Here is a 115,343-nt window from a genome sequence, read left to right on the forward strand (position 1 = left end):
TATCCGTCGTCAACCCAAAGTATCTAACCCTGGTGAATCTGTTTATTTAGGACGCAGTTTAGACAGTCTCCTTGACAGAAGTGAACAGTTTCGTAAAGAATTTGAAGATGACTATATTTCCATTGAACATCTTTTATTAGCCTATGGAAAAGATGAGCGTTTTGGTAAGAATTTCTTCAAGGAATTTGGTCTAACAGAAGCTAACTTAAAAGAGATCATTAAAGAAGTACGAGGCCATCAAAAAGTGACCGATCAAAACCCCGAAGGAAAATATGAATCCTTAGAAAAATATGGACGAGATTTGACCCAATTAGCCAGAGAAGGTAAACTAGATCCGGTCATTGGTAGGGATGATGAAATTCGTCGCACCATTCAAATTTTATCCCGTAGAACCAAGAATAATCCTGTTTTAATTGGGGAACCAGGAGTCGGTAAAACTGCCATTGTTGAAGGGTTAGCACAGCGAATTATTAACAGAGATGTCCCCGAATCTTTACGCGATCGCAAGTTAATTGCATTGGATATGGGTGCTTTAATTGCCGGGGCCAAATATCGTGGTGAATTTGAAGAAAGATTGAAAGCAGTTCTCAAAGAAGTCACCGATTCCCAAGGTAATATTATCATGTTTATTGATGAAATTCATACCGTTGTGGGGGCCGGTGCAACTCAAGGGGCCATGGATGCAGGGAACCTCTTAAAACCCATGTTAGCACGGGGAGAATTGCGCTGTATTGGGGCAACAACTCTCGATGAATATCGCAAGTATATTGAGAAAGATGCAGCCTTAGAACGGCGTTTTCAATCAGTATTAGTCGATGAACCTAATGTGGTTGATACAATTTCGATTTTACGGGGACTAAAAGAACGTTATGAAGTCCATCATGGGGTCAAAATTGCCGATACAGCAGTAGTCGCTGCGGCCATGTTATCTAACCGTTATATTAGTGATCGTTTCTTACCAGATAAAGCCATTGATTTAGTGGATGAAGCTGCTGCTAAATTGAAAATGGAAATCACCTCTAAACCAGAAGAATTAGACGAAGTTGATCGCAAGGTTCTTCAGTTAGAAATGGAACGACTTTCTTTACAAAAAGAAGAAGATAGGGCTTCCCGTGAAAGGTTAGAAAAGTTAGAGAAAGAACTCGCTGATCTCAAAGAAGAACAATCTCAACTAAATGCCCAATGGCAATCGGAAAAAGAAGTCATTGATCAGATTCGCAAAGTAAAGGAAACCATTGACCAAATTAACTTAGAAATTCAACAAGCTGAACGAGACTATGATCTTAATAAAGCGGCTGAATTACGCTATGGTAAACTAACAGATTTACAGCGACAAGTTAAAGAGCTAGAAAGCAAAATTGCCGAACGACAAACCACAGGTAAAACTCTATTACGAGAGGAAGTATTAGAGTCAGATATTGCTGAAATTATTTCTAAATGGACAGGAATTCCCCTCAGTAAACTCATCGAATCTGAGAAGGAAAAACTCTTAAATTTAGAGGAAGAACTTCATGAGCGAGTTGTTGGTCAAGAAGAAGCAGTAACGGCTGTATCAGAAGCAATTCAGCGTTCTCGTGCGGGACTTTCTGATCCCAATCGTCCCACAGCAAGCTTTATTTTTTTAGGGCCAACAGGGGTTGGTAAAACAGAATTAGCCAAGGCATTAGCACAAAATCTTTTTGATACAGAAGAAGCCTTAGTTCGTATTGATATGTCCGAGTATATGGAGAAGCATAGCGTATCTCGTTTGATGGGTGCGCCTCCCGGATATGTCGGTTATGATGAAGGGGGACAATTAACAGAAGCAATTCGTCGTCGTCCCTACTCCGTTATCCTCTTTGATGAGATAGAAAAAGCCCATGCTGATGTCTTCAATGTGATGTTACAAATTCTTGATGATGGACGTTTAACAGATTCTCAAGGTCGCACCGTAGACTTTAAAAATACTATCATTATCATGACCAGTAATATCGGTTCTCAATACATTTTAGATATCGCAGGAGACGATTCTCGTTATGATGAAATGCGTTCCCGTGTCATGGACGCAATGCGTAATAATTTCCGTCCAGAATTTCTCAACCGTATTGATGAAATGATCATCTTCCATGGGTTGCAAAAGTCTCAATTACGGGAAATTGTCAAACTACAAGTTCAACTGCTGAGAAGTCGTTTAGAAGATCAAAAAATGTCTCTTAAATTAGCAGAAGCTGCTTTAGATTTTGTGGCAGATATCGGTTATGATCCGGTTTATGGTGCCAGACCCTTAAAACGGGCAGTTCAAAGGTACTTAGAAACCTCCATTGCTAAGTCAATTCTTAAGGGAGAATTTAAAGCAGGAGACACGATATTTGTGGATATCGAAGATGAAAGATTGACCTTTAAACGTTTACCCTCTGAGATGTTAACCGTTTAATTAGTAGTATTACAAATGGTATCTCACGGGTTAATTGCTGCGGCCTTATTCTTCCTTTGTGGCAGCACTTATGCGGTATTTATTGCCCCTGAAATTGATTAATCAATTATCAACAGATCAAAATTTGAGACTACACAAATCAAGGCTGCTAAGGCAGCCTTTTTTGTATTAATTGAGACTTGGAACTGTCAATTTTTGAGTCTGAAAAATGCTAAGATGAAATTAATCGCCAATGAAGAAGTCTTAATCTGCTAGATATGGGTAATTGGTTTTGTTTAGGTACTTGGTAGGATTCAATTCTCGCACAAAATAGCTTATGGTTGACCCAATTATTACCCCTACTGTCATCACGGTTATCACTCACATCGTTACCAGTGAACCGTTTAAAGAATTTGGTCTAGCCTTTATTAAAGGTATTGGCAGAAAATCGGGTGAAAGTGCTTACAAATTGGGGTCTTCTTTAATAGGAGTGCCGGATGCTTCTAAGATCAATAAATCAAGCCAAAATTCTCCTTATCAATCTGCTGTTAAAAAGTATCTTGAAGCCAAACAGGAATATTTAGACAAGGATATTAACCTTCGGGAAAGAGAATTAGCAGCAAAACGAGAATTTAGTCAAAATCTGTTGCAATTATTAGGAGAATCGCAAAAACAGAATAATGAAACCAAACTCAGAGAAATTCAGAATAACTGGGACAAAGATAACTGGTTTTCTAAGTTAGATCGTCATGAAACGGAGCAAATTCTTAGACAGGCAGAACATCGTTTATTGATTTTAGCATCGCCTCCAGATATTAGCTCAGATTGTCCAGAAACCTTTGAAAATAACCTTAATAAAGAAATTAAAAACCGTTTGGGGCTATTTATCGGTCAATATTACTCTGTCAATTCCCCGATTCATCCCGTACAGTTTTATGGGGATTATTTCAAGGAACCCATTTCCTCTATTGATGTTAAACGGTTACAGTTCTTGCTAGAAGGGTTATCAACCATTATTTTATATAGCGACATCACTGACTATGAGGTGCATTTTCATCTCGACTGTTTGGGAGGAGGAAAAACTCATCAATATCCTTTACCTGCGTGGAATTGGGAAGAAAGCTATAAAGCATTAAAACAAGAAGGGAAAACAGAGAAAGAAGCCTTAAGAGAAATTCGTAAGATGATTGTGGATGTTTATTTGTTGTTATCTGCGTTTATCAGTGATTGGTACTATTTACAGATTAATTTGCTTTATGAACCTCAATTAACTAAAGCATCGGTTAAGTTACCGGATGAGTGGGTAACGCCTTGTCAAGAACAGTTAGACCATCTTTATCGTTTAAATCAAGCAGAATTGAGTTATCAAGAGGGATTATGGTTATTAGAGAAAAAAGAGTATGAGAAATCTTTCCAGTGTTTTCAAGCTACCTTAGCAGTAAAACCAGACAATCAAGTAGCGATGTTTTATGCTGAATATGCTAAAGGTTTCTATCTGTTAGAAATTGGCGAATATACAGAAGTATTACCGTGTTTTGATGCCGTATTGCAGCAACAACCAGAGTTAGCAGAGGTTTGGTTTAATAAAGGGGTTGCGTTAGAGCAATTAAACCAGATAGAGAAAGCAAAAAACGCTCTTAACCAAGCTTTGACGCTACAGCCCAATTTATTTGAAAGGTTAACGCCAGAATTCGCATATTTATGTAACTTTACCGAAACTTTGCCTAATGGTATCAAACTAGAGATGATTGCCATACCTGCGGGAGAATTTATGATGGGTCCACCTGGTGGAGAAGGAGATAGCGATGAACATCCTCAGCATAAGGTAAGGCTAAAAGGCTTCTATTTGGGGAAATATCCCATTACTCAAGCGCAATATCAAGCGGTGATGGGAAATAACCCCTCTATGATTGAAGGGGAAAATAACCCAGTAGAACGGGTTAATTGGTATGATGCACAAGCATTCTGTCGAAAATTATCGCAAATAACCGGAAACCCCTATCAACTCCCTAGCGAAGCACAGTGGGAATATGCCTGTCGTGCAGGAAATAGCGGTAAATGGTGTTTTGGCGATAACGAGAATTTAATAAAAGAATACGCTTGGTATCGTGAAAATCCTGGCAGTATCTGGGATTATGATCCTAACGAAGAAACCCATCCTGTTGGAGAAAAGAAACCGAATCAATGGGGACTTTACGATATGCACGGAAACGTCTGGGAATGGTGTGAAGATAATTATGAGGAAAATAATTATCAAAATACCTCTACAGATGGCAGTCCTTGTCAGAATCCGAACATGAAGTTTGGTGTATCCCGCGGCGGTTCTTGGGTATACGATTTGGACTGGTGCAGCTCTTTCTCCCGCAGCTTATGTAACCCGCGCGACGGCGCCATCGATACTGGGTTTCGTGTAGTGCGTTCATCCCCCAGGACTTTTTAGCCCTTTGCACTGGTTGGTGCATACATTGCATTGAAAGTTATTATCGGAAATTTTGGGTTTAAAACCCCGTCGTTAACTTAGCTTATTTATTATTACTTTTATTATGACAAATTCTCTCTATATTAGCACCATTGAACCCAGAAGCGGAAAATCTCTAATCGCTTTGGGAATTATGGAACTTATCCTCAGAAAAACGACTAAAGTTGGATTTTTTCGCCCCATTATTCAAGATCCTATTGATGATCAACCAGATAAACATATTGATTTAATTCTCTCTCATTTTAAATTACCCCAAACATACCAAGATTCCTTTGGGTTATTGTATTCAGAAGTTAATAATTTGATGGGACAAGAAAAACTAGATGAGATTTTAGATAAAATTATCACTAAATATAAGAAATTAGAGAAAACTTGTGATTTTATTGTTTGTGAAAACTCTGATTATGTAGCAGAAAATGCAGCTTTTGCATTTGATCTTAATGTTGCTATTGCTAAAAACTTAGGATGCTCTTTTTTGATCTTAGGTAATGGTCATCAAAAATCCATTGAAGATATTAGTATTTCTCTCAAAATTGTAGCTGATGCTTACCGGGAAAAACACTGCAAAATTTTAGGAATTATTGTTAACAAAGTAGCTCTAAATGATGTCAAAATCTTAGAAGATAGCCTTCAAACAATTTACACTGATAATCATTATTTATTCTCAGTCATTCCCTATGATAAAAAATTAGATAGTCCCAGAGTCAGAGAAATTGCAGAACAACTAAAAGCCCAAGTTTTATATGGACATAATCGTTTAGATAATTTAGTTTTTAATTATCTCGTTGCTGCGATGCAAATGCAACACGCAATCACTCACTTAGATGACAATTATTTAGTTGTAACACCATCAGATAGAGGTGATGTTATCATTGGAACATTACAAGCTCATCAGTCTACAAATTACCCCAATTTAGCAGGTATCCTCCTAACCACTGAATGTCAATTAGAAAGTTCAATTGACCGATTAATTGGGGGACTTGCTGATCCGTTACCTATTTTGTGGGTGGATACTTACACCTATCCGACTGCTTCTCGTTTGCAAACTGTTTATAGTTCTTTAAAAGCAGGAGATATAGAAAAGATTAATTGGAGTATTGAAATTTTTGATGAATCTGTTAATTTACCAAAATTAGAACAACTGATTAACGAGATTGAAGTTGATGGAATTACCCCGAAATTATTTACCTATAACCTAATTCAACAGGCCAAATCTAAAAAACGTCATCTTGTTTTACCCGAAGGAAAAGATCCCCGTATTTTGCAAGCGGTTGCTATTTTAACATCACGGGATATTGTAGAGATTACCTTATTAGGAGAAAAAGCAAGAATTGAACAAACGATTCAAAATAATGGGATTCAATTAGATCTTAATAACTTAAATATTATTAATCCGCTAGAAAGTCCCCATTTAGAAGATTATACTCAGACATTATATGACCTCAGAAAACACAAAGGACTAACCTTAGAAAGTGCCAAAGATATTATGATAGATGTCTCATATTTTGGGACAATGATGGTTTATAAAGGAGATGCAGATGGCATGGTTTCAGGAGCAATTCATACCACAGGACAAACCATTCGTCCGGCCCTACAAATTATTAAAACAAAACCAGATTACAAACTCGTTTCTTCAGTCTTTTTTATGTGTTTACCCGACAAAATTTTAGTCTATGGAGACTGTGCAATTAATCCTAATCCTACCGCCGAACAATTAGCAGAAATTGCCATTGTTTCCGCAGAAACAGCCGAAACCTTTGGGATAATTCCCAAAATTGCCTTACTTTCTTATTCATCAGGAGAGTCAGGAAAAGGGGAAGATGTAGAAAAAGTTAAACAAGCAACCATCATCGCTAAAAAACGCCGTCCTGACTTATTATTTGAAGGGCCAATACAATATGATGCTGCGGTAGATATGACTGTTGCAGCGCAAAAAATGCCCGATTCAAAAGTAGCAGGACAAGCAACTGTTTTCATTTTTCCTGACTTAAATACGGGAAATAATACCTATAAAGCCGTCCAAAGAGAAACGGGAGCCATTGCCATCGGCCCTATTTTACAAGGGTTAAAAAAACCCGTCAACGATCTCAGTCGAGGTTGTACCGTTGAAGATATTATTAATACGGTTGCGATCACAGCGATTCAATCAAACTGATTACATTTAAAAGTATTTTAGCTTAATTTGCTATGATTGATTTAACAATTTTAGGCGGTAGTAACTGATAACTGATAACTGGTAACTGAAACGACAACCCTAGACCAGATTTCTGAAATTACTTGTCCTCCCACCGATTTATGGAGTGAGGAACCTCCCTTGGAAAGTGACTTACATTTACAACAAATTATCTTATTATTAGCTTGTTTAGACTGGTTATGGCAAGAAAGAACGGATTACTATGCTTCCGGTAATCTGACTATATACTACAACGAAGAACAACTGAAAAAGCGAGATTTCTGTGGCCCTGATTTTTTTGTCGTTTTAGATACTCAAAAACGTCCCCGTGAGAGTTTGGGGAGAAGGGGGTAAATATCCCAATTTAATTATCGAAATACTCTCAGATTTTACGGCAAATGTGGATAGAACCCGTAAAAAAGACCTTTATCAAAATATTTTCCGTACCCCCGATTATTTCTGGTTTGACCCGAATACCTTAGAATTTGAAGGGTTTAGTTTGACCCATGGACAATATGAAGCGATCGCACCCAATGAGCAAGGCTATCTATGGAGTAAGGAATTAGGATTATATTTAGGGGTATTAGACGGTAAATTACGCTATTTTACCAATGAAGGCCAATTAGTCCCTACCCCTCAAGAATCCGCCTTGCAGGAACGATTAGCTAAGGAACAGGAAAAATTAGCCAAAGAGGAGGAAAGACGAGCCAAAGAGCAAGAAAGACGAGCTAAAGAAGAATCACAACGACGTGAAGCTATCTTAGCTCAAAAATTGCGAGAACTGGGCATTAATCCTGATGAAATTGTCTAGAATTGGGTTAATTACCTATTTTATCTTTTTGTTCGCTGGTTTCTCCTTGTGTTTGAACTGGATCTAGGGTAATTTTAGGGATAGGTTGTTTCAGGGGTGAAATTCGTTTAGGTAATGCAGTCGGGTAATTTTGAGGGGTTTGAGTTGTACCTAACCCTTGTTGAGTTACTAATTGATATTCCACCTGATCGCTAACGACTTCAAGAACTTGGGCCGTGTAAACTTGTTGTTCCAATTGTTCCGTATAAGAGACTAAATTACTCAGTCCATTAATCAATTTACGAACATTATCACGGAAGGAAGGATCACCTGTTAATTCTTCCACATCAGAGGTGATTTTTTGAGCATTTTCAAAAGTTGAGCGAGCCGAATCTAAGGTTTTTTGAATGCCTAAAATAACTTGTGGATCATTAATCGCTTGGGAAAAATTCTGTAAATTTTTAGAAGTTTCGGCAGCATTAGCCATCAATACTTCTAAATCCCTAGCAATTTGTTTAATATTAACTTCATCAAGACCCGCATTAACCCGATTAACCGTTGTGCCTAAATTAATCGCTAACTTTCGCGCCTCATCACTGGTACGCTCAAGACTATTCAAAGTATTAACAACATTACCTCTATTTTCCGCCACCAACCCATCAAGATTACTAATTAAATTAGCAGCACCGCTAATAGTGCGATTGAGATCAGTGCGATTTTCAGTGACGACTGTATTAACATTTCGCATCAATTGAGAAGCATCTTGAGCCGCTTGATCCGCACGACGAATGGCACCCGATACCCCACCAATTTGCCCGCGAGCCGCTTTGGAAAACCGGGTTACTTCTTCGCTGAGTGTAGCAATTTTATCCCCTGCTTTTGAGACATTTTTCGCGGCTGAGCTTAAATTGCCCACAAATTCAGGGTCACTGTAGGCATTACTTAAACGGGTCAAAGCTTCAACCAATTGGGAACCTGTCTGCCCTTCAATTTGATCATTATTGCAGAGAATTTTTTGAGCCGCAGCACAATCTTTGCTGGTAGGATCAATGGCTAAGGCCTCCTTTGACAAACTACGGGAGGGGGTAATGTCCACTGAGGCCTCGCCAATAAGTCCAACACGGTTAATTTGAATCTTTGAACCACTGGGAATGCGTAACTCGGTCGAAGATATTTCTACCGCTACCTTGACTCCGTTACTACTCGGTTGGAGTCCAAGAATTTTCCCCACGGCCACCCCGCGATAACGAACAGGGGCCCCAATTTGTAAGCCGCTTACATCCTGAAAATCAGCGATAATTTGATAGGTTTGTTGGCCTAAGACACCCCCTCGAAGCCATATTACCAATCCCCCAAATATAATTAGTCCTAAAAGAGCAAATAGCCCGACTGAGCCTTCCTGAAGGGTTCGCATTCGTAGCATGGTTGTTCCTCACACTGTCTCACAAAATGATCAAGGAATAGGTAAGATTGTTCATCTTTCATCCCCTCATACCATAGCTTAATCGATTACTCGAATTGGGCCTTTGACACTGGCACTAAAGAACTGTCGCACAATAGGGTTAGGGGTAGAGTCAATCTCATGGACTGTCCCCTCCCATTGAATTTTGCCCCCGTAGAGAAAGATTACCCGATCTGCCGTGCGGCGAATGGTACTATCTTGGTGGGAAACCATCACATAGGTGTCACATCCCCCAGAGGCGTTTTGCAGACGACGCACTAAATCTTCAATCACGGTGGACGAAATGGGGTCTAAACCCGCCGTTGGTTCGTCATAGAGGACAATTTCGGGGTTGTCTAGGGGATCTTCGGGGTTGGCAATTAAAGCGCGGGCAAAACTGACCCGTTTTCGCATCCCCCCGGACAGTTGGGAAGGATAGCGATCGCCCATTCCCTGTAATCCCACCATAGCGAGTTTAGCATCGACTAATTCCCGAACTTTGAGACGGGGTAATTTAGAATGTTCGTAGAGAAAAAAGCCCACATTTTCATCCACCGTTAAGGAGTCAAATAGGGCAGCTTGTTGGAAAACTAAGGCAATTCGCATCGGTTGATGGCCGTCTTCAATAATGCCTTTGCGTCGTTTCCCTTTCAGGTAAATTTCGCCGCGATCTAGGGGTAATAATCCGGCAATGAGCCTTAAAATCGTTGATTTTCCCGTACCAGATGGGCCAATAACGACCAAGGCCTCTCCACGATAAATCGTCAAATCAATTTCATCAAGAATGACATTACCACCAAAGGACTTAGAAACGCCTCTGAGTTCAATTAAGGGTTCTTTGACCATCTTTGCTCCAAAGGTTGCTTTTTGCTGCTCTCAGACAATATAGCAAAGGCAGATAAGCAGTTTTGTTCAAAACTTAGAGACTGAGATCCCAAGGAGTGCCTTCTAAACAAGCTCCGTCTAAGGAGGCTCCTTCTAAAATAACTCGTTCAACTTGAGAGCAGAATAAATTGGCCTCACTGAAATTAGTCCCTCTGAGGATGGCACCATTGAGAATGGCTTCTTCTAAATCTGCTTGAGATAAATCAGCCCCCGATAAATTCGTATTGCTTAAATCAGCTTGTTGTAAAATCGTTCCGACTAAGGTTGCGCCCCGTAAATCGCACCCCCTTAAATCAACCCTTGTTAAGTCTAAATGGCTTAAGACTGCCCCCGCGAGAAACGCTCCCGCTAAACTGATATTGTTGCCCGCTATATCTAATAAAATCGCTCCCCGTAAATCGGCATTACGACAGTCAGCCTCTCTTAAATCAGCCCCCGTCAGATCCGCTCCCCGTAAGTTGGCCCGTAAATTAGCACCCCGTAAATTGGCTCCGCTTAAATCAGCACCCGATAAGTTAGCCCCAGATAAATCTATTCCCGCTAATTCTTTGATTTTGCCCTGACAAATATCCGCTAAATTGATGGTTTGATTCATTTTTTTTGCCTCCATGTTGATTAAACTTCTGACTTCAAACTTCAAACTTCTGACTTCATTTTGTCGCTTCTTCTAACCAGATAGCTGGCAGTTGACTAGGCCTATCTGGTAAGGCCATTAACCCCATTTCTGTGAGACGAATAATCGTCGTTAGGGAGTCGAGTAAAGTAGGATCAAACCAACTGTCTCGATAGTCAAGGCATTTTTCTAAGGCTTCCCCTAAACTAAGGGCCTGGCGATCGCCTCTGGGTTGGGTTAATTCTTGGAAGTGGGCAACTAACCCTAAAATTCGGGCCTCTATCATGATTTCTTCCCCTTTTAACCCATTGGGTTTGCCGCTACCATCCCAATGCTCTAATTGCTCTTTCACAATCTCTTTGATGGCATGAAGTTCGGACATGGTAGATAATAATTGGGCCCCTAAAACTGAGCGATCGCGCCAAAAAGCATAACTCGCATCGTTTAATTGCTCTGGGGTTTGTTTAAAGACTTCTGACGGGGCTTCTGCTAATCCGATACGATAGAGTAATCCGGCCAAACGCAGTCGTCTCAGTTTTAAGGTGGGTAAGTCGATTAATTGTCCTAGGGTTTCTGCTAAGGCAGATACTTGTAAGGAGGCAATGGGATTATCTCGATCGCGCTCATCAACCCGTTGGGCCATTCTTAAAAAGGCCTGTAACTTACTCGCGGCTAAATTGCGGTTTAATCTGAGGGCCTGACCTTCTAAGTCTACCAGTTCTCTGGTTTGACGGTTAATGGTGACTAATTGTTGTTGACTGGTTTGTAAATAGGTGACAATGCGGGAGACAACCCCACTGAGATCGGTTTTTTCCTCACTAGGGGTTGTGGTAATTTGGGTTTGAATATCGGTTAATTTATCGGCTAATTCTGGGTTATAGGGACGCATTTCCTCGATTAAGATCTTGGCTGCTTTTTCCACCGGTGTGCGATCAAATGTCCAAAATCCGTAGAATTTTCGCTCTGTATCAACTTGGGGTTGGGTATCTGCGCGATATTCTTCGGGGGAAAGTTCATGACATAGGAGCATCGCCGCATAATCTGGGGCTAAAATGATGAGATTCCATTCATGGACGAGGGGATCATCTTCCTTGAGATGAACTAAGGAAACCTGGTCTAATTTCCCTGTTTTATGACTCTCAAATCCACTATCGGCCATGGCCGCGATCGCAATATGACGGGAACATTGGGCAATCTCATGATAGCGATCGGCTTCTTGTAAGTACCATTTTCCTCGTTGGAAGGTGACAAGCACTAAGGGATATTGTTCGGGATTTTCTGGGGTACTCTGTAAAATATGGTCTTCTAAGGCGTGACAAAGGGCAACTAGGGTGTTTTTGAAGTAAACACCGTAACTTGAGGGTAGTTGACCATCGGGAAGGGCGGTTTTGAGTTGGTTTAGGATAGACTCAGGTAACATTAGGGATTGACTAAATGGCTCTTGATAGTGGGGTTATTTTAAACTAAGCATAACTATAGCTTATCTGATTAATCAATCAAATTGTGAATCCCGAAAATTGCTATTCTTGAGGCAGAAACTTCAAACCGTGAAACAATTTAACTGGAATGAGGATAAAAACAGGCAACTTCAGCAAGAACGAGGAATTACGTTTGATGATATTATAAAATCAATGCAACAAGGCAAACTACTAGATATTATTCAACATTACAATGCTGATAAATACCCTAATCAAAAAATCTTTATTGTTCAACTAGATAGTTATGTTTATGTTGTTCCTTTTGTAGAGACTGACTTAGAAATTTTTCTTAAAACAATTATTCCTAGTCGTAAAATGACCAAAAAATATTTAGGAGATAATTAGACAATGAACTCCCTAACCCCAGAAGAAAAAAATATATTAGATAGTGTTGAACAAGGTAAATGGCAAAGCGTCGATCATCTTTCTGAAGAAATTAATCGTTATCAGGATTATGCAAATCATCATATAAATCGGCAAACAATAGAAGTTACGTTATCAGTAGAAGATGCTCAAAAAATTCAAGGGTTAGCCAATCAACTAGGTACATCTATTGTTGATTTAAGTCAAGAAATCTTGCATAGATATTTACAAGGAGAATTTCAATAAATAGATTCACTAATGAATAATTAATAATTATTTATTGATAATTTTTGTTGTTTTGTAAAACCCTTGCTTAAAAAGTATACTTTAATATAATTTATTCTCACAACAAATGTTTGATAATTTAGGTGATCGCTATTGGCTAAAAAATGCCCATGTTCCTCTCTGTCTTTTGGAAAATATAACTGATTTACCTCAAACCAGAGAAGGATTATGTAATCTTGATCTAGAAATTTATCACGGTAAAATTAGACAAATTATTCAGAGTAATTCTAATTTACCAGATCGTCCTGGGGTTGATCTGAAAAAAGGGATTATTTTTCCTGGATTTATTGATCTGCATACCCATTTAGATAAGGGACATATTTGGGAGCGATCACCCAATGTATTAGGGACTTTTGACCAAGCATTAATTACTGCTAAAAAAGATGCTCAAACCTATTGGAAATCAGAAGACATTTATCAACGGATGGAATTTGGATTGAAATGTAGTTATGCTCAGGGAACTGTTGCTATTAGAACCCATTTAGATTCTTTTGGTGAACAGGCAAAAATTAGCTTTGATGTGTTTAATTCTTTACGGGAAAGATGGCAAAACAAAATTATCCTTCAAGGGGTTTGTTTAGTCGGATTAAATTATTTTTTAACAGATGAAGGCGAAGAATTAGCAAATTTTGTTGCTAATAATCAATCAATTTTAGGGGGCGTTGCTTATATGAATCCCCAGTTAGATGAACAATTAGATCGTTTTTTTTCTTTGGCAAAAGAACGAAATTTAGAGCTAGATTTCCATGCCGATGAGACAGGAGATCCTAATTCAATTTGTTTACAAAAAATTGCTCAAGCAGCTATCAAAAATAAATTTACAGGTAAAATTTTATGTGGTCACTGTTGTAGTTTAGCGGTTCAATCACCTGATGTTGTTGACAAAACAATTAAGTTAGTAAAAGAAGCCAATATTAATATTGTTAGCTTACCGATGTGTAATTTATATTTACAGGATAGAAAGCCAAATCATACCCCAAGATGGCGTGGTATAACTGATGTCCATGGCTTTAAAAAACAAGGAATTTCCGTTGCTTTTGCCAGTGATAATTGCCGAGATCCTTTTTATGGATTTGGAGATCATGATGGTTTAGAAGTGTTAAAAGAAGCGGTAAGAATTGCTCATTTAGATACTGCTTATGATGACTGGGTTTGTAGTGTAAATAAAACCCCTGCTGAGATCATGGGATTAGACAATTTAGGAAGAATAGGTCTGGGTTTAACTGCCGATTTAGTAATTTTTAAAGCCCGTTACTTTAGTGAATTATTTTCCCGTCATCAAAGCGATCGCCTCGTTTTACGTCAAGGAAAATCCATTGATACAAACTTACCTGACTATGCTGAATTAGATCAATTAACTATAATAAAAATTTGGGACACCGTAAGTCAAAGCGAAAGGATTAATTAACCGTGACTGACACCAATTTAGATTTTTTAGCTCAAAGCGATCCAACCCTTGCCAGTATGATTCAAGGAGAACTGCAGCGTCAACGGGAGCATCTAGAATTAATCGCTAGTGAAAATTTTACCTCTCCAGCCGTCTTAGCAGCCCAAGGCTCGGTGTTAACCAACAAATATGCGGAAGGATTGCCCAAAAAACGCTATTATGGCGGTTGTGAATGGGTAGATCGGGCGGAACAATTAGCCATCGATCGCGTTAAAGAACTATTTGGGGCTGCCCATGCCAATGTACAACCCCATTCAGGGGCCCAAGCCAATTTTGCCGTATTCTTAGCTCTGCTGAACCCTGGGGATACCATCATGGGAATGGACTTATCCCATGGGGGACATTTAACCCATGGCTCCCCTGTTAACGTTTCAGGAAAATGGTTTAAGGTTTCTCATTATGGGGTTAGTCCTGAGACGGAACGGCTTGATTATGACAAAATTTTAGAATTAGCCCGCAAAGAAAAGCCTAAAATGCTGATTTGTGGTTATTCTGCCTATTCTAGAATCATTGACTTTGAGAAATTCCGAGCCATCGCTGATGAAGTGGGAGCCTATTTAATGGCGGATATTGCCCATATTGCCGGATTAGTCGCCACTGGTCATCATCCTAGCCCTATGTCCTATTGTGATGTAGTTACAACCACCACCCATAAAACCTTACGGGGTCCAAGGGGAGGTTTAATTATGACCAATAACCCCGAATTAGGCAAACAGTTCGATAAGGCCGTATTTCCAGGAACCCAAGGAGGCCCCTTAGAACACGTTATCGCCGCCAAAGCAGCCGCCTTTGGAGAAGCCCTTAAGCCAGACTTTAAGGTCTATTCTGGGCAAGTGATTGCCAATGCCCAGGCCTTAGCTAATCAATTGATGGTACGGGGCTTTAAACTCGTTTCTGGTGGCACGGATAACCATTTAATGTTAGTGGATCTTCGTTCCATTGGTATGACAGGGAAAGAAGCGAATAACCTAGTCAGTGGCATTAATATCACGGCGAACAAAAATACCGTTCCCTTTGATCCCCAATCTCCCTTTGTGACCAGTGGTTTGCGTCTGGGTTCCCCCGCTATGACCACCAGAGGGCTAGGAACCGAAGAATTTGTCGAAATTGGCAACATCATCGCTGATTGTCTCTTAAATCCCCAGGATGAAGCGGTTAAACAAGACTGTTTGAGTCGGGTTAAGACTTTATGCGATCGCTTTCCTTTGTATCCCCATCTCAATATTCCTCTTCCTGTGCTTGCCTAATCATTAATGATTCGGGTGATGGGGTGATGGGGTGATGAGAAACTTTTCTTCTTACTTCCTCACTCCTTCTAGAAGACTGAAACCTACATAAAAATTGACATTTTTTGACATTATGTCTAGGAATTATGGCGGCTCTTGGTCAATCAATTATTTATTGACGAACCTTGGAATTAAATGTTAGAATGAGGAGAATTGTGACGGAAAACTTAGTTAATTCACTTTCTCTTAAATAAGGGAAAACCAAGCCAGAAAAACTATCATGAATAAACTGTCAAAAAGTTCTGGACAACCGTTACGATTAAATTAAAAAACAACGAAAGTTAGTTATAAAATGCCGATGGCTTATCGGTTTAATCCTGTGGACTAGAAGAGACAGATCTCCTAGGTTGAAGCAGGAATTGTACGCTAATATTGTCTAGTATTGCTTAAGTTTCATGAAGCAGTAACGTAGGTGGTAAATCTTGTTACACTCGACCCAAGGGAACAGATCAGGCCCATGTCAATGCCAGGAGAACTATACCATCTCGCCGCCTTTTTAATCGCCCTTACTGTAGTTTGGTGGAGTACCCCCATCATCAATCGGTTTGGACGACAAAGGGGACTTGTCGATAATCCTAAAAACGACGAAAATAACCGAAAAATGCACCGACGCCCCATGGTTCGGTTAGGGGGAGTTTCCATCTTTGCCGGAACTATCACTGCTCTGTTATTGGTGTGGGTTTTTGGTGGGTTTGGCTGGCTTCCCCCCAATAAAGAATGGGAAATTTGGGGCGTAACCTTAGGGGGTGTGGCCTTCTTTCTCATTGGGTTAGCAGATGACCTTTATAATTTAAGCCCCATGCGTCGCCTCATTTTACAAACCGTTGTGGCCAGTTGTGCTTGGGGGGTGGGGGTTCGGATTGACTTCCTTTCCGTTCCTTTTGCTGATTTGGTGCAATTGGGCTGGTTTAGTCTGCCGATAACGGTTATTTGGCTGGTGGGCATGGCCAATGCCGTTAATTGGATTGATGGGTTGGATGGCTTGGCCGCAGGGGGTTGCGGTATTTCTGCGGTGGTGATGATGGTTTTAACCCTATTTATGGAACAACCGGCCGCTGCCTTAATTGCCGCAGCATTAGCAGGGGCCGCTTTGGGCTTTCTTCGTTACAATTTTAATCCCGCTCAGATTTTTATGGGAGATGGGGGAGCCTATTTTATGGGGTTTACCCTGGCAGGTGTTGGGGCCGTTGGTTTAGTTAAGGTTGCGGCCGTGGCTACTGTTGCGGTAACGGCTGTGTTATTACCCTTTGTGGTGTTGGCCGTTCCTATTGTGGATATGTCAGCGGTGATTATTTCCCGTATTAGTCAAGGAAAATCCCCTTTTAGTGCGGATAAACGCCATTTACATCATCGTCTCATTCAAGCGGGTATTTCCCATCGTCTGACGGTATTATTTATCTATGCCTTGACTTTATGGGTGGGTAGTATCGCCCTTGGTTTATCTAATATTCCTAGCGGTTGGGGATTTGCGATCGGTGCAACGGTATTATTAGGGTCTGTCGGTTGGCAAGCTTGGCGCAAAAGTCGTAAGCTTCGCAGTTAATATCATCAGCAAGAAGTAATCCAAAAAATTGTTTTTAGAAAAGCTTTAAACCTTGACCTTCTAAATACATTTCCTGCCAAGAAGGTTGACGATAATCACTATTTTCTGCTTGATCAACGAAACCAACCACATTTGGTAATTCTCTCATGTTAATTTCTTGGTTGACAAATTGCAGCAATTTTTGTTGAAGATCTCCAGGATAATCTCGAATAATGGGATGTTGCACCACTAAGGAATGATATTTGCCTTCTTCGGGATCTGTCACCACATCCAGACTAAACAAAGCTAAGGGACGGACAAAAATTCCCGTGGCTGCAATTCTAAAACTATCATCAACTTTATGTTGTTTCAGAATTACCACAAAATGTCCACCCTCTGGAATATCATAGGGGACTTCATTGCGATCAAGGACGGGTTCAACTTCAAGATTATAACCCAAGGTTAACCCTTCTTCTAGGGTCATATTTTCGTATTTTTGATCAGGATGGGGAACATAAATTGTAAACTGATGTAAGTCTAACCAAGGATTATTGATCGCCTCATCGGTTTCCGATTTCCAAGCATTATAACGTTGCTTCATACCTTGACCAATGTAACTTTCTTGGTTACAAATATTGATTAACGCTAGATTGAGAACACATTGATCGAATTTGTTGGTAGCGAGAATTTCTGAGGGGAGAAGTTCCATGAAAGTTTACCCTGATGTTTGCAGTGGGGTCGAATAGCTTTATGCTGGCACTGTTAGGATCATTCTATCATCCGTCGTCAGTTTCTATCTGTTTCCTGTGAACAATATGGAACTATAATAGAGAAGTTTTATTCTTAATAATTATGCTATATCTTGACTCTGCTATTCTCACAGAAGCGCAAATTGCTGTTCAATTGGGATGGGTAAAAGGAATTACCACCAATCCTACCCTACTCGGAAAAAGTGACTTATCCCCAGAGGATACCTTAAAACAATTAGGGGCGATTAGTCCCGGAGAACTCTATTATCAATTAACCGCAACAGATTATGACTCAATGATTACTGAGGGACGGAAAGCTTATCAAATTATTGGTGAAAAAACTGTCTTAAAAATTCCTGCTACAGCCGTTGGTTTTCAAGTTACGGCCACTCTTTCATCAGAAATCACTTGTGCTGTGACGGCAATTTATAGCGGCGCACAAGCGGTAATTGCGAAGGAAGCGGGAGCCAAATATGCTATTGCTTATGTTAACCGAGCAACCCGCTTATTAGGGGATGGGTTAGCTTTAGTTAAAGAGATGGCCCAATTACTTAAAAATAGTAACACTGAAATTTTAGCAGCAAGTTTAAAATCCCCCAGAGAAGCGGCAGATGCTTTACAAGCAGGGGCGGCTCATTTAACTTTACCCTTAGCTATTTTACAAGGGATGACTACTCATGAATTATCAGAACAAACGGTGACAGAATTTAATGAAATAGGAAAAGGTATTAGTTTCAACTAATGGATCATGATTGATTTCTTCTTGTTAAAATGCAAAGTGAAAAACTGATTATTCTCCTAATTATTACCCTGTTTACGACAGTTTTCTTTAGTTCTCTTTTACTGTTAATGGCAGGAACAAAAGCAGCCATTATGGGAGGTTTACTTATTCCTGCTTTAGTCTTTTCTTATTGTTTTCCTCGTTGGAGTATTTTAGTTTTTTTAATTTATTTACCCTTGGGAGGAACTATTACTTATGCGATCGCAGGGGTTTTTAAACCTATTGGCGGCGAAGTCACTTATACCCGTTCCTATCCTTTATTTCATTTAGCTAAGGATGCTTTCTATTTTCCTGCTTTTTTTGCCCTAGTTATTGGTCATCAAGTTTGGCCAAAGCTTCGACCTAAAATTAAACCTTTATTGATAGTATTAGGGATTTTTGTCTTACTTTGTTTATTAACTTTTTTCTTGGTTAATTTACCGCAACAATTAGCAGGAAGTGATGATAAAGTATTATTAATGGGCATCATTGGGCTAAAAATTTGGTTAGGATATATTCCCTTAATTCTCTGCGGTTATTATTGGATTAATAGTCAGAAAAATTTAATTTTATTAAATCGAATTTTCGTGATTCTGATTTTGATTTCTAGTATTTTCTGTCTCATTCAATATTTACTATTAATCAATGGAATTTGTGCAGGAAATATCGATTTACCTGAGCCAGCGAATACAAAAGCAACTCTCCAAGCTCAATGTTTTGTGGGTGGCTCTTTATTATATAATCCCCCTCAAGATTTAATTCGACTGCCAGGAACTTTTGTGTCCCCTTGGCAATGGTCTTGGTTTCTCGTTTCCAGTAGTTTTATAACCTATGGAGCAATGCTTAGTGAGCCTTCTCGTGTCTGGCAAGGAATAAGTTTTAGCTCAATAATTACCGTTTTAATTGCTGCTCTGATTTCGGGACAAAGAACGGCTTTATTATTGGTTCCGTTGATTTATGTAATCTTACTTTTGATCACAGAAAACCGTAAAAAAATATTACTTCTCAAGTTAGGACTCATCTTTGGTTTAACTATAATAATTACGTTTCAACTGTTGTCTTTTGGGGAAATAATCGGAGATTTTATTGATCGCTGGAAATATTCTCCCCCTCAAGAATTTATGGTTAATCAATTTCAATGGTTAGCCAGCGATCGCCTAAAATGGTTAGGCCATGGATTAGGGACAACAGCTAGTGCAGCCCGTAGTTTAGGTACTATTCAACTAATTGAAGTTTTTCCTGTCAAAGTCATTTATGAAATCGGTATCTTAGGATTTTTAGGATTTTTGGCCGTCGTGACGACTTTAACCATTCTTACCTTTAAAGCTTATCGTTCTCTCAAAACTCCGGCTTTAAGCCGTCTTGGACTGTGTTTATGGCTGTTTATTCTCTTTATCAGTTATAATCCCCATTATTACCCCCTAGCCGTCGATCCAGTCGCTGTTTACTATTGGTTTGTGGCAGGGATGTTATTGAAATTACCAGAGTTGGAAGAGGAAAATTTGATATAAAAAGACTGGGTAAGCTTATCGGGCCTCCCAGTGCTGTCACGGAATTCAGTTCACCTCTTACTATAACAGGGACTTTTTAGGGGTTTGTGGGAGTCAGATTTCAGGGATAATTTTTGAGGGTTAAAAATGTCTGTAACCCAGATCGCGGTTGAAGTGTAATGTAGTCTATCATACAATTTATCTGAGTTGTCATTTTTCCTGAATTTTAGCCGGCCAGAGAGGGTTAAAAGTCTGATGATGACTACAATTCAGCCTGAGTACCCTAAGGGGGATCTTCTGAACCCTAAATACCTTCACCATAGATGAGAAATATCAGTCCCTAACCCTAAAACTCTTGAATATTTAGCTGTAAACTATTATTGATCAATCTTGAGGGATTGAGTACAATTCTAAATCAATTTAATTAACGACAGGAATCCTTAGGCGTTAGGGGTTAGAAGGAATATGAATCACGCCAAGCCTATTAAACGCACCTAACATAATTTCAATGGCCAAGGCAGCTTGCATAATGGCAAAAACCCAACCCACCAACAATAAAACAGGAATGCCAATGACTTTCATGATTTTGTCAGCAAAGACTATTCCCAAATAATTTAACCCCATCATTAAGACAATGAAGGCCAAAATTTTCCATTCTAAAGCAGGATTTCCTTGAGCAACCACCATATAAAATAAAATCGCCACTACCCCATAGGGCGTAATAATCACAGGGGTGGTTAAGGGAGACAACGCTAAGGCAAAGGTTTTGGATAAAGGGGTGTCTGCTGTGACTTTTTGTCCTCCCATGGGTTGGGGTTGCATGGTGATTACCTTGAGAGCAAAGAGCAACAAAATTAAGCCACCGGACAATTGTAAAGCTTCTAAGGAGATTTGCCATTTAGCTAAGGTATTACGTCCCACAAAGGCAATAAAAATACAAACGGCAGTGGAAATAATCCCTGATTGTAAGGCAACTTGATTACGAAATTTCGGGGTTGCTGCTTGGGTTAAGCGATAAAAGGTGGGAATTGTCTTAATCGGGCCCAGGGTTAGGAAAAAAATGGTAAATACATAGGATAAGCGAGGCATAATTTTTGAGTATCTTAACTCTAAAATTTAACTGCCCTAAGTTTACTGATAAAAATACCTTCCCACAATCAGGAAGGTATCCATAAGGGACAATGAGTTTAACTGTAAACCCTTATCCTTAGAGATCGCCACCCCGAAACGCCAGCAAAAAGATGACGATGGGGCCAGCAATGACAATCAAAGCAACAAAGGTTAATTGAAAAATAGGCTCTAGATTTAGGGCGGCTAATAATTCCATATGTTCTCCTGAATTTACCCAATGAATGATATTTAGAGGCAGCAATGCTAAAAAAACCATAGTCTATAATACCTGGGAAGGCTTCTTTGTTTTTCAGTAACGACACAAAAATATATAAAGTTTTGTTACAAAATGGAAATTAACAGAATGATTGTACGAGAAGAATGGCGATGTGTAGAGGGTTGTGGAGCTTGCTGTCACCTTGATCCTAGCGATCGCCCTGATTTAGAGGATTATCTCAGTCCCGAAGAATTACAGCATTATTTAAGTTTAGTCGGGGAAGACGGTTGGTGTATCAATTTTGAGCATCAGACCCGAAAATGTCGTATTTACGAACAACGGCCCCGTTTTTGTCGGGTACAACCCGAAAATTTTCATGAGATGTATGATATTGACGTGGCAGAATTTAACGAGTTTGCCATTGACTGTTGTCGTCAACAAATTGAAGGGGTTTATGGGGAAGAAAGCGAGGAAATGCAGCAGTATAATCAAGCAATTCGCCCATAACCTTAAAATGAGAGGAGTCCCTCAAAATTTGCCAATATGACTACAATTAAACCCGTCGAAACCGAAAATCAACCTTCTTCAGCATCCTCAGCAGAAGAATCATCTGTTAAGGTAAAATCATGGAGTTTTTGGACAGTTTTTAGCTCCACTTTTCTGACGATCTTTTTGGCGGAAATGGGGGACAAAACCCAATTAGCTACCTTATTAATCAGTGCTGAATCCCAGTCTCCTTGGGTTGTTTTTCTGGGGGCAGCAATGGCGTTAATTGCTACCAGTTTATTAGGGGTATTAATTGGCTATTGGATCGCTCGTCGTTTATCACCAAAAACCCTAGATTTAGCGGTAGCTTTATTATTGCTGTTGATTACTGGATTATTGATGGGTGATGTCATTAGTTAACCAAAATTTATTAATTATGAGGCGGTTAAAAAATGGATTGGCAACTATTTGGATTGAGTTTTATTACTGTATTTTTAGCAGAGATTGGCGATAAGAGTCAGTTAGCAGCGATTGCTTTAGGGGGAAGTTCTCAGTCTCCCCGTGCTGTTTTTTTAGGTTCAATTACTGCTTTGATTTTAGCCAGTTTTTTAGGGGTAATTGCTGGAGGAACTGTCGCTCATTTTTTACCGACAAAAGTTTTAAAAGCAATAGCTGCCATTGGCTTTGCGGTGATGGCCTTACGACTTTTATGGCCAGACTTAGGAGAAGATTAAAGTTGTTCAATTATTTCCGATTTGCTGAGTAGTTTGGCCTCTAAATTCTCTTGAGGATTAGGGCGTAAAGATTGATAAACTAAGGCACCTCCGAATCCAATCATCAGCCCTCCCAAAACAATTGAAAAGTAACCGGATATGACTAAAATAGAAATACTACAAGAGGGAATAAGTTGAGTAATACTTTTGGTAAAAAGAGCAGAAATAAGAGGATTAGATATATTCTTCATAGGTGAATAAGGAATAGGGGAGACTATTAATAATAGAAACTACATCAGATATTATCTAGAATAAATTAGGATTCATCTAATTGGGTGTAAGGGAAATCACAAGATAACAGCGATCATCGACAGACTTCAGAGATGGGGAATTTTTTAGGTAATTGCTTGGATAATCAATTCTCTGGTTTGATGAATTTGGCCTTTGGGTTGTGTCCAAACAATCATCCAGCGATCGCCAGATCCGAGCATTTCGAGATCATTATCGATTCCAGGTTTACCAAGGACTTTAATTATTAGCCTGGCCAGGATACATTGACTAGAGACTTCATCAATAACAACAGTGGTGATCACCCTATCAGTATCATTGATCGCTTCATGGACAATAGATTCAATTTTCATAATTTGCCAATTTAGGATAATTTGTTCAAGAGTTGGTCAAGGAATCCCTCTAAAGTTGCGATCGCAAGGTAAATTCATAATCTCCCCCAGGTTCCAATTGATAGTCAGAGAGTTCTAAAAATCGTCCTAAAGGTTCATAAATTAACGCTCGGCCCAAGGAAGGTTGTACCAATAACCGTCCGTGGCGAAAATGCCACTGAAACCGCCATTGATAGTTAGCGGCCGTCACTTCTCCTTCAATTTGGCCCCGTTGCCAAGACTGTTGGATAATGCGGACATAAGCGGTGGTTTCTGGTCGATGCTGAGAACTCACAATGGCTTTAATCCTTGATACCTTCAAGCTTTTAACATAGCAAATCCCTTTTATTTTGTCAGTTGATTAATAATAGAATCATAAACTTGTCAAAATCACGTTGAGAATGTCTGAGCCAATTTTTGATGATCAAGGTAATTTTCAAGACTTGGATGAAACCCTTCTAAGCTTTGAAGCTATTCAGGAAGAATTAAACTATAAACAAGCACAAGATACCCTGAGAAACTTGGTTAACCATCTAGATTTAACCGCTCAAGAACAGGTAGGACTAGAAAAACAATTAAATCGCCTGACAGAAATGTTAGGAAAATTAGAGCAGTCAGTGGTACAAATTGCCGCTTTTGGCATGGTAGGAAGGGGAAAATCTTCGGTTTTAAATGCCTTATTAGGCCAAACTATTTTTGAAACTGGACCCCTTCATGGGGTGACTCAAACCATTGATACTGCTCACTGGAAATTACAACCGGATCATAGTATAAAAGGAGTGCAAAGCTTAGCATTATCAGGATGGGGAAATTCTCAAATTCAGTTAATTGATACCCCTGGCATTGATGAAGTGGATGGAGAAACAAGGGAAATTTTAGCCCGTCAAATGGCCAAACAAGTGGATTTAATTCTGTTTATTATTGCCGGGGATATGACTAAGGTAGAATTTGAGGCCTTATCTCAATTAAGAGAGGCAGGAAAACCCATTATTCTAGCTTTTAATAAAATCGATCAATATCCAGAAGCTGATCGCTTAGCGATTTATCAGAAAATTCGAGATGATCGCCTCAAAGAATTACTTTCCCCTGAAGAAATTGTTATGGTTGCAGCCTCCCCATTGGTGACAGAAATTACTCAGGATAAATCAGGTAAATTGCAATCAAAACGTCGTAGAGGAACCCCAGATATTGAGCCGTTAAAACTTAAAATTCTCGAAATTTTACAGCGAGAAGGTAAATCTTTGGTCGCCTTAAATACGATGTTATATGCGGATGATGTGAATGAACAAATTGTGGCGCGAAAGTTAGAAATTCGGGAGGAAGCAGCTAATCAATTGATTCAAAAAGCAGTGATGACAAAAGCGATGGTGATCGCTCTTAATCCTGTGACGGTGATGGATTTATTAACGGGAGCGATCATAGATGTGGCCATGATTTTAGCCTTATCCCGTCTTTATGGAATTGCCATGACGCAACAAGGTGCGATCGCTCTTTTACAAAAAATTGGAGTGAGTATGGGAGGCATTAGTGCCAGTGAATTTCTCACCTCTTTGGGCTTAAGTTCCCTCAAAGGAATGTTAGGGTTAGCTGCACCAGTTACGGGGGGATTTAGCCTGTTTCCTTATATGTCTGTTGCTATTACTCAAGGGGGTGTGGCCGGTGTGTCTTGTTATGCCATGGGACAGGTGACAAAACGTTATTTAGCGAATGGGGCTGCTTGGGGGCCAGATGGGCCGAAAGCGGCGGTTAAAAGCATTTTATTATCCTTAGATGAAACATCAATTTTAAACCGTATTAAATGGGAATTGGGAGCAAAATTAAGACGGGATAAATTGTTTCTTTGAAGTAAACTAAAAATGATTATCAACGCAATGGCCACCAAGGGACTTTATCTCTTGTGGCACTATAAACTTCTTTAAGTCCTTCAGGGTCAATTACCCAGACAAAATCCGCTGATATTTCTGTATTTTTAGCAGGGGCAAGTAATCCCGCTTTTTGCATTCCTTTTAAGACTTGTTCAACGGTTCTTTGATTGAGTTGACAAGCACGGGCAATAATATCAATGGGCAAATCAAATTGATAGATTCCCTTCCCATTGGGTTGGTTTCCTAATTCCCTTTCTTGATAGATTAAGGCTCTTAATAAAGATGCAACGGCTTGGGGGGGATAGGTACTACAATTAAGCAAATGATATTGAAATTTTTGTCTTAATTCAAATAGTAAATGATACCGTTGGCGAAATTCCTCACTCTCTTGATAAAGGGTTTGAAGCGTCTCTAGGGGAATTTTCACGATATGGGTTGTTTTGTAGGCTTCGACCAAACTGGGAAACCCCTGTGCTGCTAAACCAAAGCTGAAAGGAAGACTGCGGATGCCAAAACAACTCCCAGGATAGGTAATGGAAATAATGCGGTCTAGGGGCGCACTTCGGGCAATGACTAATCCCTCTCCTAAGATGACATATAGCCCATCGATATATTGATTAGGACGAAAGGCGGTATAGATAGGCCGATTAGAAAAGAGCTTTTCTTCCTTAATCAGACTGGGAGACAGATATTGCCCTAGCCATGATTCTTCCATCCCCCTAAATAGAAAATTTTGCTCAATTAAGCACTTTAAGAGATTTAAGTCAGGCTTTGGGGTGGATTTTGCCATGATTACTTGCGATCGCTTATTATTTCACTTCTATCATGCCACAGTTTACTTTAAACTCAGCTTGAGCTTAAAATGCATTTGAAATGTATTGAAATTTTTTCTGATTTCGTGTAATATCTTTTTAAGGAACAAGTGAAACACATCTACAACCAAAATAGGAGTTGTAAGCAATGATAAGACCTTCGCACTGTATCGGTTTTATGGGATTGGGAATCATAGTTAGTGGTGCGATCGCTGGTTGTTCAGTCCCTAGTCCAACAACTCAGGGAGATCAACCCATTAAAATCACCCTTGTTTCTTATGCCGTTACCCAGAGTGCCTATGAACAGATAATTCCCAAATTTACGGAGAAATGGCAGCAAAAAACGGGTAAAACCGTCATATTTGAGCAAAGTTATGGGGGGTCAGGTTCTCAGACTCGCGCCGTGATTGATGGCTTAGAAGCGGACGTTGTTGCCTTGGCCTTAGCCTTAGATACGAAAAAAATTGAAAAAGCAGGGTTAATCGATCCAGGATGGGAAACCGAACTTCCTAATGATGCAATTGTTCATAAATCTGTGGTTGCCCTTGTGCCTCGTAATGATCAGATTAAAATTAGCGGTTGGTCTGATTTAGCTAAAGATAAGATTCAGGTAATAACAGCCAATCCCAAAACATCTGGGGGTGCGAGATGGAATTTCTTAGCATTATGGGGATCGGTGACACAAGGGGGTGGAAACCAGGAAAAAGCTCAGAAATTTGTGGAAAACGTCTTTAAAAATGTTCCGGTACTGCCGAAAGATGCTCGTGAGGCCAGCGATGTTTTTTATAAACAAGGTCAGGGAAATGTGCTGATAAATTATGAGAATGAGGTGATTTTAGCTAAACAAAAAGGTAACAACAGCAAATTTATTGTGCCAACAGACTACAACATTTCTATTGATAATCCTGTAGCTGTGGTAGATAAAAATGTTGACAAACATGGTAATCGAGAAGTGGCTGAAGCATTTGTACAATTTCTCTTTACTCCTGAAGCTCAAAGGGAATTTGCAAAAGTGGGGTTTCGTCCTATCGATCCAACCGTTACCAAAGAATTTTCCCAACAATATCCGGCTATTAAAAATCTTTTTACTGTTAAAGATTTAGGAGGATGGACGAAACTTCAATATGAATTTTTTGAAGATGGGGCAGTCTTTGACAAAATGTTGTCAAAAATCAATAAAAAGTAAGATGTTCCTGTCTTACAATCTCATTGTTTAGACTCTTTAATTGTGGAGAAATGAAATTATGTCTTCTGAAATTGTGGAACAAAAAAGACAAATTGAACGGCGCATCAAGATTCAAATACCTCCAGAATATCACCAAGACCCAATTATCTCTCAGTTAGCCACATTTTATCATCTCAAAATTAGTATTGTGGGAGCAATGTTAGGTCAAGATAGCAACGGAAGTGGCTGGTTTGATCTGGAACTTCAAGGGGAATATCAACAAATCGAAAATGCCCTACTTTCTCTTAGAGAAAACAACATCATCATCTGGGATGATTCTAACGAAGAATATGATGGCTGGTAATTTTTTATGATTTATCATCAGCAATCAAAAATGACAATTCAACCTGAAACAGTTCCTTTGAAACGAAGATTATCTTTTCCCTCTAAAATTTCCCTGCCTTGGATTGTTACCCTTAGCTATCTGTTGATTCTCCTGGTAATTCCTACCATTGCTCTGATTAGTAAATCCTTAACCTTAGGACTTTCAGAATTTTGGAGAATTGCCACCGATCCTGTTGCTTTATCTGCCTATAATGTAACTTTTTTGACTGCTTTATTCGCTGGTTTAATTAATGGAGTGATGGGAACTTTAGTGGCTTGGGTATTAGTTCGCTATCAATTTACTGGCAAAAAATTGATTGATGCTTGTATTGATTTACCCTTCGCTTTACCCACTTCTGTCGCAGGTTTAGTGTTAGCAACAGTGTATAGTCAGGAGGGATGGATTGGTCAATTTTTTGCCCCATTTGGTATTAAAATTGCTTTTACTAGGTTAGGGGTTTTTGTTGCCATGTTGTTTATTTCTTTACCCTTTATCGTAAGAACTTTACAGCCTGTTTTACAAGAAATAGAACCAGAATTAGAAGAAGCAGCTTGGAGTTTAGGGGCTAATCCCTGGCAGACTTTTTGGCGAGTTCTTTTGCCCCCTTTAATTCCCCCGATTTTAACAGGTGTTTCCCTAGGATTTGCCCGCGCTATTGGAGAATATGGCTCGGTGGTAATTGTTGCTTCTAATATTCCTTTTAATGATTTAATTGCCCCTGTTTTAATCTTTCAACGATTGGAACAATATGACTATGAAGGAGCAACGGTTATCGGCACAGTTCTGATGTTAGTTTCTTTGTTAATGTTGTTGGTCATTAATTGGCTGCAACAGTGGGGACAACGTTATCAAGTAAGATGAGGCTTAAAGATCATGGAAGAAACTAAAACATCAGTGAGTAAATATGTTCCTTTTGTCTTGATTTTTGTGGCAATTACTTATCTTTTATTAGTCTTATTTATTCCGGCACTAGCTGTTTTTTATGAAGCATTACATAAAGGATTGGTCCCTTTTTTGGGGGCAATTCAAAAGACAGATTTTCTAGCATCAGTGCAATTAACTGTCATTATCGCCCTGATTGTCGTTCCCCTGAATACTGTTTTTGGACTCTGTGCGGCTTGGGTGTTGGCCCGTAAACGTTTTCCAGGACGTACCTTTTTAATTAGTATTATTGACCTACCTTTCTCCATTTCTCCTGTGGTTGCGGGTTTAATGTTGGTGTTAGTCTATGGTCGTAATGGTTGGTTTGGCCCATTTTTAGAGCAAATAGGGGCAAGAGTTATTTTTGCTTTACCTGGTATGGTTTTAGCTACTATTTTTGTCACCTTACCCTTTGTCGCTCGTGAAGTCATTCCCGTTTTAGAAGAAATGGGATCTGATCAAGAAGAAGCTGCCAGAACCCTTGGGGCTACAGATTGGCAAATTTTCTGGCGTGTCACTCTCCCTAGTATTCGTTGGGGTTTACTCTATGGGGTATTACTGACCAATGGACGAGCAATGGGGGAATTTGGGGCGGTTGCAGTGGTATCAGGGAGTATTTTAGGAAAAACAGCTACATTGCCTATTTTTGTGGAATTGGCTTACAAAAATTATCAAACAGAAGCTGCCTTTGGTGCGGCGGTGATTCTTGCCCTTCTCGCCCTTGTCACCCTCATTTTCAAAGAAATTCTCTCACATCGCACAGGGGTGAGGGAGTGAGGAAAAAATTTGTTGATCACCCCATTACTAACACGAAGACATTTATCAATCTTAGTTCAAGGAATTAAATCATGAGTATTATTGTTAGTCAAGTCTCCAAAAAATTCGGTCAATTTCAAGCCCTGGATAACATTAATTTGGAGATTAAACCAGGTAAATTAGTGGCTTTATTAGGCCCTTCCGGTTCAGGCAAATCTACCCTTTTAAGAGCGATTGCCGGACTGGAACCCCCAGATACAGGATCAATTATTATTAATGGGAAAAATACCACTCATTTAGATATTCGTAAGCGCAATATTGGCTTTGTTTTTCAACATTATGCTCTGTTTAAACATTTAACAGTGCGTCAAAATATTTCCTTTGGTTTAGAATTACGAGGTCGTGTTAAAAAAGGGATTAAAGCTAAGGTCAATGAACTGTTAGAATTAATTCAATTAGAGGGACTCGGTGATCGCTATCCTGCCCAATTATCAGGGGGACAAAGACAAAGGGTAGCCTTAGCCAGAGCATTAGCTGTAGAACCCGAAGTTTTGTTATTAGATGAACCTTTCGGGGCATTAGATACTAAAGTCAGAAAAGAATTGCGGGCCTGGTTGCGCCGTCTTCATGATAATGTTCATGTTACCAGTGTTTTCGTCACCCATGACCAAGAAGAAGCCATGGCAGTTGCTGATGAAATTGTCGTCATGAACCAAGGACGTATTGAACAGGTGGCAACTCCTGAAGAACTTTATGAACATCCTGCGACCCCATTTGTGATCAACTTTATTGGGGATGTTAATGTGTTACCCGCAACCAGCAATTTACTCACAAATCCCGTTCCCCGTAACAATATTTCCGAGATATTTGTACGTCCCCATGAACTTAGTATTTCCCATCAAGAAAACGGTGAGGGAAGTTGGGGAATTGTTAAAAGAATTATTCATTTAGGATGGGAAATTCAAGCAGAAATTACCCTAGAAGATGGTCATGAAATTGTGGCCCATCTTAGTCGAGAAAAATTTGATCAGTTGAATCTTAAAACCCAGGAAAAAGTTTTCGTTAAGCCTAGTAAAATGCGTTTTTTTCAGATGCACTAATGTTATAGTAAATCCGGTTATTAAAGTAGAGACGTTGCCTGCAACGTCTCTACGGAGTTTTGTCGGTTTTAATAACTCTACTTTTTAAGGCAGATTTGGTATTAGGGAATGGGAAAAGAAAAATGTCCTAACTTTACAGCAGTGGGGGCAATTCATGAATTGCCCCTACATAAATTAATTGGTATACTATTCCCCAATGGTATGAATTTTCAAAAAGTTGGTTCCTTTGGCTTTTTTAGTAGGAATACCGGCCATGATTAAAATTTTATCCCCTGGTAAAACTAAATCTTTCTGAATTAAACAATTTTCTGCTTGGTTAACTAATTCTTCAAAGGAATCAACTTGATCATTAATTAGCATCGGAATTACGCCCCAAATTAAATTTAAACGATGATAAACTTTTACATGAGGAGTAATAGCAATAACGGGAACGGATGGCCTTTCTTTTGAGGCAATTAATGCCGTATATCCTGATGTGGTAAAGGTGACTATATAGCGTAAATCTAAGGTTTTGTCAATAACATTTAAGGCTTCACTTAAAGCGCGAGTTTCATCTTTATCCGATGGGGGAAGATTGGGAAAATGTAGATCTTTTTCCACTTCTTTGGCAATTTTTGCTAACATTTCTACGGCTTTAATTGGATAATCTCCTACCGCAGATTCACCTGATAACATGACAGCATCTGTCCCATCAATAATCGCATTTGCAACATCACTTGCTTCTGCACGAGTCGGACGAGGATTATTAATCATACTATCAAGCATTTGTGTCGCAGTAATCACAGGTTTACCCCGAAAATTACACAATTTAATCATTCTTTTTTGCAAAATAGGCACTTTTTCGGGACTCATTTCTACACCTAAATCCCCTCGTGCTACCATTAATCCATCACATTCCTCGACAATTTCTGCTAGGTTTTCAATGGCTTGAGGTTTTTCAATTTTAGCAATTACAGGCACATCAGAATGACCTTTTTCTAACAATAAATTTTTGAGGGTGCGAATGTCTTCAGCTTTACGAACAAAACTCAAAGATACCCAATCAATACCTTGAGATAAGCCAAAGTCTAAATCTTTTTTATCCTTTTCTGTCATGGAAGGAAGATGCAAATCTAAACTAGGAAGATTGACACCTTTGCGACTTTTTAAGATACCTCCCTCAACAATTTTACAGATAACAGAATATCCTTTAATTTCTTCGATTGTTAACTCTAATAAGCCATCATCTAAGAGAATTTGCGCCCCTAATTGTGCTTCTTCTGCTAAATAAGGATAATCAAGGGAAGCTGTGTTAAGTTGGTCATGATATTCGGCAATGGGAACTAAAGTTAAAGAGTCTCCGTCTTTAAGAAATATTTGACCATCGGGTAACTGCCCAATGCGAATTTTCGGCCCTTGTAAATCTTGTAATAATGTAATAGGAGTTTCTAATTCTTGGGAAACAGACCGAATTAACTTGATGATGCGTTCATGATCATCATAACTGCCATGGGAAAAGTTTAAACGGGCCACATTCATACCTGCGTTTACCATTTTCTTGAGAATTTCGGGGGAACTACTTGCAGGGCCAATGGTTGCAACAATTTTGGTACGGTGCATTAAGTGTTTCATTAATTTATCTTATGAGAATTATGTAATTAGTCTATGTTTCAGAGGTTTATCTTAGTTTTCTTGCAGTATAGTCAGTTCAGGTTAAATTAAGATAAAGCTGTTTTTAAAGTCCAGTGCTATTATATTATGATACCTAATTATTTGTTAATCTCCTAAAAGTATGAAGCTGAAACTGAAACAATATCCCTTAGATAGAATCAATAAAAATTTATTCCTTTTTATTGCAGTTTTACTATTGTTTATTTGGCTTGCAGCAGAAGTTGTTTCAGGAAATTTAGATGGTTGGGATAGAAATTTTTTAGATTGGGTTCGTCACTTTCATCATCCTAGTTTAATGATACTTGCCAGGGTATCTTATTTTCTGGGAGAAGCGGAAGTCGTCGTCTTTATTGTAATTGGTATTTTAGCTTTTTTATGCTGGAAACGCTATTGGAAAGAAGCCCAAGTTTTGGCAATATCAGCCCTAGGGGTGTTATTATTAATTGACAAGATTTTAAAGCCTTGGTTTGGGCGGATTCGTCCCGCTCCAGGGGTGATTGATGTTCATGGAAAAAGCTTTCCCAGTGGTCATCTTTCTGGGAATTTTATGCTTTATTTGTATCTTTCCTATTTAGTTTCTTTTTATTTTCCCAAGTGGGGAATTTATTTCTATATTGCTTCGACAATTTTAGTTTCCATGATGGGTTGGGCCAGTATTTACTTAAATATTCATTGGTTTACAGATTTAATTGGAGGGTTATGTATCGGATATCTAGGATTCATCTTTTGCGTAACTTTGTTAAAACTTATTAGTAAAAAATATCGTGACTCTTAAAAATTACTTTTGATTATGATGAATAAAGCAACTGTAGAAAAAGATAAAAATATGGGTCTTAATTTCTGGGAAAAAAATCTCAAAACCCTCTGGATTTTTTCGGTTTTATGGCTATTGTTAATTAGTTTTGTGGCTTTTCTTGTCAACTTAGGCAGCATTGGCTTAATGGATAAAACCGAACCCATGTTTGTCGAAGCGGCCCGTCAAATGGTAATTACAGGAGACTGGGTAACACCCTATTGGAATGGGGAAACACGGTTTGATAAACCCCCATTAACTTATTGGTTAGTAGGGCTATCTTTTAAGGTATTTGGTATTAATGAATGGGGGGCAAGAATTCCCTCAGCTTTAGCAGCGATCGCCGTGGTAATTTTGGGTTTTTATACCTTAAGATATTTTGGGTTTTCCCGTGCCAATGAAACTCAGAATTCTGATAAAAAGTTGTGGTTTTCTGCATTTATTGGAGCCGCAATTATCGCCTTAAATCCTTTTTGGATTGCCTGGGGAAGAACTGGGGTTTCTGATATGTTTTTATCCAGTGGGATAGCACTGGCTTTGTTATCTTTTTTCCTGGGGTACGGCTATTCAGGAACCAGTTCTAAGCAGTATTTAGGACTATCAATTGGGAGATTGTGGTATATAGGATTTTGGGTATTTATGGCTTTAGGCGTATTAGCTAAAGGCCCTGTTGCTCTGGTTTTGCCTGGTGTTACTGTTATTATTTTTCTTCTTTATGTCGGGCGGTTTATTGAAGTTGTAAAAGAAACACCTTGGCTATTAGGAATTAGCAGTTTTTTATTAATATCAGTTCCTTGGTTTATTTTAGTTACATTAGCCCATGGACAAGAGTATATTAACACCTTTTTTGGGTTACATAATGTACAACGATTTACCAGTGTTGTCAGTCGCCATCCTGGGGCTTGGTATTATTATCTTCCTGTGATATTAGTGGGATTAGTACCTTGGTCAATTTATTTACCTTTAGCAATTGCTAATTTAAGGGTTTGGCAGCGACAGAAATGGGTTAATTCTCCCCGTTCAACCCATTTAGGAATCTTTTGTTTATGTTGGTTTTTAGTAATTCTTATATTCTTCTCTAGTTCTGTTACCAAATTAGCCGGTTATGTGCTTCCTTTAATTCCCGCAGGAGCAATTATTATCACTTTATTTTGGAGCGAAAAAGTCGAGAATAAGCAAGAAGAGTCAGGTATTTGGCCCTTATTATTCTGGTTAAGTGGACTTGCTAATATTGGGATTTTAATGGGACTTGGTGCTGCTAGTTTTATGAGTTCTCAACTCATTGGGGAAGATATAATGATGCCCCAATTTAAGGAGTTATTGCAAGCTTCAAACCTAGCAATGAAAGGGGGAATTATTTGGTCATTTGCTGGATTTAGTGCCTTATTTTTACTCTTTTTCCGTAACTACCGCCGTTGGTTATGGGTAGCGAATTTAGTTGGGTTTATGGCATTTTTTACTTGGGTTGGTTTACCTGTTGCCAAAATTATTGATAATCAAAGACAACTCCCTTTAAGAGAACTTTCAGAGATGGTAAAAGTAGAAAGACAACCAGGGGAAAAACTTGTATTTTTAGGTTTTATGCGTCCTACTTTAGTATTTTATACCCAAGAAGTTGTAGATTCAGTTACAGAGGCAGACATTGATAACGGGCCAGCTTTTGAGTATTTTAAAAAGACAGATGGCCCTGCTACGGTGTTGATTATTAGTGAAGACAAATATCTCAATAAATTACGTTTAACCAATTCTGATTATGAGGTTATTCGTCAAGAAGGGGCTTTTAAATTAATTCGGATTAATAAGCAAACAATTATCAATAAGAATTGATAGTAAACATCAACAAAACCCTGTAGGGGCAATTCATGAATTGTCTCTACTAAATTTATTGATTGTTTATCCCAACCATTGCCCAATTAACCCGACTGCTCCTCCACCTAAAATAAGCAACACAGAATTAACCCGAAAACGGAATAAAGCCACAGCACTTAATAGGGCCAAAAGAGTGGTTAAATTGTCAATAATAGCTGCATTGGCTAATGTGTAAGTAACCACTGCCATTAACCCCAAAGAAGCAGCATTAACCCCATCTAAAAAACCACTTGTCCAAGCAGACTGACGCAATTTATCGACCCAAGGATTAATGATTGCTACGAAAATAAAAGAAGGAATAAAAATGCCAATTGTTGCTGCGATCGCCCCGGCATTTCCTGCTAATATATAACCAACAAAAGTGGCTGTGGTAAATACGGGGCCAGGGGTTATTTGACCAATGGCCACAGCATCAAGCAACTGTTGTTCTTGTAACCATCCTGTTCTTTCTACTAAGTCCTTTTGTAAAAAAGCTAATAAAACATAACCACTCCCATACAAAACTGACCCAATTTTTAGAAAAAATAGAAAAATTCGCCACCAATTTGCTGAGTATTCTGGGGTAGAATTAACTTGTGCTATCAGCGAAGAAAATGGCAATAAAAAGAAGCCTATCGTTTGATTTTTTAGCCAATTTTTTACCATCATTACCCATAAACCAGATAATAATAATAATAATAATTCGTTGATTCCTAGGAAAAATGCAGAGATTACAAACATTCCTGCGATCGCAGTAGGAATATTTTTAATTGCTTTACGTCCTAGTTTCCATAAGGCTTGTAGGATGATGATAATAATAACAGGTTTAATGCCATATAGTAACCATTCTACCTGGGGAATACTTTGATAACGAACATAGATAATTGCCAGGAACCAAACTAAAAAAAATGCAGGTAAAATAAAGCATAATCCTGCAATTATTAAACCCCATAAACCGCCCCACTCATAACCAATATGAATGGCTAATTCTGTGGAATTAGGCCCAGGAATTAGGTTAGTAATTCCTAATAAGTCTAACATTTTTTCACGAGTTAGCCACTGACGACGTTTAACGATTTCGTCTTCCATCATTGCAATATGAGCGACTGGCCCTCCAAAAGCAATTAATCCTAGTTGAAGAAACACAACAGCTAGTTCTTTTAATCGTTGTTGTTTCTGTTGAAAATTTAACTGATTATAGGGAGTAGTTTGAGAAGTTAATGAATTGGGTTCTATTTCCTGTGACATAATATTAAATTCCTGTTACTAAAACTTTTTTTTGTTTAAATGAAAAGAAGATAGATAAGAAAGTTTGATTTTTTCTCCGCAAGTTTTTTCAAGTATTTTTTTCAAGTCTAAAAATAAATCATTCTTCAGTTGTTTTTCTAATTGTAAATAGGGAGAATAAGTGTTTAAGAGCAGCAAATAATCATCAATACTATAGTTGACTTTGGTGTTAAATATTTTTGTGATTACGGTTTCAAATTTTCCTGAGTCAATACTCATTTCTCCTAACTGTTTTAAAATGTTTTCTTGGGTTTCTCTATCTTCATAACGCTTTAAAGAAGAATCATATTTTTGATAAATATTAGCTAAGTTTTGGTAAACTTCATAATCAGGTTGCAGTTCTTTATTCCATAGTAAAAGTAAGTAACCATCGTCTTTTAAACTTGCAAAAGCTTTTGTATATACTATCTCTGGTGGTATCCAATGAAAAGAACTTGCACCTAAGACAATATCAAATGTTTTCGGTTCTAATTTCCATTTTTCAAATGATGTATTGTTAATGATTACATTAGGATAAGATTGACAGTTTTCTTTCGCTAATTTACAAAAATCTGGATTAGGTTCAAGACATAAAATTGAACAACCTAATTTCGCAAAGGGGACGGTTGCAATTCCTGGGCCGCAACCAATTTCAAGTATTCTAGTATTAGGATTAACCTGAGTTAATTCAACAACTCTATCAATTAATTTTTGAGGATAACGGGGCCTCACTTTATTATAAGCTTCTGCTGCGGGAGAATACCAGGTGCTTCGTTCCCCTAAGTCTTTACTATACCAGTCTTTTAATTGTTCTTTTAAGTCTTTCATCAGAGTCAATTTTTTGCTTTTCATTAAGTGATCGGACATAATTAAACAAATACAACTTGTAGGGTGGGCAATGCCCACCTACGCTTATTTATGTCCGACCATTTATAAATTATAATAAACTCTATTGAAGTACGGGTCAACGGCCGTTCAACCCTACAATAAATAATGATTGTTCATGATGATGATGATTTAATTACTTATATAGTCAATGTCAGAAAATAACCCGAACCCTCAACCTACACAACCTTCTTCACGACAAGAAGCTAGAAAAAAAAGAGTTCAAGAGGTGTTAAAATTCTTGAAAATATTAGGTTTTCCTGTTTCTGGTGGTGGAGTAGCAGGAACAATTATTTTACTCAAAAATGGTCAATATGAATTAGCAGCTATTACTATTTTTGTGAGCATTTTAGCTTTGGTTATCGCTATAGGTGGTAAGTTTATTTCACGGGTAATAAATCGCATTTTAGACTCAATTGAAACAGAATTAGAGAACTTAGAAGAACCTCTAGCTAACTGGATAGTTAAGCTATTAAAAACCTTTTCTATCAAACTATGGTGGCAGTTAAACCCCAGTTTTCAACGTAAATATTATGATAGTTTAATTGATAGCTTTCGGGAATTAAAAATAGAAGGTTTTCGTATTGGTTTACCCGCACTTGATTTAGAAAATGTTTTTGTTTCTTTGCGAGTTAAAACCGGAACCCCTGATAACATTCATGGGGTAATTATTCCCTCTCAAATAGATGAAGGTGATCGCCAAATTTGGGACTTTTTAAGCAATATTAAGCAATTTCTAGCCTATCGTCGTCTTGCTGTAATTGCGGTCTCTGGTTCGGGAAAAACTACTTTATTAAAGCATTTAACCCTAACTTATGCTAAAGAAAAACATCAAGAATACCAGGCACCAAAATTTATCCCCATTCTCTTATATTTGCGGAATATTCGTCATCAAATCGCCACAGAAAACCCTCCCAAATTGCCCCAATTGATTCGAGAACATATCCAAAACTTGCCGGCCGATCCTCCCCTCATTTTGCCCCCAAACTGGCTGGAAGACCAGTTAAAATTGGGTAAATGTTTGGTGATGTTGGACGGACTTGATGAGGTTGCTGATAGCATTGAACGGGAAAAAGTCAGTCAATGGGTTAATCAGCAAATGACTGTTTATCGGACAACTGTTTTTATCCTCACTTCCCGACCTCATGGTTATTTGAGTAACCCTGTGGAACGAGTGGGAACGGTGTTAGAAGTGCTTCCTTTTAACTCTCAACAGGTTAGGGACTTTATCATCAGTTTGTATCGGCAAAATGAGATTATGAGGACGGGAAGAAAGTCACCGGCCGTACTTTCTGATGCTGAAAAATTAGCTAATGATTTAATCACACGCATTGAGGATAATCCGGCGATCGCAGCTATGGCCAAGAATCCTTTATTACTAACTATGATAGCAAATGCAAAATAAAACCCGTGAATTTACTCCCATTCAAGGACAAGAAATAATTCAAACGGAACTGGGACTATTTGAATTTGCTCACTTGAGTTTTCAGGAATATTTAGCCGCAGCCCAAATTAAGGAATTACAACAAGAAAATATTCTCTTTGAGAATTTTCAAGATCCTTGGTGGGCTGAAACTATTCGTCTTTATATTGCCCAAAGTGATGCTACTCATCTGATTCAAAAAGCGATAGAAAATCCCACAATTTATACTTTAAGTCTGGCCTTAGATTGTGAGGAACAAAGTTTAAAGGTTGACCTCGCAACCAGACAACAACTAGACACAATGTTAGAACAGGGTTTAGAATCTCCTGACCCAAAAATCGCCACCTTAGCAGCAGAAGTTAAGTTATGGCGGCGCATCAATAATTTATTAGCAATAGACGAAGACCTAGAAATTGATACTATCTATATTACCCGTGCCGAATATCAACTATTTGTAGACCAATGGTTAAATTCTGAGGAACATTTTCCGTCGGGAACGGCTAAACAACCAATTACACAAGTTAGTTGGTACAATGCGATGCGTTTTTGTGCTTGGTTGAGTGCCAAAGCGTTATCCCTGACTCAAGCTCATTCTACAGACACTACTGTATTTTATTACCGATTGCCGACCCTGACAGAAACCGAAAACTATTGCGCTAGAGAAGATGCAAACTTAGGTTGTTGGACATTGAGAGATAGTGATAGTCAAGACAAGGGTATTCGGGTGGTAAAAACCAAAATACCGCCTTCTGTGTTTGAATTTGATGTCATCACGGTTAACAGTCAAGGGCAGGAAATTAAACGGCAACGCAGCGCGGCTCCCTATGAAACTGAAAATTTGGGCAACAATATCGCCTTAGCTATGGTTTATATTCCTGGGGGGACATTTATGATGGGTTCTCCTAAAAATGAGCAAGATTCGAGCAATTCTGAGCGTCCTCAACATCAAGTCACTGTCCCGCCTTTCTTCATGGGTAAATATCCTGTAACTCAAGGGCAATGGAAAGCGATCGCTTCCAGAACGGATTTGAAAGTCAAGATTGACCTGGAACCCAACCCCTCACGCTTTAAAAGGGATGATAGACCCGTAGAACGAGTTAATTGGGATGAAGCCGTAGAATTTTGTCAGCGACTCACTAAGCTAACGGAAAAGAATTATCAACTCGCTTCTGAAGCGCAATGGGAATACGCTTGTCGTGGGGGGACAAACACCCCCTTCCATTTTGGGGCAACCATTACAAAAGCATTAGCAAATTACAATGCTCAACAAACTACCTCTGTTGGTCAATTTCCTCCTAATACTTTCGGTTTATACGATATACACGGTAATGTCTGGGAATGGTGCGCTGATGACTGGCATAAAGATTATCAGGGTGCGCCCACTGATGGAAGTGCTTGGATTGATAAAAAAAAGCAAAAAGGTTCAGATTCCGTAGTGCGGGGCGGTTCCTGGCTCGACTATCCGAATTACTGCCGTTCCGCGATTCGCAACTACTACAGCCGCCGCGACTACCGCGACTACGCTCTCGGTTTTCGGGTAGTATGCGTATTCGAGAGATCGAATTTTTTGGGTTAATTTTTGAATTAATTAAGGGTGGGCTTAAAGATTAAATTTTTCTTGAAGGCGTTGAGTAATTAATTCAATTTGTTGTTCAGGGGTTAAGGTATCTAATTCATTGACACCGATGATCACTTGTTTAGGGTGTTGCTGTTTACGATCTAAATAGGCATAAAAAGCTTCTTTATTGTCTTTATGTTCAAGAAAATATTGTTTGAGTTCTTGATCATTCATGTTAGTGTAATTAACTTGTTTCATTAGAAGATTTCTCCCTTAGGGGTAATAACAATTTCAATGTTTTCTTGATGTCCTGCTAAAATAAACAAGTTCTGGTTTCGTTCGTCTAGACGAATAATGTGAATCGGTTGGAACATCACATTAGTTAATGTATAACTTAGCAGGTATAAGCGTTTAAGTTGTGGTAAGGTGGGTTCATTCATTATATTATTATATATAGATTTATGCGATCGCTTGAACAAATTACCCAAGAAGCTTTATCTTTACCGGATGATCAAAGACTTCTACTGCTAGAAAAAATTAGAGAAAGTTTAGGGTTAGAAGTTGATGAAATAAACCAAAATCTTTGGAGAATAGAAGCACAAAGGCGACAGGATGAAATTAATAATGGAACATTCAATAAGCCCTAACCCTAAAGGGTTGGGCTATAGGAACAAAGCCCGCCTGCGCGGGCTATCCGACGAATTATTAATATTTGAGCCTGCGTAGGCAGGCTTCGTTCCTGTAGCTCCAGGCTTCAGCCTGCGAGCATTTCAAAAGAATGAAATTCCCTTAAATTTATCAGAGTAAACTTTTCGCTTTTAACTGTAAATAACGATTAACTAATTGTTCACTAATTTGATTTGCAGGAGCATCTAAAACTAACACACCTCGTTGTTTTAATTTGGCAAAAGCAACCTGACGCTGTGATAATAAATCTAAAGCAACTGCACGTTGATAAGCTTCATCAACTTTTAGGGTAGAAGTATGAGCAATAGTATCAACTTGGGGATCTCTTAATGCAATACAAAAAGGCAAATAACGGGGCGTTAATTTTGTCATTGCGGATAATAATTCTGCTGAGGCAGTTATATCAATAATATCCGTAATTAATACTACCAAAGCGCGGCGTGTTTGTTGTTGAACTAATTGGGAAACTGCCCCTACATAATCAGGTTCTAATAATACAGGTTGAATGGGGGTTAAACGGTCTAAAAAAACAGATAATTGATGTTGTCCCCGTTGCGGTGGTATCCACGTCATAACTTGTTTATCAAATACCCCAATTCCTACTTTATCCCCTCGATGTAAACCCGCTAAAGCTAAGGATAAAGTCGCATTTAAACCCCAATCAAATCGTTTTAAACCTTGCACTTGAGAAGTCATTAAACGACCTCTATCTAGTAAGATAATTAAAGTTTGTTCTTTATCGGGTTCTAATATTCTAATAAAAGGACGATTTCGCCTCGCGGTTGCTTTCCAATCAATTAACCGCATATCATCACCTTTATTGTATTCTTGTAACTCAGAAAATTCAGTTCCTATGCCAAATCTTCGCGCTTGACGCATACTTCCTGTCGCTTCTAAGGTAAGACGAATAGACAGCGATCGCAACCCAATTAAATCAGGATAAATTGCCACAGTTTCTTGAGCAGGAATTTTCCAATCATACCAGGCCAATTTCCATTTTCCCAACTGTCTAACTTGAATATTTCCCCAGTTATATTCCCCCCGATGATTAGGATAAATCGTATAACTTAGGGTTTGATTACTGTTGGGTGATAAAATACTTTTCAAGGTATTAGTAGAAACCAAAAAATATAAAGGATAGCTATCTTTAATGATAATTTGTGCATTTCTATCCTGATTTTGCACAAACAATTCAACTAAATTATCCCTACCAATAGAGAGACGATATAAGGGGTTACGGGTAATTTGTACCTGATACTTTTTAACCTGTTGACTATCCCAAATCCCTAAACCTAGAATAATACTGTCAAAAATTAAGATAAATACAACACTACTTTGAGCATTAAAAATCATGGCAGATAAACCACCAATAATCAAGCCAAATAGTAACAATAAATACAGTCTAATAGCAGGAATCATGGCAGTTTTAATGGTTATCTGGGGACAGGAACTTGATTGAGTAAAGAAGCAATTACCGCATCAATTTTTATGCCATCTAATTGTGATTCTGGTTTCAAAATTAAACGGTGACGTAAGAGAGGAGAAGCAATGTTTTTGATATCATCAGGGGTTACATAATCTCGTTGAGAAAACCAAGCTTGTGCTTTACTTGTTTGTAACCAAGCAACTGCTGCTCTCGGAGATGCACCTAATTCTAAATCAGGATGTTGACGGGTTTTATCAATTAAATTGAGCAAATAATCAATTATTTTATCATCAACTTTGATATTTTGAATTTGTTGACGAGCTTGCAAAATTTCTTCTACAGTAGCGATGGGTTGCAGTTGATCTAAATCTATTTTTTTACCCTTAAATCCTTGTTGAAAATTGAGTAACATTTGTTTAGCTGCTTCTGGGGGGGGATAATCAATAATTAGCTTAAATAAAAAGCGATCTAATTGTGCTTCTGGTAGGGGATAAGTTCCTTCAAATTCTAGGGGGTTTTGGGTAGCAGCAACCCAAAATAAGGGAGATAAAACTAAGGTTTCGCCATCTAAAGTGACTTGTTGTTCTTCCATTGCTTCTAACAGTGCAGATTGAGTTTTAGGGGGAGTCCGGTTAATTTCATCTGCGAGAAGAATTTCCGTAAAAATGGGCCCTTTTTGCAGGGTAAAACTACGACTATTGAAATCAAAAATATTGGTTCCTAAGATATCTGAAGGAAGAATATCAGGAGTTAGTTGAACCCGTCTAAAATCTGCTTGAATTAATTTAGATAGAACTTTGACTAAAAGGGTTTTTCCCGTTCCTGGGACACCTTCAAGAATAACATGGCCCCCACTGAGAAGTGCGACTAATAATTGTTTGATGACAAGGGGTTGACCAACAATAATTTTGTTAAGATTTTGACTAAGATTGATTAAGATTTCTGGTGTAAGGTTCATAAGGTTATGATAGGTTCATAATCATTGTAATTTTATCGCAATTTTAGTCATTTTGATGGTTTAACATCCTGATTCGATTTTAATTGACGAAGATTAAATAATAAACTCATTCCTATTGTCCAAGGAATAGCAAGTATCCATCCTCCTAAAATATCACTAGGAAAATGAACTCCTAAATATAAACGAGTCCAAGCAATCAGTAACACAAATAAACTCCCAAATATAGCAACTAAAAAACGCCACTGAGTTCCCCATGTTAACATTAGTAAAGCAATTACCAATGTCATACTTCCCATTGCATGACCACTGGGAAAAGAAAAATCTTGAGGTCTATAATACAATGATTCCCAAAGATAAGGACGCACTCGATGAAACAACATTTTAGTCATTATATTTAGGATAGTATTACCTAAAATAGTTATAATTAAATAAGCTAGATATCTCCTTCTTTTTTGATAAATAAGTAATAAAATGATTGGCATTAATAATCCCATAATACCCTCAAAATTACCAAGCTTTGTGATGTTTTTAGCTGTTTTGTCTAAAAAAGGCTGAGCAGTATCATGAATCTTTAATAAGATGAAAATATCCCAAGAAAATCCCTTGTCAGCTTGACAAACTTGCCAAGCAAGAATACTAAAGATTAGTAAAGGACAAATAATGCCAAATGTCAATATTTTCCAATTAATAACTATCTCATGGTAAGCTTTTTTTTGCAGTTGACTTAGATTGAATTTAAGCATAAAAAAACATAAATCTCTAACTAATTTTTAATTATCCTTCTAATTTCTTGCCACTTTTCTAACCACTTTCTTAGACTAACCTCATTCATCTTGCTTTTGTTATTTGTAAGATTTAAAATTCCTCTTAATCCTTGAACTGATTGTCCGGTTTGTTGTTCCCACGCTTTAATTAATCTATCAGAATTAAGACTTGTATCATTTAATCCTAATGCTTTTTGTAACTGTTTTTGTTCTTCTTGATTAATGGTTGATACAACAAAATCACTACTTTCTGCTTTGTGTAAAACACCGGACAAAGCTTTAACATAAGCTAAACTATTATTAAGATTAGGTTTATCTAAGGTAACAGCTTTACCCAAACGGTGATTATTAGACCAAATTAATACTAAAATAATCACTAAACCTTGTACAAAAATCGGCAGTAATGGCGTATTACTTAAATAACTAAATATATTTCCTCCGACTTCTTCTTTGATTTCTTCTTTATCTTTGTATCCATGTAAGTATTCATCAACATAAATAGGATAACCTGATTGAGTGACTAATTGGGCTAAAAATTCATAATTTCCTGGACTATTTTGATAAGCATTGATCGCTAAATTAGGGGTAACGACGGCAATAAGTTTTCCCTTTCCAATATTTTCCTGCCAAATAATTGCCCCAAATTCATCCCCTAATATTCTATTAACATCTTCTTCATTTCTTTTTCTTGTCTCAATTTTAATTTGACCAAACTGACTATCATGTACTGTAGTAAATTGAGCATTTGTAACATTTTCTTTAACCCCTAAGATAATTAAGTTATTTCCTTTTTTAATCCATTCTTCTATAAAGTATAAAGATTTTATGGATTTATTATTAGGGTAAATTTGTAATAGGGTAACAGACTTGTTATCTGGTAAATATTTAAAGGATTTTTGCCATCTTTCTAGAGGTGTTCCCCGTTCTTTCATATAAGCATACCAAGCACCGTAACCATCAGGAGAACGACTATAAGTTGACCCACTGTTAAGTTTATTACTGCTAGGAGCAACGACAATGGTAATTATTATAATTGCTACAATTAGGATAGTAATAAATAGACCAAATTTGCGGTTTGAAATATCTTTCATGACTCAATGTTTTGATAAGCTTGTTGACATCTTTCAAATAAAGAACGGGACGCAGTTTTATCTCGAAAACACAGTTGTTGATGAATTAATAATAAGGTTTCATAGGGATCAGGATAGGGTAATTGTAGGATAAGTAATCGATATTCTTCATCAGTACGACTTTCCTGATGAGGTGCGATCTTGTTTTCATCTAATCCTTGTAACATCGCTAAATAGAGATAAAGACATCCTTGATAATAGTCCCCTTGTTGTTGATATTGTTGTGCTTTTTGCCATAATTTTTTTGAAGATGATTTCTTGTTTTCTTGCTGTTGTGCCTGGTTCCAAGAATTATTATAATTACTCAAAAAGCTTTGAATAAAAGGAATTAGTCTCTGAATATTTTTCCAGACTAACCAACCTAAAGTCAATAATAAAAAGACAATAGAAATATTTTTAATTAATTCTTCCCAAAAACTTAAAGCATCTAAGTCAGGTGAGGGAGTATCAGGAAATTTAAAATTGAAGTTTTTAAGTTGGAGTTCAAACCATTCCCCTATTTGTTGTTGTCGCTGTTGCATTTGCCACCCGATACTATCTTTTTCAAAACCTTGGGGAGTATCGGCTAAAATCAAAGAATTAAGAGTAATCATAGCTTTAATAAATATCATTAGGAACTTGATGTAAAAGATGCTTATTCACAGAAGTTACTAAGATTTTGTCCACTCGATTACCATCCATATCCATGACCTCAAATTTTAAATTTTTCCACTCAAAACCATCAGCAGCTTTAGGAATTCTCCCGTAATGAGTAATAATAAATCCTCCTAATGTATGAAAATTACCTTGAGTTTCTCCAGGGATAATGTTTAAACCAAAAACTTTCTTAAAGTCCTCTATTGAAACAATACCATCCATTAACCAAGAGCCATCATCCCGACGAATAATTGAAGGAATATCTGTCTTGTCAATGCGGGGAATATCTCCCACAATTGCCTCTAATATATCATTAATGGTGACTAACCCTTGAATCACTCCATATTCATCCACAACCAAAGCAATATGATTCCCAGTTTGTTGAAATAATTCTAAAACTTTTAGACCCAAGGTACTATCAGGAACTAATAAAGGTTGTCGTAAAGAAGCGGTTAAATCAAATTGTTTACAAGACAAACAATCAGATAATAAATTCGTCACTTGAACCACTCCTAACAACTCATCTAAACCCCCTTGACAAACTGGAAAACGGGTATGGGTACTATTAATAATTTTATGACGATTAATGTCTGCTGAATCTTCTAAATTTAGCCAAATAATTTCAGGACGGGTTGTCATTAAAGTGCTGACTTTGCGATCGCCGAGTTGTAAAACCCGTTCCACCATATCATGTTCCGCTTTTTCAAACATTCCGGCCTCTCTCCCCTGTTTGAGAAGAACCTTAATTTCTTCTTGAGTCACGGGGGGTTCTGTGATCGTGGTCGCAATGCCCAAAAAGGATAAAATTAGATTGGTGGAAGCTCCCAATAGGTTGACCACAGGAGACAATAAACGGGAGACATAGAGCAAGGGAATGGCCATTAAACTCGCAATTCTTTCAGGATTGCTTAATGCGAGTCTTTTGGGAACTAATTCTCCAATGACTAGAGATAGATAAGTAAGACTCAGAACAACAATTGTAAAAGCGATCGCCTCACTATGGACAGTTAACCCTGGAATGCGCTCTAAAATGACCGTCAGACGAGCAGATAAATTAGCCCCTCCATAAACCCCTGCTAGGATACCAATCAGGGTAATGCCAATTTGAACCGTTGACAGCACTTGATTAGGATCATTGGCTAATTCTAGGGCAACCTTAGCTCGTTTGTCTCCTTTGAGACTCAGTTGTTCCAACCGAATTTTACGGGACGATAACAATGCTATCTCTGATAGAGCAAAAATAGCATTGATCAGAATTAACAAGAAGATGACGAGAAGTTCGCTTACAACCGAAACCATAGATACTATTGATATCAGAGGTTGTTTAAAGGTGCTGATATCTTCTAGTATCGTGTATTCAATGGGTTTTCGTCATTCATGAACCCAAAAAAAAACACTTTTCAGGATAAATAGCATAAATTAAGCATTAATTTGAGAAAAACATGAAATAGCAGGGAATTATTAGGGATTTCTTTATTTATTATAATTTATGATAATTGATCAGAGGGAATGATGAGCATTATTATTTTTGGTAGTATTAATATGGATCTGGTGGTTCAAACCCATCGTTTACCCCAACCAGGAGAAACCGTAACAGGGGATCATTTTCTGACCCTAGGGGGTGGAAAAGGAGCTAATCAGGCAGTTGCAACCGCGCGACTGGGTGCATCAACCTATTTGGTGGGACGGGTTGGCGGTGATAGTTTTGGACAGGAATTATTAGCTAGTTTAAATAATTTTGGAGTCAATACTCAAGGGGTTTTTATTGATAAAAATAGCTCGTCAGGGGTGGCAATGATTAATGTGGAAACAGGGGGAGAAAATACGATAATTGTTGTTCCTGGGGCTAATGGTAAGGTCGAGCAATCTGATGTGCATCGTCTTAATAATATTTTACCTAAAACCAGTCTTTTATTGTTACAGTTAGAAGTTCCTTTAGAAGCCGTACAATCTGCGGCGATCGCGGCTAAAAAGTTCGGGGTAACAGTGATGCTTGATCCGGCCCCTGTTCCTGATAACTTTCCTGATCGTTTTTATCCATTAATTGATATTATTACACCCAATCAAACAGAAGCTGCTCGATTAGTAGGTTTTGAAATAACTGATCAAGAAAAGCTGAATCAAGCTGTTAATATTTTTCTCGAAAAAGGGGTAAAAATTGTCATTATTAAACTAGGGGAAAAAGGAGCATTTTATGGGACAGAAAAAGAACGAGATTTTGTTAAACCTTTTGCTGTTAAATCCGTTGATACTGTTGGGGCAGGAGATGGCTTTAATGGAGGAATAGCAGCCGCTTTAGATCGAGGTTTACCCCTCAAAGAAGCCTTGAAATGGGGGGCAATTGTGGGAGCATTAACCACCACAAAAGAAGGCGCACAAACTGCATTACCAGACTTCAAAATGCTGGAAAATTGTTTAAATGAGTGAGAAAATTAATCTAAATTAAAACCAAAGTAATATAATAAAAAATCGTTGACAAATTAGCTTTTAATAAAATCGACCTTTGCCCATTCCGCAATAATTTGTCCAAGCCAATGGCTTTTTTCATAAGGCTGTCTATAGATTACACTTACTTGTTTATTGGCTTCAACGTTTAACCCCCAACTTGGAAAACTGTCTTCATCTTCTCCTCCATCTTGAATTTGAATGACGCTTTTTATAAAGTTTTTTTGAACTTTTTGTTCCCATCTTAATACTAATATTTTTGTTTCTATAGTAAGATTATTGTCATCAAAATAAAATGTTTTCTGACAAAAAAGTGAGTAAATAATTAAATAAATAAATCCAATAGCAAAGCCCCACATAAACAATGGAATTACTATAAATAACCAGGCTCTTAAATTTAATAAAAAAGGTAAAATTAACAAACAAAAAGGAAGCCATAAAACTAAGCACACAATAAGAAAAGCATTCATACACCCCATTCCCGTTCGCTTGTATTTAATTACAAACTCATAATATCCCGAAGCAATCAGAGTAAATCCGTTTGGGATTGGCTGATTAAACTGATATCTAAATTGATTCATAATAAAATTGAGTTACGCTTCAAATTGTAACGCTTTCCCCCTAACTTCTGTATTTAATTTACCCTGTTCATAAACTACATTGCCCCCCACAATAGTAATCACTGGCCATCCCGTTAAATTCCACCCCTCAAAGGGACTCCAACCGCATTTAGTTTGTAATTCTTCCCGTAAAACCGGATGATAATTATCCAGATCAACTAAGATCAAATCTGCATCATAACCAGATTTAATTAAGCCTTTGTTGGGAATTTTATACGCCTTTGCTGGTGCAGTAGACATCCAATGAGATACTTGAGCAACCGTACATTTTCCTGTCATTGCTTGAGTTAACATTAACGGCAAAGAAGTCTCTACTCCAGGCATTCCCGAAGGCGTATTAGGATAACCTTTCCCCTTTTCTTCTAAGGTATGAGGTGCATGATCTGTGGCAATAAAATCAATCACCCCATCTAATAAAGCTTGCCACAAAATCTGATTGTTTTCAGGAGATCTTAAAGGTGGGTTCATCTGGGCCAAAGTGCCAATTTTTTCATAAGCATCTGTATTTAATAGCAAATGTTGGGGGGTAACTTCTGCTGTCACCCAACTGGGTTTATCTTGCCGCAAAAATTCCGCTTCTATCCCTGTGGAAAGGTGTAAAATATGTAAGCGTCGTTGATACTTTTTCGACAATTTTAAAGCTAATTTTGTCGCATTTAGGGCCGCTGTTTCATCCTGAATTTGCGAATGGATAGCAGGATCAGTAATACCCGCAAATTCCTGACGACGTTGTATAATTCTGGCTTGATCTTCCGCATGAACCGCAATTAAACGGCTTCCTTGGGCAAAAATTGGCTCTAATTCCTGTTCTCGACTCACTAATAAGGCCCCATGAGCAGACCCCATAAAAATTTTAATACCACAGGTCGGATTAGCGGTTAATAAGTCAGGGAAATTATCAGGGGTTGCACCGATAAAAAAACCATAATTGACCAGACATTTTTGTGCCGCTAGATCTAACTTATCATCTAATATGGCTTGAGTGGTGGTTAAAGGCAGCGTATTCGGCATTTCCAGGAAAGAAGTTACTCCTCCCCTAGCACAAGCACAACTCGCCGTAAACAGGTCTTCTTTGTGTTCTAATCCAGGTTCCCGAAAATGTACTTGTGGATCAATAACTCCCGGTAACAAAGTCAGTCCTCTAGCGTCTATGATGGTATTAAGGTTTGTTTCGGAAATCTCTGAGGCAACCTCGATGATCTTACCCTGTCTCACGAGAACATCTCCGAGGAAAAATTCACCATCTGGTAAGAGAATACGAGCGTGACGAATAAGAAGTTGTGTCATTTGAGGATGAGTCCCCCTAAAATAAATTCAAGAATACTTTAATCTTCCCATTGACCAGGGTTTCGTTAAACTAATAATCAAACATTCGTTACCTTAACTTTTCGATTTATTGATTCCCTTACCTCCCACTCTATCCAAATACTATGACTCGAAGCTTGAAACAAGATAAAAATAAAAACTCCAATTCTCCCCCAGAAAATCCCTGGGTTGAACTGACTAAAACCGTTGTTACGGCGGTAATTCTTGCCTTGGGAATTCGGACTTTTGTCGCGGAAGCACGTTACATTCCTTCATCTTCCATGGAACCGACTTTAGAAATTAATGATCGCTTAATTATTGAAAAATTGAGCTACCATTTTAAAGAACCCGTGCGGGGAGATGTGGTGGTTTTTAACCCAACAAAAACCTTAGAAGCCCAGGATTTTCATGATGCGTTTATTAAACGGATTATTGGGTTGCCAGGGGAAAGCATTGAAGTAAAAAGTGCTCATGTTTATGTCAATGGCCAAAGAATATCAGAAAAATACATTTCTGAAGATCCTGAGTATAATTATGGGCCAGTTACGGTTCCCCCTGGACAATATTTAGTCTTGGGAGACAATCGGAATAATAGTTACGATTCTCACTATTGGGGTTTTGTTCCTAAAGATAAAATTATCGGTAAAGCCTTTGTTCGGTTTTGGCCATTTAACCGTTTAGGTTCCCTGGATCAACAACCTTTATATCCTAATAATCCTAAGTAAAATAAACAACTATATACATACAGGCTAAAGCCTGATGCTATTAGGAGCAAAGCCTGGATCGCCGGGCTTTGTTTGTTTAGTTATTTGATGAGATCTCAAGAATGGCTTGTGCCGTTAATTCTGGTTTTTCTAAATGGGGAACATGACCACATTTCGGTATCCAAGTTAATCGACTATTGGGAATTAATTGTTTAAACTGCTCAGCATCTTTTCCCCCTAAAATTTTATCATTTTCTCCCCATAAAATCAAGGTAGATTGTTCTATTTTTCCTAGCTCATCCTTAAAGGAGCCATAACCACCACTTTTTGTAAAGGTAATTAATCCTTGACTCCATCTCTCACAATTAAGATGTAAAGACGCACAAAGTTGAGCATCTTGACTAGCAAAACTTTTATCATAATAAGCGGTTTGACTTATCTTTTGTCTTACCCTAGAATTTTTTAAAAAAGCAGTGGATAAATAATCTAACGGGGGAAACATAAATTTACCAATTTTAGGAGGAGAAGCTAACCCCGCACTATCAATTAAGACTAATTTTTTCACAATATCGGGATAGGTTAAGGTAAAATCAATGGCGGTAGCACCTCCCATAGAAGCACCCACTAAAATCATGGGTTGTTTAATTAAAGTTTTCCAGGTATGGTAAATGTGGGTTTTTATTTCTTGGGGACTCAATGATAAATCAGGCATTCTTTGGGTAAAACCAAATCCTAATAAGTCAATGGCCCAAGTTTCATGATGTTGGGATAATAAAGGAAAAAGACGACGAAATTCTAATAAAGAACTGTCGAAACCATGTAATAGTAAAAGGGGCGGATTTCCCATTCCCTGACAGACGTAGGTGGTGGGAATGGGTTGCGCTAATAAAGGCGTTGAAATGGGTTCAACCTTAATCTGATTAACTAAATCAAGGGAAGTTTTTTCTGTTAAGTTTTGAGCAGCGAGAGGAACCCAAATCATAAAGGATTTTTAGGAACAAGTAGAATGATTAAATCATATCATACTTGCTCATTTTAGCCAAATTATTCTTCAGCAACTTACTTGTTTAGATTTATAATCTTATCCAAGAATATTGCCTAATATGGCATTTTTTTGTCGGAGAATTCTGATGGCACGACTGTATATTTGACGGGCCCTTTCATGACTAATTCCGCATTGTTTTCCAATCGCTTTATAACTGAGGGGCTTACCATCACATAACCCAAAACGTAAGGTGATCACTTCCCTTTGTTTGGGGGAAAGCATTTCTAATAATTTCTCGATTTGAGATGTTTTTTCTTGTTCTTTGACAAACTCACTGGGGGATAAAGATTCTTCATCAGAGAGTAATTGTTCTAATTCTGTTTGATTTTCATCAATTATTAAATTTAAGCTACGGGTGTTTGTTCTAAAGGCAGATTGTTGAATAAACTGAAGTTTTTCTACGGAAATATCCATGATGCCAGCAATTTCTGCTTGAGTGGGTTTTCTGCCTAATTTTAGGCTCAATTCTCGGAGAGATTTTTTATATTTATTGAGGCTTTCGTTGATATGAATAGGCAAGCGAATGGTACGACTTTGTTCGGCGATCGCCCTAGTCATTCCTTGTCGTATCCACCAATAAGCATAGGTCGAAAATTTGTAGCCACGACTGGGATCAAATCTTTCTACCCCCCTAATTAATCCTAAACTTCCTTCTTGGATTAAATCTAATAAAGATAAACCTCTGTGCAGATATTTTTTGGCAATCGATACCACTAAACGAAGGTTAGCTTCAATCATTTTCGCCCTGGCATTTTGTCCTTTTTCAATTATCTTTTCTTCAGTTGCAGTCAATATCTCTTTTTCCAATAAAGGCAACATCGCTTGAATTTGTTCAGCCAGTTTGATTTCTTCTTCAGCACTGAGTAAAGGAGTTTTTCCGATTGCTTGAAGGTAATGGCGAACCGTATCAACTTTCTGGGAAGTAATCATATTTAATTGCTATTTGTCTTGTTTATTTTGTGCCTTGGGTCAAGTTCTCACCCTTGGCTCAAACTTCACTTGCTTTAATAGTGAGTTGATTGAAAACATCTTTTTCCTTAACAAAAAATCAAAACCCTGTCAGTTTATTCATGTTAAAATTATAACCTAAAATTAAGTTGGTTGCAATTTTTTTATGAGAAATTTTAGGGAGATTATGGGATAGTTTAGGAGAATTGGTAAGGAATTGGGCGTAATCATTAACGATTCACCATCTAAATCCTGGGTAAAATTTATTTTTGCCATAGGCCATAGCCCTATGGCCTTTTACTGGGATATTTGTCTTACAACTAAAATAAGACGGCTAGATCTTCTCTGAAAACTTCAAGAATCGAATACAATAGAAATAGGGTTTTAACCTTATAGTAGACAATATTGTGATTTTGAGTGAATCAACCATTAACATCGCCGCAACTAAATATTAAAGACCTCTTTCCCTTTGACCTCGATAAATTTCAAGAACAGGCGATCGCCGCTTTGGCCAAGGGAAAATCTGTCGTGGTTTGCGCCCCCACGGGATCGGGAAAAACAGTCCTTGGGGAATATGCCATCTATCGCGCCTTAAATTTAGGAAAGCGGGTTTTTTACACCACACCCCTCAAAGCCCTCTCTAATCAGAAATTTAGGGACTTTCAAGAACAATTTGCCACCACAGAAAACGGCATCGATAATGAGATTGTGGGCTTAATTACCGGAGATATGGTCATCAATGCCAATGCCTCCATCGTGATCATGACCACAGAAATTTTCCGTAATATGCTCTATGAAACCCCCATTGGTCAAGTGGGAACCTCCTTAGAAAACGTGGCCACGGTAATTTTAGATGAATGTCATTACATTAGCGATCGCGGACGGGGTACAGTTTGGGAAGAATCGATCATTTATTGTCCCCCCACCATCCAATTAGTGGCCCTTTCGGCCACCATTGGCAACCCCGAAGAATTGACTGACTGGATCAACCAAGTGCGAAAAACCGCCCCAAACATTGATCCTGCCACCACATCCGTCAGTTTATGTGAACTAATTAACTCAGATTTTCGGCCCGTTCCCCTGCGCTTCTATTTTAGTAATAAAACCGGACTCCATCCCTTACTCAATGGGCAACAAACCGCCCTCAACCCCCGCCTCAAACCCAAAGGGCCTCGCAATAAACGCAACCGAGTTAAACGAGAAGACTGCCCCAATACCTTCAAAGTAGTTCAACAATTATATGAACGGGACATCTTACCCGCCATTTATGTCATTTTCAGTCGTCGGGGTTGTGATACGGCTGTCGAAAAACTGAGTGGCATTGTTTTAGTTTCCCCAGAAGAAGCCCATGCCATTCAATACAACCTGTTAACTTTCTTCTTAGGCAACAATACAGAATTACAAGAAATTCTGTTGAAAGCCGTTAAAACTGAAAATCCTCCCTTATATCAACCCCTTTTGGATTTTTTTACTAACCCTGCCCCTGATGCTGGCATTTTCCCCTATTTAGCCGCAGATGAAGAGAGTAAAACCCATTTATTCCATCTTTTGGCCAGTAGTTGTAAGTTAGTGAGAGGGGAACAACTCGAACCCTTAACCAGAGGCATTGCCGCCCACCATGCGGGCATTTTACCCGTGTGGAAAGAATTAGTGGAACAATTATTTGAAGCAGGGTTAGTCAAGGTCGTTTTTGCCACCGCCACCCTTTCCGCCGGAATTAATATGCCCGCGAGAACTACCGTGATCTCTGCCCTGTCTAAACGGACAGACAAGGGCCACAGTATGTTAACTCCGTCAGAATTCTTACAAATTGCGGGACGGGCCGGACGACGAGGCATGGATGAGGTGGGCTATGTCGTCACTATCCAAACCCCCTTTGAAGGGGCGACAGAAGCCGCTTATTTGGCCACGGCCCAGTCAGAACCCCTGAAAAGCTGTTTTACTCCTTCCTATGGCATGGTCTTAAACCTCCTGCAAAAACATACCCTAACGGAAGCTAAAGACCTCTTAGAAAAGAGTTTTGCCGAATATTTAGCCCAACTAAAACTCGAACCCGAACAACAGGCGATCGCCTATTTAACCCAAGAATTAGCCAAACTTGACATTGAATTAGGGGGAATCACCGAAAGCGAACTGTTAGGGTATGAAAAGTTAAAAGGCCGTTTGAGAGAAGCGGAAAGACTGTTAACAACCTTGGCAGAACAAGCTGAGGAACGACGTAAACAAGAAATTTTTGGGCAATTACCTCAATTAAACCTCGGAGATTTAGTTTATTTAAAAGGTAAACGCTTAAAAATTGCTAACCCCCAATTAGCTGCCGTTGTGGCATTGGTGTCTGGTTCGGGCCAAATTCATGATTTACTCTGTTTAGGTGGGGATAATTATTGGTATTTGGTAAAACGGGGAGACATTGTCGATGTCAATGGGGACTCTTTACCCCTCTCTTGTCTGAATAATTTAACCCTGCCGAATGTTAAAAATTTGTCCTTGGGGAAAGGGCCCAAAGGAGACAAAGGTTGTGAAGAAATTTGTCAGCAGATGAGAGATCGCGCCTTTGAGAGAATGACACCCTCAGAAGTGATCGATCAACAAAACCGTTTAGATCAGGCACAACAATTATTAGATCAACATCCCCTGGGACAACAAAAAAATGCCACCCGTTTATTAAAATTACATCACCAACGGTTGAGTTTACGGGAACAACTTCATCTGAGTCAAATTAAGTTTCAAAAATTACAATCTCATCAATCTTATTATTGGGAAGAATTTCTGAATCTAATTGAAATCTTACGGGAGTTTGGGGCTTTAGATGGTTATACTCCCACTCCCTTAGGAGAAGCGGCCGCTACCATGCGAGGGGAAAATGAATTATGGTTAGGATTGGTGTTTATGTCAGGTATTTTAAATCACCTGGAACCCCACCAATTAGCGGCTGCTGTCAGTGCCATTATTACGGAAACTTTGCGCCCTGATACCTGGACAAATTATTTACCTTCTCCAGAGGTTTTAAGCTTGTTTCGGGAGTCCCCTGAGCATGGGATTAGTATTGGAGAAATGCGTCGTTTATTGAATCAAACTCAGCGACGTTATCATATTACTATTCCTGTGTGGTTAGAGTTAGAATTAATGGGGTTAATAGAACAGTGGGCTTTAGGCACTGACTGGCAAGTCTTATGTGAAAATACCAGTTTAGATGAAGGGGACTTAGTGCGTTTATTACGACGAACTATTGATTTATTATGGCAAATTCCCCAAATGCCAGGGGTTGCTGGAAGTTTAAGAACAACGGCAAAAGAAGCGATTATGCAGTTAAAACGCTTTCCCATTTAATTGTTAGTCAGTGATTATTATTACTAAATATTAGGCTAATTTTGGGGTAGATTGTTCCCCAAAAAATCAACCGTGATCGCAACTGCTATTTTGACCCCCAAATTAAAACAAATGAACTAACAAATAATTTTTGGTTAAAACAAGCCTGGGACTTTGCATTATAATGATATCATAAGTACCTCAAAAGGCGCAAACTCGTAGACTGATTTTCGACCAATTTGCCTCTGGGAAGCTAAATTGAGCATTTTAGAGAAGCATTAGAAATTAAAAAGATATTTGTCGATTTCATTAATAAAAATTATGTTTTATTGCAATCAAAACCAAAAAGCTTGTTGTCGGGGTTAACGGCCATTGACCCCTACTTTGGCCTGACTGTTCAGTAACTACGTCTTTCGTTACCATAGGTGAAGGATAAGCACTGAGTTAGGATAAAAATTCGATGAGCGATCGCAACACCCCCAACTGGGAACAAAGACTCAAAGACCTGGAAGCAGAAATCAACGGAGAAACTACCCCTGTCCGTCCCTTCAACCCCAACGAAGACACAGAGGGTATATTTACCCGTGTCGCTACTTGGTATCAAGGATTAGCAACTCCTACCAAAGTTGGCATTACCATTGTCGGGGTAATTGTGGGGTTATCTGTCCTCAATAGTATTTTAAAATTAGTGACTTCTGTGATTATTCTGGGAATTTTAGGGATTATTCTTTATGGATTATATCGAGCATTAATTAAAGATAAATCTTCTTCTTGAATTTAGGGATTTAGCCATTCAGGGATTAACTTTTCTGCTCATATTCTCCTCACATATTGACCCCCTCACCTCCTCACCTAAACTTAATTATGAGTTTTGATATTATTATTATTGGTAGTGGCATTGGTGGATTAACTGCCGGAGCTTTATTAGCCAGATATGGTCAAAAAGTCGCTATTTTTGAGAGTCATTCCATAGCGGGTGGTGCTGCTCATAGCTTTGTGCGTCAAGGGTTTAAGTTTGATTCTGGCCCTTCTTTTTATTGTGGGTTAGGGAAAGAGCGTCCTAGTCTTAATCCCCTTAAACAAGTCTTAGATATAATAGGGGAATCTTTAGAAGTTATTCCCTATGATCCCTTGGGACACTATCATTTTCCAGAGGGAAAATTTCCGGTTTTTAGTGATTTAGATAAATATCGTCAAGCTGTTGCTAAAATTACGCCACAAGGAGCCAAAGAATTAGAACAATTTGAGTCGATAATGTTAGGACTATATGACTGTTTAAAAGATATTCCTACTATCACATTACGAGCAGATTGGCAATTAATTCCTGTTTTGATTTCTCGCTATTTTCCTGCTTTATTAAAAACCTTATTTCAAGTAGGAATTATTCAAGGTTCCGTTGGCGATGTGATGAATAAGACAGTTAAAGATCCTTGGGTGCGTCGCTTAATTGATCTCGAATGTTTTTTGTTATCAGGGTTAAAAGCAGAGGGAACAGTTGCTCCTGAAGTTGCGTTTATGTTAGGAGAAAGAACTCGCGCAGGGGTAGAATATCCTCTGGGGGGAAGCGAAGCTATTATTAATGCTTTGATCAAGGGATTTAAACAATGGGGAGGCGAATTATATTTAAGTCATCATGTAGAAAAAATAATCGTTAAATCAGGTAAAGTAACAGGTATAAAATTACGAAAAGGTGATATAATAAAAGCCCCAATTGTAATTTCTAATGCCACAGTTTGGGATACTTATGGTCATCTTTTAGCCCCAGAAGATTTACCTAAAAATTATAAAGAAAAAGAATTAAAAACTCCTTCTGTAGAAAGTTTCATGCACCTTCATCTAGGAATAAAAGCATCTGAGTTAGAAAATTTAACAGGACATCATGTAGTAGTTCATGATAGTAACCAAGATATTACGGTTCCTGGTAATACCTGTATGATTTCTATTCCTTCCGTTTGGGATAAAAATTTAGCCCCTGATGGTCATTATGTCATTCATGCTTATACCTTAGAACCCTATCAGGGATGGAAAAAAAATGATGATTATGAAAATAAGAAAAAACAGCGATCGCAATCACTTTATAAAGCCATTGAAAAAGTCATTCCCGATATTCGTCAGCGAGTAGTTTTAGAATTAATTGGAACCCCCTTAACCCATGCTCGTTTTTTACGTCGTCATCAGGGAAGCTATGGTCCAGCGATCGCCGCAGGAAAGGGAATGTTTCCCAGTTGTCATACCCCCATTGAAGGATTGTATCGGGTAGGAGATAGCACCTTACCTGGGATTGGCGTTCCCGCAGTGGCAGCGTCAGGAATTTTATGTGCCAATACCTTAGTCTCTCCAACAACTGTGGAAAAATTGGTCAATGAAACTATCAAGAAACCCCCAATAATGTGAAACAATGATAAAAGATAATTGTTATTGATGACTTACTAATCACCATGTCTAGTGTTACTGATAGAGATATTGTTAATGATGCCGAAAACACCACAGAAAGCCCTAAAATCCAAACAACCTTTACCGTTCGAGAAATTCAAGAATTATTACCCCATCGTTACCCCTTTGCCTTAGTTGATCGTATTATTGATTATGAACCTGGTAAAAAAGCCGTAGGTATCAAAAATGTGACTATTAATGAGCCTTTTTTTCCTGGCCATATCCCTAGTCTTCCAATTATGCCAGGGGTGTTAATTGTAGAATCTATGGCTCAAGTAGGGGGGGTTATATTAACATTATTACCAGGTATGAAAGGGGTATTTTTTGCCTTTGCTGGTATTGATAAAGTCAGGTTTCGTCGTCCCGTTGTCCCTGGAGATCAATTGATTATGACGGTGGAATTATTAGCCCTCAAAAGGAATAGAATTGCTAAAATGCAAGGAGAAGGTAAAGTCGATGGAGAATTAGCAGTACAAGGAGAAATGCTCTTTTCTCGAATTGATTAATCAGTCATATTGGCAACAATAACTTGGCCGTATTTAAGTAAATTAAAATTCCCACAATATCAACAATTGTGGTGATAAAAGGGCCAGATATTAATGCTGGATCAAATCCTAAAGCCTTAAATACAAATGGTAAAGCGGCACCTGTTGCCGCTGCCATTATACTAATGACCAATAAACTAATACCGACTGTTATGCCAATTTCAGCCGTTCCTAAGAGAATAAAAACTAAAACAATGGCTAAAATACCAAGGACAATTCCTAGCATTCCTCCTGTCATTAATTCTCGCCAAACTACGAGGGGAGGTTTCTTATTTTTTAACTCATGGGTACTGAATCCTCGAATAACAACCGTTGAAGATTGGGCCCCAATATTTCCCCCAGTATCAATGAGTAATGGGGTAAAAAAGGCTAAGGCGACAACCGCATCTAAAACTGCTTCGTAACGACTCATAATCAAGACGGTAACTGAATTAGTTACTAATAAAATTAAAAGCCAAGGAATTCGTTTTTTAATAACATTTAATAGGGAAATTTCAAAATAATCATTTCCTTCAGATTCTACGGCTGCCATTTTATAGACATCTTCCGTTGTTTCAGTTTCTATAATATCAATAATATCATCGATAGTAACAACGCCTAATAAGGTTTCTCCCCGATCTAAAATAGGCAAAGCTAATAAATTATAGCGTTGCATTAAATTAGCAGCTTCTTCTTGATCCGTATCTGTGTAAGCATAAATAATATCTTGTTTCATAATCTCATTGAGAGGTTGCTCAGGGGTAGCTAGAATTAAATCTTTTAAAGAAACAATTCCCAATAAGCGACCAAATTGATCCGTAATATAGCCATAGTAAAATACTTCAGAATCTTGAGCTAATTCACGAATTTTAGCCTGTGCTTCTTCAACCGTTAAATTTTCTGATAACTCCATATATTCTGGAGTCATGATACGTCCCGCTGTCTCAGGGGAATATCCTAATAAAAGAGAGGTGACTTTTCTTTCTTTTGGGGATAATTTTTTGATTAATTGTTTGACAATAATTGGAGGTAATTCATCAAACAGTTTAACCCGCTCATCAGGAGCAATATTATTGATAATTTCTCCCGCTTCTTCCTCTTGAAATTCGGTTAAAAGCAATTGTTGAAGGGGAGAATTAAAATATTCATAAACTTCGATAGCAACAGGTTTATTAAGAAGACGAAAAGCAAGCAGTTGTAAAGATTTTGGTAACTGAGTGATCGCCTCAGCAATATCCACAGGAGCAACAGGTAATAATAAGGTTTTTGCTGCCTCATAATTTTTCTGCTCAAGAAATAATTGTAACTGTTGACTAATAACATCACCAAGATTACGAGGGCCAATTTTCAGATTGCTAGTTGCTGTATTCATGGTAAATCCATATCCTTAATAGATAATATAACGGTTTAAATTCCCAAAATTAATCTGGCCATATTCAGATAAATTAAAATCCCTAAAATGTCAACCACGGTTGTAATTAGAGGGGCAGACATAAAAGCTGGATCAAACCCTAATTTACTAAATAAATAGGGTAAAGCAGCACCAGTTGTTGCTGCAATTATCGTGATACAAAGCAAACTAATCCCCACAATCAAACTAACTTCTTGATGTCCCAAAAAAAGAAAAATTCCGATAATAACTAATATACCTAAAATCAGTCCGAGTAATCCGCCACTAACTAATTCACGGAGAACAATTTCTAGGGGTTTCTTATCTTTTAACGCTTCGGTACTCAATCCTCGAATAACAACCGTTGAAGATTGGGCCCCAACATTACCTCCTGCACCAATTAATAAAGGTGTAAAAAATGCTAAAGCAACTACTTCATCTAATATAGCTTCATAGTTACTCAAAATCATTACCGTTGCTGAATTGGTAAATAATAATAACAATAACCAAGGCATTCTTTGTTTGAAAACATGAAATAAACTGGCTTCAAAATAATTATACCCCGTAGATTCTAAGCCACCCATTTTATAAATATCTTCCGTTGCTTCCTCTTCAATTACATCAATTACGTCATCAATAGTCACAACCCCTAATAAATTTTTATCCTTATCAATAATGGGTAATGCTAATAAATCATAACGTTGAATCAACTTAGCAACTTCTTCTTGATCTGTATCTGTATCAGCACAAATTACCTCCCGCTTCATGATTTCTTCTAAGGGCTTTTCAGGGTCAGAAATAATCAAATCTTTTAGAGAAATCAGGCCCATTAAATGTTTATTTTGATCAGTGATATAAAGATAATAATTAACCTCTGATTTCTGTGCTAAACTTCTGATTTTTTCCTGCGCTTGTCTAGCTGTTAAGTGTTCCTTTAGGGCAATATATTCAGGAGTCATGATACGCCCTGCGCTATCCCCTCGGTATCCTAACAGTAGGGCTGTTGCTTCCCGTTCCTCTGGGGTTAAATGATTAATTAACTTTCGTACTAATTGGGGCGGTAATTCATCAAATAATTTGACTCGTTCATCGGGAGACATTTGATTGACAAGATCAATCGCCTCTTGCGCTTGAAATTCTTGAATTAATGACTGTTGTATGTTACAATCAAAGTATTCATAAACTTCAACAGCTATCTGTTTTTGAAGAAGGCGAAAAGCAATTACCTGTAAAGTACCTGGTAATCCTTCAATCGCCTCAGCAATATCAACTGCCTGAACCGGAATTAAAAGGTTTTTAACTCCTTCATAATTTTTTTGTTCTAGAAATAGCTGAAGTTGAAAACAGACCAAATCTCTGAGTTCGCTACGGGATTCTAAGGGAATCCGAGGAGCAATATTTGTCACTCCAAATACTCCTTTTTGAAAGAAAATATAGTTTGATTGTAGAGATAACAATCAGGTTATCCATAAAATTTTTAACATATCCTGTTTAACAACTGTTTAAGAATAAAACACTATCTTCACTCAAACGTCTTAAAATAGTTAGAGAGCGGAATAGAAAAACTATAAACTATTCCACTCCTAAAGATTAAATGTCAATTAATTATTCACTAAACTTTTAGATAAAGGACGAACATTGGGAACAGAAAACTTGGGACTTTCTTCGAGTAAATAATTTAAGAAAGCTTTAGTAATTACCGATAGTTGTTTTCCCCCTAAATAGGCCACATACCAACGACGTTTAATGGGGAAATGTTCTATATCTAACACCGTTAATTCACTATCTATCCCCTCAGAAATTAGGGTATGTTGGGAGAGAACAGAAATTCCTAGCCCTCCAGCGATCGCCTGTTTAATCGCTTCATTACTGCCTAATTCAAGTCTGACATGAACCGATACCCGATGCTTAGCCAAAAGGTTTTGTACAGCTTGTCTGGTTCCCGATCCCTGTTCCCGCATGATAAAGGGTTCTCCCTCTAAACTGCTAATAGGAATATTGCTCTGGCCGGCCAGGGAATGACTTTTAAGGGCAATCACCACTAAAGGATTATCTAAAAAGGGTTGAGTACATAAATCTAGTCCTTCCGGGGGATTACTGACAATATAAAGATCATCCTCATTTTCTAACATTCGTCGCTGAATTTGTTGATGATTAGTGACTTTTAAGGATACTTCAATGCCCGGATATTGTTGACAAAAAGAACCTAAAATTCTGGGAATAAAATATTTAGCCGTGGTAATCACCCCTAAACGCAGTTGTCCTTGTTTAGTTCCCTTTAAATCAGCCACTTTCATCTCGAAATTGTCTAACTTTTCAAAAATTCCCTGACAAGTTCGCAATAATTCCTGACCCGCTTCCGTCAGATAGAGACGTTTACCAATTTGCTCAAATAACGGTAAACCAATGGCTTTGGTTAGTTGTTTAATTTGACTGGACACCGTCGGTTGAGTAATAAATAACTCTTCCGCAGCACGGGTAAAACTGCCATGACGCGCTGTCGCCTCAAAAACTTTTAATTGATGTAGAGTTGCTTGTATCAATGGTGATGCCCTCTGCTGTATTCTAGGCTAATCCCTAAACTGTCTTCTGTTAATCCCTAGATTGGGTTTAATTTAGGTTATTTTTATTATCATAGACTAAACACCATGATTACACAACTTTAAGTTGAAAAAAGTCTATTGAAATAGCCTAACTATCTTGTAACAAAAACGACTGTTTCCTTTACCTGATAGCTGTATCCTGTGTCAAGCTCTCAACAACAATTAGTAATAATTACTTATGGTTAACCCTAATGTACAAACTTGTCCAGTGTGTGGTGTCAAAATTGAGGAGGGAGATAAAGTCATCTTTTCTGCTGGCCCCCCAGGGACTCGCGCCCGTTTATGGGCGAGGGTCTGTAATTATGCACAAAAACCTGATTGTATCAACCAGGATCACACTGCGATTGGTTCGGTGCATGAAAATGATTATTATAAACCCTTGCCCTAGTTGACAAATATAGACAAGGCTACTATTGGTAGCCTTTCATGCCCGCTCATTGTTATAAAAATCTAGGTAAAACTAAGCCTAATGCCAATAAGATACCACTCAAAAAATGAAGATTAACTGCAATAAACTTACAATTACTAACCTTTTCAGGTTGAGCGTGATATTGTCGAACATGATTAACCAATTGATAGGCCGTAGGAAAACTGAGAAAAATTAGCAAAGTCCAGGAAGAAATGATCCCTAATAAAGAAAAAATCAGGGTTAAGACAAAGATTGAAATGGTTATCCCTGTTAAAATTTGAGAACCTAACTTTGTACCTAAACGAACGATAGGGGATTTTTTTCCGGCAGCTAAATCATCTTCCACTTGATGAAAATGGGAACAAAATAAAATGATTGAGGTACTCAAACCAATAATTGTTCCAGGGATTAAACTCGATAAAGAAAACTGTTGAGTTTGGGAATAATAAGCGGCCGCAATTGCCATAGGGCCAAAAGTAAAAAAGCAAATAATTTCTCCCAATCCCTGATATCCTAGACGAAAGGGAGGCCCTTGATAACTATAACCAAAGGCGCAACAGAGTAGAATAATCCCTAATACCGTTGCATCTTGTTGCCACCAAGTAATTAATAGAATTCCGAACATTCCCAAAGCTAAAAAGAAATTAGCCAACCAAAACATTAAGGATTTATTGCCCGTTAAATTAACAATAGAATGAGCTTTATTTTTATCAATTCCGGTTTCCGCGTCAAAAACATCATTGCTAATATTGAGCCAAGCAATAATTAAAATAGCTGACAGTAAAAAGGTTCCAAAGATTGGAAAATTAAAGTGCTGAGTCTGCCAAAAGGCGGCCGCTGTCCCCACAGTAATCGGTATAATAGCGACACTGTACATAGGAGGTTTGATGGCAGCAAGCCATAATTTCCCTTTTGAGGGGGGGTTGAGGGGGGTGGTTGTGGTCATAAAATGCGACTTCGATAAATTGTATATAAGTTCTCTTGTCCCTATGATATGATGCTCAAAAGGCGAGAACCTGACTTGAATACCTTTCTTCGATACTATCGTTAAACAAGACCTTTTTAACGGTTGACAGGGTTGAGGAGGTATGCTGAACAATTAGGATAACAGCGTCATCAAGAAAAAAGGTATGGATGATATTCAAGACATACCATCAATATCAGGCTAAGGTGGAACAAATTATAAATAACTTTACGATGTCTGTTACCGCACCAGTCATTCCTAATCGTGCTAATGTCGGGTACGATGAACATAAGCTTGATCAATTACTCTTAGCTTGTCAAGCATCTTTAGACGGAACAAATAAATCAGTAATTATCAGTTTTTCTCAAATCATTGAGTCTATTGATCCCTTGTTGGTTTTGTCTTTTTTGACAGAAAAACAACAATCAATGACTTTTACTAAACCTAATGAGCTTTCTTTTTATTGGGAAAATCGAGGTAAAAAAGAGTCTATTCTCGGTTATGGAAAGACTCAATCTTTATGTTTAAATACCCCTGATAGATTTACTCAATCTCAAACATTTATTAAAGATTGTTTGCAAAAAATTATTAGACTTGGTGAACAAAATTTAGCAGAATCATCGCCTCACTTTTTTTGTGGTTTTACTTTTTTTGTTAAAAATCATAACTCAAGTTTTCCTTTCCCGTCTGCTTCATTATTTTTACCCAAAATACAACTAATTAAGCGAAATAATCGTTGTGTTTTAACTTTCAATATTTTGATAGACAAACAAACAAATATTAAGGAAATAATTCAAAAAATCAATAACCAAACTAAAAGTATTGATCAAGTTAATAGTTCGAGTCAATATTTGTTTAATTTAACCCCTTCAATTCATCCCCAAACTAAGTATCAAATGTCCCATGATTTTCAAGCTTCTGTGACCTCAGCTTTAAACTCAATTAAAGCTAATCATTTTCATAAATTAGTGCTTGCTCATGCTTTAGATTTAAAATCTCCGACGGATTTTTCTTTAATTAATTGCTTAAATAATTTACGGATTTCTTATCCTGATTGTTATGTTTTTGCGCTTAATAATGGTCAAGGAAATTGCTTTATTGGGGCGAGTCCTGAACGGTTAATTAGTATTCAAAATCAACAATTAGTGACTGATGCTTTAGCGGGTTCTGCCCCTAGAGGTAAAACGAAAAAACTTGATGATGATTTAGGACAAAACTTGCTCAAAAGTGACAAAGAAAGACGAGAACATCAAGTTGTTATTGATTGTATTACTAACCGTTTACTAGGTTTAGGATTAACACCACAAATCTCTCCTTTAAAATTACTAAAATTGTCCAATATTCAACATCTTTGGACACCCATTTATACTCAATTATCTCCCGAAATTCATCCCCTAGAAATCGTTGCTAAACTTCATCCTACTCCTGCTGTTTCAGGATTTCCTACTGAGATAACTTGTGAAGAAATTCGGCGATATGAAACATTTGAAAGGGGGCTTTATGCTGCACCTTTAGGATGGATAGATTATCAAGGAAATAGTGAATTTGTCGTAGGAATTCGTTCCGCTTTAATCTCAGGTAATCATGCTAGATTATATGCAGGGGCTGGTATTGTAGAAGGATCGGAACCTCACAAAGAATTAGCGGAAATTCAACTAAAATTTCAAGCCCTACTTAAAGCTTTGTCTTAATATGGCCTTTCTATTTCAAGACAACGGAGAACGGAGAACCGAAAGTTCTCATCAATCATTCTAGGATTGCTAGAGTTTACAAAACGATACAAAATATTAATAATTCAGGATTATCCCTAAAGGAATCTGTATTAATTAGGATAAATCTGTATGTTGATTCTCTTGAGGAACCAAGATTATGAAGATTAAAAGAACAAAAAGCTTGGTTTTATACGGTTTACTAGCTATTTCCCTCTGTCTTTGCCCAAATTTCCTAATGGCAACAACAGTTAAGGGGTTTAACTTAAACCAACCCGATCACCCGGTTCCCCTGATTGACAATTTAGGGGATTATCACCATAAGATTACCACCCAATCCCCTCAAGCCCAACAATATTTTGATCAAGGCTTAATCTACGTTTTTGGGTTTAATCATGGCGAAGCCTTACGTTCATTTCAACAAGCGGCTAAATTTGACCCCAACTGTGCTATGTGTTATTGGGGTGTTGCCTTATCCCTAGGGCCTCATGTTAATGCCCCTATGGGTAAAGATTCCATGCCCCTGGCTTATCAAGCAATTCACAAGGCAAGTCAACTCAGTAATCAAGTCACTCCCCCCGAACAAGCTTATATTAAGGCATTGGCTTACCGTTATTCTGCCCAACCCGTGGATGATCGCAAAGCCTTCGATCAGGCCTATGCCCAAGGAATGGAACAATTGTCCTCTCAATATCCAGAGGATCTAGATGCTGCCACTTTGTACGCTGAGGCCTTAATGGATCTCATGCCTTGGGACTATTGGACAGAAGGAGGAGAACCGAAACCAGAAACCCAAAAAGTTTTGAAGGCCCTCGAATTTGTCTTAAGCAAAAACCCCAAACATCCAGGGGCAACCCATTACTACATCCATGCAGTGGAAGCCTCCCATCATCCTGAAAAGGCAGAAATGGCTGCGGATAACCTCCGAAACTTGATTCCGGCCTCTGGCCATTTAGTCCATATGCCTTCCCATATTTATCTACGGGTGGGGCGTTATCATGAGGCGGCCGAGGTTAACCAAAACGCGATCGTCACGGATGAAACCTATTTGGCTAGTTCTCAAGAAAAAGGCTTATATTCCCTGCTTTATTATCCCCATAATATTCACTTTTTCTGGTTCGCCGCTAGTATGGAGGGCCGGAGTCAAGAGGCGATCGCCGCAGCAAGAAAGTTAGTTTCTAAGGTCCCGCTCTCCTTAGCAGAACAGTTTCCCATGACAGAAGGTTTCTTGCCTACTCCCTATTTCGCCTTGGTACAGTTTCAGCAATGGGATGAGGTGTTAACAGAACCCAAACCGTCAGCTAAGTTACTTTATACCCTCGCTATGTGGCATTATGCAAGGGGAATGGCTTGGGCAGCTAAGGGAGATTTGACCCAAGCAATGGCAGAAAAACAACTATTGGAACAATTATTGTTACAAAATAATCTTCCTACCTTAGAAACGGCAGGACTTCCCGCTAAATCTTTGATGCAAATTTCTGATGAATTATTGGCCGCCCAAATAGCTAGTTTACGTCAGAAAAAATCACAGGCGATCGCCCATTATCAAACGGCAATTAACTATCAGGATAAGTTACCCTATATGGAACCTCCCTATTGGTATTATCCCATCCGTCAATCCCTTGGGGCAGAACTGCTTAAACAAGGCACGGCAAGGGAAGCAGAGGCAGTCTATCGAGAAGATTTACAAGAACATCCTCATAATGGTTGGTCATTATTTGGCTTAACACAGAGTCTAAAAGCCCAAGGAAAATTAGAAGCAGCGACTCAAATACAGGCTGACTTTCACAAGGCCTGGTCAAAAGCAGATATATCTTTAGGGGAAAGGTGAGGGAGTGAGGGGGTGAGGGAGTGAAGGGGTGATGAGGTGATGAGTTATTATTTTTAATCATCAAATAACTCAATTTGTTTTAAATTTCTAATGTCTCTCAAAATGGCTCAATATTTCCCATTATGAGACAGTATATCATAAAACTTTTCCTTTTGGATCATTAAAGTTGAAATTTCGGGAATTTTTAAGGTTCAGATATTTGATTAAAACAACTGGATAATTTTTCTTGTTCTTGGGGACGGGTGACTAAATAATCATGTAACCAATGACATCCTTGGTCTAAAAGTGAGTTTAAGCGGGCAAATTCTTCTTCTACTGGCCACACTTTTACCATGCCATCTCTAGCGATAGTAAGTATTTGTTGATTATCAGGACTAAATTGTAAACTTTCCACAGATTCTTGATGGCCTTTCATCTTAGTATGAAGATTTCCTTGTTTATCCCACAATCTTACTGTACCATCCCGTGAAGCCGTAATTATATAGTCACCACTGGGACTAAATGCGACACGGGAGATAGGAAATAAATCACTTTTCAGGGTGTTTAATAGTTCCCCTTTTAAGTTCCATAATTTAGCGGTACTATCCTTAGATGCTGTTAAGAAATACTGGCCATCAGGACTAAAGCTTAAGGAATTGATCCGATCTTGATGTCCTGTAAAAGTTTGTAAAAGCTGGCCTTGTAAATCCCATAATTTAGCAGTACCATCGGCTGATCCTGTAGCTATATTTTGACCATCAGGACTAAATATTATCTGATAAATGCTATCATCATGAGCCGTAAAATGCTTAATTAATTGATAGGGTTTTTTCTGAATATTCCATAACCAAACTCCTCCTGAGCGATTAGCGATCGCTAATTTTTGACCATCAGGACTAAAACTAATACTATAAACCCTAACTGTATTGTCATTTAATTCCCCTAATAATTTACCTTGTAAATCCCATAATCTAACGCTTCCATTACTAGCAGAAGTAGCAATTGTTTGACCATCAGGACTAATACTAATCGTATTAACTCCACTACCATGAGCTTCAAATTGTTGTATTTTTTTCCCCTGTAAATTCCAGAGATAAACCATACCACTTTCATCAGCGATCGCTAATAATTTACCATCCTGAGAAAAATCCGCACTGGTAAGATAATTATTGAGGGTATCAAAGCCTTGCTCATTTGCCTTATTGAGTTCCCATAATTTAACCGTTCCATCACTCGAAGCGGTGGCCAAACGGCTTGCCGTCGCATTAATAGCCACATCATAGACAGGATCTTGATGTCCCCTTAATATGGCCACCTCTTGCCCTTGAGTATTCCAGAGTCTAGCGGTACCATCACTTGATCCACTGACTATCCACTGACCATCTCGACTAAAAACCACACTATTGACTAATTCTTGATGACCTTCCAATGTTAAGCGCAAATTTCCCTGTTTATCCCAAATTCTGATCTTACCATCCTTCGCCCCTGTAGCAATAAGTTGACCATCAGGACTAAAACTGATGCTATAGAAAGGAATTGCGTCGTATTGTAAGCTTTTAAGCAATTTTCCTTGGCTATCCCATAATTTTGCTGTACCATCCCGTGAAGCAGTAGCCACAAATTGACCATCAGGACTAAAAGCCACATCATCCACGGATTTTTTATGACCTTTTAAGATAGCCAGTTGTCGTCCTTGTAAGTCCCAAATTCTCGCGGTTTCATCCCGTGAGGTGGTGGCAATACGTTGACCATCTCGACTAAAGGTAACACTATAAACCGAGGCTGTATGGCCTTTGAGGATAGCCAATTGTTTGCCGTTCAAGTCCCACACCCTAGCTGTATCATCTTGAGCCGCGGTGGCAATATGTTGACTATCAGGACTAAAGACAACCCCATAAATATTGCCTTCATGACCCGTTAATAGGGCTTTTTGCCGTCCTTGACTGTCCCAAAGACGTACAGTACCGTCACTGGAAGCAGTGGCTATCCAGCGACCATCTGGGCTAAAATTGACGCTATTTACCGCATCTTGATGGCCCGTGAGTTTATTTTTTTCTTGAATGCGATCAAGAATTTGCTCTAGGGCTAAAATGGGGCTAGTAGCGGGATAATCTGCTAAAAGTCGCCGATCTTCCACTAAGGTTTTCAATTTTTGACCTGCTTCCATGGCAGAGACTAACCCTTCCAGTTGTTCAAATTCAAATTGTCGCCAAGCACTATCCCCAGTCTGTTCTAATTGTGTCCCCATTTGCGCTTCTTTTTGCTTCTGAAAGGCTGATTTTGCTTGGGTAAAGGCAATGGTCGCACCCAGCAAAGAAACGGCTAATATGCCGATTCCTAAGCGGATCATGCGTTGGGCTTTTTGATTGGCTTGGGTTAAGATTTCATTGGCTTGTTGTTGGGCGGCGAGATTGAATTCGGCTTCTCGTTTATCTAAGTTTTGGCTTTCAGTTAAGTATTTATAATCTAAGTTACTTAAACTTTTATCCATGGCCCAACCGAGAGCATCTTTAAGAGCTTGTCCCCGCAATAAACGGGAATCATCTTCATAATTGGAATTGAGCCAAGCGGTAAACATTTCTGAATAGGGACGAATTTTTTCTAGTTCTTTACTGACCCATTTTTGATTAAAAACGTTTTTATAAATAGGATTATAAACCACTAAATGACCATTGCGTTTGACTACTAATCCTGATAATCTTAATTCTGTTTGTTCTGGACTTTCATCGGTTTCCAAGAATTCTTGTTGTAAAATTTGTTGATACATTCCCAGGAGTCTTCCGGCCCGTTTTTCATTCCTAAAAAGTCGATCTCGAATGGTTTTGAGGTGAACGGGTTCATCTTGAGATTCCCAATTTTCAATAATAGATAATTTGACAAAATTTTCGACCCATTTGTCTTCTTGTCCTGGGGGAATAATGGCAGAATTAATTAACAATAAATTACATAATTTTTGAGTTAAGAATGGCTGTCCTCCTGTCCAATTTACAACGGCTTTTAATACTGCCAGAGGATGGGGACTAATGGGGCTTAAACCTGGGGCAAGGGGTTCAATTTCTTCTGGGGTAAATCCTGTTAATTCTATGGGTTGTCCGATATTAAAAGGGGTTTGAGTTTTGTCTTGAATTAAGTCTGAAGGAGTCGCTACACCAAATAAAGAAAAGACTAATCTTTCAAATTTGGGATTTTCTGCTCTTTGATTATAAAAAAAACGAATTAAGGTAAAAAAGTCATCTAAAGAAAATTTTAAACTGAGAACCTTATCAATTTCATCAATAAAAATATAAACCTTTTCTCCCGGACAATGAACTAATAAAACTTCTTCCAAAAACTGACTGAATTTTTGAACTCCTGATAACTCCTCCCGTTCCCGCAACCAGACTTTTAAGTTAACTTTCCCAACTAAATTAAAACCTAAAAATAATTGAGTAATAATGCCACTGTACCATTGTTTTTGGCTTAAATCGCTGCCTAAACTGGTAATATCAACTGAGGCACAACTCATTCCTAGGTCTTGTAATTGGTGCATTGCTCGCACCCTCAAGCTCGATTTTCCCATCTGACGACAATTAAAAACATAGCAAAACTTACCCAAGTTTAAGGCAGTCAATAGGTCTTTATCTGCTTGACGTTCGACATAAGTTGGATGATCAAAAGCGAGACTTCCACCGACTTTATAATTATAAGATTCTTGGGTTGTTAAATTCATCACAAACTGTTAGGTTATTTATTAAGGGAATATCTTAAATTAATTTATTTCTCTTATTCTACCATCTCTCATCTTATCATCTTATCATTTCTCCTCTCACCAACCACCCAATCCTGTTAATCTTATCATCCCAAAAATCCTGATCCATGACCCTAACTAAAATTTCCTCCCGTTCTCAAAAAAAGTTTTTCCGTCCCCGTCTCTGGTTTGAAAAAATCATGGCGTTAATTGTCCTCGCTAATTATAGTATCGTTATTTTTAATTTAACTTATATTCCTCTCCGAGATTTTTGGTTACAGGGGAGGGTACAAATATTTATAAAATTAGGGAGATTTGAGCGAAATATTCCCCCAAAACCCTTAAGAATTTTACCGCCTATTTTTTCAGAAATTATCACCAAATATGATGTAATTAAAGGAATTGAACCTCATCGAGATACGGCTCGATATTTACAAAGAATCGACAATCTTAATGAAGCAGTTAATCAGCAAGTTTTTTCTAATAAAACACCAGATGAAAGACAAAAGGTAACAGAAGAAATTGAGAAAATATTAGCTGATTTGCGACTGAGAAGTCGAGACATGATTAACCAAAATCCTTTTCAGATAGCCAATAAGACGGGAACTTTAGAACGGATAAAAAATAAAATGCGTCAACACATTTTTGAGACAGAAGATAGTTCAGCAACAGAAGCTTTTGAGCAGTTTTGGAGTGCTGAAAACTTCCGTAAAAATGGTTGGCGAGAAGAATTGAACTTTTTTGATGAAAGAATTCGTCCTTTAATCGAGACAAATTATTTTCGTCCTGTGGGAGAAAATGGGCAACCAATTGATAATTTTGGCTTAATAGATTTTCCTTTCTTTTTAATATTTTTAACAGAATTTTTAGCCCGTACTTGGTATATTAGTCGCCGTCATACTGGTGTTAGTTGGTTTGATGCGATGTTATGGCGTTGGTATGATATTTTTCTTTTAATTCCCTTGTTCCGTATCTTAAGAATTATTCCCTTAACTATTCGTTTAAATCAAGCAAAATTAATTGATCTCAAAGCAATTCAAAAACAAGCAAGTCAGGGTTTTGTTGCTAGTATTGCCCAAGACATTACGGAAGTCGTTATTCTTCAAGTCATTAATCAAGTTCAATCTTCTATTGAAGAAGGCATTGTCAGGGATTTACTGATGCAGCAAAATACTCATCAATATATTGATCTTAATGATATTAATGAAACCTCTGAATTAGTGAAATTAATGTCTCATGTCGTGATTGAAAAAGTGTTACCAGAAATTCGCCCTGAAGCAGAAGCGTTTTTACAGTATAATGTCGAAAAAGCCCTAAGCCAAACTCCAAATTATCAAGGCTTAGCCAATATTCCTGGACTCAAAACCATACAAAATCAGCTAACAGAAAGATTAGTCTCTCAACTTTATTATGGTTTATCTGTAGGACTTCAAGGACTCTTAGTCGAAGATACTGAATTTGATCAACTGCTGGAAAAATTGATTGAAAAATTCAGTAAATCTATGGGAAATGAACTCCAAGAAAAGCACAGTATTGAACAAATTGAATCCCTCTTAAATGACTTATTAGAAGAGATTAAAGTTAATTATGTTGAAAGTTTATCCCAAGAAAATGTTGAAGATATATTAGAACAAACCCGCGCCCTTCGCCAAGCCGCAAACATCGCCAATAAAACTTAAAATAATCTACCCTGTAAGCTATAATAACTGAATAAACCCAAACCAAATCCTCCTAAACAAATAACTCCTAATAATGACAAAACTTGCCATTCTGGATAATTTTGTTTTTCTAATTCTAATTTACCTAAAATAGCAGCACATAACAAGATCAAAAATCTCATAAAATCTCCGAGCCATCGTAGCATAAAGACAACAGCAAATGACCAAAACAAAACCGCAAAGATTGCTCGATTATCAGATTTAAACCCACTGCCGAATAAAATTGTTACCAAAGCAACCGGGGCCACTAAACTCGATGTAATTAACAACACGACACAACCTGCTACTATGTGAAGTACGAGAAAAACCGTCTGATCTTCAAAAAACCATCCCCAGGTTTTTCCCCGTTCAACTAACCAATGAGTCCAGGTTGTTACAGAAGCACCAACATACCAGCCAAAGGTACTATAAGTCAGTAGAACAACCCCAAGAGAAAGGAAAGGAAACTTAATTGACTTGATCATTTTAACTATCATGAAATGGAATTAAATAACTCGTTCATTTCCCCCATCTAAAGGAATTTGGGCCGCGGTTATCTTACTAAATAACCCATCACACATTGAGGCAGCTAATTCCGCCACATCTTGACTTGTAACTTCTTCTTTTAACACATTATTGGTTTTATATTCTTGCACTGTCAAACCATAATGTTTGGCCCGCGCCTCTAATACTTCTTCTGTCCAAATACCCGTATCAAAGACCCCGTTAGGATGAATAGAATTGAGGCGAATCTTATCCTTACCCCATTCTAAAGCAGCCACACGGGTTAACTGATTTAACGCCGCTTTTGAGGCAGAATAGGCTGCAACTCCTGGGCCGGGGGCCGGCACGTTTTTCGAGCCAATCACCACGATTCTACCGCCTTTGGGAGCTAATTTTAGGAAGGGGTGTACCTCCCGCATTAAAACTAAATTAGCATCAAGATTAATATTCATAATGCGTCGCCATTGTTCCGTTGAAAGGTTTTCTATTCGACAGGCCGGGGGGAAAATGCCCGCATTGAGGATCATCATATCAATACCCCCAAACTGTCTAATTCCCTGCTCTAAGGCTTGTTTAATGGCGGTTTCATCGGTAAGATCGCAAGGGATACCACAAAAATCAGGGCGTTTATGTAACTGGGTAATTTCCCCGTTAATATCTAGTGCTATCACTGCGGCCCCTCGTTTTAATAGGGACTCTACACAAGCTTTGCCAATACCCGAAGCGGCCCCCGTAACTAGGGCTACTTCCCCTGCAAAAACGGGAGGTTTTCCCCCTTTGGCTAATTTTGCTTGTTCGAGTTCCCAATATTCCACATCAAAGATATCCTGGGAGGGTAAGGCTTCATATCCTTCTAATTCGGTGGCTCGTTGGATAATATCAATGGTATGGTCATAAATATCAGCAACAATGGCCGCTGCTTTGGCATTTTGTCCGATCGCACCTAATCCTAATTCTGGGTCTAAAATTACCCTAGGGGCAGCATCAAGCATCGTTTTCGTCTCTTTAGCTTGGGCCAGATGAGTCTTAAAGTAGTCTTGATAAGCGGTTACATATCCCTGTACATCCCGTCCCAATAGGGGTAAGCGTTTGGTGCGAATAACGTGATCGGGAGTGGCGGGGCCTTGTTGGGAAATGGTCTGAATATCGTCTCTTTGGGCAAATCTTAGGGTTTTTGGGCTTTGATGTAGGGCCAATATGAGGGGAAACCCTGCAGCTTTTGAGACTTGATAACGCAACTCCGCTAAAGTGTGACTTAGGGGGGTTTGGGGGACAGTTACGGGAGTTTGAGGAATATTCCAAGCATCATGTTTTTTTAGATAGTCTTCTGCTTGAGAGACTAACTCAATCATCCCTTGGTAGGATTCTTGGGCGGTTTCTCCAAAGGAAAAGATACCATGATTCATTAATACCATGCCAATCGTATTATCTCCCCTTTGGGCAGCAAATTCTTGGGCGCAGAGACGAGCAAGGTCAAAGCCTGGCATAATGTAGGGGATAATGACGACGCGATCGCCGTAAATGTCCTGTATTCTCTGTCTTCCTTCTGCTGTATTGGTGATGGTAACAACCGCATCCGCGTGGGTATGATCTACATATTTGTAGGGTAAGATGGCATGGAGAATGGTTTCAACGGAGGGAGATGGGCCATTAGGCTGGATCATCTGTGTTTTTAGTTCATTGACCATCTGGGAGTCTGATAATGCCGTAAGTTTGGCTAATTTCAGCAAATGGGGCATTTTTACCCCAGAAAATCCCCCTTCTTCGATGGTAGCTAAATCCCAACCACTGCCTTTAACATAGAGAATTTCTGCCGTTTCCCCAACTAAGTTAGTTTGACGAATTTTAACCGAAGTATTGCCCCCACCATGTAAGACTAATGAGGGATCTTGTCCTAATAATCGGGAAGTATATACTCTTAAGGCTAACTCTGTGGGATATTTAGCCGCATCTTGCTCATTCCACAAACTTTTCATTATCTAGGCGATCGCTTTGAGACTACAACAGCTATTTTTTGCTTCTCAACTGTATAACAATTTGACCCAAGGCCGCCAAAAATACCCAGGATAGTTAAGATTTTAGTCTATCCTGAGTTAGTTGCCAGTCTGAACATTGCCAATTTTGTCAAGTTCTGGTGATTGAATTAGTTTTCAACTGATTTTAAGAGGAAATTATGGCTACGAATGGCATCTTCCCAGTCTAGCAAAGGATCGACGGTTAGACTGGTTTCTTTTTCCAGTAATTCATTGACAAAATTTTCGTATCCTTCTAAAGTATCAAACATTGATGGTGATTGGTTTGTATACATAATTAACCTCTTTATTTTTGGTCGTTACTATTTTTATAAATTTTCAGAGTAGGTTACTCTCGATCATAAAATTTAATCCCCTCAAAGTAAACTCGAAAACCTACGGATTTTAATGATTACCAGTCTTTCCGAAAGAATACTTATCTCCCTTGAAAATAAGAACAATTTTACGGTAGACTTTATCTAAAATTAAGGGTAACTTTTGCCGATTAAAAAAGATGATTCGACTCGACAACCTTGGGGTAACATATCAAGATGGAACCGTAGCACTCCAAAACATTTCCCTTGAATTTACGGAGGGAGAATTTACGGTGATTTTAGGATCTTCTGGTGCGGGAAAATCTACTTTATTACGCTGTATAAACTTTCTGACTTATCCCACCAGTGGTCAAGTGATTTCTCAAACTTTAGGGGTTTTAAATCACCCTAAAATTTTACGGAAACACCGTCAAAGGACAGGGATGATTTTTCAACAGCATCAATTAATTCCCCGACAAACTGCCCTCAAAAATGTGTTAATTGGTCGCTTAGCTTATCATTCTACCCTGAGAAGCTTCTTTCCCTTGCCCAAAAAAGATCAATATATTGCCTTAAATTGTTTAGCAAGAGTTGGGTTATTAGAAAAAGCCTTAACCCCTGTCAATTCTCTAAGTGGAGGACAACAACAACGGGTAGGAATTGCCCGCGCTTTAGCCCAACAACCACGCTTTTTATTGGCAGATGAACCCGTTGCTAGTTTAGATCCTAATACTGCCCATCAAGTATTATCAAATTTACGGCAAATTTGTCAAGAAGATGGCATCGGGACATTAGTTAGTTTACACCAAATTGACCTCGCCTTAGACTATGCCGATCGCATTATTGGGTTAGCTAATGGTACTATTGTCTTTGATGGTAGTTCTTCAGACATCAGACCTGAACAACTGGCAAAAATTTATCAGGTTTCATCCCCTTAAATGTTAACTAGAATACATTGTTAAATAAATAAAAATTATATTAATTTTTGCTGTAGAATGCCTATAATTGATGTTTGAAGTCTTTTAAGAGAGTATGATGTTAAGTCCAAAGCTGAATAAACAATTGACCAGTGTTATTTTATTGGGATTACTAACTTTAGTAGGTTGTAGTGGTTCTAAGGAACAAGTTTCTAATGTTGATAGTGAATCTACAAAAGCTGAGACTAAAGCAAATCCTCAGAAATTAATTATTGCTTTATTACCTGATGAAGCAGCAGCAACCGTAATTCAAAATAATAAAGGACTAGAAACTTATTTAGAAAATAAACTCAATAAAGACGTTGAATTATTTGTCAGTACGGATTATTCCTCAATGATTGAAGCAGCTAGTAAAGGGCGATTAGATTTAGCTTATTTTGGGCCTTTATCCTATGTTTTAGCGAAAACAAAGAGTAATATGGAAGCCTTTGCTGCCTTATCAAAAGATGGAAAAACAACCTATAAAGCGGTAGTTATTGGTAATGCTGAACAAGGAATTGATTCCTATGAAAAAATCAAAGGAAAAACCATGGCCTATGGGGATCAAGCTTCTACTTCTAGTCATTTAATCCCCAAGTCAATGTTAACGGAAAAAGGACTAAAACCAGGGGAAAATTATGAAGAGGTATTTGTGGGGGCCCATGATGCTGTCGCAGTTGCTGTACAGAATGGAAAAGCCCAAGCTGGAGGATTAAGTGAACCCATTTTTACCACATTAATTGAACAGGGAACCATTGATAAAAACAAGGTAATTGTGATTGGTGAATCTCAACCTTATTCCCAATATCCTTGGACAATGCGAGCCGATTTAGACCCTGAATTAAAAACAAAAATTAAGCAAGCATTTCTAGAATTAAATGATGAAAATGTCCTTAAACCATTTAAAGCGGAGGGATTTAAGTCAGTTGAAGATAAAGATTATGATGGGATTAGAAAGTTAGGAAAAGTGCTTGATCTTGATTTTGAAAAGCTCAGTAAATAGCCTTGGAGTTCCTGATTGAATAATACCGAACAATAATGATAAGCAATACAGATAAATTTGAAAGTTTACTCAGGCAACAACAAAGAATCTGGTACAATTCCCTAAGCAAAATTTTGATAATCATAGGAATTATTTTGATTAGTTTTGGGGTCGTTGGTTTATTCGATGGACAACGATTATCGGAGGGAATTCCTGATTTAATTGACATGATTAGAGAAATGTTACCCCCAGATTTTAGTCGTGCTTTAAACTGGATTAAACCTTTAATTGATACCATGGCCATGAGTATTGCAGGTACAGGGATAGCCATTGTTATGTCCTTGTTTATAGCCTTGGGTGCGGCTCATAATACAACCCCCCATTTTTCCATTTATTGGCTATCAAGAATGATTCTAAATATAGCGCGAGCAATTCCTGAATTGATCCTAGGAATTTTATTTGTCGCTGCAGTTGGGTTTGGCACACTTCCTGGGGTATTAGCATTAGGATTTCATTCGGTAGGTATGGTGGGAAAATTTTTTGCAGAATCCATAGAACATACAGATAAAGAACCTATTGAAGCAGCAAGAGCCGCCGGAGCTAATCAATTACAAATCATTTTTCATAGCATTATTCCCCAAGTTTTACCCCAGATTCTTGATGTTACTTGTTATCGATGGGAGTATAATTTTCGAGCATCAATGGTATTAGGAGCAGTAGGAGCAGGTGGCATCGGATTTGAGATAATTGGGGCATTACGTTTATTAAAGTACCAAGAAGTTTCTGCCCTGTTATTGGTAGTCTTAATGATGGTTACTTTAGTCGATAGTTTCAGTAACTATTTACGTCAACAATTAAGTGAATAGATAATATCCTAATAAAATGATACCCAAAGCAAAAGTTGTTATTACCCATTGGATTCATGATGAAGTAATTGACTATTTAAGTCAAACTTGTGAAGTCATTACCAATCAAACGCAGGACACTTTACCCCGTGAAGAAATTATCAAAAGAACAAAAGATGCTGAGGCATTAATGGTATTTATGCCTGATTGTATTGACTCAGAATTTTTAGAGGCTTGTCCCCAATTAAAAGTAATTGCAGGAGCCTTAAGAGGTTATGATAATTTTGATGTAGAAGCTTGTACAAAACGAAGAATTTGGTTTACTATTGTTCCTGATTTATTGGCAGCACCGACAGCAGAATTAACCATTGGATTATTGATTGGCTTAGGGCGAAGAATGTTAGAAGGCGATCACTTAATTCGTAGTGGTCAATTTCAGGGATGGAAACCTCAATTATACAGTACCGGATTGTTACATAAAACCCTCGGTATTGTCGGCATGGGAAAATTAGGAAAAGCCTTAGCCAAACGCTTAGTAGGCTTTGAGATGAACTTAGTTTATACTGACCCCATACCTTTATCTGTCTATCAAGAAACTGCCTGGAAAATTTCGAGAGTATCCTTTGAAGAACTCTTAAATTATAGTGATTATATGGTGTTAGCTGTGCCATTAATTCCTAATACTTATCATCTGATTAATCAAGATAGTTTAGCCCACATGAAACCCCAAAGTTTTATTATTAATCCTTGTCGGGGTTCCGTCGTTGATGAAAAAGCGATTGCTGCTGCCATTGAATCGGGACAATTAGGGGGATATGCTGCTGATGTATTTGAGATGGAAGATTGGGCAATTGCTGAGCGTCCCCAAGAAATTTGTGAAACTTTAAGAACTGATAACCGTCATACATTTTTTACCCCCCATCTTGGCTCAGCCGTTGAGGAAATACGCCGGGATATTGCCTGGGAAGCGGCCACAAATATCCTGCAAGTTTTATCAGGGAAAATGCCTCAAGGGGGGATTAACTTAACCTCGGAAACGAGTTAATGTTTAAGGCACGATCAATTATGATCAAACATGATAAAATCACAAAATCATAGTATCCAAACTTAGTAAAACTATGTCAAGACAAGGAAAAAAACGATTCACAATTGCCACAATTATTGTGGCTAATTTTCTGTTGTTTTCTCCTCATATTACCCTTGCTCAATGGTCATCTCGTTCTCAGTCTTATTGTGAAGGATATGCCAGAGATTTTGCTGATCGCAATGCAAGGGGAGGCTTTTTGAGAGGAGGGGCCAGAGGTGCGGCCAGTGGTGCGGCCATTGGTGCTATTGTTGATGGGGGAAGTGGTGCTGGAACAGGTGCAGCCATTGGTTCAGTTGTCGGTATCATTGGCGGTAGTGCGCGTCGAGCATCAGATTATGATAGCCTTTTTCAACAAGCTTTTAATGATTGTATGCGGGGAGCACCCCTCAGATAACAATTAAGTTTTAATCATCATAATTGAGGAGTTACCATGAAATTAATGAAAAAAGTTTGGGGAATTCTAGTATTAACTGCCATCGTTAGTGAACTGGCAATCATGCCCGGTTATGCCCAAGAAAATGCGGAAGATACCAAAGTTGATTTGAGTAAAGTTAGCTGTCGAGAACTTCTAAAAATGCCAGGGGAAGACAAACGACTAACCCTAGTATTTTTTCATGGATTTATCAGTGCTAAAAAGAATCAAATGATGGTCGATAGCATTGCCTTACGAGAAGCAACCAATCAAGTAACAGATTATTGTATTGATAATCCTGATGCAACCTTAATGAGTGCCTTTGAGAAATATCGTTAGAAAAAGAATTGATAAAGTACCCCAACCCAACTTATAGAGCGTTGGGGTTTCTAACTGAAAAAAATACCAATAATAGATTACAACAATTCGCTTTCACTGCGTACCTTTTTCATCGTTTGGGGGAGTACCCCAACTAATAAGCCAAAAGCCTCATCAGGTAATTGACTGGCTGTATCCACATCAAACCAATGTTCAAATTGGTTGAGAATAACTTGGGCCCGTTGTTGCGGGATAGCATTATCACTAATTTGCTTGGCTAATTTAATCCATTGTCGTCGAATTAAGTAACTATTAACCCTTTCCTGGGAAGTTTTGGCCATGATTAGAGAGAGTTTACCCACAGGAAGCACATCAATCACATCCCCATCAAATTCCGCCCCTATCGCTGCTCCTGGCCCAGCAAATTCAGCATGATAGGGTTTATAAAGAATCAAGCCATTTTTGCGACGGGGGTTAATCACCAATAACTCTTGATTATGCAAACGAGATAAAATATCCTTCACTTGTTGTTCTCGTTTCTGCTCCGGTTCAAGGTTGATTTCAGGGTCTGACATCGCAGGTTTCTCCCTCATGAATGGTTAGGGTTTTTTGTAACAATAACCGTCGTGGACTTTGAAAGAGCCAATTTTGCCAACTGAGTTCGTTTTCTAACAGTTGATAACCACTGGCAAGATAGAGTTGTTTGGCGGCATCGTTATTGTCTAAAACATGGAGATTTAGGGTTTTATATCCCCATTCCCAGGCAATTTGTTCACATTTCAGCAGTAAATGACGGGCTACTCCCTGTCGTCGATGACTCTGAAGTACCGCTAAATTACTAATGTAAGGGTAATGGGTATTCAATCCTGTTTTCAGGGTTAACTCGATAGTACCAATGACCTTTTCCGGTTCTCCCGTTACGGTTGGCATAATTTCAATGGCGACTAAACAGCAATAATGAGGCGCAGCAGTCCGTAAGCGCGATCGCAGATCTTCAGAGACGCTTAATTGTAACAAGGGTTGTAACACAGACAACCGTCCTGAATGGGGATGAAAACTTTGGGTTAGCACCTCAGCAAGTTTTTTCACATCCTGTAATTGGGCTTTTCTGATAGTGGTTTGAGACCCCTTGACGGGGATTTCCCCTAACTCAGAAGCATGAGACAAAAAAGATGATAACCCACACCAATTCACAAACTCTCCCCAGGGATTTTTACAATATGCGATCCTGTTTTTATTATCGCTTACGCCCATTAGAATTGTTACCCAGTCAAAATAATTAAATTATATCAAGGATTAAAGGCCATGGGTATGGATGGGGGGAGATGTTATTTGAAACTTTTTTTGAGCAACAACTTTATCTCCAAAATTAAAGACATTTAATATTTTTTTTTTGTGTTATAATTAATCATAAAAAATAAACAAATTAGAGGTTACACCATGTTGAATTTCCTGGATTCTCTGTTGGGTCGTCATCCTGAAAAGATTAAAGCTAAGGTAGAAATCTATACTTGGCAAACTTGTCCTTTTTGTATTCGCGCTAAATTTTTACTCTGGTGGAAAGGGGTTAATTTTACGGAATATAAGATAGATGGGGATGAAGTTGCTAGGGAAAAAATGGCACAACGGGCTAACGGAAAAAGAACCGTTCCGCAGATTTTTATTAATGATCAACATATTGGAGGTTGTGATGATATTTATCGTCTTAACGGTGAAGAAAAGTTAGATTCTCTTTTTTCACAAGTAATAAGTGTTAAGTAATAAGTGATAAGTTTTACCTTTGTCTGATTAAAAAGAAGCAAGGGAAAGCCTTTCCCCTCTAGGGCTTTTTCAGTAATGATCTTTCTCTAGCCCATTCTAAGATTAACCTTTGTTCAGCACGGGCAATCCCCTGATAAGTAGCAGTTACTGCTTCGGGTTCCACAGAAATCGTGGTAATTCCCCACTGTACCAACTGTTCAATAATTTGGGGAGATTGAACAATCAATTGACCACAAATTGAACAAGGAATATTGAGAGTTTTTGCCTCTTGAATTAAGGCTTTCAGGGCCCCTAATATAGCCGATGAATAAGGAAAAGAAGTATCATTAAACTGGGGATGATCTCGATTGAAGCCTAACAATAAAGGCACTAAATCATTAGTTCCAATAGCCACCCCTTGCACCCCAGCTTGGACATAATCAGATAATTGAAAAATGACCCCAGGAACTTCTGCCATAATCCACAGTTGAAAAGCATCGGAAGAAATTAAGTTAAATTCTGCAATAAGCTGGCGACAAAAACGGAATTCTTCGACGGTTCGCACAAAGGGTAAAATCAAATTCAGATTAGTAAATCCTTGCTGATAAACATCAGATAAAGCCTGTAATTCTAAGCGAAATAGGGTTGAATCAAGCTGATATCCTAAAGTACCTCGACGATCTTGATCCGTGGAAAATTTATCATCAAAGGTTCGATAAAAAATGGGATGGGGAGCAAAAACTTCAGCAAATTGGCCTATCCTTTGTTTCAGCTTTTCGACAATCTCTGATGGCTGAGCATGGATCAGCCATTCTGTTAGGGAAGCGGGGGGACATAAATCTAACAACATTAATTCTGAGCGAATTAATCCTAGTCCATCAATAGGTAAATCCATCACTTGCACCAAGGAACTAGGTTGACTCAAATTAACCATCAATTTTGTGCCAAGAGGATAATTATAAGTTGTTTTTTCTGGTGACAATAAGGGCTTTTCAAGGCTCACATTTGACTCGTCAATGATATTCAAAAAAATACTTCCTCTGTTGCCATCCAATAAAATTACATCCCCGGTTTGTAACCAACTGGTAACACCAGACACCCCCACCACCGCCGGAATGCCTAATTCTCTGGCTAAAATCCCTGCATGGCTTGTCATTCCTCCTTCTTCCGTAATTATCCCTGCGGCTTGCTTAAGCCAAGATAGTTGAAAAGGGTGAATTTTTTGAGTAACAAGAATACTCCCCTCTAATTGAGTCGGTTTAGGCCGACTCTCTTGGGTTAATACATAGATTTTCCCCTGAATACGACCAGGAGCAGCCCCAATGCCTATTAATTGAGATTGAGAGGGGGAGATCGAACTGTGTTGGGTTATCAATGGTGTCCTTTGAGTGGAGAGGGAGGGCAACAATTGCGCGATCGCCCATGAAGAAGATAAGCGATCGCTCGATTCGAGTTTGAGCCATTCTAAAGATTCCCAATAAATTTGATGGTCTTGTAACCTCTTAATTAGTTGCCATAATTCCGTTAGGGACTCTAGATCTAAACAGGATTGTCCTTGTTCTTCATTACTCAGTAAATAGGGTTCTAAGCAACTATCTGTACTGTCTGGATTTTCTAGAGAGGCTTTCAGACGATAGGCGCGGATTTTATTGCCAATTTCTTGTTTAATAATTGCTCCGGTTAAGGTCTCAATTTCCCAACTATCCGGTAAAATTTCCCCCTGTAATAAACTATAACCTAACCCCCAATTCCCCTGAATTTCGCAATGATTTTCATAATTAGTCCCTGTCCCTGAGGCGATCGCCTGAACCATGGGTTGTACTAAAATGGCGAAGTTTAACTGGTCAATTCTAATCCCCAAACGTTGCCAATAAAATAAGCTTTTGGCACTTAATAATTGGGCCCACATTTGTTTAATGGCCAATTCCAAATTTTGGGGAGAATTTTCACAGACTTGGGCCGGAGTTAACCCAGAAAAGTCTTGCTGAGGGGGAAATTGCCCACTTAAAGAGGCACGTAAAATTAAGAATGAGGCTTGGAGAGCGGCGGTTGCTTCTCCTAAACTTTCATGCCATTCCACCGGAAAAGCTGCACTTAAAATGGCTTGGCGACTCTGTTGGGCCACCAATTGCAAAGCGCGAGGATTATCAACATCTAAATACAGAGAAGATGTGGGAAAATCAGCTAGAAGTGAACTGACATCGTTTAAATCCTCAAGAAATTGCCGAAAAACTGTAGAACTAATCACAAAACCAGGAAACACGGGATAACCACTCTGGGCGAGTTGGCTCAACATCCACGCTTTTTCTCCCACAACGGCATGATCCTGGGATTCAATCTGAGAGAGCCAATAAAGCTTAATCACTGATGAAATAAAGTCTAAAACCTAACCCAATGCCGAAAAACCCTTGACAGGGCTTTGTCTAAATTTTGGTAACTTTTGAAAAATATGCCTCAATTGTTAAGATAACATAACAAAATTCAGCACTAATGTCAATCTTTGCTATTCCCTTGTCAGAGGAGGCAGGGGGCCGACCTAAATTCTAATCGTTATATCTTATGAGTGAGTCCCTATTCTAATAATTATGGCGGCAAGTCTTGCAGGACTTTTATCCTGATTTTTCTTGAAAATTCAAGGCATTAGGAAGTCTAGATCACAGCCATTTTTACTAATTTATGCTATTGTGTTCAAGAATCGAGTTAGCTGCTTAAAAATTTCGCTTTTACTCCTTTGAGGATTAATAATATGGTTCAAGCTAAAGAAAACACCAAAAATGATATTGTCTCCATTCCTTTTACTGTTTCTCATAGCGGAGTCTCTGCGACAGAAACCCGTCCTTGGGGATCATTTACTACCCTAGAAGAAGGGCCCGGATATAAGATCAAACGTATTGAAGTAAATCCTGGCCATCGTCTCAGCTTACAAATGCACCATCACCGTAGTGAACATTGGATTGTCGTATCAGGAACGGCCAAAGTGACTTGTGGGGATACAGAAGAAATCCTCGGTGCTAATCAATCTACCTATGTTCCTCAGTGTACAAACCACCGTTTAGAAAATCCAGGCGTGATTAAGCTCATTCTGATTGAAGTACAAAATGGCGAATATCTAGGGGAAGATGATATTATTCGCTTCCAAGATGATTATTCCCGTCATCAAGCTTAAGAAAAGAAAATAACTTGACAAATCTCTTTACTTATGCTAGAGAGATTTTTTAATCTATTAAAACTAAACTTTGCCAAGAATAGCCTAGGGGTCAACGGCCGTTGACCCCTACATCACAAGGTTTTAGGGTCAGTAAATATTCTAACCTTAATACATCCTGCGATAGATTATTGTTATATTGTTAACCCGCCGAAACCTTAAGACTAGAAGGATCACTAAGATCGCCTTTTAAAGCCACACCGCGACCATTTACGGCTAAATGGCGGACAATTTTATACACTGCTTCCACAGCATCGGGCGATCCTGCTTTTTCTGCCAAAGTCATCATATCTAAGGCTTCATTCGTTTCTTGAATCACCTTTTGGACTTGGGTTTGTAAGTCTAAAATAGAAGCGGCCATCTTCTTCCCTGCTTCTACTCCAGGTTGATGATAAGCATTAACATTAACTAAAGATCCATAGAAACTGACTGTCCGTTCATACAGCGCAATTAAGGCCCCAACAATGCGAGGATTAACTTGGGGAATGCTAATGGTAATAGAGTCGCGGTTATTCTCATACAATGCTTGTCTGGTTCCTTGAATAAACCCTGATAAATAGTCTCCTGCCGTTACCCCAGGTTCTAATTCAAACGGAATTGCACGGCCATCTTCTAACACTTCAATAAAGGTAGCAAAAAAGTTAGGAACTCCTTCCCTTAATTGTTGAACATAAGCGTGTTGATCTGTTGATCCTTTATTCCCATAAACGGCAATACCTTGATAAACCGTATTGCCATCAAGATCTTTTTCCTTTCCTAAGGATTCCATGACCAACTGTTGTAAATAACGACTAAACAACAGCAAACTATCTTTATAGGGAAGGATCACCATATCTTTTTCCCCTTTCCCATTTCCCGAATAATACCAAGCAAGGGCTAATAAAGCTGAGGGGTTTGTCTTAATATCTTTAACCCTGGTTGCTTCATCCATCTCTTTCGCTCCTGCTAACATGGCTTGAATATCAATGCCTTGCAGGGCCGCGGGCAATAAACCAACGGCCGAAAGTTCAGAAGTTCGTCCCCCCACCCAGTCTTGCATGGGAAACCTAGCTAACCAGTTTGTCGCTAACTTATCCATGTTACTGCCTGGCATGGTAACAGCCACTGCATGGGGTTCAAAGGCTAACCCTTTGACTTCATAAGCGTGTTTAAGTTCTAACATCCCGTTACGAGTTTCGGGAGTCCCACCAGACTTGGTGGTGATCAGAACTAGGGTACTTTTGAGGCGATCGCCAATGCGGGTTAGGAGGCGATCAATACCTGCCGGATCAGTATTATCAATAAAATGAATGGCCATGGGGGGGAAGTCTGGGGAGAGGGCCTCGGCTACAAATTGGGGCCCTAATGCAGAACCACCGATACCAACGGAGAGAACATCGGTAAACTTGTCAGCAGTGGGGGGTTTAATGGTTCCCTCATGTACCTTTTTCACAAAATCAGCAATTTGTGCGAGGGGTTGGGTAATTTCCTTTCTCACGTCATCATTGGGGGCTAATTCTGGGGCCCGTAACCAATAATGTCCCACCATACGTCCTTCATCGGGGTTAGCGATCGCCCCACTTTCTAAGGCTTCCATATCTTGAAAGGCTTTCTCAAATTTGGGCTTGAGACTGTCAACGAAGGCATCATCAAAGCGCATCCGACTAATATCAAGATATAATCCTAATCCTTCGTGATAATAAAGCCAGTCTTGGTAACGTTGCCAGAGTTGTTGCTTATCCATAGGAATTACTGCACAGGTTGATCACTTAGCAGAGATAGACTATTATCTCTCTCAATCGATCATAGATACAGATGCTAAGTATTAGGAGTTAAGATTTCATTATTTTTTTGAGAAAGAATTATTGTAGACAATAATTTAATGGTATTTTTTTGAGGTTATTTATCCCAATAAAATTCAAGTTATGGAAAATCGTTTTAATGTTCTCGATCTGATCATCAAACTCTTTGTGATCAGCTTGCTATTTGTTTGGTGTTTTATTCTGCTGCGTCCCTTCATCGAGATTATTCTCTGGGGAGTTATTTTAGCGATCGCCATATTTCCCCTATTCTTATGGCTAAAAGCCCGTTTAGGGGGACAGGGAAAATTATCCGGGACAATTCTCACCTTACTGGGTGTGGCTGTTATTATTGGCCCGGTAAGTTTGATGGCCACTGTTTTCGTCGGTAATGTTGATACCTTCGCCGATTATCTTGCGGCCGGTAATTTGCTCATCCCACCTCCCCCCGAAGGTGTCGCTACTTGGCCCCTAATTGGAGAAAGGGTCAATAATATTTGGCAATCAGCATCAGTCAACTTAGGAGCGGTATTGGCTAGATTTCAGCCACAACTTGAGGCTTTAGCCAAAAACTTGTTATTTTTAGCCGCTAATATTGGTCTAGTTCTACTGAAGTTTATCGTTTCTATTATCCTGGCTGGATTACTGATGATCAATGCTGAGGGGCTAAACCGTCGGCTGAGTCAGGTTGTCTTAAGGTTGACCCCAAAACAAGGACAAGGGTTTTTGCAACTGGCCACTGCTACCATTCGCGGGGTGACTCGTGGCATCATTGGGGTTGCTATCTTACAAAGTCTTCTCATTGGTCTTGGTTTGATAGTCGCTCAAATTCCCTTTGCTGCTTTATTGACGCTTCTCTGTTTAGTTTTAGCCATTGTTCAAATCGGGCCGGGGTTAGTGGTGTTTCCTGCCATCATCTTTGCTTGGTCAACCATGACTACCCCTAGCGCATTACTTTTTACTCTTTGGATGGTTCCGACGACTCTGGTGGATAATATCCTCAAACCAATTTTAATGGGCCAAGGGCTACCTGTTCCTACAGTCATTATTTTAATCGGTGTTCTTGGGGGAACTTTAGCCCATGGAATTTTGGGTTTATTTATTGGCCCAGTCATCCTTAGTTTAGGTTATGAGTTAATCATGGCCTGGGTTAATTTTGATTCTTCACCCCTCTCAAGCACCTCTGATGGTGAAGAATAAGTAGTAAATGTTACACTTGAACTCAATTTACAACCAGATAGGCAATATTCATGATCACTCGTCGAGATCTTAAACAATTGCAATCTTTGATCAAGATTCCCGCTCTTTCTATTTTATTACCCACCCATCGGACATCCCCTGATAACAAAAAAGATCCCATTCTGGTTAAAAATCTGGTTGATGAGGCAACAAATCGGCTGAAGGAAGAATTTTCTGTCCGCGAATTAGAACCTTTACTCAATAGATTGGAAACCCTTGTCAACGAAATTGACTATCGCTATACATTGGATGGTTTGGCAATATTTGTTAGTCATGACTTTGGCAAGATTTATGACCTCCCGTTTTCTGTCCCCGCACGGGTAATCATTGATAAAACCTTTGCAACACGAGATTTAGTTTATGGTTTGCATCGCTCCCAATCCTATTGGGTTTTTCTCTTAAGTCAAGCCTCTACGCGCTTACTAGCTGGCACTGGGGAAACCTTAGAGGAAGTTCAAGACGAAAACTTCCCAATGCCCATGACTGGGCCTGGAGCGACAGAAACGATTCCTTACGACGCTGATTCGAGTTATGTAGATGATCGGCATCGTCGCTTTTTTCAACAGGTAGATAGAGCCTTCACGTCCTATGTTGAGGATGAATCACCCCTATTGATTGTCGGTGGGGTCGTTCGACAAATATCCTTTTTTCAGGAAGTTTCCCAATATACGAATGCGATCGCAGGAACTTTGACGGGCAATTTTGATAAAGCGACAATCCCTGAACTGCTCCCTGATGTGTGGCCGATTGTACAATCTGCGCGGGAAAAGCAACGCCAAGATGCACTAGAATCCTTAGATGCGGCCATGGGAACCAAAACCTTCGTTTCTACCATCGGGGAAGCCTGGCGACTCGCTCAAGAAGGTCGAGGTAAATTGCTTCTGGTTGAAAAAAATTACCATGTACCAGCGATTTTAACGGAAGACGGCCAGTTTCAGTTAGTGGATGAACCAGGGGGTACAGAGGTAATGGATGATGCCGTAGATGAAATTATCGAAGTTGTGCTGGCTAAGGGGGGAGATGTCGCTATGGTGGATGATGGAACCCTCTCTATTCATCAGCGAATTGCCTTGATTTTGCGCTATTGATCCCCTTCCCCATCAGGTAAAATTCAAGTTGAGTAGGGTGGGCATTCTCCACCCTACAAATGGGTTAATTTTCCTGAGTTTCTAGGCCAAATACTCGATTAAAGGCTTTTTCGACTTTATAACCAGAATCAATAGTTTCTAGGGGATCTTTCCGCAAGCGGTGGCGTAAACATAACACCATTGTGCGTCGAATATCGTCTACAGTTACCTCTGTGCGTCCTTCAAAGGCGGCTAACGCTTTTGCTGCGCGGTTGGTGACAATATCTCCCCTGAGTCCATCTACATCTAATTCTGAGCAAACTTCCGAGATTTTGACCCGTAAATCATAGTCAATGTTAACGGAGGGTAGAAGATTTTGGGCCCTGACTAAGCTATTTTGGAGGTCATCCTGTTGAGATTGATAGGTTTCACAGAATTTTTGGGGATCGCTGTCAAATTCGGAGCGTTGTTCCACAATTTGGACTCTTAGGGCCGGTTCTTTAACGGTATGAATTTCGGCGTGCATTCCAAAGCGATCAAGGAGTTGGGGCCGTAATTCTCCTTCTTCGGGGTTTCCTGACCCTACCAACACAAATCGGGCCGGGTGACGAATAGAAATACCTTCTCTTTCGACGGTATTCCAACCACTGGCCGCAGAGTCTAGCAGCACATCAACTAAGTGGTCATCCAGAAGGTTAACCTCGTCTACATAGAGGATACCGCGATTGGCTTTGGCTAACAAACCAGGTTCAAAGGCTTTTACCCCTTCTGATAGGGCTTTTTCAATGTCAATGGTACCACAGACCCGATCTTCTGTTGCGCCAAGGGGTAAGTCTACCATGATGACTTTTTTCTGGGCAATTTGGAAGGGAATACCGTCTTCTAACTGTTGACGCGCAGTATCGCTCATCATGTCGGGATCAGTGGGATGGGAATTGAAGGGATCGTTAGCAATGACTTCTATTTCGGGGAGTAAGTCAGCTAAAGCGCGGATAGTGGTGGATTTTCCTGTGCCGCGATCGCCCATAATCATTACACCCCCAATTTTCGGGTCAATGACGTTGAGGAGTAGGGCCAGTTTCATCTCTTCTTGGCCCACAATGGCCGTAAAGGGGAAAACGACGCGACGGGTTTTCGGAGGTGCTTGTAAAGTTGCAGTCATCTGGGTTATTAGGAGCGTTCTTTGTTAAATTTTCTATGCGATCGGTTCCAAGGTCAATCCTTCCTATTGTGCCATAGGATACCACTCCTATAAACCCTTAAAGGCATTCATGTAATGGAGATTGAAGAAAACTTATCATTTACCAACAATAATTGAAAATCTTAGTTATTTACTGATTAATTATTCTAAAATAATATTAATAAACTCTTTCAAGCTTTATTTTTTCAATTAGTAGTATTCTAATATGACCAGATTCTCTCAAGATTTTACCACAATCAACCTAGTAATAAAGACTTCACTGTGTAACCGATGAGTAATTTCTGAGGGACTAGCGGTTTCAAAAAATCACTCTAAGGCTTCAATTAAATTAATTTAATATTTATTATAGTGCAATGAAGCGACCTTTATTAATAAGCGATCTCTGTTATTTTCCTGAAAAAAGTTGAATAAAAATAGCTTACCCAACTTAAGAGTATCAGTTAGCGTTGCATATGTTCATCTAACAAAGATTTTGCCTGAGGTTTATAAATAAGATAAAAGAGAGCTTCTAGATAGCGCAACATATCTTCTCGGTTTTCTTTTGAAGTAAAATTCCAAAAGCCATAAACCCTGGCTAAAGAAAGCAATTGTTTCGTATGAGTTGTCCAAGTATAGTGATTCTGGACTCTTTCAATTGCTTGTTTAGAAATAAATTCCCAAAAACCAGAATTCTCCTCACATTTAGTGATAAATTCTAAAATTTTATCGGCAGTTTCTTCAAGGTTTGTAGGATTAATATAGAAGCCATTCACTTGATCTTGAATAATTTCTAAAGGGCCACCAAATTTAGTCCCAAATGTCGGTAAACCTGACACCATTGCCTCTAAAATTGTTAAGCCAAAAGGCTCAAATAATGATGATTGAACAAAAATTCCGCGATGATCAGCAATAACTCTGTAAATTTCTCCAGCTTCTGTTTTCGGCAATCTTATTCCTAACCAGCGAATTTTTCCATGTAAATTATAGACATTAATCAGATGATAAACGCGCTCAATTTCTTCCCTTTCTTGATCATTTGCGGCTTCAAAAACAGACAGTTTGCCTGTGACAATAATTAAATTACATCGTTTTTGAAGTTCGGTCGAATGACCAAAAATATCAATTAATCCAGCAATATTTTTAATCCTATCCAATCGTCCCATGGAAAAAATTGGTCGTTTTTTGGGATCTTCTAAAACCCCAAAAATATGTTCAGAATCCTCATTGACAAACAGTAATTCTTCTAGTTGATTAATTTTACTAGAAAGTCTATTTTCTTCTTGGCTGTAGGGAAAATAAACAGTTTCGTTGACACCAGGAGGAACAACATTAAATTTAGGAGAAAATAACTCAATTCCATGAACAACATGGTAAAGATCGGGCATGGTAAAACTCTGATAAGATTCATATTGCCCTACACTATCAGGAAAACCAGCAATTTCTTGATAGGTACTAGAAATTATACAGTTTGCAGCATTCATGGCGATTAAATCAGCCGTGAATTGTAAAGAAAAGTGATAAACATTTTCTAAATCTTGCCAGTATAAGTTACTAAATAAATATTTGGATTTTTCTAAGGCATGGGCAATATTAAATTGAGTAACCTTTAAGCGTCTTGCTAGTAAAAAAGCGACTAAGTTTCCATCAGAATAGTTGCCAACAATTAAATCAGGATTTCCTTGAAACTCGGCTAATAATTCTTTTTCCGCATCAATAGCAAAGGTTTCTAAATAGGGCCAAACTTCAAATCGAGACACCCAATTTTGGGTGATATTAGGATTATATTCTCGGAAAGGAACTCGCAGAATCCAGACATTTTCTGTTCCATGAATTCGTTCTAAGCGTTGATTACATTTAGTCCCTTCGCTGTTAGGAATTAAGCGGGTTAAGATAATGACTTTTGGCTCAATTTGTAGAGAATCTAATCCGGCCAAAGTAATATCTTCTTTTAGTTGTTTTTCAAGATTTCTTGCCTGATCAATTATGTAAACAACTTGTCCTCCTGTGTCAGGGCGACCTAACACTGCTTCTTGTCCAAACCATCCATGAATAGACACTAAAGCAATCCGAAAAATCATGGGAATTCGAGATAGAAAGGCTTCTAAAACGCGATCATCAGGAGAGTCAATTAATTCATCCAGAATTCCTAGGGTTTCTTTAACCCTACCTGCAGTATTTCCCCATCCTGCTTCAAACCCCATATTTTGTAATTCAAAGCGAAATTCTTCATAGGATTGAGTATCAGGAAGTCTACTAACAAAGCTCAAACAGTCTTTAATTTGATCCGATAATTCCCGTTGATTTCTAATTCTTCCATTAATCAGTAAGGTTGTGCCATTGTATTGATGAATACTCAAAAATCCAAATAAAGCATCTAACCATTGACGAGGATCTTGAAATAGCTTACTTGAAAGATAACGGTTAATAAATTGCATCCCTTGACCGATATTTTTAGGATCACGAATCATTGGAGAGTAGTCATAAAATGGCTGTAGGTCAATTTCAAATACATCTCCTTCTTCTGGATGAAAATGATCCACAAAATCATCACGAATATCTAATAATTCTCGGACAGTTAATGCTTCAACCGCTAAATCTTCATAAATGCGATAAATTTCTTGTTTGGCAATTTTTGGTCGATAAACGAGACAGATGCTTTCTGTTTCTAAAATAATTTCTTGAGTGTAGTATACTAATCGACTAAGACGGGAATTTCGAGAATAAGAAGAGGGTTTTTCATAGGCTTTGCAAAACTCCTCAAAGGCTAATAAAATATCATTGCGTAACAAGTAACGATGATCGAATTGACGTAATTCGCCAATAAAATTAAATAAGTCTGCTTTTTCATCTGATTTAAAGATCAGTTCAATTAAATTAGCCATAGAAATCTCTCAAATTGAATCAGTAACAATAAATAGAGATAGGAATCATGATTTCTGATCCCTATCTTTCCTTGGAAAAATCTGGGATTAATTATGTGGAGTTTATTACTTTATTTAAAGTATTTTTTTTTTATTAACCCCCATATTGCCATCCTGTACTTTCGAGAGTTAAGGGATTCCCTTCACGATGAATTCCTGCCCCAATCACTTCCCCAACATAGACGGTGTGATCACCCTTTTCTACGGAACCAATGACTCGACATTCCACATATCCTAATGAGTCTTTAATGATAGGACATCCCGTTTCTTTTCCTTCATAAAATTCCACCTCTTCAAATTTATTACCAACCCGACTTTTTGGTTTAAAAAATTGGGCAGCTAATTCTTTTTGTCCCTCTTCTAAGAAACTGAGGGAGAAAACTCCGCTTTTTTTTAGCATAGCGTGGGAACCGGAATCACTTTTGACACAGTTAATGACTAGGGGAGGTTCAAAAGACCCCTGCATTACCCAACTGGCCGTAAATCCATTTAATTCTTCTCCATCCTTGACCCCACAAATATAGAGTCCATGAGGAATTTTTCGTAACATTGTTTTTTTTGCTTTTTCGTCTAACAAGGTGATTTATCTCCTGATTTTTTATTAATCATTTTAGGGGGCATATACCCCCATTGCTATAATATCAAAAAGTTTCTTCAACTTTCTAACACATAATTGAAAATCAAGGGCGCAACAATGGTGGCATCTGATTCAATCACGTAGCTAGGGGTATCTACATCTAGTTTACCCCAAGTAATCTTTTCATTGGGAACAGCACCACTATAGGAACCATAGGAGGTGGTAGAGTCACTAATTTGAGCAAAATAACCCCATAATTTACAAGGGAGTTTCAAGTCTTGTTGAATCAAGGGGACAACACAAATAGGAAAATCTCCGGCAATTCCTCCTCCAATTTGAAAAAAACCAAGGGAAGCTGTTTGGGTATTTTCTTGATACCATTTAACTAACATTTGCATTTGCTCTAGTCCACTTTTCATGATGTTTGTATCACTAAGATTCCCTTTAATAACCTGGGAAACAAACATATTACCGAGGGTGGAATCTTCCCATCCAGGGGTAAAAATCTTTAGCCCTTTTTGCCAAGCAGCTATTACCCAAGAATCTTTAGGATCAATTTGATACTCATCTTTTAATAGCCCACTTTCTAGTAGCTGATAGGTATATTCATAGGGAAAAAATCTTTGATTTGAGCGATCAGCTTTTTGCCATAATGTTAAGAGATGACTTTCGATTTTTCTCATGGCTTCTTCTTCCGGAATACAGGTATCTGTTACCCGATTTAATCCATTATCTAATAAAATTGTTTCATCTTCTGTGGTAAGATAACGATAATGGGGAATTCTTTTGTAGTGATTATGGGCAACTAAATTAAAGATATCTTCTTCTAAATTGGCCCCAGTGCAACAAATTCCATGCACTTTATCTGCGCGAATCATTTCAGCTAAAGAAATACCTAACTCAGCGGTACTCATTGCACCAGCTAGAGTTACTAACATTTTATTTCCTGTTTGTAAATGTCTCACCCACCCCTCTGCCGCATCTCGACAAGCTGCTGCGTTAAAATGGCGGAAATTGCGCTGCATAAAGTGTCTGGTATTCATCACAAGTTTCCTAAAATCATAGTGTTGGTGTCGCTGTAGAATAATTTTAAACAGCCTTATTTTTAGAATAATCTAAATTGCTATTTTTTGACATAATTTTTGGAGAAAAGTTCTCAAAAAAACTTAAGAAATATTAAAGATTTGTCTAGGTTAGCGGTTAGACAAATACATCAAATTAGCCAATTTATAGAGGAGTCTTGCCCCCACATTACCATCCCATTCATTATCACTGCCAGGGGCGACTTCACAGAGATCAAAGCCTATAATGACTTTACCCGCATCTACAACTTTTTGAATCAGATAGACAACTTGACTAAAATCCAGTCCTCCTGGTACGGGGGTTCCGGTATTAGGGCAAAATCTCGGATCTAATCCATCAATATCAAAGCTAATATAGACTTTATCAGGTAATTTGTCTACAATTTGCTGACATTGAAAGTCCCAAGAAATTCCTTGATATTGATTCGTTTTAATTGTCCAATCATTAAACATTATAATTCGGGGATCATTCCTAATAATTTCTAATTCTTGTTCACAAATATCTCGAATTCCTACTTGAACTAAATGGGTAATTGAATCTAATTGTAAAACATTGTACATGATTGAAGCATGGGAATAGATAAAACCTTCATAAGCTTGTCGTAAATCTGCATGAGCATCTATGTGTAAAATGCCATAATTATTGTGTTTTTCTGTCAAAGCTTTGATCAATCCCAACGGTACACTATGATCGCCCCCAATTAGTGCAATTAGTTTATTGTATTCTAACATTTTTTTAGTGGTATCATAAACCCAATCATTCAGTTCTTTTGAAGCTTGATTAATGGTTTTTAAGTCTTTTTTTAAAGCTAGAGAAAGGGGATTATCTTGATAAGTTTGATAATCAATAATAGTTTTAGCAATGGAGCGCATTTTTTGATTTTTTTCTTTGATTTCTAAGCTAATTGGAATGGTTCCATGTCCAATTTTCCAAGCATCTTGAAGATGAAAATCCTCCCATTCTATTTGAACTGATGCCTCTAAAATAGCTTGTGGCCCTTCTGATGTACCTGCATTATAAGAAGTAGTAACATCCCAAGGAACGGACAAAAAAATAATGTTAGATTCTTCAATACTTGTGGAAAGTCCAAAGAAATTTCCGTTCGGTTTAGAAATACCATTGGGGTTTAAATTATCCAATTTTTTCTGAGTCATATTCTGTTTAATTGCTCTAGAGTTTGAATCGTTATCTTAATTGTTTTCTTTTGACTACAATAGCAAGAATTACTAATTTTTGAAGTGTTTTATGGAAAATCTTAAGGATTGAATTTATTGTTTAGAGTCTGACTCAAATTCTTCAAATAGGGTAGCTAAAATTGTATTAGATACTAAAAATCCATCGGGATCAGTGAGACGAATTTTAGTTAGTTCTCCCCATTTGTTATCATTAATATTACTAATTATATGACCATTTGTATCGATTAATTCAACCCATTGTTGTTGAATATAAGGACATAATTTCTGGTAAATTCTTGGCATGATTTCTTTTCCAAATTGTGCAACTATTTTTGATGAATCGACTCCATCACTAAGTCTTAAACCCAACATAAAAGTTTCGAGTAAATGATCAATATTAGTCAAATAAGGACTATCAATAAAATAATTTGATTTTAATAATTCCTCAACCCAATCATAATAAGTTTGACGAGTGCGAGGCCGAGTAAATCTTTGTTGATTTGTGTAACTTGCTGCTCCCATACCAAAAGCGTAATAAGGCTTATTTTCCCAATAAACTCGATTATGAAGACATTGATAACCGGATTTTGCATAATTAGAAATCTCATAATGTTCATATCCTGCATTCGTTAATATTTGCTGAGTCAAACGATACATTTGAGCCGCTATTTCATCCTGTGGCAAAGGAAATTTACCGGGTTTATATTGTTTACCAAAAGCTGTCACAGGTTCCAAAACTAAATCATAACAAGAAAGATGTTTAGGGTTAATTTCAATCGCTTTTTCTAAGGAAAATTGCCAAGCTTCTAAAGTTTGATAAGGCAAACCAGAGATCAAATCTAAACTAAAATTATCAATATTAACTTGATGAATTAAGTTAATAGCATTCTCAATATCTTTAAGACGATGAAAGCGACCACACTTTTCTAATAATTCATCCTGAAACACTTGAATTCCCAAACTAAATCGATTAACTCCCAGATTTTTATAGCTCTGTAATTGTTGTAATGTAAAGGTTCCAGGGTCCATTTCTAAAGAAATTTCTGCATCAGAGCTAATCCCAAAATGTTGAGCTAACGTTGTTAAAATTTTCTCCAAATAAACAGGGGATAATAAAGAAGGGGTTCCTCCTCCGAAAAAAACAGTTTTTAAAGGAACATTATAAGAGGGTGTAACTTGAATTTCTTGACATAAAATATCCACATAGTTTTGAATAGAGAGGGATGTATTAATATCAGTTTTATCCCCCAAAACGGAAATCGGGAAATCACAATAATAACAGCGACGACGACAAAAAGGGATATGAAGATAAGCTGAGGAAGGAATCATTGTTTCCATAAAAGATTGGGTAAAGATAAAAAATATTATTAAAATTACTAAATTTATGTAACTAAAACAGGAACAAACGAGTTGATAATCAATAAGAGCCGATCAAAAGGATATAATAGGGAATCATTTGGAACTTGTAGGAAAACTTTACTAATTTTTTCTCTTGACTCCCACAATATTGATTAAGATAGAAATTATGATTGATGCCATTATTATCCTCATATTTATCCTAGCAGCCGCCGGAGTCGGTTTTGATAGTGTAGATTTGCTCCCCTTAGAGGTTCAAGGGCAAATCTCCAATATTGATGCTTTACGGTGGTTAGGGGCCGGTTTTACCTCAATTCTTGGTCTGGCCCTGGGTTTAGTTGCTCAAACCACCTATCGTCGTTTAGAAATGCGAATTCGGACGACTCCCATTGAAGTCATTTTAACAAGGGCCGTAGGATTGGTTATTGGCCTGTTAATTGCTAATCTGATGTTAGCCCCAATTTTCCTGCTTCCCATTCCCAAAGAGTTTGCCTTTATCAAACCGATGACTGCTATTTTGGGAAGTGTGATGTTTTCTTTCATGGGAATTAGTTTAGCCGATACCCATGGACGCACCTTTTTACGACTGATTAACCCCAACAGCATTGAAACCCTTTTAGTGGCCGAAGGCACCTTACAAGCAGCTTCAACGAAAGTTGTGGATACTAGCTGTATTATTGATGGTCGCATTGAACAACTCCTAGACACGGGATTTATTGAAGGACAAATTTTGATTCCGCAGTTTGTCTTACAGGAGTTACAACAGTTAGCAGATGCGAGTAATGATCAAAAACGGGTCAGGGGACGACGGGGGTTAGATATCCTCAACCGTATGCAAGAAGCCTTTCCTAAACGTATTGTGATCCATTCTGCTGATTATGAAGACATTGCCACCGTTGACGCAAAATTAGTTCATCTTGCTCAAGAAATCAATGGCACCCTATTGACCAATGATTACAATTTGAGCAAGGTGGCCAATCTGCAAAAAGTGACCATTCTCAACGTCAATGATATCGCCCAGGCCATTCGCCCCATTTATTTACCTGGGGACACCTTAGACCTCAAAATTCTTAAACCTGGGAAAGAACCCACCCAAGGCATCGGTTATCTACAAGATGGGACAATGGTAGTGGTAGAAGAGGGGAAAGACTATTTAGGGGGAGAGTTAAGGGTTGTAGTAACTTCCGCCCTCCAAACCTCTGCAGGCCGCATGATTTTTGCTAAACCTCAGTCAATTGTTGCTTCATCATAGGCCAAATCACCCTAAGCGATCGCCAATTCTTGGGATGAGGTTTCCCCTTCATGTAACCCCTTCAAACTGGTTTCTAAATCATGAATTAGCTTTTCTGAATTACTTTTCATCCCTTGGGTATCATAGGAAGCAGCATCAAGGGGAGGGCCAATATTAACTGTGACATGGGTTCCCCAACTGGGATAGGGTTGATTGTATTGGATACTTACTGGCAGAATTTTCACCCCGCAACCAGGTTGTTGAGACTCTACTTCTAAGGCAATGCGGGCCACACCTCGTTTTAAGGGGTGAATCTGAGTATCTCGAAAAATCCCCCCTTCAGGAAAAATCACCAACATTTCCCCAAGTTTTAGAACTTCCACGCTATGTCTTAAACTACTCATGGCGGGATGGTTTACATCGATAGGAAACCCGCCTAAACGCCGAATAAACCAGCCCTGAATGCCTTTTATTTCACTCGATGTCACCATAAACCGCAAATCTCGACCACTCACCCAGCGGCCAAGGGTATAGGGAATTACCAAGGCATCCCAACGGGAACGATGGGTAGGGGCCACAATTACGGGCCCAGTTTTAGGGATATTTTCTTGTCCTGTAATGGTGAGGCGACCAAAAAACGAGGGCATTATGAGCCAATATCCTAAGGGATAAGCGAGACGAATTAACCAAGGGGAAATTCGGGATTTAACTTGATGGCTAGATAGAGTAGATTGAGTCATAAATCTGGCAAAATGCAAGCAAAAATCTTTAAAAATAGGGTTCATTGTAGCTACACTATAAACTCTGGTTTAGTTTAGTGTCTCGCTAAATCAGGACAGTTGATGGGGTGTCAAGATCTTACAATTGATAGGGTTAAGCAAATACCACAGTACGATTACCGTAAACTAAGACCCGATGTTGTAAGTGTAAACGCACGGCCCTAGCTAAAACAAACCGTTCTAAGTCTTTGCCTTTACGAATTAAATCAGCAATGGTATCTCGATGGGAAACTCTAACAACATCCTGTTCAATAATCGGCCCTTCATCTAAATCAGCCGTGACAAAATGGGCCGTTGCCCCAATAATTTTTACCCCTCTTTCATGGGCCCGGTGGTAAGGGTTGGCACCAGCAAAGGCAGGAAGAAATGAGTGATGAATATTAATAACATTGGGAAAATGATGGATAAATTCTGGGGTGAGAATTTGCATATATTTAGCGAGAACAACTAAATCAATACGATACTGTCGTAAGATTTCTAATTGTCTTGCTTCTTGTTGAATTTTATTGTCTTTATTGATGGAAAGATAGTGAAAATCGATGCCAAATTGTTCTGCGATCGCTTCTAACTTTTGATGATTACTAATAATTAAAGCGATCTCGGCCGGCAGTTCTTTGGCTTGCCATCGCCAGAGTAAATCGAGTAAACAATGGTCTTGTTTTGTTACCCATAAAGCTAGGCGAGGAATGGTATCCGAAAAATGAATATCCCAAACGGCTTGTAAGGGTTTAGCAATGGCGGCAAAAGCTGGAGCAATCATATCACGAGATAAATTAAATCCTTCTAATTGCCATTCAATTCGGGCTAAAAATAAACCGGCTTCAAAATCTGTATGTTGATCCGCATGGATAATATTGCCACCATTAGCATAGATAAAATTAGCAAATTTAGCCACTAACCCTTGTTGATCAGGACAGGAAATTAGTAAAGTAGCGGTTGGCCCATTCATAATCGCTGAGATAATATTGCTATTTTTATTGTAATCAATATTTGCTCAAAAAATGATTCAAGTATTCAAATTTAAAGACTTTTTTCGGACTGAGCAGATTTTAGAGGATTCACAATAAAATTATACTAATCAAAGCTTAAAAAAAACATTAAAATTTGGTCAATTTATTGGGTATGATTTTATCCTAAATGTGTTGCCCCTTCTGGAGAGGTTATTAATGATAGGAATTAATCAAAAGCTTTTACAATTTTTAACTATAATTGCTTTAACAGTATCGGTTTTCCTTAGTATTCACTTATATTTTCCGAGCATCGCTCAAAGTAATATTTTTGCTCAGGGAGAAATTTTAGTTCAAAATTCATCTCCCTCAGAATCATCTCAGAAATCAACTGAAGAAAAAAAATCTTATCCTGTGGTTTTAGATGGAGAAACCTTATTTGAATTTCATGCAGAAATTTCCGGTTTTCCTAATCAAGATAGGGCCGCACAAGTTAGTCAAAATTTACAAGAACTTGCCGATAACAATTCAATTTCTACAGATGATTTGAAAATCGTTAATCTTGAAGGTGTTCGGGTCATTACCGCTAATAAGCAATTGGTTGTTGCCTTAATAGAAGCTGATGCAAAAATCGAAAATCAATCCTTAGATGTCCTGGCAACAGAATATTTACAAAAAATTAAAATAGCTGTTAATAATTATCGGCAAGAACGAACCTTATCCCAACTTGGTTTACGGGCATTTTGGGCAATTGTTTCGACAATTTTATTCATTCTAATTTTTAAATTTTTAAATTGGTTTTTTCCTAGAATATCTCGTCGAATTATAGAAGATAGAAGTGTTATCTTTCGAGCCGTTAGAATTCAGAACTGGAGTGTTTTTACTGTTCAAAAACAAAAGCAATTTGCTTTAGGATTATTGAGAATAATTAAATGGGCAATTATTCTCATTGTTCTCTATTTTTATATCCCTTTACTTTTAAGTTTATTTCCACAAACGGAACGATTTGGTAAAAGTGTTTTTAGTTCATTTTATAGTGCTTTAGGTCAGGTTTGGGGGGCATTTATTAGTTATTTACCTAGTTTATTTGTTATCATTATAACTATTATAGCAACTTATTATTTAATTCGTTTATGTGAACCATTTTTTAAAGCCATAGAACAGGAAAGAGTGACAATTCCTGGATTTTATGCAGACTGGGCCCAACCTACTTATAACTTAACTGTTATCCTGATTGTAGCATTAGCAGCAGCCATTATTTTTCCCTATTTACCTGGGTTTGATTCCCCCGCATTTCAAGGAATTTCTCTATTAATTGGGGCCTTAGTAACCTTTGGGGGAGCAAGTACAATTGCCAATTTAATTGGAGGATTTGTGATCATTTATACCCGTGCTTTTCAAATCGGCGATCGCATAAAAATTGATAATCACCTTGGCGTTGTTTTAGAAAAAACTATTCTGTCTACTCGTATTCGTACCCCAAATAATGAAATTATTACCGTTCCTAATTCGAGTATGATTGCTAGTACAATTATTAATTATACGGCCAGCTTACGGGATTTAGAGCATCCCCTAATTCTCAATACAACCATTACATTAGGCTATGATCTTCCCTGGCGTTTAGTGCATGAAACCTTAGTAAATGCCGCCTTAGCAACCGAAAATATTTTAGAAGATCCTGCCCCCTATGTGTGGCAAACTAGTCTGGATGATTTTTACATTAGTTATCAATTAAGGGCTTATACCCAAGATTCAATTGAAGTAGGAGATATCTATTCTGAACTGCATCAAAATATTCAAGATAAATGTGCTGAGGTTGGCATTGAAATCTTGTCTCCCCACTATGCTGCCGTACGAGATGGACATCAAAATACTATACCGGAGAATTACCTACCCAAAGATTATAAAGCCCCTGGTTTTCGCTTACATCCTTTAGAGTCATTTTTTAAGCAGAATATCACAAAAAATAAATCAAATTCTGAAACTGGAGAGCAATAAAAAAGGCTTGAGATTCAGCAAAATTATATTTTTAGCGAAATCTTTTTAAGTTCTTGATATTTTTTGGGGATGATTAATTTATTAATTATAGAACTCAGAAAAAATATTATGGAAAAGATGTTAAATAGGGTTCCAGAGATTACAATTTACTTCTGGATAATTAAAGTTCTAGCAACCACAGTGGGTGAAACTGGGGCTGATTTTTTTGCATTTACGATGAACCTTGGTTTAGGTGTTACTTCCTATATTATGGGTGGTTTACTGCTCATTGCACTTTTCAACCAATTTAGGATTAAGCGTTATGTACCATTGAGTTACTGGCTTGTGGTTGTTTTAATCAGTATTGTTGGTACATTAATTACTGATAGATTAGTAGATGATTTTGGCGTTAGTTTGATAACAACTACCATCGTTTTTAGTTTGGTTTTGTTGGCAGTGTTTGGGTTTTGGTATTTAAGCGAAAAAACCTTAGCGATGCACTCCATAAATACAACTAAAAGAGAGCTTTTCTATTGGGTAGCTATTTTATTTACTTTTGCTTTGGGTACTTCAGCAGGAGATTTCCTAGGAGAGTCTTTAAGATTAGGTTATGCTAACTCAGCATTATTATTTGGGGCTGCAATTGCCATCATAACAGTTGGTTATTATTACTTCAAAATGAATGCAATCTTAGCATTCTGGTTAGCTTATATTTTGACTCGTCCTTTAGGTGCATCAATCGGTGATTTACTATCCCAACCCGTTAAAAATGGAGGCTTTGGCTATGGAACAGTGGGAACCAGTATGCTTTTTCTCTCCATAATTTTCAGTCTAGTTATTTACTTAAGCTTTAAGTCGAAAAAACGAATTTTACTGCCAAGTAATGAAGAAGACTGGGAAAGACAATTGAATAAAGTTGCAGCAGTTACTATCTTTTTTTGGATCATGAAGATACTCGCTACAACTCTAGGTGAAACAGCAGGGGACTTCATTTCAATGTCCTTAAACTTGGGATATTATGTGGGTTTTGCCGTAACATTTGTTATTTTAACCGTTCTCCTATTTATTCAGATCAAAGCTGACAGACATCGTCCGGTCTTGTATTGGACTGCTATCATCGCCACAACTACCGCCGGAACCGAGGTATCAGACTTGATGGATCGTTCTCTGGGTCTTGGTTATACGGCAGGTTCTCTGATTCTTGTGGCTGGACTTTTGACCGTTCTTGCTATCTGGTACTATCGGGATCGGGATCTCAGCGTTTATCCCATTGTTAGGCAAGATGCGGAGACTACCTATTGGGTGGCGATCGTCTTCTCAAACAGTCTAGGAACAGCCTTTGGGGACTTTCTGACGAGCAATATGGGTCTGAGTTATGTACAAGGCGCATTCGTCACTGCTGGGGTTATTGGTGTGGTTATTGCCCTTCATTACCATACTAAGTTGAGTGAGGTTTTGCTATTCTGGATCGCGTTCATCTTTACACGGCCATTTGGTGCTACTTTTGGGGATTTTTTGACTAAACCGGTCGATCATGGAGGTCTAGCATTACCGAGGGGTTATGCTTCAATAATCACTTTATTTCTCTTAGCATTTGTTCTCGTGTTTTCTATGAGAAGGAAAAAAACAAGGGCATCATAATTAATTTTATCATTTTTCTTAATCGGGAAACCAATCATCTGAGAGGGCATTATTGAGAGAAATTTCAGCCGTATCTGGAATAGAAAAAAGTTCTTTCATTACAGCAATACGAACGGGATAAATTTCAGTCCAGATCGGCTCTATCTTATTCTTTAAAGCAGGATTTTTCCGAATAATTTTCTTAATTTGTTCTCGAAAATTCCTAATCTCAGACTTCCAACCTCTCCTACAGTATTCTTTTTCTGATTCCCAGTAAGACAATTTGAGGAGATGTTCTAGAAGACGTTCTAAGTAGCTTTCTAAAGCATTTTCTCGACTGTTTCCCAACTCTTCTATCTCCTCAATCAGATTATCCCAATCTATCTGCTCAAACCGTCTCTGCCTAAGTAAGTTCGCTTGTTCCTTTGTCCATGTGTAATAGTCGGAGGAATAGGTGGTCATAATAGTTCACTTTCTGTATAATTTTTCTTTAAATAATAACCCTTTGGTTATAATTATATTATATTAGCAAAATATAATGAATATTTTTTCTGAGTAACTTTCTCAAAACAAATGAAAATTTTAATCATTGAAGATGACACTCGTATCGCTCAACCCCTTGCCAAAGATTTAAGCTATCAATGTCACTCTGTTGATTTAGCTAATGATGGAATAGAAGGATGGGAATACACACAAGCAACACAATATGATTTGATTTTATTAGATTTGATGTTACCTAAATTAGATGGAATATCTCTCTGTAAACGATTACGAGACGTAAAATATCAGGCGTTAATCTTGATGTTAACTGCCAAAGATACCACAGAAGATAAAGTCATTGGACTTGATGCAGGGGCAGATGATTATTTAGTTAAACCGTTTAAACTAGAAGAATTATCTGCTAGAATTCGCGCCTTATTTCGTCGGTATTCAGATATTAAACCTCCCGTTATTATTCATGGTAATTTACATTTAGACCCCAATAGTCAAGAAGTAACTTATGCAGGAAACACTCTGATTTTAACTCCTAAAGAATATATGATTCTAGAATATTTTTTAAGCAATCCTAATCAAGTCTTAACTCGTTCAGCTATCATTGAAAAACTTTGGACATTTGATGATTTATCAGGAGAAGAAACAGTAAGAACTCATATCACAAATTTACGAAGAAAACTCAAAGAAGCTGGTAGTATTGAACCCTTAATTGAGACTGTTTATGGTATGGGTTATCGTTTGACAGCTATTTCTGAATAAATAGGTATTCATATAAAAATCATAGACTTTTTAGATTGTGTTTAAAAATATTCGCCATCGCTTACTGTTATCCTACTTGCTCATTTTAGCTTTGATTTTAGGCATATTTTCTCTTGGTATTCGTTTAATATTTGCCTATAGTTTGAGACAACAAATGATAGAAAAACTAACAGCATTAGGACAGGGTGCTGCTGCTAATGCAGAATGGGAAAATAACCAATTAAAAATTGACGATGATTTTAAACTTCGAGAATTGTTAAATAATCATCAATCTTTACAATGGTTTGATGTGAAAGGTAACTCTATTTTGAAACAGGGTGAATTTATCCTTAGCTTGCCTTTATCTCAAGATAATTTAGTGCAAATTCAAGCAGGAAATCCGAATATTCAATCAATTACTTTGCCAATTATTGATAGTGATATTGATAAATTAATTGGTTATGTGAGAGTCAGTCAATCTTTGGAAGAATTAGAGGAAATATTAAATAAATTAGATTGGGGATTAGTAATTAGTATTATTGTGGCTTTAAGTATTAGTGGAATTGGGGGTATTTTGTTAACCAACCAAGCAATGAAACCCATTGAAGAAAGTTTTACAAGATTAAAACAGTTTACAGCAGATGCTTCCCATGAACTTCGGAATCCTTTAATGGTTATTGATAGTAATGTTGCTGTTTCTCTTAAATATCCAGAAGGAATGAGAGAAGCAGATAAAGAAAGTTTTGAAGCCATTGCCAGTGCAACAATGCAAATGATCGATTTAACGGAAGATTTACTGATTTTAGCTCGTTCTGATCAAATTAATCTCCTCAAAAAAGAACCAGTTAATCTGGTAATTATTTTAGAAAAATTAGTTAAGTGGTATCAGACAAAAATTGAATCCAAAAATCTTAACTTAAAACTTCAATTATCTGAAACTCTATTGATATATGGTGATTCCTTAAAACTTGAAAGATTATTTAGTAACTTAATTGATAATGCTATTTATTATACACCAGAATCAGGAATAATTGAAATAGAAGGAAAACCCAAAAAGTGTTCAATTGAAATACAAATTAAAGATACAGGAATTGGCATATCTCCTGAAAATTTGGAGAGAATTTTTGAGCGATTTTGGAGAGCAGATACGTCTCGATCTTATTGGAATGGTGGATCTGGTTTAGGACTAGCAATTGTCCAAGCAATTGTTAAACATCATGGGGGAACAATTACTGTCACCAGTCAGTTAGGAATTGGTAGCTGTTTTACCATATATTTACCGATTAATTAATTAAATAATAATCTCTTTTAATAAATAGATAAAATCAACAATTTTATACAGGCTAAAGCCTCATACTACAAAAACTAAGGCTGTCTACACAGCCGAATAAAAGCCTGTGCAGACAGAGTTTGTTTATATAGCTTAACCCTTCAGAGTTAAGCTATATAATTTTTAATTGTTTTACGTTTAACCATCATCATTCATTTCACCATCACCATCTCCCCCGGCATCTTCAGAAACGCGAATACTACTTTGAGGACGGTTTTTCTCATTAATTTCATTATGAGGGGTATCAGTATAGAGAATCTTACCATTACCCGCATCAACTTTCACATCTTTTTCTCCAATAATCACAGAATAAACTAAATTTCCGTCTTCATTTTCTAATACAACTTTAGTTGCTTGACTTCCTAGATTTTTTTCAGCAGCTTGTTGTGCTTGTTGGGGACTAATTTTAGCAAGAGATTGTAAATTAGCTGATTCTTGTTTTTCTTGAGAATCATCATCAGTTTCCCCATCTCCGTCACCTTCTGCTGCTTCTGCAACTTGGTAGGATTTATGCTGTGAAGAAATGACAGCAACTGGAGATTTTACTTGTGTTGTCGTAACGGCTCGTGCTAAGCTACCAATACCTAATATACCCAGTAAAGCTATGACTAAAGTCATTTTAGTTTGGTTTTTCATTGTGATTTACTTCTTTGCTTTTGAATTGATACTTACACTTTAAGCAATCAATATAAAGAAGTTAGAAAGATTAGATTCTTTCAATTTATTTAGGATTATGTAGTGTAAAAAATGATTAAGAACCAAGTTTACAGTCATTAAAATCTTAAGATGAAGCATAATAATCAACAAAAATCTTTTAATCTACTCCGACTTGAACTAATTCTAATTATATTACTTTTGGTATTAGGAGTCATAATTGTCAATTTGAAGATGATTCAAGATGGACTAAATGGCATGACTGATCTCAGATGGCATAGTCTATGGATATTGCATTTTTCTCAACAGCTTGCTGAAGGAATTTGGTATCCTCGTTGGCTATCTAGTGTAAACTATGGCTATGGTAGCCCAACTTTTGTTTTTTATCCTCCTTTCACTTATTATCTAGGATCTTGTCTTAAATGGTTTGGCTTAACTGTTGAGCAATCAATCATATTTTTATTTTGTTTTTCCCTATTTTTGTCAGGACTTTATGTTTATTTCTATGCCAGAATTAAACTAGGATTAATTCCGTCTTTAATAGGAGCTTTAGCCTATATGACATCTCCTTATTTGGCTTTTAATACTTATGAAATTGGTAGTATTTCTGTGGCTTTTGGTATCGCTTGGGTTCCCCTAGGGTTTGGGTTAACTGAAAAAGCGATGATTAATCCTAAATGGAGTATTCCATTAGCTTTGTCTTGGGCAATATTAGCCTTAACTCATTTACCAACTTTACTACTTTGTACCATTGTTTGGATACCCTATACTTTGCTATTTTTACTCTGGCGACCTTGGAAAATAGTGATTAAAAATGTCATTTCAATTGCCCTTGGGTTAGGGTTAGCATCCTTTTATTTAGTCCCTGTCATTGTTGAACAGCGTTTAGTCGATATTAATAGCATGAAAAATGTGGGAGGAGGGTTTAAGAATATGATGTTTGGGGCTGGATTACCTCTAGTTAACCCACGATTTGACTTATCACTTTCTCAAATATTTATTCAACAATTACTAGCTATTGTAATTGCAGGAAGTCTTTCTTTAATAATTTTACGAAATAATAAGCAACGTTTTGAAGAAAGTCGATACTGGCTTATTTTCTCGTTAATTTCAGCTTTTTTAATGACTTCTTGGTCTTGGCCAATTTGGGCAAGTAGTTCCCTATTACAAAAAATACAAGCTCCTTGGCGTTTACTACATCTTTTTTCCTTTGGAGAAGCTATTCTGTGTGCTATTTTAGTTAGTAGTATTACTCAGTGTAAGTTACAGAATAAATTATTAATAATCTCAATAATCATGGTAATTTTATTGACTAATAGTGCGTATTTTTATAAGATTTCTCGAAAATATGTCACCTTTCATAACCCAGGCAGATCAAATTTAGAATATCTTGAACCGACGAGAAAAGCTCTTTTTGAAGGTTATACAGAAGCACTACAAGATGTTTCTGAATATCGTCCATTACTTAATAATGGTTTATCTTCTCCTGATCCTATCCCTAATCAACCTCGATTTTCTGTGACTAAGGGAAAAGCAACTATTGAACTCTTACAATGGAAAAGTTATGAACGAGTTTTAGAGATTAATGTAGAAAAAGAATCTAGGATCAATATCAGAACCTATAACTATCCTGCATGGCATCTATATGTTAATCAAAAATCCCATCCTATAGACACAGCAAACAACGGGACAATTGACTTCAAACTCGCTCCAGGTTTTTACAAAATTGAATTAATTTATCAGTGGACTTCCGCTTTTATTTTAGGAATTATTTTAAGTCTTTTTAGTTTGACTATCTTAATTATATTGATCTTTAAACCATTGTTAGTAACATAAATCTTCTAGGGTTTAAGTAGTCTAGAAGGCGATCGCCTGAATCAGCCCGAATTAAAGCAACCGCCACCTCTGGCCAGGTAGTTACCTTTGCCTAGAGTGACAGAAGAGAGATATAATCCCAATTAAATAATTACTCTTATTGAAATCCATGACCGAACCCTTAGAAACCTGGTTAAATAAAATTGATATTCCCGCAGATTGGATCGGGTTGCGACAAGTCACGGAAACTTCTACCCTACGTTATATTAGAGATGGAAAACCCCAAAGCAACGGACGCACTCAAACTAAAGGGATGATGGTGGAAGTTTTAGCCAAGGGACAATTTGGCTATTGTGCCACTAATCATCTTACCCTAGAAAATATTAAAATTGCGGCTGAAATTGCCTATAAACAAGCGGTTAATGCTGCTGCTTGGGGGATATATCCTTTCAGTGTAGAACAACGTCCTAAAGCTGTGGGAACTTATCATTCTCCCTACTTAAAACCCCTCGATCTTCTCAGTCCCCAAGACATTAATGATCTGTTATTCAAGGTTAATAAAACCTTGAAAGTTTCCGATAAAATTGTTAGTACCAGTGCGATCGCTCGGATTTTAGAAACAGAAATTCAATTTGTTAGTAGTAATGGATCAGATGCTTATCAAAAATTCCTTTTAATTACGACAGACTGCACTGCAACGGCCCAAGATGGGAATATTATTCAAAAACGTACTGATAACGGAATGACGGCCCATTCCTATCAAGGAGGAATGGAAATTTTAGACGAAACAGAAATATTAACCCGCGCTCAAAAAATCGGGGAACAAGCAGTCGAATTATTATCGGCCTCAGACTGCCCCACAACCACAACAACCTTAGTATTGGCCCCCGACCAAATGATGTTACAAATACATGAAAGTATCGGTCATCCTTTGGAACTTGATCGCATTTTAGGAGATGAACGTAATTATGCAGGGTCAAGTTTTGTCAATTTAGAAGACTTTGGTAACTTAGTTTATGGTTCCCCTTTAATGAATGTCACTTTTGACCCTTCCGTATCAGGAGAATTTGCCAGTTATCGCTTTGATGATGGGGGAAATATTGCCACCCGTGAATATTTAATTAAAGATGGGATGTTATTACGAGGTTTAGGGAGTTTAGAGAGTCAAATTAGAGCAAAAGTGCCAGGTGTGGCCAATTTTCGTGCTTCTTCTTGGAATCGGGCCCCCATCGATCGCATGGCTAATATTAACCTAGAAACTGGGACAACTTCTTTTGATAAGATGATTAGTAATATTGAATCTGGGGTTTATATGGAGTCTAATCGATCTTGGTCAATTGATGATTATCGTAATAAGTTTCAGTTTGGGTGTGAATATGCAAAACTGATCGAAAATGGCAAGTTAACTCAAACTTTGAAAAACCCTAATTATCGAGGTATTACTAATCAATTTTGGCGCAGTTTATCTCAACTTGGAGATCACTCAACCCTGGGAATGTATGGAACTCCTGACTGTGGAAAAGGAGAACCAAACCAAGCAATTCGTGTCGGTCATGCTTCCCCTGTTTGTGCATTTGATAATATTGAAGTTTTTGGAGGAGTGGGTTAAGAAAAAAAAATAAATTATCGAGATTTTGGCAGTTTTAAACAACTGCAATTTTGGACTCCTGATTAATAACTGAATTTATGAACCCCCAAAAATTAGAACATCTAGAATCTAGCTTTAAGCAACTCTGTGACCATCTGATCAACACCCTAAACACAGATGAGCATCTATCGATTGAACTTAGTAGCGAACAAACCCAATTTATCCGATTTAATGGGGCAAAAGTTCGACAAACAGGGATGGTTAAAGATGGCACCATTAAACTCACTTTAATCGTTAATCAAAGAACTGCCTATGCTGCCTTTCCCTTTACGGGAGATGTCCCCACCGATAGTAAAATAGGAAAAGAAAACCTCGATTATTTGCGTCAAGAATTACCGCAATTACCGAAAGATCCTCATATTGTTTTACCCGAAAATTGTGGTTCTAGTCGAGATGTTTATCCAGGAATTTTATTACCTCCTGAAAAGGTAGTTAATGAGATTTTACCCCCAGTTTCTCAAATTGATATGACGGGAATTTATACCGCAGGCCAAGTCATTCGAGGAAATGCAAATTCTGCGGGTCAATTTCATTGGTTTGCAACTGAGTCTTTCATTTTAGACTATTCTTTGATTACTCCTTCAGAAAAAGCTGTTAAAGGCACTTTTTCAGGACAAAATTGGGAGCAACAGCAATATTTAGAGCAAATAGAAACATCTAAAACTCAATTATTGGCTTTAGAAACTCCCTCAAAAACCCTTAAACCTGGGGGTTATCGAACCTATTTTGCTCCTGCTGCGGTTGCTGATTTAGTTAGTATGTTATCTTGGGGAGGCATTAGTGAAGCATCTCTAAGACGGGGAGGTAGTGCTTTATTAAAATTACAACAAGGTAATAGTTTATCCCCTCAATTTTCCTTGCAAGAAAACTTTAATAAAGGGACAGTTCCTAGATTTAATGAATTAGGAGAAATTGCTCCCGAAGTTTTACCGATTATTACAGAAGGAAAGTTAGTTAATACTTTAATTAATGCTCGTACTGCCTCAGAATATCAGTTAACATCGAATGGGGCCAATAGTTTTGAAGGTTTGCGATCACCGGAATTAGCAACAGGAAATCTAGGGAAAGATGAGATTCTTTCTACCTTAAAAACAGGGTTATATGTCTCTAATCTTCATTATTTAAACTGGAGTGATCGCACAGGAGGAAGGATCACAGGAATGACTCGTTATGCTTGTTTCTGGGTAGAAAATGGGGAGATTATTGCCCCTATTGAAAACTTAAGATTTGATGAAAGTTTGTATCGGTTTTGGGGAGAAAATTTAGTCAATTTAACCGATTTTCGAGAGTTTATTCCTGAAACAAATACCTATTCAAAACGCAGCTTAGGAGGGGTTGTGGTTCCAGGAATGCTAGTTGATGATTTCCAGTTTACTTTGTAAATGGAGATAAGCGGACTCGAACCGCTGACTTTCACAATGCCATTGTGACACTCTACCAACTGAGTTATATCCCCGTAACGTGCATTTATTATTATGCCTTACTTATTTAGGGTTTGTCAAGCCCTTAGTCTAAAATATTTGGCGACATTGAGGTAACGAATGTTTGTCGTAATTCCTAAAGGAATTAAAAGCTTTGTTTCATAAGGTCTAAATCCCTTAGGACGAACTTTTCTCTCGTGACTTTCATTATGACTATCTACTTACAATTATAATAAAACCCCTCCAATTTAACAAGTGATTGGATAAGAAAGCGTCATTTCATGACGCTTTCTCGAATTTTTTGGCGATTTTTGTGATCATGGTTTCCTCGCAAAAGATAAATGTTTGACCAAAATAACACGATTTTATTAAATTGTATGTATAACTTAGTGTATAAGATGATTGGGTTTTGTAGTAAGCCCTTTAGGACTAAAATAAGGGCTTTAGCCCCTTTTTAGCCCTAAAGGGCTTACTACGAACCTAAGCACTAAAATATTTAGCCACGGGATGATAGGTAATAATTGCCGTTGTAGACTGTTCAGGATAGATTTGTTCACTCTCATCCATATACATTTTAATGCGATCGCAGCCTAATAATTCTAGTTGTTTATATTGATCTTGAATATTAGGACAAGCAGGGTATCCGAAGCTGTAACGGGAACCTTGATAGTGCTGTTGTAACATTTCTCGAATATTATCGGGTTCTTTGTCTGCAAATCCTAATTCTCGGCGTATTTTGGCGTGTGTCCATTCTGCTAACCCTTCGGCAGTTTGAACGGCCATCCCATGAAAGTACAGATAATTGGTGTAATCATTCGCTGCAAAGAGTTTTTGAGCGTATTCTGTGGCAATTTCCCCTACTGTCACTGCTTGCATCGGAAATACATCTGTTAACCCGGATTCTTTGGAGGCAAAAAAGTCCGCAATACAGAGACGACGGCCAGATTTTTGACGGGGAAATTCTAATATCCAAATTGGATCTAAATTTTCTGGTATTTTATTATCTGAATTTTGGATGATTTCTGGAGCATAAATTAACAAGTTATTGCCTTGAGACTGGCAAGGAAAATAACCATAAATTACCGTAGGATGTAAGAGATTATCCGTGATAACTTTTTGTTTCCATTCCTCTAAAATAGGATAAACTTTCTTACTCAAAAATTGCTCATATTCTTCCCGTGACTGTTCTTTTGGTTTACGAAATTGCCATTGACCTGCTACTAATGCTTGTAAATCTAAATACCAGAAAATTTCAGTTAAATCAAATTCTTCTGGTTTTAATAACTTCGTTCCCCAGAAAGGTGGTGTCGCAGGTTCTATTAATTCGACAGCTTCAGAACGTTCTGTATCGATGACTGCTGGCGTTTCTGAGGTTGAATTTTTGCCATTTTCTTCAGAAGATTGCGTGGCTGCTTTTTCTGCTCTTTCTTCTTGGAATAAACTATTATTATTGGTAAATTCTCCTAAAAATCCTTGTAAATTGTCCCAACTTTCTGCTGATTTTGCTGGCATTAATTTGTCCATAAAATGTAGATCAGAGAAAGCATCTTTTCCATAAACAACTTTACCTTGATAAGTATTTTGACAGTCTTCATAGACAAATTTAGGAGTTAATGCGGCACCGCCTAAGATTACCGGAATATTGATTCCTCGCTCATTAAATACCTGTAAATTATCCTTCATGAATGCTGTTGATTTCACCAATAAACCACTCATAGCAATACAATCTGGTTTATGTTCTTCGTAAGCTTGGATAATGTTTTCAACAGGTTGTTTAATGCCTAAATTAATAACTTTATAGCCATTATTTGAGAGAATAATGTCAACTAAATTCTTACCGATATCATGAACATCTCCCTTAACTGTTGCAATGAGAAACTTACCTTTTCCACTATCATTGCTGTCCCCTTCCTCCTTATCCATAAAAGGTTCTAAATAAGCAACAGCAGCTTTCATAGTTTGTGCAGATTGTAACACGAAAGGTAACTGCATTTGTCCTGATCCAAATAACTCCCCTACAACCTTCATTCCATCTAATAAAAAGATGTTAATAACATCAAGAGGTGGATATTGTTTTAAAGCTGCTTTGAGAGCATCTTCTAACCCTAACCGTTCCCCATCAATAATATGCTGTTTTAGTCTTTCTTCAATGGGTAAATTAGCCGTAGTTGAAGGATCTTTTTTGGTGGTTTTCCCTGCAAATAATTCTGTTAACTTTGTCAGAGGATCATAAGTGCAAATATCCCCATCAAATTCTCGTAAATCATAGATTAAGTCTCGACATACTTTTTGCTGATCTTCTTCTATTTTTGCTAAGGGTAAAATTTTATTTGCGCTAACAATTGCCCCATCTAAACCTACCTGCATTGTTTCATATAAAAACACTGAATTCAAGACCTGTCGCGCCACAGGATTTAAGCCAAAGGAAATATTAGAAATACCTAAGAGAATATGACATCCTGGTAATTCCTCTCGAATGCGTTTTATGGCTTCAACAGTCGCTTTTCCGTTCTCTCTGTCCTCTTCTATCCCTGTAGAGATTGGTAACGCCAACGGATCAAAGAAGATTTCATGGGCAGCAAGTCCGTATTCTATGGCTGCATTATAGGCACGTTTTGCAATCTCAAACTTCTTATCAGCAGTACGCCCCATTCCCTCCTCATCAATGGTTCCAACTACAACACCTGCACCGTATCTCTTGGCTATTTCTAACACTTTTAAAAAGCGTTCTTCTCCATCTTCGTAGTTAGTAGAATTAAGAATACATTTACCACCAGCAACCTTTAAACCTGCTTCCATTTTCTGCCATTCTGTGGAATCTAGCATTAAAGGCAAGGTAATATTATTAACCAAACGAGAGGCTAATTCGTGCATATCTCGTACCCCATCTCGGCCCACATAATCCACGTTAACATCTAAAATGTGCGCC

The 115,343-nt window shown here is 38.1% G+C and carries 101 protein-coding genes, 1 tRNA gene and 1 pseudogene (2 of these 103 only partly in view); 53 read left to right on the forward strand and 50 right to left on the reverse strand.

Annotated elements, in window-relative coordinates; all coding sequences use genetic code 11:
• The 4 genes and pseudogenes from clpB to VB715_RS00890 form a co-directional block, all read left to right on the forward strand.
• A protein-coding gene (gene clpB / locus VB715_RS00875; protein ID WP_323299308.1) for an ATP-dependent chaperone ClpB crosses the window boundary here: on the forward strand, positions 1-2,413 show its 3' portion. Its footprint begins 206 nt before the window's first position; the window shows 2,413 of its 2,619 coding nt (coding positions 207-2,619); its start codon lies beyond the left edge, outside the window; its stop codon occupies positions 2,411-2,413.
• Between the two features lie 316 nt (positions 2,414-2,729).
• On the forward strand, positions 2,730-4,832 hold the full coding sequence (locus VB715_RS00880; RefSeq protein WP_323299309.1) for an SUMF1/EgtB/PvdO family nonheme iron enzyme: 2,103 nt from the start codon (positions 2,730-2,732) through the stop codon (positions 4,830-4,832).
• A gap of 103 nt (positions 4,833-4,935) precedes the next feature.
• Positions 4,936-7,026, forward strand: coding sequence for a phosphate acetyltransferase (gene pta, locus VB715_RS00885; RefSeq protein WP_323299310.1), 2,091 nt, complete (start codon positions 4,936-4,938; stop codon positions 7,024-7,026).
• A 78-nt stretch (positions 7,027-7,104) separates the two neighbouring features.
• Positions 7,105-7,855: pseudogene (locus tag VB715_RS00890) on the forward strand (Uma2 family endonuclease).
• A 7-nt stretch (positions 7,856-7,862) separates the two neighbouring features.
• Here VB715_RS00890 and VB715_RS00895 read toward each other — a convergent pair.
• The 4 genes from VB715_RS00895 to VB715_RS00910 all read right to left on the reverse strand — a co-directional run bounded on the left by VB715_RS00895 (position 7,863) and on the right by VB715_RS00910 (position 12,193).
• Positions 7,863-9,257: an MlaD family protein gene (locus VB715_RS00895; protein WP_323299311.1), complete on the reverse strand. Its 1,395-nt coding sequence runs from the start codon at positions 9,255-9,257 to the stop codon at positions 7,863-7,865.
• A gap of 78 nt (positions 9,258-9,335) precedes the next feature.
• Positions 9,336-10,121 carry an ABC transporter ATP-binding protein gene (locus VB715_RS00900; RefSeq protein ID WP_323299312.1) on the reverse strand — a complete coding sequence of 262 codons (786 nt, stop codon included), beginning with the start codon at positions 10,119-10,121 and terminating at the stop codon, positions 9,336-9,338.
• A 73-nt stretch (positions 10,122-10,194) separates the two neighbouring features.
• Complete coding sequence (locus tag VB715_RS00905; RefSeq protein ID WP_323299313.1) at positions 10,195-10,755, reverse strand: pentapeptide repeat-containing protein; 561 nt, start codon at positions 10,753-10,755, stop codon at positions 10,195-10,197.
• A gap of 55 nt (positions 10,756-10,810) precedes the next feature.
• Positions 10,811-12,193: an HD domain-containing phosphohydrolase gene (locus VB715_RS00910; RefSeq protein WP_323299314.1), complete on the reverse strand. Its 1,383-nt coding sequence runs from the start codon at positions 12,191-12,193 to the stop codon at positions 10,811-10,813.
• Between the two features lie 127 nt (positions 12,194-12,320).
• Between VB715_RS00910 and VB715_RS00915 the strand changes: the two genes are divergently transcribed.
• From VB715_RS00915 to VB715_RS00935, 5 genes are all read left to right on the forward strand, one after another.
• On the forward strand, positions 12,321-12,596 hold the full coding sequence (locus VB715_RS00915; protein WP_323299315.1) for a BrnT family toxin: 276 nt from the start codon (positions 12,321-12,323) through the stop codon (positions 12,594-12,596).
• A 3-nt stretch (positions 12,597-12,599) separates the two neighbouring features.
• The gene (locus tag VB715_RS00920) at positions 12,600-12,860 is read left to right on the forward strand and encodes a hypothetical protein (RefSeq protein WP_323299316.1); all 261 of its coding nucleotides are present in this window, start codon (positions 12,600-12,602) and stop codon (positions 12,858-12,860) included.
• Between the two features lie 106 nt (positions 12,861-12,966).
• Positions 12,967-14,307, forward strand: a complete 1,341-nt coding sequence (locus VB715_RS00925; RefSeq protein ID WP_323299317.1) for a cytosine deaminase — start codon at positions 12,967-12,969, stop codon at positions 14,305-14,307.
• Between the two features lie 2 nt (positions 14,308-14,309).
• A complete protein-coding gene (glyA, locus tag VB715_RS00930; protein ID WP_323299318.1) occupies positions 14,310-15,593 on the forward strand; it encodes a serine hydroxymethyltransferase in 1,284 nt (427 codons plus the stop codon).
• A 502-nt stretch (positions 15,594-16,095) separates the two neighbouring features.
• Positions 16,096-17,175: an MraY family glycosyltransferase gene (locus VB715_RS00935; RefSeq protein WP_323299726.1), complete on the forward strand. Its 1,080-nt coding sequence runs from the start codon at positions 16,096-16,098 to the stop codon at positions 17,173-17,175.
• A gap of 34 nt (positions 17,176-17,209) precedes the next feature.
• Here VB715_RS00935 and VB715_RS00940 read toward each other — a convergent pair whose 3' ends face one another.
• Positions 17,210-17,863, reverse strand: coding sequence for a hypothetical protein (locus VB715_RS00940; protein ID WP_323299319.1), 654 nt, complete (start codon positions 17,861-17,863; stop codon positions 17,210-17,212).
• A gap of 143 nt (positions 17,864-18,006) precedes the next feature.
• Here VB715_RS00940 and VB715_RS00945 point away from each other — a divergent pair, with 143 nt between their 5' ends.
• The gene (locus VB715_RS00945) at positions 18,007-18,645 is read left to right on the forward strand and encodes a transaldolase family protein (RefSeq protein ID WP_323299320.1); all 639 of its coding nucleotides are present in this window, start codon (positions 18,007-18,009) and stop codon (positions 18,643-18,645) included.
• A 29-nt stretch (positions 18,646-18,674) separates the two neighbouring features.
• Entirely contained in the window at positions 18,675-20,174 is a 1,500-nt protein-coding gene (locus VB715_RS00950; RefSeq protein WP_323299321.1) for a hypothetical protein, read from the forward strand.
• A gap of 426 nt (positions 20,175-20,600) precedes the next feature.
• Here the strand turns inward: VB715_RS00950 and VB715_RS00955 are convergent, their stop codons facing one another.
• Together VB715_RS00955 and psb30 are read right to left on the reverse strand one after the other, a co-directional pair.
• Positions 20,601-21,242 carry a MarC family protein gene (locus tag VB715_RS00955; protein ID WP_323299322.1) on the reverse strand — a complete coding sequence of 214 codons (642 nt, stop codon included), beginning with the start codon at positions 21,240-21,242 and terminating at the stop codon, positions 20,601-20,603.
• 118 nt (positions 21,243-21,360) lie between these two features.
• Positions 21,361-21,480, reverse strand: coding sequence for a photosystem II reaction center protein Ycf12/Psb30 (gene psb30 / locus VB715_RS00960; protein WP_323292183.1), 120 nt, complete (start codon positions 21,478-21,480; stop codon positions 21,361-21,363).
• Positions 21,481-21,612: 132 nt separating this feature from the next.
• Between psb30 and VB715_RS00965 the strand changes: the two genes are divergently transcribed.
• The 3 genes from VB715_RS00965 to VB715_RS00975 are packed head-to-tail and all read left to right on the forward strand — an operon-like array spanning position 21,613 to position 22,700.
• Positions 21,613-21,987 (forward strand): YkgJ family cysteine cluster protein, encoded by a 375-nt coding sequence (locus VB715_RS00965; protein WP_323299323.1) that lies wholly within the window; start codon positions 21,613-21,615, stop codon positions 21,985-21,987.
• 36 nt (positions 21,988-22,023) lie between these two features.
• The gene (locus tag VB715_RS00970; protein ID WP_323299324.1) at positions 22,024-22,386 is read left to right on the forward strand and encodes a TMEM165/GDT1 family protein; all 363 of its coding nucleotides are present in this window, start codon (positions 22,024-22,026) and stop codon (positions 22,384-22,386) included.
• A 32-nt stretch (positions 22,387-22,418) separates the two neighbouring features.
• Positions 22,419-22,700: a TMEM165/GDT1 family protein gene (locus VB715_RS00975; protein WP_323299325.1), complete on the forward strand. Its 282-nt coding sequence runs from the start codon at positions 22,419-22,421 to the stop codon at positions 22,698-22,700.
• Here the strand turns inward: VB715_RS00975 and VB715_RS00980 are convergent.
• From VB715_RS00980 to VB715_RS00990, 3 genes are all read right to left on the reverse strand, one after another.
• Positions 22,697-22,930, reverse strand: coding sequence for a hypothetical protein (locus VB715_RS00980; RefSeq protein ID WP_323299326.1), 234 nt, complete (start codon positions 22,928-22,930; stop codon positions 22,697-22,699). The two genes, VB715_RS00975 and VB715_RS00980, sit on opposite strands and share 4 nt — an antisense overlap.
• 144 nt (positions 22,931-23,074) lie before the next feature.
• Positions 23,075-23,320, reverse strand: coding sequence for a hypothetical protein (locus VB715_RS00985; RefSeq protein ID WP_323299327.1), 246 nt, complete (start codon positions 23,318-23,320; stop codon positions 23,075-23,077).
• A 49-nt stretch (positions 23,321-23,369) separates the two neighbouring features.
• A complete protein-coding gene (locus VB715_RS00990; protein ID WP_323299328.1) occupies positions 23,370-23,633 on the reverse strand; it encodes a DUF3146 family protein in 264 nt (87 codons plus the stop codon).
• Positions 23,634-23,739: 106 nt separating this feature from the next.
• On the opposite strand from VB715_RS00990, the gene VB715_RS00995 reads away from it, so the two are divergent.
• Positions 23,740-25,182 carry a GTP-binding protein gene (locus VB715_RS00995; RefSeq protein ID WP_323299329.1) on the forward strand — a complete coding sequence of 481 codons (1,443 nt, stop codon included), beginning with the start codon at positions 23,740-23,742 and terminating at the stop codon, positions 25,180-25,182.
• Between the two features lie 19 nt (positions 25,183-25,201).
• Here the strand turns inward: VB715_RS00995 and VB715_RS01000 are convergent, their stop codons facing one another.
• Entirely contained in the window at positions 25,202-25,993 is a 792-nt protein-coding gene (locus VB715_RS01000) for a Crp/Fnr family transcriptional regulator (protein ID WP_323299330.1), read from the reverse strand.
• Positions 25,994-26,193: 200 nt separating this feature from the next.
• Between VB715_RS01000 and VB715_RS01005 the strand changes: the two genes are divergently transcribed.
• The 5 genes from VB715_RS01005 (at position 26,194) to VB715_RS01025 (ending at position 30,342) form a co-directional block, all read left to right on the forward strand.
• A complete protein-coding gene (locus VB715_RS01005) occupies positions 26,194-27,201 on the forward strand; it encodes a sulfate ABC transporter substrate-binding protein (RefSeq protein WP_323299727.1) in 1,008 nt (335 codons plus the stop codon).
• 58 nt (positions 27,202-27,259) lie between these two features.
• Positions 27,260-27,544: an NIL domain-containing protein gene (locus VB715_RS01010; protein ID WP_323299331.1), complete on the forward strand. Its 285-nt coding sequence runs from the start codon at positions 27,260-27,262 to the stop codon at positions 27,542-27,544.
• A 30-nt stretch (positions 27,545-27,574) separates the two neighbouring features.
• A complete protein-coding gene (gene cysT / locus VB715_RS01015) occupies positions 27,575-28,426 on the forward strand; it encodes a sulfate ABC transporter permease subunit CysT (protein WP_323299332.1) in 852 nt (283 codons plus the stop codon).
• Between the two features lie 12 nt (positions 28,427-28,438).
• Positions 28,439-29,263: a sulfate ABC transporter permease subunit CysW gene (gene cysW, locus VB715_RS01020; RefSeq protein ID WP_323299333.1), complete on the forward strand. Its 825-nt coding sequence runs from the start codon at positions 28,439-28,441 to the stop codon at positions 29,261-29,263.
• A 71-nt stretch (positions 29,264-29,334) separates the two neighbouring features.
• Positions 29,335-30,342 (forward strand): sulfate/molybdate ABC transporter ATP-binding protein, encoded by a 1,008-nt coding sequence (locus VB715_RS01025; protein WP_323299334.1) that lies wholly within the window; start codon positions 29,335-29,337, stop codon positions 30,340-30,342.
• 186 nt (positions 30,343-30,528) lie between these two features.
• On the opposite strand, the gene pyk is transcribed toward VB715_RS01025, so the two are convergent.
• Positions 30,529-31,953: a pyruvate kinase gene (pyk, locus tag VB715_RS01030; RefSeq protein WP_323299335.1), complete on the reverse strand. Its 1,425-nt coding sequence runs from the start codon at positions 31,951-31,953 to the stop codon at positions 30,529-30,531.
• A 160-nt stretch (positions 31,954-32,113) separates the two neighbouring features.
• Here pyk and VB715_RS01035 point away from each other — a divergent pair, with 160 nt between their 5' ends.
• Both VB715_RS01035 and VB715_RS01040 read left to right on the forward strand, forming a co-directional pair.
• Entirely contained in the window at positions 32,114-32,767 is a 654-nt protein-coding gene (locus VB715_RS01035; protein ID WP_323299336.1) for a phosphatase PAP2 family protein, read from the forward strand.
• Positions 32,768-32,785: 18 nt separating this feature from the next.
• On the forward strand, positions 32,786-34,612 hold the full coding sequence (locus tag VB715_RS01040) for a glycosyltransferase family 39 protein (protein WP_323299728.1): 1,827 nt from the start codon (positions 32,786-32,788) through the stop codon (positions 34,610-34,612).
• Positions 34,613-34,678: 66 nt separating this feature from the next.
• On the opposite strand, the gene VB715_RS01045 is transcribed toward VB715_RS01040, so the two are convergent.
• Together VB715_RS01045 and VB715_RS01050 are read right to left on the reverse strand one after the other, a co-directional pair.
• The gene (locus VB715_RS01045; RefSeq protein WP_323299337.1) at positions 34,679-35,881 is read right to left on the reverse strand and encodes a chromate transporter; all 1,203 of its coding nucleotides are present in this window, start codon (positions 35,879-35,881) and stop codon (positions 34,679-34,681) included.
• Between the two features lie 18 nt (positions 35,882-35,899).
• Positions 35,900-36,766 carry a class I SAM-dependent methyltransferase gene (locus VB715_RS01050; protein ID WP_323299338.1) on the reverse strand — a complete coding sequence of 289 codons (867 nt, stop codon included), beginning with the start codon at positions 36,764-36,766 and terminating at the stop codon, positions 35,900-35,902.
• Between the two features lie 169 nt (positions 36,767-36,935).
• Here VB715_RS01050 and VB715_RS01055 point away from each other — a divergent pair, with 169 nt between their 5' ends.
• Together VB715_RS01055 and VB715_RS01060 are read left to right on the forward strand one after the other, a co-directional pair.
• The gene (locus tag VB715_RS01055) at positions 36,936-38,189 is read left to right on the forward strand and encodes an NACHT domain-containing protein (protein WP_323299339.1); all 1,254 of its coding nucleotides are present in this window, start codon (positions 36,936-36,938) and stop codon (positions 38,187-38,189) included.
• Positions 38,179-39,783 (forward strand): formylglycine-generating enzyme family protein, encoded by a 1,605-nt coding sequence (locus tag VB715_RS01060; RefSeq protein ID WP_323299340.1) that lies wholly within the window; start codon positions 38,179-38,181, stop codon positions 39,781-39,783. Before VB715_RS01055 ends, VB715_RS01060 begins: the two co-directional genes overlap by 11 nt.
• Before the next feature lie 24 nt (positions 39,784-39,807).
• Here the strand turns inward: VB715_RS01060 and VB715_RS01065 are convergent, their stop codons facing one another.
• Both VB715_RS01065 and VB715_RS01070 read right to left on the reverse strand, forming a co-directional pair.
• Positions 39,808-40,023, reverse strand: a complete 216-nt coding sequence (locus tag VB715_RS01065) for a DUF6887 family protein (protein ID WP_323299341.1) — start codon at positions 40,021-40,023, stop codon at positions 39,808-39,810.
• Positions 40,023-40,205, reverse strand: a complete 183-nt coding sequence (locus VB715_RS01070) for a DUF6888 family protein (protein ID WP_323299342.1) — start codon at positions 40,203-40,205, stop codon at positions 40,023-40,025. Before VB715_RS01070 ends, VB715_RS01065 begins: the two co-directional genes overlap by 1 nt.
• A 21-nt stretch (positions 40,206-40,226) precedes the next feature.
• On the opposite strand from VB715_RS01070, the gene VB715_RS01075 reads away from it, so the two are divergent.
• Positions 40,227-40,412 carry an addiction module protein gene (locus VB715_RS01075; RefSeq protein WP_323299343.1) on the forward strand — a complete coding sequence of 62 codons (186 nt, stop codon included), beginning with the start codon at positions 40,227-40,229 and terminating at the stop codon, positions 40,410-40,412.
• A gap of 151 nt (positions 40,413-40,563) precedes the next feature.
• Here the strand turns inward: VB715_RS01075 and VB715_RS01080 are convergent, their stop codons facing one another.
• The 6 genes from VB715_RS01080 to VB715_RS01105 are packed head-to-tail and all read right to left on the reverse strand — an operon-like array spanning position 40,564 to position 46,665.
• A complete protein-coding gene (locus tag VB715_RS01080; protein WP_323299344.1) occupies positions 40,564-41,871 on the reverse strand; it encodes a DUF58 domain-containing protein in 1,308 nt (435 codons plus the stop codon).
• Between the two features lie 14 nt (positions 41,872-41,885).
• Entirely contained in the window at positions 41,886-42,836 is a 951-nt protein-coding gene (locus tag VB715_RS01085) for a MoxR family ATPase (RefSeq protein WP_323299345.1), read from the reverse strand.
• A gap of 47 nt (positions 42,837-42,883) precedes the next feature.
• Positions 42,884-43,579, reverse strand: coding sequence for a phosphatase PAP2 family protein (locus tag VB715_RS01090; protein ID WP_323299346.1), 696 nt, complete (start codon positions 43,577-43,579; stop codon positions 42,884-42,886).
• Between the two features lie 20 nt (positions 43,580-43,599).
• Positions 43,600-44,691 carry a DUF4350 domain-containing protein gene (locus tag VB715_RS01095; RefSeq protein ID WP_323299347.1) on the reverse strand — a complete coding sequence of 364 codons (1,092 nt, stop codon included), beginning with the start codon at positions 44,689-44,691 and terminating at the stop codon, positions 43,600-43,602.
• Complete coding sequence (locus VB715_RS01100) at positions 44,688-45,323, reverse strand: DUF4129 domain-containing protein (protein ID WP_323299348.1); 636 nt, start codon at positions 45,321-45,323, stop codon at positions 44,688-44,690. The genes VB715_RS01095 and VB715_RS01100 overlap by 4 nt, the downstream gene beginning before the upstream one ends.
• Positions 45,324-45,327: 4 nt before the next feature.
• Positions 45,328-46,665: a hemolysin family protein gene (locus VB715_RS01105; protein ID WP_323299349.1), complete on the reverse strand. Its 1,338-nt coding sequence runs from the start codon at positions 46,663-46,665 to the stop codon at positions 45,328-45,330.
• A 210-nt stretch (positions 46,666-46,875) separates the two neighbouring features.
• Here VB715_RS01105 and rbsK point away from each other — a divergent pair, with 210 nt between their 5' ends.
• Positions 46,876-47,793: a ribokinase gene (rbsK, locus tag VB715_RS01110; protein ID WP_323299350.1), complete on the forward strand. Its 918-nt coding sequence runs from the start codon at positions 46,876-46,878 to the stop codon at positions 47,791-47,793.
• A gap of 53 nt (positions 47,794-47,846) precedes the next feature.
• On the opposite strand, the gene VB715_RS01115 is transcribed toward rbsK, so the two are convergent.
• Both VB715_RS01115 and VB715_RS01120 read right to left on the reverse strand, forming a co-directional pair.
• A complete protein-coding gene (locus VB715_RS01115; RefSeq protein WP_323299351.1) occupies positions 47,847-48,392 on the reverse strand; it encodes a hypothetical protein in 546 nt (181 codons plus the stop codon).
• 12 nt (positions 48,393-48,404) lie between these two features.
• The gene (locus VB715_RS01120; RefSeq protein ID WP_323299352.1) at positions 48,405-49,718 is read right to left on the reverse strand and encodes a dihydroorotase; all 1,314 of its coding nucleotides are present in this window, start codon (positions 49,716-49,718) and stop codon (positions 48,405-48,407) included.
• Between the two features lie 143 nt (positions 49,719-49,861).
• Here VB715_RS01120 and lepB point away from each other — a divergent pair, with 143 nt between their 5' ends.
• The gene (lepB, locus tag VB715_RS01125; protein ID WP_323299353.1) at positions 49,862-50,461 is read left to right on the forward strand and encodes a signal peptidase I; all 600 of its coding nucleotides are present in this window, start codon (positions 49,862-49,864) and stop codon (positions 50,459-50,461) included.
• Positions 50,462-50,537: 76 nt separating this feature from the next.
• Here the strand turns inward: lepB and VB715_RS01130 are convergent, their stop codons facing one another.
• Positions 50,538-51,422: an alpha/beta hydrolase gene (locus VB715_RS01130; RefSeq protein ID WP_323299354.1), complete on the reverse strand. Its 885-nt coding sequence runs from the start codon at positions 51,420-51,422 to the stop codon at positions 50,538-50,540.
• Positions 51,423-51,521: 99 nt separating this feature from the next.
• Complete coding sequence (locus VB715_RS01135; protein ID WP_323299355.1) at positions 51,522-52,415, reverse strand: sigma-70 family RNA polymerase sigma factor; 894 nt, start codon at positions 52,413-52,415, stop codon at positions 51,522-51,524.
• A 435-nt stretch (positions 52,416-52,850) separates the two neighbouring features.
• Between VB715_RS01135 and VB715_RS01140 the strand changes: the two genes are divergently transcribed.
• The 4 genes from VB715_RS01140 to fabZ all read left to right on the forward strand — a co-directional run bounded on the left by VB715_RS01140 (position 52,851) and on the right by fabZ (position 58,681).
• Positions 52,851-55,763, forward strand: a complete 2,913-nt coding sequence (locus VB715_RS01140; protein WP_323299356.1) for a DEAD/DEAH box helicase — start codon at positions 52,851-52,853, stop codon at positions 55,761-55,763.
• Between the two features lie 439 nt (positions 55,764-56,202).
• Positions 56,203-56,517: a hypothetical protein gene (locus tag VB715_RS01145; RefSeq protein ID WP_323299357.1), complete on the forward strand. Its 315-nt coding sequence runs from the start codon at positions 56,203-56,205 to the stop codon at positions 56,515-56,517.
• An 89-nt stretch (positions 56,518-56,606) separates the two neighbouring features.
• A complete protein-coding gene (locus VB715_RS01150; RefSeq protein WP_323299358.1) occupies positions 56,607-58,136 on the forward strand; it encodes an NAD(P)/FAD-dependent oxidoreductase in 1,530 nt (509 codons plus the stop codon).
• Positions 58,137-58,180: 44 nt separating this feature from the next.
• Positions 58,181-58,681: a 3-hydroxyacyl-ACP dehydratase FabZ gene (gene fabZ / locus VB715_RS01155; protein ID WP_323299359.1), complete on the forward strand. Its 501-nt coding sequence runs from the start codon at positions 58,181-58,183 to the stop codon at positions 58,679-58,681.
• Between the two features lie 4 nt (positions 58,682-58,685).
• Here the strand turns inward: fabZ and mgtE (VB715_RS01160) are convergent, their stop codons facing one another.
• From mgtE (VB715_RS01160) to VB715_RS01170, 3 genes are all read right to left on the reverse strand, one after another.
• Complete coding sequence (gene mgtE, locus VB715_RS01160) at positions 58,686-60,071, reverse strand: magnesium transporter (RefSeq protein WP_323299360.1); 1,386 nt, start codon at positions 60,069-60,071, stop codon at positions 58,686-58,688.
• A gap of 35 nt (positions 60,072-60,106) precedes the next feature.
• The gene (mgtE, locus tag VB715_RS01165) at positions 60,107-61,495 is read right to left on the reverse strand and encodes a magnesium transporter (protein WP_323299361.1); all 1,389 of its coding nucleotides are present in this window, start codon (positions 61,493-61,495) and stop codon (positions 60,107-60,109) included.
• Positions 61,496-61,690: 195 nt separating this feature from the next.
• The gene (locus VB715_RS01170; RefSeq protein WP_323299362.1) at positions 61,691-62,632 is read right to left on the reverse strand and encodes a LysR family transcriptional regulator; all 942 of its coding nucleotides are present in this window, start codon (positions 62,630-62,632) and stop codon (positions 61,691-61,693) included.
• 238 nt (positions 62,633-62,870) lie between these two features.
• Here VB715_RS01170 and VB715_RS01175 point away from each other — a divergent pair, with 238 nt between their 5' ends.
• Complete coding sequence (locus VB715_RS01175; protein WP_323299363.1) at positions 62,871-63,080, forward strand: hypothetical protein; 210 nt, start codon at positions 62,871-62,873, stop codon at positions 63,078-63,080.
• Between the two features lie 52 nt (positions 63,081-63,132).
• Here VB715_RS01175 and menA read toward each other — a convergent pair whose 3' ends face one another.
• Positions 63,133-64,047: a 2-carboxy-1,4-naphthoquinone phytyltransferase gene (gene menA / locus VB715_RS01180; RefSeq protein WP_323299364.1), complete on the reverse strand. Its 915-nt coding sequence runs from the start codon at positions 64,045-64,047 to the stop codon at positions 63,133-63,135.
• 251 nt (positions 64,048-64,298) lie between these two features.
• Between menA and VB715_RS01185 the strand changes: the two genes are divergently transcribed.
• Together VB715_RS01185 and VB715_RS01190 are read left to right on the forward strand one after the other, a co-directional pair.
• Positions 64,299-65,756 carry an isochorismate synthase gene (locus tag VB715_RS01185; RefSeq protein WP_323299365.1) on the forward strand — a complete coding sequence of 486 codons (1,458 nt, stop codon included), beginning with the start codon at positions 64,299-64,301 and terminating at the stop codon, positions 65,754-65,756.
• Between the two features lie 178 nt (positions 65,757-65,934).
• Positions 65,935-67,605 (forward strand): hypothetical protein, encoded by a 1,671-nt coding sequence (locus VB715_RS01190; protein WP_323299366.1) that lies wholly within the window; start codon positions 65,935-65,937, stop codon positions 67,603-67,605.
• 184 nt (positions 67,606-67,789) lie between these two features.
• On the opposite strand, the gene VB715_RS01195 is transcribed toward VB715_RS01190, so the two are convergent.
• Positions 67,790-71,293: an eIF2A-related protein gene (locus tag VB715_RS01195; protein ID WP_323299367.1), complete on the reverse strand. Its 3,504-nt coding sequence runs from the start codon at positions 71,291-71,293 to the stop codon at positions 67,790-67,792.
• 146 nt (positions 71,294-71,439) lie between these two features.
• Between VB715_RS01195 and VB715_RS01200 the strand changes: the two genes are divergently transcribed.
• Positions 71,440-72,990: a hypothetical protein gene (locus VB715_RS01200; protein WP_323299368.1), complete on the forward strand. Its 1,551-nt coding sequence runs from the start codon at positions 71,440-71,442 to the stop codon at positions 72,988-72,990.
• On the opposite strand, the gene VB715_RS01205 is transcribed toward VB715_RS01200, so the two are convergent.
• From VB715_RS01205 to VB715_RS01215, 3 genes are all read right to left on the reverse strand, one after another.
• Positions 72,987-73,493 carry a hypothetical protein gene (locus tag VB715_RS01205; RefSeq protein ID WP_323299369.1) on the reverse strand — a complete coding sequence of 169 codons (507 nt, stop codon included), beginning with the start codon at positions 73,491-73,493 and terminating at the stop codon, positions 72,987-72,989. The genes VB715_RS01200 and VB715_RS01205 overlap by 4 nt on opposite strands.
• A gap of 21 nt (positions 73,494-73,514) precedes the next feature.
• Positions 73,515-75,488, reverse strand: a complete 1,974-nt coding sequence (locus VB715_RS01210; RefSeq protein ID WP_323299370.1) for a bifunctional aldolase/short-chain dehydrogenase — start codon at positions 75,486-75,488, stop codon at positions 73,515-73,517.
• A 167-nt stretch (positions 75,489-75,655) separates the two neighbouring features.
• Positions 75,656-75,820: a short-chain dehydrogenase gene (locus VB715_RS01215; protein WP_323299371.1), complete on the reverse strand. Its 165-nt coding sequence runs from the start codon at positions 75,818-75,820 to the stop codon at positions 75,656-75,658.
• Between the two features lie 218 nt (positions 75,821-76,038).
• Between VB715_RS01215 and phnC the strand changes: the two genes are divergently transcribed.
• From phnC to VB715_RS01245, 6 genes are all read left to right on the forward strand, one after another.
• Entirely contained in the window at positions 76,039-76,776 is a 738-nt protein-coding gene (phnC, locus tag VB715_RS01220) for a phosphonate ABC transporter ATP-binding protein (RefSeq protein WP_323299372.1), read from the forward strand.
• Positions 76,777-76,873: 97 nt separating this feature from the next.
• Positions 76,874-77,797, forward strand: coding sequence for a phosphate/phosphite/phosphonate ABC transporter substrate-binding protein (gene phnD / locus VB715_RS01225; RefSeq protein ID WP_416336901.1), 924 nt, complete (start codon positions 76,874-76,876; stop codon positions 77,795-77,797).
• 35 nt (positions 77,798-77,832) lie between these two features.
• Positions 77,833-78,642, forward strand: a complete 810-nt coding sequence (gene phnE, locus VB715_RS01230) for a phosphonate ABC transporter, permease protein PhnE (protein WP_323299374.1) — start codon at positions 77,833-77,835, stop codon at positions 78,640-78,642.
• 16 nt (positions 78,643-78,658) lie between these two features.
• Entirely contained in the window at positions 78,659-79,666 is a 1,008-nt protein-coding gene (locus VB715_RS01235; protein WP_323299375.1) for a phosphonate dehydrogenase, read from the forward strand.
• A gap of 73 nt (positions 79,667-79,739) precedes the next feature.
• On the forward strand, positions 79,740-80,102 hold the full coding sequence (locus tag VB715_RS01240; protein ID WP_323299376.1) for a hypothetical protein: 363 nt from the start codon (positions 79,740-79,742) through the stop codon (positions 80,100-80,102).
• Between the two features lie 36 nt (positions 80,103-80,138).
• Positions 80,139-80,459, forward strand: a complete 321-nt coding sequence (locus VB715_RS01245; protein WP_323299377.1) for an HdeA family protein — start codon at positions 80,139-80,141, stop codon at positions 80,457-80,459.
• Between the two features lie 77 nt (positions 80,460-80,536).
• Here the strand turns inward: VB715_RS01245 and VB715_RS01250 are convergent, their stop codons facing one another.
• Both VB715_RS01250 and VB715_RS01255 read right to left on the reverse strand, forming a co-directional pair.
• A complete protein-coding gene (locus tag VB715_RS01250) occupies positions 80,537-81,013 on the reverse strand; it encodes a hypothetical protein (protein ID WP_323299378.1) in 477 nt (158 codons plus the stop codon).
• Positions 81,000-81,632: a GNAT family N-acetyltransferase gene (locus VB715_RS01255; RefSeq protein ID WP_323299379.1), complete on the reverse strand. Its 633-nt coding sequence runs from the start codon at positions 81,630-81,632 to the stop codon at positions 81,000-81,002. The genes VB715_RS01250 and VB715_RS01255 overlap by 14 nt, the downstream gene beginning before the upstream one ends.
• 246 nt (positions 81,633-81,878) lie before the next feature.
• Here VB715_RS01255 and grxC point away from each other — a divergent pair, with 246 nt between their 5' ends.
• The gene (gene grxC, locus VB715_RS01260; protein ID WP_323299380.1) at positions 81,879-82,199 is read left to right on the forward strand and encodes a glutaredoxin 3; all 321 of its coding nucleotides are present in this window, start codon (positions 81,879-81,881) and stop codon (positions 82,197-82,199) included.
• A gap of 58 nt (positions 82,200-82,257) precedes the next feature.
• On the opposite strand, the gene VB715_RS01265 is transcribed toward grxC, so the two are convergent.
• Positions 82,258-84,543, reverse strand: coding sequence for a putative PEP-binding protein (locus VB715_RS01265; protein ID WP_323299381.1), 2,286 nt, complete (start codon positions 84,541-84,543; stop codon positions 82,258-82,260).
• 381 nt (positions 84,544-84,924) lie between these two features.
• Here VB715_RS01265 and VB715_RS01270 point away from each other — a divergent pair, with 381 nt between their 5' ends.
• Positions 84,925-85,344: a phosphomannose isomerase type II C-terminal cupin domain gene (locus tag VB715_RS01270; protein WP_323299382.1), complete on the forward strand. Its 420-nt coding sequence runs from the start codon at positions 84,925-84,927 to the stop codon at positions 85,342-85,344.
• 181 nt (positions 85,345-85,525) lie between these two features.
• On the opposite strand, the gene VB715_RS01275 is transcribed toward VB715_RS01270, so the two are convergent.
• Positions 85,526-87,106: a glucose-6-phosphate isomerase gene (locus VB715_RS01275; protein ID WP_323299383.1), complete on the reverse strand. Its 1,581-nt coding sequence runs from the start codon at positions 87,104-87,106 to the stop codon at positions 85,526-85,528.
• Positions 87,107-87,287: 181 nt separating this feature from the next.
• Here VB715_RS01275 and VB715_RS01280 point away from each other — a divergent pair, with 181 nt between their 5' ends.
• A complete protein-coding gene (locus VB715_RS01280; RefSeq protein WP_323299384.1) occupies positions 87,288-88,361 on the forward strand; it encodes an AI-2E family transporter in 1,074 nt (357 codons plus the stop codon).
• 50 nt (positions 88,362-88,411) lie between these two features.
• A complete protein-coding gene (locus VB715_RS01285; RefSeq protein ID WP_323299385.1) occupies positions 88,412-89,488 on the forward strand; it encodes a hypothetical protein in 1,077 nt (358 codons plus the stop codon).
• A gap of 64 nt (positions 89,489-89,552) precedes the next feature.
• Here the strand turns inward: VB715_RS01285 and bchI are convergent, their stop codons facing one another.
• The 6 genes from bchI to hemW form a co-directional block, all read right to left on the reverse strand.
• Entirely contained in the window at positions 89,553-90,629 is a 1,077-nt protein-coding gene (bchI, locus tag VB715_RS01290) for a magnesium chelatase ATPase subunit I (RefSeq protein WP_323299386.1), read from the reverse strand.
• 479 nt (positions 90,630-91,108) lie between these two features.
• Positions 91,109-93,529 carry a sucrose synthase gene (locus VB715_RS01295; RefSeq protein WP_323299387.1) on the reverse strand — a complete coding sequence of 807 codons (2,421 nt, stop codon included), beginning with the start codon at positions 93,527-93,529 and terminating at the stop codon, positions 91,109-91,111.
• 133 nt (positions 93,530-93,662) lie between these two features.
• Positions 93,663-94,145 (reverse strand): flavin reductase family protein, encoded by a 483-nt coding sequence (locus VB715_RS01300; RefSeq protein WP_323299388.1) that lies wholly within the window; start codon positions 94,143-94,145, stop codon positions 93,663-93,665.
• Positions 94,146-94,222: 77 nt separating this feature from the next.
• Positions 94,223-95,188: a deoxyhypusine synthase family protein gene (locus VB715_RS01305; protein WP_323299389.1), complete on the reverse strand. Its 966-nt coding sequence runs from the start codon at positions 95,186-95,188 to the stop codon at positions 94,223-94,225.
• A 150-nt stretch (positions 95,189-95,338) separates the two neighbouring features.
• On the reverse strand, positions 95,339-96,382 hold the full coding sequence (locus VB715_RS01310) for an agmatinase family protein (protein ID WP_323299390.1): 1,044 nt from the start codon (positions 96,380-96,382) through the stop codon (positions 95,339-95,341).
• A gap of 114 nt (positions 96,383-96,496) precedes the next feature.
• Positions 96,497-97,741, reverse strand: a complete 1,245-nt coding sequence (gene hemW, locus VB715_RS01315; RefSeq protein WP_323299391.1) for a radical SAM family heme chaperone HemW — start codon at positions 97,739-97,741, stop codon at positions 96,497-96,499.
• 187 nt (positions 97,742-97,928) lie between these two features.
• On the opposite strand from hemW, the gene VB715_RS01320 reads away from it, so the two are divergent.
• Positions 97,929-99,011 carry a PIN/TRAM domain-containing protein gene (locus VB715_RS01320; RefSeq protein WP_323299392.1) on the forward strand — a complete coding sequence of 361 codons (1,083 nt, stop codon included), beginning with the start codon at positions 97,929-97,931 and terminating at the stop codon, positions 99,009-99,011.
• Positions 99,012-99,022: 11 nt separating this feature from the next.
• Here the strand turns inward: VB715_RS01320 and VB715_RS01325 are convergent, their stop codons facing one another.
• Positions 99,023-99,730 carry a 1-acyl-sn-glycerol-3-phosphate acyltransferase gene (locus tag VB715_RS01325; RefSeq protein WP_323299393.1) on the reverse strand — a complete coding sequence of 236 codons (708 nt, stop codon included), beginning with the start codon at positions 99,728-99,730 and terminating at the stop codon, positions 99,023-99,025.
• Positions 99,731-99,863: 133 nt separating this feature from the next.
• Positions 99,864-100,718 carry a formyltetrahydrofolate deformylase gene (gene purU / locus VB715_RS01330; protein WP_323299394.1) on the reverse strand — a complete coding sequence of 285 codons (855 nt, stop codon included), beginning with the start codon at positions 100,716-100,718 and terminating at the stop codon, positions 99,864-99,866.
• 217 nt (positions 100,719-100,935) lie between these two features.
• Between purU and VB715_RS01335 the strand changes: the two genes are divergently transcribed.
• Together VB715_RS01335 and VB715_RS01340 are read left to right on the forward strand one after the other, a co-directional pair.
• Positions 100,936-102,714 (forward strand): mechanosensitive ion channel family protein, encoded by a 1,779-nt coding sequence (locus VB715_RS01335; protein WP_323299395.1) that lies wholly within the window; start codon positions 100,936-100,938, stop codon positions 102,712-102,714.
• Positions 102,715-102,822: 108 nt separating this feature from the next.
• Positions 102,823-104,334 (forward strand): hypothetical protein, encoded by a 1,512-nt coding sequence (locus tag VB715_RS01340; protein ID WP_323299396.1) that lies wholly within the window; start codon positions 102,823-102,825, stop codon positions 104,332-104,334.
• Between the two features lie 18 nt (positions 104,335-104,352).
• Here the strand turns inward: VB715_RS01340 and VB715_RS01345 are convergent, their stop codons facing one another.
• Positions 104,353-104,775, reverse strand: coding sequence for a DUF29 domain-containing protein (locus tag VB715_RS01345; RefSeq protein WP_323299397.1), 423 nt, complete (start codon positions 104,773-104,775; stop codon positions 104,353-104,355).
• 111 nt (positions 104,776-104,886) lie between these two features.
• On the opposite strand from VB715_RS01345, the gene VB715_RS01350 reads away from it, so the two are divergent.
• On the forward strand, positions 104,887-105,567 hold the full coding sequence (locus VB715_RS01350; RefSeq protein WP_323299398.1) for a response regulator transcription factor: 681 nt from the start codon (positions 104,887-104,889) through the stop codon (positions 105,565-105,567).
• 37 nt (positions 105,568-105,604) lie between these two features.
• Positions 105,605-106,837 (forward strand): sensor histidine kinase, encoded by a 1,233-nt coding sequence (locus VB715_RS01355; RefSeq protein ID WP_323299399.1) that lies wholly within the window; start codon positions 105,605-105,607, stop codon positions 106,835-106,837.
• Between the two features lie 177 nt (positions 106,838-107,014).
• Here VB715_RS01355 and VB715_RS01360 read toward each other — a convergent pair whose 3' ends face one another.
• The gene (locus VB715_RS01360; RefSeq protein ID WP_323299400.1) at positions 107,015-107,512 is read right to left on the reverse strand and encodes a PepSY domain-containing protein; all 498 of its coding nucleotides are present in this window, start codon (positions 107,510-107,512) and stop codon (positions 107,015-107,017) included.
• A 252-nt stretch (positions 107,513-107,764) separates the two neighbouring features.
• Here VB715_RS01360 and VB715_RS01365 point away from each other — a divergent pair, with 252 nt between their 5' ends.
• The 3 genes from VB715_RS01365 to VB715_RS01375 all read left to right on the forward strand — a co-directional run bounded on the left by VB715_RS01365 (position 107,765) and on the right by VB715_RS01375 (position 112,375).
• A complete protein-coding gene (locus VB715_RS01365) occupies positions 107,765-109,366 on the forward strand; it encodes a hypothetical protein (RefSeq protein ID WP_323299401.1) in 1,602 nt (533 codons plus the stop codon).
• 148 nt (positions 109,367-109,514) lie between these two features.
• Positions 109,515-110,954, forward strand: coding sequence for a TldD/PmbA family protein (locus tag VB715_RS01370; RefSeq protein WP_323299402.1), 1,440 nt, complete (start codon positions 109,515-109,517; stop codon positions 110,952-110,954).
• Positions 110,955-111,031: 77 nt separating this feature from the next.
• Positions 111,032-112,375, forward strand: a complete 1,344-nt coding sequence (locus VB715_RS01375) for a TldD/PmbA family protein (protein WP_323299403.1) — start codon at positions 111,032-111,034, stop codon at positions 112,373-112,375.
• Position 112,376: 1 nt separating this feature from the next.
• Here VB715_RS01375 and VB715_RS01380 read toward each other — a convergent pair.
• Together VB715_RS01380 and metH are read right to left on the reverse strand one after the other, a co-directional pair.
• Positions 112,377-112,449: transfer RNA gene (locus VB715_RS01380), tRNA-Ala, on the reverse strand.
• Between the two features lie 445 nt (positions 112,450-112,894).
• Positions 112,895-115,343 carry the 3' portion of a methionine synthase gene (gene metH, locus VB715_RS01385; protein ID WP_323299404.1) on the reverse strand. Its footprint extends 1,133 nt past the window's final position, so 2,449 of the gene's 3,582 nt are visible here — the last part of the coding sequence; its start codon lies beyond the right edge, outside the window; its stop codon occupies positions 112,895-112,897.

The sequence above is a fragment of the Crocosphaera sp. UHCC 0190 genome, from assembly GCF_034932065.1.
Taxonomy (GTDB): Bacteria; Cyanobacteriota; Cyanobacteriia; order Cyanobacteriales; family Microcystaceae; genus UHCC-0190.

What these genes read in the sequence shown, in the direction of transcription:
- VB715_RS01275 (WP_323299383.1), bottom strand. Translation starts at nt 87,106, where the DNA reads ATGGATAAGCAACAACTCTGGCAACGTTACCAAGACTGGCTTTATTAT.
- VB715_RS01190 (WP_323299366.1), top strand. Translation starts at nt 65,935, where the DNA reads ATGAAGATTAAAAGAACAAAAAGCTTGGTTTTATACGGTTTACTAGCT.
- purU (WP_323299394.1), bottom strand. Translation starts at nt 100,718, where the DNA reads ATGAATGGGCCAACCGCTACTTTACTAATTTCCTGTCCTGATCAACAA.
- VB715_RS01070 (WP_323299342.1), bottom strand. Translation starts at nt 40,205, where the DNA reads ATGAATGAACCCACCTTACCACAACTTAAACGCTTATACCTGCTAAGT.
- VB715_RS01360 (WP_323299400.1), bottom strand. Translation starts at nt 107,512, where the DNA reads ATGAAAAACCAAACTAAAATGACTTTAGTCATAGCTTTACTGGGTATA.
- VB715_RS01235 (WP_323299375.1), top strand. Translation starts at nt 78,659, where the DNA reads ATGATACCCAAAGCAAAAGTTGTTATTACCCATTGGATTCATGATGAA.
- VB715_RS01245 (WP_323299377.1), top strand. Translation starts at nt 80,139, where the DNA reads ATGAAATTAATGAAAAAAGTTTGGGGAATTCTAGTATTAACTGCCATC.
- VB715_RS01005 (WP_323299727.1), top strand. Translation starts at nt 26,194, where the DNA reads ATGGGATTGGGAATCATAGTTAGTGGTGCGATCGCTGGTTGTTCAGTC.
- VB715_RS01130 (WP_323299354.1), bottom strand. Translation starts at nt 51,422, where the DNA reads ATGATTTGGGTTCCTCTCGCTGCTCAAAACTTAACAGAAAAAACTTCC.
- VB715_RS01000 (WP_323299330.1), bottom strand. Translation starts at nt 25,993, where the DNA reads ATGGCAAAATCCACCCCAAAGCCTGACTTAAATCTCTTAAAGTGCTTA.
- VB715_RS00900 (WP_323299312.1), bottom strand. Translation starts at nt 10,121, where the DNA reads ATGGTCAAAGAACCCTTAATTGAACTCAGAGGCGTTTCTAAGTCCTTT.
- VB715_RS01295 (WP_323299387.1), bottom strand. Translation starts at nt 93,529, where the DNA reads ATGGCTAATTTAATTGAACTGATCTTTAAATCAGATGAAAAAGCAGAC.
- VB715_RS01150 (WP_323299358.1), top strand. Translation starts at nt 56,607, where the DNA reads ATGAGTTTTGATATTATTATTATTGGTAGTGGCATTGGTGGATTAACT.
- VB715_RS01055 (WP_323299339.1), top strand. Translation starts at nt 36,936, where the DNA reads ATGTCAGAAAATAACCCGAACCCTCAACCTACACAACCTTCTTCACGA.
- fabZ (WP_323299359.1), top strand. Translation starts at nt 58,181, where the DNA reads ATGTCTAGTGTTACTGATAGAGATATTGTTAATGATGCCGAAAACACC.
- VB715_RS00955 (WP_323299322.1), bottom strand. Translation starts at nt 21,242, where the DNA reads ATGCCTCGCTTATCCTATGTATTTACCATTTTTTTCCTAACCCTGGGC.
- VB715_RS01325 (WP_323299393.1), bottom strand. Translation starts at nt 99,730, where the DNA reads ATGACTCAATCTACTCTATCTAGCCATCAAGTTAAATCCCGAATTTCC.
- VB715_RS01280 (WP_323299384.1), top strand. Translation starts at nt 87,288, where the DNA reads ATGGAAAATCGTTTTAATGTTCTCGATCTGATCATCAAACTCTTTGTG.
- bchI (WP_323299386.1), bottom strand. Translation starts at nt 90,629, where the DNA reads ATGACTGCAACTTTACAAGCACCTCCGAAAACCCGTCGCGTCGTTTTC.
- VB715_RS01050 (WP_323299338.1), bottom strand. Translation starts at nt 36,766, where the DNA reads ATGTCCGATCACTTAATGAAAAGCAAAAAATTGACTCTGATGAAAGAC.
- VB715_RS01040 (WP_323299728.1), top strand. Translation starts at nt 32,786, where the DNA reads ATGAATAAAGCAACTGTAGAAAAAGATAAAAATATGGGTCTTAATTTC.
- VB715_RS01370 (WP_323299402.1), top strand. Translation starts at nt 109,515, where the DNA reads ATGACCGAACCCTTAGAAACCTGGTTAAATAAAATTGATATTCCCGCA.
- VB715_RS01075 (WP_323299343.1), top strand. Translation starts at nt 40,227, where the DNA reads ATGCGATCGCTTGAACAAATTACCCAAGAAGCTTTATCTTTACCGGAT.
- VB715_RS01145 (WP_323299357.1), top strand. Translation starts at nt 56,203, where the DNA reads ATGAGCGATCGCAACACCCCCAACTGGGAACAAAGACTCAAAGACCTG.
- VB715_RS01175 (WP_323299363.1), top strand. Translation starts at nt 62,871, where the DNA reads ATGGTTAACCCTAATGTACAAACTTGTCCAGTGTGTGGTGTCAAAATT.
- rbsK (WP_323299350.1), top strand. Translation starts at nt 46,876, where the DNA reads ATGATGAGCATTATTATTTTTGGTAGTATTAATATGGATCTGGTGGTT.
- VB715_RS00975 (WP_323299325.1), top strand. Translation starts at nt 22,419, where the DNA reads ATGGATTGGCAACTATTTGGATTGAGTTTTATTACTGTATTTTTAGCA.
- VB715_RS01320 (WP_323299392.1), top strand. Translation starts at nt 97,929, where the DNA reads ATGATTGATGCCATTATTATCCTCATATTTATCCTAGCAGCCGCCGGA.
- VB715_RS01085 (WP_323299345.1), bottom strand. Translation starts at nt 42,836, where the DNA reads ATGAACCTTACACCAGAAATCTTAATCAATCTTAGTCAAAATCTTAAC.
- menA (WP_323299364.1), bottom strand. Translation starts at nt 64,047, where the DNA reads ATGACCACAACCACCCCCCTCAACCCCCCCTCAAAAGGGAAATTATGG.
- VB715_RS01115 (WP_323299351.1), bottom strand. Translation starts at nt 48,392, where the DNA reads ATGAATCAATTTAGATATCAGTTTAATCAGCCAATCCCAAACGGATTT.
- VB715_RS01195 (WP_323299367.1), bottom strand. Translation starts at nt 71,293, where the DNA reads ATGAATTTAACAACCCAAGAATCTTATAATTATAAAGTCGGTGGAAGT.
- VB715_RS01045 (WP_323299337.1), bottom strand. Translation starts at nt 35,881, where the DNA reads ATGTCACAGGAAATAGAACCCAATTCATTAACTTCTCAAACTACTCCC.
- VB715_RS01205 (WP_323299369.1), bottom strand. Translation starts at nt 73,493, where the DNA reads ATGATCAAGTCAATTAAGTTTCCTTTCCTTTCTCTTGGGGTTGTTCTA.
- lepB (WP_323299353.1), top strand. Translation starts at nt 49,862, where the DNA reads ATGACTCGAAGCTTGAAACAAGATAAAAATAAAAACTCCAATTCTCCC.
- VB715_RS01010 (WP_323299331.1), top strand. Translation starts at nt 27,260, where the DNA reads ATGTCTTCTGAAATTGTGGAACAAAAAAGACAAATTGAACGGCGCATC.
- VB715_RS01060 (WP_323299340.1), top strand. Translation starts at nt 38,179, where the DNA reads ATGCAAAATAAAACCCGTGAATTTACTCCCATTCAAGGACAAGAAATA.
- pta (WP_323299310.1), top strand. Translation starts at nt 4,936, where the DNA reads ATGACAAATTCTCTCTATATTAGCACCATTGAACCCAGAAGCGGAAAA.
- cysW (WP_323299333.1), top strand. Translation starts at nt 28,439, where the DNA reads ATGGAAGAAACTAAAACATCAGTGAGTAAATATGTTCCTTTTGTCTTG.
- cysT (WP_323299332.1), top strand. Translation starts at nt 27,575, where the DNA reads ATGACAATTCAACCTGAAACAGTTCCTTTGAAACGAAGATTATCTTTT.
- phnC (WP_323299372.1), top strand. Translation starts at nt 76,039, where the DNA reads ATGATTCGACTCGACAACCTTGGGGTAACATATCAAGATGGAACCGTA.
- VB715_RS01105 (WP_323299349.1), bottom strand. Translation starts at nt 46,665, where the DNA reads ATGGTTTCGGTTGTAAGCGAACTTCTCGTCATCTTCTTGTTAATTCTG.
- VB715_RS00945 (WP_323299320.1), top strand. Translation starts at nt 18,007, where the DNA reads ATGCTATATCTTGACTCTGCTATTCTCACAGAAGCGCAAATTGCTGTT.
- hemW (WP_323299391.1), bottom strand. Translation starts at nt 97,741, where the DNA reads ATGGAAACAATGATTCCTTCCTCAGCTTATCTTCATATCCCTTTTTGT.
- phnD (WP_416336901.1), top strand. Translation starts at nt 76,874, where the DNA reads ATGTTAAGTCCAAAGCTGAATAAACAATTGACCAGTGTTATTTTATTG.
- VB715_RS01025 (WP_323299334.1), top strand. Translation starts at nt 29,335, where the DNA reads ATGAGTATTATTGTTAGTCAAGTCTCCAAAAAATTCGGTCAATTTCAA.
- VB715_RS01345 (WP_323299397.1), bottom strand. Translation starts at nt 104,775, where the DNA reads ATGACCACCTATTCCTCCGACTATTACACATGGACAAAGGAACAAGCG.
- VB715_RS01185 (WP_323299365.1), top strand. Translation starts at nt 64,299, where the DNA reads ATGTCTGTTACCGCACCAGTCATTCCTAATCGTGCTAATGTCGGGTAC.
- VB715_RS01310 (WP_323299390.1), bottom strand. Translation starts at nt 96,382, where the DNA reads ATGACTCAGAAAAAATTGGATAATTTAAACCCCAATGGTATTTCTAAA.
- VB715_RS01095 (WP_323299347.1), bottom strand. Translation starts at nt 44,691, where the DNA reads ATGAAAGATATTTCAAACCGCAAATTTGGTCTATTTATTACTATCCTA.
- VB715_RS00965 (WP_323299323.1), top strand. Translation starts at nt 21,613, where the DNA reads ATGGAAATTAACAGAATGATTGTACGAGAAGAATGGCGATGTGTAGAG.
- VB715_RS01250 (WP_323299378.1), bottom strand. Translation starts at nt 81,013, where the DNA reads ATGTCAGACCCTGAAATCAACCTTGAACCGGAGCAGAAACGAGAACAA.
- VB715_RS01080 (WP_323299344.1), bottom strand. Translation starts at nt 41,871, where the DNA reads ATGATTCCTGCTATTAGACTGTATTTATTGTTACTATTTGGCTTGATT.
- VB715_RS01120 (WP_323299352.1), bottom strand. Translation starts at nt 49,718, where the DNA reads ATGACACAACTTCTTATTCGTCACGCTCGTATTCTCTTACCAGATGGT.
- VB715_RS01335 (WP_323299395.1), top strand. Translation starts at nt 100,936, where the DNA reads ATGATAGGAATTAATCAAAAGCTTTTACAATTTTTAACTATAATTGCT.
- mgtE (WP_323299360.1), bottom strand. Translation starts at nt 60,071, where the DNA reads ATGAATACAGCAACTAGCAATCTGAAAATTGGCCCTCGTAATCTTGGT.
- VB715_RS00940 (WP_323299319.1), bottom strand. Translation starts at nt 17,863, where the DNA reads ATGGAACTTCTCCCCTCAGAAATTCTCGCTACCAACAAATTCGATCAA.
- VB715_RS01285 (WP_323299385.1), top strand. Translation starts at nt 88,412, where the DNA reads ATGATCACTCGTCGAGATCTTAAACAATTGCAATCTTTGATCAAGATT.
- VB715_RS00895 (WP_323299311.1), bottom strand. Translation starts at nt 9,257, where the DNA reads ATGCTACGAATGCGAACCCTTCAGGAAGGCTCAGTCGGGCTATTTGCT.
- VB715_RS01100 (WP_323299348.1), bottom strand. Translation starts at nt 45,323, where the DNA reads ATGATTACTCTTAATTCTTTGATTTTAGCCGATACTCCCCAAGGTTTT.
- VB715_RS00970 (WP_323299324.1), top strand. Translation starts at nt 22,024, where the DNA reads ATGACTACAATTAAACCCGTCGAAACCGAAAATCAACCTTCTTCAGCA.
- VB715_RS00985 (WP_323299327.1), bottom strand. Translation starts at nt 23,320, where the DNA reads ATGAAAATTGAATCTATTGTCCATGAAGCGATCAATGATACTGATAGG.
- psb30 (WP_323292183.1), bottom strand. Translation starts at nt 21,480, where the DNA reads ATGGAATTATTAGCCGCCCTAAATCTAGAGCCTATTTTTCAATTAACC.
- VB715_RS01350 (WP_323299398.1), top strand. Translation starts at nt 104,887, where the DNA reads ATGAAAATTTTAATCATTGAAGATGACACTCGTATCGCTCAACCCCTT.
- VB715_RS01340 (WP_323299396.1), top strand. Translation starts at nt 102,823, where the DNA reads ATGGAAAAGATGTTAAATAGGGTTCCAGAGATTACAATTTACTTCTGG.
- VB715_RS01065 (WP_323299341.1), bottom strand. Translation starts at nt 40,023, where the DNA reads ATGAAACAAGTTAATTACACTAACATGAATGATCAAGAACTCAAACAA.
- phnE (WP_323299374.1), top strand. Translation starts at nt 77,833, where the DNA reads ATGATAAGCAATACAGATAAATTTGAAAGTTTACTCAGGCAACAACAA.
- VB715_RS01365 (WP_323299401.1), top strand. Translation starts at nt 107,765, where the DNA reads ATGATTCAAGATGGACTAAATGGCATGACTGATCTCAGATGGCATAGT.
- VB715_RS01135 (WP_323299355.1), bottom strand. Translation starts at nt 52,415, where the DNA reads ATGATTACTTCCCAGAAAGTTGATACGGTTCGCCATTACCTTCAAGCA.
- VB715_RS00935 (WP_323299726.1), top strand. Translation starts at nt 16,096, where the DNA reads ATGCCAGGAGAACTATACCATCTCGCCGCCTTTTTAATCGCCCTTACT.
- VB715_RS00905 (WP_323299313.1), bottom strand. Translation starts at nt 10,755, where the DNA reads ATGAATCAAACCATCAATTTAGCGGATATTTGTCAGGGCAAAATCAAA.
- VB715_RS01270 (WP_323299382.1), top strand. Translation starts at nt 84,925, where the DNA reads ATGGTTCAAGCTAAAGAAAACACCAAAAATGATATTGTCTCCATTCCT.
- VB715_RS00950 (WP_323299321.1), top strand. Translation starts at nt 18,675, where the DNA reads ATGCAAAGTGAAAAACTGATTATTCTCCTAATTATTACCCTGTTTACG.
- VB715_RS00880 (WP_323299309.1), top strand. Translation starts at nt 2,730, where the DNA reads ATGGTTGACCCAATTATTACCCCTACTGTCATCACGGTTATCACTCAC.
- VB715_RS01375 (WP_323299403.1), top strand. Translation starts at nt 111,032, where the DNA reads ATGAACCCCCAAAAATTAGAACATCTAGAATCTAGCTTTAAGCAACTC.
- VB715_RS00980 (WP_323299326.1), bottom strand. Translation starts at nt 22,930, where the DNA reads ATGAAGAATATATCTAATCCTCTTATTTCTGCTCTTTTTACCAAAAGT.
- VB715_RS00920 (WP_323299316.1), top strand. Translation starts at nt 12,600, where the DNA reads ATGAACTCCCTAACCCCAGAAGAAAAAAATATATTAGATAGTGTTGAA.
- VB715_RS00910 (WP_323299314.1), bottom strand. Translation starts at nt 12,193, where the DNA reads ATGTTACCTGAGTCTATCCTAAACCAACTCAAAACCGCCCTTCCCGAT.
- VB715_RS01200 (WP_323299368.1), top strand. Translation starts at nt 71,440, where the DNA reads ATGACCCTAACTAAAATTTCCTCCCGTTCTCAAAAAAAGTTTTTCCGT.
- VB715_RS01305 (WP_323299389.1), bottom strand. Translation starts at nt 95,188, where the DNA reads ATGAATACCAGACACTTTATGCAGCGCAATTTCCGCCATTTTAACGCA.
- VB715_RS00995 (WP_323299329.1), top strand. Translation starts at nt 23,740, where the DNA reads ATGTCTGAGCCAATTTTTGATGATCAAGGTAATTTTCAAGACTTGGAT.
- pyk (WP_323299335.1), bottom strand. Translation starts at nt 31,953, where the DNA reads ATGAAACACTTAATGCACCGTACCAAAATTGTTGCAACCATTGGCCCT.
- VB715_RS01210 (WP_323299370.1), bottom strand. Translation starts at nt 75,488, where the DNA reads ATGAAAAGTTTGTGGAATGAGCAAGATGCGGCTAAATATCCCACAGAG.
- VB715_RS01215 (WP_323299371.1), bottom strand. Translation starts at nt 75,820, where the DNA reads ATGTATACAAACCAATCACCATCAATGTTTGATACTTTAGAAGGATAC.
- VB715_RS01035 (WP_323299336.1), top strand. Translation starts at nt 32,114, where the DNA reads ATGAAGCTGAAACTGAAACAATATCCCTTAGATAGAATCAATAAAAAT.
- VB715_RS01240 (WP_323299376.1), top strand. Translation starts at nt 79,740, where the DNA reads ATGTCAAGACAAGGAAAAAAACGATTCACAATTGCCACAATTATTGTG.
- VB715_RS01090 (WP_323299346.1), bottom strand. Translation starts at nt 43,579, where the DNA reads ATGCTTAAATTCAATCTAAGTCAACTGCAAAAAAAAGCTTACCATGAG.
- grxC (WP_323299380.1), top strand. Translation starts at nt 81,879, where the DNA reads ATGTTGAATTTCCTGGATTCTCTGTTGGGTCGTCATCCTGAAAAGATT.
- VB715_RS00925 (WP_323299317.1), top strand. Translation starts at nt 12,967, where the DNA reads ATGTTTGATAATTTAGGTGATCGCTATTGGCTAAAAAATGCCCATGTT.